Genomic DNA, 114,268 nt, shown 5'->3' with positions numbered 1-114,268 from the left:
GCAGGCGCTGAAGGACCAGATCGGCCAGCTGCTGAACATGATCTACGGCCTCCTGGCCCTCGCGATCATCGTCGCGATCCTCGGTGTGGTGAACACGCTGGCCCTGTCCGTGGTCGAGCGCACCCGCGAGATCGGCCTGATGCGGGCGATCGGCCTCTCCCGCCGCCAGCTGCGCCGCATGATCCGCCTGGAGTCCGTGGTGATCGCCGTCTTCGGCGCCCTGCTGGGCCTCGGCCTCGGCATGGGCTGGGGCGCGACCGCCCAGAAGCTCCTCGCGCTGGAAGGCCTGAAGGTCCTGGAGATCCCCTGGCCGACGATCATCGCCGTCTTCATCGGCTCGGCCTTCGTGGGCCTGTTCGCCGCCCTGATCCCGGCGTTCCGGGCGGGCCGGATGAACGTACTGAACGCCATCGCGACGGACTAGCCGCGCAGGCGGGGCCGAGGGCCGCACACGGGGGGCGCCCGAGGCCGACAGCCACCGCATACGGGGGTTGCGGGGGAAAGACCCGGTGCCGGGAAGTCCTGGGGGACTTCCCGGCACCGGGTTTCTCACTGTCCCCCCTGACGGTTATCCACAGCCCCCGCACCTGCGAGCGCAGCGTCGTAGGCTGGAGACCCCCGGCCCCTCACACGAGTCGGGTTATTCGCGTTGCCCACACCCGGACGGAAAGCCTCCTCCATGAGCCTGCACGGTCTGCTCGACGCCGTAGTCAAGGACCCCGCCCTCGCGGAAGCGATCACGGCGGCCGCGGACGGCAACCGCATGCACATCGACCTCGTCGGCCCACCCGCCGCCCGCCCCTTCGCGGTCGCCGCCCTCGCCCGCGAGGCCGCCCGCCCGGTGCTCGCGGTGACGGCGACGGGCCGCGAGGCCGAGGACCTGGCGGCGGCCCTGCGCTCGCTGCTGCCGCCGGAGGGCGTCGTGGAGTACCCCTCCTGGGAGACCCTCCCGCACGAGCGCCTCAGCCCGCGCAGCGACACCGTCGGCCGCCGCCTCGCCGTCCTGCGCCGCCTCGCCCACCCCCGCCCCGACGACCCCGAGACCGGCCCGGTCTCCGTGGTCGTGGCACCCGTACGATCCGTGCTCCAGCCGCAGGTCAAGGGCCTCGGCGACCTGGAGCCGGTGGCCTTGCGGACGGGGCAGACGGCCGACCTGAACGAGGTCGTGGAAGCCCTCGCGGCCGCCGCCTACGCGCGCGTGGAGCTGGTCGAGAAGCGCGGCGAGTTCGCCGTACGCGGCGGCATCCTCGACGTGTTCCCGCCTACCGAGGAACACCCCCTGCGCATCGAGTTCTGGGGCGACGACGTCGAGGAGATCCGCTACTTCAAGGTCGCCGACCAGCGCTCCCTCGAAGTCGCCGAGCACGGCCTGTGGGCCCCGCCCTGCCGCGAACTGCTGCTCACGGACGACGTACGGGCACGCGCGCGTGCCCTCGCCGAGGAACACCCCGAGCTGGGGGAGCTGCTCAACAAGATCGCCGAGGGCATCGCGGTCGAGGGCATGGAGTCCCTGGCCCCGGTCCTGGTGGACGACATGGAGCTGCTCCTCGACGTCCTGCCCAAGGGCGCCATGGCCGTCGTCTGCGACCCGGAGCGGGTCCGCACGCGCGCCGCGGACCTGGTGGCGACGAGCCAGGAGTTCCTGCAGGCCTCCTGGGCGGCCACGGCAGGCGGCGGCGAGGCTCCCATCGACGTCGGCGCGGCCTCCCTGTGGTCCATCGCCGACGTCCGCGACCGCGCCCGCGAGCTGGACATGATGTGGTGGTCCGTCTCGCCCTTCGCCGCCGACGAAGAGCTCGACGCGGACACCCTCAAGGTGGGCATGCACGCCCCCGAGACCTACCGCGGCGACACCGCCAAGGCCCTCGCCGACACCAAGGGCTGGCTCGCCGACGGCTGGCGCACGGTCTTCGTCACCGAGGCCCACGGCCCGGCCGCCCGCACCGTGGAGGTGCTCGGCGGCGAGGGCATCGCCGCCCGCCTCGACGCCGACCTCGGCGAGCTGAGCCCCGCCCTGGTGCACGTCTCCTGCGGCTCGATCGACTTCGGCTTCGTGGACCCGGCGCTCCGGCTCGCCGTCCTCACCGAGACCGACCTGTCCGGCCAGAAGGCCGCCGGCAAGGACGGCGCCCGCATGCCGGCCCGCCGCCGCAAGACCATCGACCCGCTCACCCTGGAGCCGGGCGACTACATCGTCCACGAACAGCACGGCGTCGGCCGCTACATCGAGATGGTCCAGCGCACCGTGCAGGGCGCCACCCGCGAGTACCTGGTCGTGGAGTACGCCCCCGCCAAGCGCGGCCAGCCCGGCGACCGCCTCTACATCCCCACCGACCAGCTGGAGCAGATCACCAAGTACGTCGGCGGCGAGGCCCCCACCCTGCACCGCCTCGGCGGCGCCGACTGGACGAAGACCAAGGCGCGCGCGAAGAAGGCGGTCAAGGAGATCGCCGCCGACCTGATCAAGCTCTACAGCGCCCGCATGGCCGCCCCCGGCCACACCTTCGGCGCGGACACCCCCTGGCAGCGCGAGCTGGAGGACGCCTTCCCCTACGCGGAGACCCCCGACCAGCTCACCACCATCGCCGAGGTCAAGGAGGACATGGAGAAGTCCGTCCCCATGGACCGCCTGGTCTGCGGCGACGTCGGCTACGGCAAGACCGAGATCGCGGTCCGCGCCGCCTTCAAGGCCGTACAGGACGGCAAGCAGGTCGCCGTCCTCGTCCCCACGACCCTGCTGGTGCAGCAGCACTTCGGCACGTTCTCCGACCGGTACTCGCAGTTCCCGGTGAACGTGCGGGCGCTCTCCCGCTTCCAGACCGACACCGAGGCCAAGGCCGTCCTGGAGGGCCTCAAGGACGGCGCCGTCGACGTCGTCATCGGCACCCACCGCCTGTTCTCCTCCGAGACCAGGTTCAAGGACCTCGGCCTGGTCATCGTCGACGAGGAGCAGCGCTTCGGCGTCGAGCACAAGGAGCAGCTGAAGAAGCTCCGCGCCAACGTCGACGTACTGACCATGTCCGCGACCCCGATCCCGCGCACCCTGGAGATGGCGGTCACCGGCATCCGCGAGATGTCCACGATCACCACCCCGCCCGAGGAGCGCCACCCCGTCCTCACCTTCGTCGGGCCGTACGAGGAGAAGCAGATCGGCGCGGCCATCCGCCGCGAACTGCTGCGCGAGGGCCAGGTCTTCTACATCCACAACCGCGTCGAGTCGATCGACCGCGCCGCGGCCCGGCTGCGCGAGATCGTCCCCGAGGCGCGCATCGCCACCGCCCACGGCCAGATGTCCGAGTCGGCCCTGGAGCAGGTCGTCGTCGACTTCTGGGAGAAGAAGTTCGACGTGCTCGTCTCCACGACGATCGTCGAGTCCGGCATCGACATCTCCAACGCCAACACCCTCATCGTGGAGCGCGGCGACACCTTCGGCCTCTCCCAGCTGCACCAGCTGCGCGGCCGCGTCGGACGAGGCAGGGAACGCGGCTACGCCTACTTCCTCTACCCGCCGGAGAAGCCGCTCACGGAGACCGCGCACGAGCGGCTGGCGACGATCGCCCAGCACACCGAGATGGGCGCGGGCATGTACGTGGCGATGAAGGACCTGGAGATCCGAGGAGCCGGAAACCTCCTCGGCGGCGAGCAGTCCGGGCACATCGCCGGCGTCGGCTTCGACCTGTACGTGCGCATGGTCGGCGAGGCCGTCGCCGACTACCGGCGCCAGCTGGAGACCGGCGAGATCGAGGAGGAGCCGCCGCTCGAGGTCAAGATCGAGCTGCCCGTCGACGCCCACGTCCCGCACGACTACGCGCCCGGCGAGCGGCTGCGCCTGCAGGCCTACCGGGCCATCGCCTCCGCCAACTCCGAGGAGGACATCAAGGCCGTCCGCGAGGAACTCACCGACCGCTACGGCAAGCTGCCCGAACCGGTGGAGAACCTGCTGCTGGTGGCCGGGCTGCGGATGCTCGCGCGCGCGTGCGGCGTCGGCGAGATCGTCCTGCAGGGCACCAACATCCGGTTCGCGCCGGTGGAGCTGCGCGAGTCGCAGGAGCTGCGGGTCAAGCGCCTGTACCCGGGCACGGTCATCAAGCCGGCCGTCCACCAGGTGCTGGTACCGCGCCCGAAGACCGCGAAGGTGGGCGGCAAGCCGCTGGTCGGCCGCGAACTGCTGGGCTGGGTCGGGGAGTTCCTCGCCTCGATCCTGGGGTCGTAGACGGCGAGGCGGATTCCGGGGTCGTAGGCCTTGAGGGGGCGTGCGACCCCGCCGCCCCGCGCTCGGTTCCGGGCGCCACATGCCCCCGCACCACCACCGATCGCACGAAATCTCCTCGCCGGCCCCCATCGGAGGGACGCCGTACGGCCGTTACGGTGGTAGGCGGAACGATCCGCCCCGCATATGAGGGCGGACCAGGGCGAGCCAGGGGGGACGCGCGTGAGGCGTCTGAGGGGTGGGGCGGTCACCGCTGCGGTCGTGATGGTCGCGGTGGCGGGCTGTAAGGCCGAGCACGGCAAGGGGGCCTCCGGGCCCGAGCAGACGGGAGGCGGGGGCGCCGCCCTGACCGCCGCCGAGTCGCTGCCCGTCAAGGGCCGCGCCCCGAAGACCGGTTACTCCCGGGCCCGGTTCGGCACCGCCTGGGCCGACACCGACTCCAACTCCTGCGACACCCGCGACGACATACTCAAGCGCGACCTGAAGGCCGTGAAGGTCACCGGCGGCACCTGCAAGGTCACCTACGGCCTGCTGGAGCCCGACCCCTACTCCGGCAAGGACATCACCTACCGGCGCGGCCGCAGCCAGGTCGACATCGACCATGTCGTCGCCCTCTCGGACGCCTGGCAGAAGGGCGCGAAGTACTGGGCCCCCAGCAAGCGCATAGCCCTGGCCAACGACCCGCTCAACCTGCTCGCGGTCGACGCGAGCACCAACCGCGGCAAGGGCGACGGGGACACCGCCACCTGGATCCCGCCCAACCAGGCCTACCGCTGCACCTATGTGGCCGCCCAGGTGGCCGTCAAGAAGAAGTACGGCCTGTGGGTCACCGCCGCCGAGAAGACCGCGATGAAGAAGGTCCTCGCCACCTGCCCGGACCAGAAACTCCCCACGGGCGGCAACCCGACGAAGGCCCCGGAGCGGTTCCGGGCGCGGTGAGCCGCGGCGGGGCACTGTCCGCCGGCGGCATCCGGTTACGGCGGTGACGTGCTGGTGCCCGGCCGAATTCGCTGTCCCGCCGGGCACGCGCCGTTTTACGGTGACCGGCATGGACGTAAAGGTAAGCACCCTCGCCGAGCGGCCCGACCGGCTGCCGGCGGTGCTCGCGATGGCCGACACATGGCCCGAGTTCGTGACCAACGACCCGGTGGGCAACGCCCATTACGGCCGCATCCCCACCGAACTGCCGCAGTACGCGCTGTTCGCCGAGGACGAGCGGGGCGAGGTCGTGGCCCACGCCTACAGCGTGCCCTTCTCCCTCGCCGCCGAGGGCCGGGGCGCCCTGCCCGCCCGGGGCTGGGACCAGACCCTGCTGTGGGCCTTCGCCGACCTGCGCCGCGGCACCCGTCCGGACACGGTCAGCGCGATCTCCGTCGTCATCGCCCCGCACGCCCAGGGCCACGGCCTGTCCGGCGTCATGCTCTCGGCGATGCGGGACAACGCCCGCGCCCACGGCTTCCGTGAGGTCGTCGCCCCCGTCCGCCCGAACGCCAAGCACGGCGAACCGCACACCCCGATCACCGAGTACGCCCACCGGGTCCGCCCCGACGGCCTGCCCGAAGACCCCTGGCTGCGCGTCCACGCCCGGGCCGGCGCCACCATCGACTCCGTCGCCCCGGCCTCCATGACCGTGAGCGCCTCGCTGGAGGACTGGCGCCGCTGGACCGGGCTGCCCTTCGACACCCCGGGGGACGTCGAGGTGCCCGGCGCGCTGGTCCCGGTCCGCTGCGAACCGGAGCGCGGGTACGCGGTCTACGTCGAGCCCAACGTATGGATGCGGCACCCGCTCTGACCCGTGCTCGGCGTGACCTGTGCTCGGCCTGACTCGTGCGAGGCGTGGCTAGGCCGTCGGTCCCGGTGATCAGGACTTGGCGGCCGCGTCCTTCAGGGAGCCGACGACGTGCCCCACGAGCTTGGTGGCGTTGGCGGCGCCGTTGTCGCTGCCGGCCGTGGACATCACGGTGACCACGGAGCTGCCCACGCGGGCGGCCACCAGGGTGGTGCCGTTCTCCCAGCGAGGGCTGGTGAGCGTGATGGTGTAGGCCTCGTCACCGAGTCCGGAGGTGTCGCGGCCGGAGAGCTTCACCTTGGCGTGCGCGTCCGTGTCCGTGAACGTGGCGCACGCGGTGGCGGCGTTCCGCACCTCCTTCATCACCGTCGTCGCGGTGGTGCCCTGGAACGCGTCGATCTCCTGGACCATCTCTTCGGTCTGGTCCTTGTTCGCGTAGTCGTTCTGCGCGAACGACACTCCCCCCTTGAAGCCGGTCACGTCGATCCAGGAGGTGTTCTCGAACTTGGAGCAGTCCGGCTTCGCCGTGTTGCGGCTGCTCGGGGCGAGGAACTCGCTGCCACTGTCGGCGGCGCCGTCCGCGACGGCGGTGAGGTGGGACGGGAAGACCGACGCCGGTGCCAGAGCCTTCTTCAGCTGGGTGCCCGTCATCAGGCCGGCGTTGGGGTCCTTGGCCTTCGTCGCCTTGGCCGGCGCGGTGGCGTCGGAGGAACCGGTGGAGCAGGCGGCCAGGGCCAGCGGCAGCGCGGCGACGGTGAGGACCTTGACGAAACGGGACGGAAGACGCATGGAATTTCCTTGGGGGAGTCGGTACTTGGTGTGCGGTGGTAGGTGTGAGGCAGTGGGGTGCGAAGCGGCACCGGAGGCGGGGCTCGGGTGCCGGGGCGCGGGACGTGAGTGCAACGTCCCGCGCCGGCCGGGGGCGGAGCGCCTGCCGGGTCAGGCCGTCTTCTTCCAGTCGCCGCAGCCGGTCGTCTTGAAGTAGGCGTCCGTGGAGCTGATGGTGACGACCGCCGTGCCGGTCACGTTGTTGTTGGCGATGACCGAGTCGAGCCCCTGCTCGGCGTCCTTGGTGCGCTCCCAGTAGCAGGAGTCGTCGGTATTTCCGGAGGACTTGTAGGTGCCGGGCGCGATGTCCGTGCCGACCTTGAACATGCCGCCGTCGCCGTCCATCGAGGAGGCGGGCGTGCCCTTCGCCTTCGGGGCCACGGCTTCCCAGTCGTTGCAGCCGGTCGACTTGAACAGCTTGTCGCCGGGCTTGACGGTGACGTAACTCGTGCCGGTGACGTTGTCGTTGGCCAGCACCGAGTCCGTCTCGCCCGAGGCGTCCTTGGCGCGCTCCCAGTAGCACTTGCCGTCGGTGTTGCCGGTGGTGCGGTAGGTGCCGGGCTTGATGTCGGAGCCGACCTGGTAGTCGCCGTCCCCGTCGAAGGCGGCCTTCTTCTTCTCGGCCGCCTCGGCGCCCCCCGAGTCCTTCTTTCCGCCGGGCCGGTGCGTGGCCGAGGCCGAAGAGTCCTTGCCGCTGCTGCCGGAACCGGCGTCCTTGCCGCCGTTGCCGGCGTTCGCGGACACGGTACCGATGACGACGAATCCCACGACGGCGCCGAGCGCGATCTTGCCCTTCATGCCCATGACGGGACCCCTCCCCTGGCGTGGCGACCGCCCCCTCCGGCTGGCCGCTCGTTCGCTGGGTCAATAAGACCAGAGCCTGTGAACCGAGTCAACACGGTTCACAGGCTTGGTTGGGTACACGCGCGTGAATGCAGGGATCTTGTGTACGCCGGTATGCTCGGCGCACACACGGGACGAGGGGAGCGGGGCCGGTGCAGGACAACGCGACAGAGGTGACCGCGGCCGGTATCGCGCGGCTCGCCGGGGTGGGCCGCGCCGCCGTCAGCAACTGGCGTCGCCGGCACGCCGACTTCCCCAAGCCGGTCGGCGGCACCGAGACCAGCCCGTCCTTCGCCCTGGCCGAGGTGGAGGGCTGGCTGCGCAAGCAGGGCAAGCTGGCCGAAGTCCCGTTGCGTGAGCGGGTCTGGCAGCAGCTCGCCGGCCATCCCGAAGGGCCGGTCACTGCACTGGTGCACGCGGGCTGCGCCCTGCTGCTCATCCATGAGCGCCCCACCGTCTGGCTGGACGTGAGCGCCGGCTCCGACGAGCGGCTGGCCGCGATGCTGCCCGGCGCGCTGGACCAGGTGCTCGCCCCGCGCTTCGGCGCCGCCGGACACGGCCGCGGTGTTCACAGCGGCCGGGCCGCGGGCGCCTCATCGGCTGTGAACGGTCCGCTTCCTGTGAACACCGGTACGGCGGCTCACAACGAGGTCGGCTCCCCATCCCCGGGTGCTGTGAACGTCTCGCTCCCTGTGAACACGGGGCCGGCAGCTCACACCCAGCTCCCCGGTCACACCGCCGGCGCTGTGAACACCCCGCCCACCGTGAACAGCCCGCCGGCCGCCCATGGCGCGCCCGGCACCCATGGCGCGCCTGCCACTCACGGCACACCCGCCACCCCCGGCACACCCGCCACCCACACCCCGTCCGGCCCCCAACTCCTCCCCTCCGCCCCCCTCCTCCGCGGCGCCGCCGAGCTGGCCGCCGAGATGGGGGCCCGGCAGACGTTCGAGTTCCTGCTGGGCCGGCATCTGGACGCGAACCCGCGCCAGTACACGCTCACCCCAGCCGAACTCGCCGGCCTCATGGCCGACCTCGCCGGTCCCGCCCGCACCGTCCTGGACCCGGCCTGCGGCACCGGCGCCCTGCTGCGTGCCGTGGACGCCCGCCCCGACCAGGAGCTGTACGCCCAGGACAGCGCGCCCGACCTGGCCGCGCTGACCGCGCTGCGGCTCGCGCTGGGCACCCGGGCCACCGTGCGCGGCGCCGTCGGGGACACCCTGCGCGCCGACGCCCACCCGCAGCTGCGCGCCGACGCCGTCCTGTGCCATCCGCCGTTCAACGAGCGCAACTGGGGTCACGACGAGCTGGCCTACGACCCCCGCTGGGAGTACGGCTTCCCCGCGCGCACCGAGTCCGAGCTGGCCTGGGTGCAGCACGCGCTGGCCCGGCTGGCCGACGGCGGCACCGCGGTCCTGCTGATGCCGCCGGCCGCCGCCTCCCGTCGTTCCGGGCGCCGGATCCGCGCCGACCTGCTGCGCCGGGGTGCGCTGCGGGCCGTGGTCGCGCTGCCGGTCGGGGCGGCGCCGCCGTACAACATCCCGCTCCATGTGTGGGTGCTGCGCCGGCCCGACCGGACGCCCGCGGCGCCCGAGGTGCTGCTCGCCGACACCGGCCGGTTCGCGGGCGAGGCGCGGGGCGGACCGGACTGGCAGGCGGTCCGGGACGCCGTCCTGGACGCCTGGCGCACCTTCGAGCGCGCGGGGCGGTTGGCGGAGCGGCCGGGGCTGGCGCGTTCCGTGCCGGTGATCGAGCTGCTCGACGACGACGTGGATCTCGCCCCCGCCCGCCATCTGCCGCCCCCGGCCGTGGCCGACGGCGTGGAGGCGCTCGCCGCGGTGCGTGAACGCCTCGGTGCGACCCTGCGGCTGACCGCCGACCTCACCCCGCCGCCCGCCGATCCGGTGCCGCCCGCGCGCTGGCCGCTCACCACCGTCGGCGAACTCGCGCGCGGGGGCGCGCTGGTGCTGCGTACCGGCGGAAACGGCGGCCACGCGCGCGTGCCGGTGCTCACCGACCATGACGTGCTCGCCGGAACGGCACCCTCCGGGACGCTTCCGGAGAGCGACGAGGAGGCCGTGCTGACCGAGCCGGGCGACGTCGTCGTACCGGTGCTCGGCGGTGGTTCGGTGGCGCGCGTGATCGACGACGCGACGGGGGGTGCCGCCCTGGGGCGCAGCCTCGTGCTGCTGCGCCCCGATCCCACGGCGCTCGACCCCTGGTTCCTCGCCGGCTTCCTGCGCGGTACGGCCAACCACCGCCAGGCCAGCAGCTACGCGTCCACGGCCACGCGCCTGGACGTGCGCCGCCTCCAGCTGCCCCGGCTCCCGCTCGACGAACAACGCCGCTACGGCGCACGCTTCCGCGCACTCGACGAGTTCGACCGCGCGCTGCGCCATGCGAGCCGGCTAGGGGAGCAGCTCGTGCGCGGGATGTACGACGGGCTCACGGACGGCACCGTCGCGCCCGATTGACCGCGGTGCCCGGACAACGGTTCGGTACAACACGGACCGGTTGTCCGTGCCGGGCCATATGCTCGAAGCGACCATCGCACGAGTGGTGTTGTCCGCCCGGCCGAGCGCACATGGCGGACGCGTGCACCCATTTCAGGCATCAGGAGCAGTCATGCAAGGCCACGGCTACGCACGGCCGGTGAAGCAGCCGCCCCACACCGGGTGGCTGGTCTTCATGCGGGTGCTGTTCGTGGCGGTCGGGGTCCTCAGCCTCGGCTTCCTGACCTGGGCGATCCTGCTGCGGCTGGCCGCGGTCACGCGCAAGTCGCTGGACTGGGGCCTGTTCGTGGCGGTGCTGGCGGCCGACATCCTCGCCATCGTGCTGCTGGGCAGCGAGCCCGGCGACGAGATCCACACCCCGGGCGGCTACCTGGGGTTGGCCCTGATCCTCGGCCTGCTGCCCCTCGTGCTCGTGTACTACCTCGTGGCGGACAGCCGGCACTTCCAGAACCTCCAGCATGCGTACGCGGGCGGCCGGGCGCTGTCCGGCTACGGCTATCCGCAGCCTTCGGCGCCGTTCACGGCGACGAACGGGGGCCAGACCCCCGTGCCCGTGCAGTCCCCGCCCGGCACGCCTCCGATGGCGCACACGCCCATACCCGGGCCCCCGTTGACCACCCCGCCGCCGCAGCGCCCGGCGCCCGCCCGGATCGACCAGGTGCGGGCCGAACTGGACGAGCTGAGCGACTACCTGCGCAAGCACGACGGCCACCAGGACGGCCGTGACGACGGCAGGCAGGACGCCGGCCACGAGGGCGGACGGTGACCGTGGCGACAGGACGTGTCGTCGCCGGCCGGTACGAGCTGTCCACGCTCATCGGGCAGGGCGGCATGGGCCAGGTCTGGACGGCGTACGACCAGCGGCTGGACCGGCGTGTGGCGGTGAAGCTGCTGCGCCCCGACAAGGTGGCCGGGCAGGAGGCGGACGAGCTGCGCCGCCGCTTCGTGCGCGAGTGCCGGGTCACCGCACAGGTGGACCACCCGGGCCTGGTCACCGTGCACGACGCGGGCAGCGAGGGCGAGGAGCTGTTCCTCGTCATGCAGTACGTCGACGGCGCCGACCTCTCCGACCACCTCGCCGAGCACGACCCGTACCCGTGGCAGTGGGCGGTCGCGGTGGCCGCGCAGCTGTGCGCCGTGCTGAGCGCTGTGCACGCCGTGCCGATCGTGCACCGCGACCTCAAGCCGCGCAACGTGATGGTGAAGCAGGACGGCACGGTCACCGTCCTCGACCTGGGCGTGGCCTCGGTCATGGACACCGACACCACCCGCCTCACCCACACCGGCTCGCCGATCGGCTCGCCCGCCTACATGGCGCCCGAGCAGGCGATGGGCGGCGCGGTCGGCCCGTACACCGACCTGTACGCGCTCGGTGTGCTGATGCACGAACTGCTCAGCGGCGATGTGCCGTTCTCCGGGTCCACGGCGCTCGGTGTGCTGCACCGGCACCTGTACGAGCCTCCGCTGCCCGTGCGCCGTATCCGCCCGGAGGTCCCCGAGGCGCTCGAAGCGCTGGTCCTGCGCCTGCTCGCCAAGGATCCGCAGCACCGGCCGGCCTCCGCGCAGGAGGTGTACGAGCACCTGGCGCTGCTCCTGCCCGCGCGCGGGATACCCACCGGGGCGCCGCTGGACCCCACGCGCCCCTTCCTGCGCCCGCACGCCCCCTGGCCGGACCGCGCGCGGACCCCCGCGCCCCAGCCCGCCCCCGTCGCACCCGCGCCCGCGGTGACCGAGAAGCCCGATGTCGCAGCGGCCGTGGACGAGGTCAAGCGGCTCCTCGGGGAGGGCCGCATCACCCAGGCCGTGGACATACTCGGCGCGATCCTGCCCGCCGCGGCCGAACAGCACGGCGAGCACTCCCCGGTCGTACGCACCCTGCGCAAGCAGTACGCGGCCACCCTCATGGACGACGGCCAGTACCGGCGCGCACTGCCCGAACTGCGCCGCCTAGCCGACGAACGCGCCGCCGAGGCCGGCCAGGCCGACCCGCAGTCCCTGCGCTTCCGCTACGAGGCCGCGCAGTGCCTGGAGCAGCTCGGCGAACCGGCGGCGGCGCTCGCCGAGTACCGCGCGCTGCTGCCGTACTACGAGAACCAGTACGTCTCCGGCGACCCGCAGCTCGCCCACGACGTGCGGCGCCGCATCGGCCACCTGCTGCTCGCGCTCGGCGACCGCCCGGCCGCCCACGACACCCTCGCGCGGCTGCTGATGGACGTCGAACGCTTCCAGGGCCCGGGTCACCCGCTGGCCGCGGAGATCCGCCGCACCCTGCAGTGGCTGGGACAGGTGCGCGGCTAGATTTTGCTGTTCCCTGAGTGATTCTTGTGATCTTCAGGGGATCGCGTTTCCCGAAGCCAGGGGCGGCGCCGTATAGGTTGCGCTTCGCTTTTCGCCAGGACACACGTTTTTCGCCAGCACGCACGAGCAGGGGTGGGGTTTCATGGCCGGCCATCGGCAGTCGAAGAAGCGCAGGTACGTCACGTGGGCGGTGGCCGGGACGGCCGTCCTCGCCGGCGCCGGCATCGCCGCGCAGACCTCCATGGCCGCCACCACCTGGCCCGCGCAGAAGACGTTCACCGGCCGCGCCTTCGACACCTGCACCGCGCCCTCCGAAGCCACGATGAAGGCCTGGCACACCGGCTTCTACGGCGCCGCCGCCGTCTACGTGGGCGGCAAGAACCGCGGCTGCAACCAGCCCAACCTCACCTCCACCTGGGTCAAGAACGTCACCGCCATGGGCTGGAAGCTCATCCCGCTCTACGTCGGCGCCCAGCCGCCCTGCCAGTCCGGCTCCAACCCGGAGAAGCTGACCGCCACCACGGCCGCCTCCCTCGGCGCCTCCGACGCGGCGGACGCCGTCGCCAAGGCGTCCGCGCTCGGCATGAAGGCGGGCAGCCCGGTCTACCTCGACATGGAGGCGTACGACAGCACGAACAAGGCGTGCAACGACGCCGTGCTGACCTACGTGCGCGCCTTCGACAAGGGCCTGCGCGCCAAGACGTACCGCACCGGCTACTACGGCTTCACCAGCTCCAGCGCCAAGGCCGTCGCCACCGCCACCGACAAGACGGACCTGCCGGGCAACCTCTGGTACGCGCTGTGGGACAAGCAGAACACCACCACCGCGGACTGGCCGTGGGGCGCCACCCAGTTCACCGACCACAGCCGCGCCCACCAGTACATGGTCAACAGCAAGGAGGCGCACGGCGGCGTCACGCTCACCGTCGACCGTGACGCGTGGGACGCGCCGGTGGCCATCACCGGCTGACGACGCCGCCGTCGCCGGTGCGCGCGGCGGTGCCCGAAGCGCGCGCGAATCGTTGGTCGAATGGGTTGGCCGCAGCCTGCCCACTGCCTACCATCGATCACCGCAAGACTTTGTGCACCGTCGCACAATCTCCTCGGGAGGTTTCCTTGCACCGCCGCCGTCGCACCGCGCTCGTCCTCTCCGCCGCGATCGCCGCCGCGGCCCCCCTCCTGACCGCCTGCGGAAGCGATGCGCACCCCGGCGCGGCCGCCGTCGTGGGAGGGCAGCGGATCACCGTCGCCCAGCTGGAGAACCGGGTCAACGAGGTACGCAAGGCACAGCGGGCCGCGGTGCCGGACGAGACCCAGTACCAGCAGGTCCTCGCCTCCACCAGCGGCCTGACCCGCGACACCCTGCACAACATGGTCCTCGACCGGGTGCTGCACCGCGCCGCGCAGGACGAGGGGATCACGGTCACCCGCAAGGAGGTCCTGCAGATGCGCACCGGCCTGGAGCAGCAGGCAGGCGGCGCCAAGGGACTCGAAACGGCCTGGCTGCAGAAGTACGGCATCGCGCCCGAGCAGCTGGACGACAACCTCCGCCTCCAGCTGGAGGCACAGAAACTCGCCTCGAGGCTCGGCACGGACACCTCCCAGCCCGCCTTCTGGAAGGCCCTGTCCCAGGCCTCCGAGGAACTGCACGTCGACCTCAACCCGCGCTACGGCTCCTGGGATGTGCAGAAGAGCAGCCGGGTGGACGCGAAGACGCCGTGGGTACGAGAGGTGACGGCGGGAGCGCAGCAGCAGACGACGTAGTGGGCGGCGCGGTGAGTTACGTTCGGATCGTGAACGCAACCAGCCCCGAAGCCGCCCACGGCCGCATCGTCCTGCTCACCACCAGCCACCGGGTCGCGCCCGGCCTGCTGTCCTGGCCCGCCTGGCAGGCCCTGCGCGCCGCCGACGCCGTGCTGTGCGCGGACGGCGCGCACCCGCAGCTGCCGTATCTGCGGGAGGCCGGGATATCCGTGGCGGAGGCGTCCCCCACCGCCCAGGAGCTGGTCGACGCCTGCGCCGGCGGGCGGACGGTGGTGGTCGTGGCCACGGGTGAGGGAGAGCCCGCCCTCACCGACGGCCTGGCCCGCCTGGCCGGCTCCGGACGGGTGCACATGCCCGAACTGGAACTCCTCCCCGCCTCCTACGACCTGCCGGGCGCCCGTCTCCTCGACCTCGTCCAGGTCATGGACCGCATCCGCGTGGAATGCCCCTGGTCGTCCCGGCAGACCCACCAGGGCCTGGCGAAGTACGGCATCGAGGAGGCGTACGAACTGGTCGAGGCGATCGAGGCCGGCGACCGCGACGAGCTGCGCGAGGAACTGGGCGACGTCCTGCTCCAGGTCGTCTTCCACGCCCGCATCGCCGAGGAGGACCAGGACGCCCCCTTCTCCATCGACGACGTGGCGGGCGGCATCGTCGCCAAGCTCATCCACCGCCACCCCCACGTCTTCGGCGACGAGAAGGCCGAGACTCCGGAGGACGTCAAGGAGCACTGGCTGCGCACCAAGGCCGAGGAGAAGCGGCGCACCTCGGTCACGGAGGGCGTCCCCCTCGGCCAGCCCGGCCTCGCCCTCACCGCCAAACTCGCCTCCCGCGCCCGCACGGCAGCCCTGGACGTCCCGCTGCCACAGGGGGAGGGCATCGGCTACGAGCTGCTGGCGCTGGCGGTGGGCGCGGAGGCGGACGGCGTCGACCCGGAGGCGGCGCTGCGGGCGGCGGCGCGGGTGTACCGGGATGCGATCAAGGAGACGGAGGTGGAGGGACACCAGTGAGCTGACTGCTTACAGGGCGTCAGAGCCCTTGTGTCTCAGTACCGTTGACCGGAACGTGGTCGTGAGGTGTGGGGGCGTGCGTGAGGCTGGAGTCGGAGCTGGCGAGCGTAGGGGCCGATGTCCTCGTGGCGAGGCGGGGCCCGGTGGAGTGGGCCCGGGTACGGAAGGCGTTCGCGGCCTGGTTCAAGGACAACGGCGCTCCCGGCTACGAGACCGAACTCTGCGTCGTCCCGTGGCCCGCGGCCGGTCTCACGGAACTGGACGAGAAGGTCTGGTTCACTCGCGTGCGCATGACGCTCGACCATGCACCGGACAGAGATGCCGCAGCCGAGCAACTGCGCGCTCTGATAGAGGAGTTCGCTCCGGTCCCGGGCCCGGGGCGGACTTTCGAGTCGGGCCCGGAGCCGGAGCAGAGCCCGCCCGCGGACCACGTGGACTTCCGGCGCGGCACCTTCCACGGGCCGGTCGTCGGCGTCCAGATCCAGAACACCTACGGCGCCCACCCGGCCCTCGCCCACACCGGTCCGGCCGACTGGCCGACGGCCGGTGAACTGGAGCCGCTCACACACGGGGTGCGGCCGGCCCGGCGTACGAAGGGGTTGCCCGAGCTGCCGCCCTACGTCGAGCGGGACGTGGACGGTGCCGTCGGCTCGGCGGTGGCGGAGGGCGGGCTGGTGGTCGTCCTCGGGGAGCCGTTCGCCGGGAAGTCGCGTACGGCGCTGGCGGCCCTGGCCACCGTGCTCCCGACGGCCCGGGTGTACGCACCGGCCCGGCACGTGGACCTGCGGGGCCTGCCCGACCTGCTGCGCGGCCGGCCGGACCGCTGCGTCCTGTGGCTGGACGACCTCGACGGCCACCTCGGCGACGGCGGCCTGGAGCCACGGCTGCTGGCACGGCTGACCGGGCGGGGCGTGGTCGTGCTCGCCACGCTGCGGGAGGACGCCTACGACGAGCACCGGCAGACGTCGCGGGGCCGCGTGCTGGACCTGGCGCAGTTCGTGGAGCTGCCCCGGGAGTGGAGCCAGGCGGAGCGGGGGAGGGCGGCGGGGGCGGGGGACCCGAGGCTCGCACAGGCCGCGCGGCACAGCGGCGTGGAGGGCGTGGCGGCCTACCTCGCGGTCGCCCCGTTGCTCTGGGAGGAGTGGCGGCGCGCCGGGCGCCCCGACCGGCACCCGCGCGGGCACGCGCTGGTGCGGGTGGCGGTCGATCTGGCGCGGTGCGGGCTCAGAGGGCCGCTGCCGCAGGAGCAGCTCGTGGAGCTGCACAAGAGCTATGAGGCTCCCGCCGGGTTGGAGAGGGAGACGGTCGAGGAGGCGTTGGACTGGGCGGCGGGAGAGCGGTTCGGCGTGCTGCCGTTGCTGCGGCGCGGTGGGCCGCGGGGGTGGGAGGCCGTGCCCTGTCTCGTGGACGCGGCACACGGCGACGACGGCCTTCCTCCGCTGGACGGCGCGCTCTGGCAGCGGGCGCTGGAGATCGCGCGGACCGATGAGGCGTACGACTTCGCGACGGTGGCCGCGCTGGCGCGGACCGCGTTCCGGAGCGCGGCCAAGGCCGGGGACGCTACGGCGATGTACCGGCTGGGGCTGCTCGAGGAGGGCCGTGGGCTCCAGGAGGAGGCCGAGGACTTGTTCCGGCGGGCGGCCGAGGCCGGGGTGGCCCAGGCGGCGGGACGCGTCGGGCGATTGCTGGCGGAGCGCGGGGAGGGGAAGGAGGCGGAGCCGTTTCTGGAGAGGGCCGCGGAGGCCGGGGACGGCGGGGCGGCGACGCTGCTCGGAAGGCTGCTGCGCGATCGTGCGCAGAAGTGGCTGGAAGCGGGTGCGGGCCAGGGGGACTCGGAAGCCCAGCACCTGCTCGCCGACCTGTTGTTCACGAGGACCGAGTCCGAGTGGCTGTGGGACCTCTACCACAGGGCGTCCGCTGCAGGGCGGACCGAGGTGGCCAGGAGCCTGGGCATGTGGCACCTGGTGTGGAATTCGCGGCTCTCCGGCGAGACCTGGCTCCGCCGAGCGGCGGACGCCGGTGACGAGGAGGCTGCCGACATGTTCCGATACGGCGGCCGCCCGGAGTCGCTGGAGGACAGCCTGAGCTACTTCATGCCCAGCGACACCTATCCCTTGGACCACGCCCATTACGGCGCGTTGCTGGAGGGGGCCGGCCGCACGGACGATGCGCGTGATCACTACCGCGACGGATACGAGATGGGCGACTCCTACGCCGCCTACCGCCTGGCCACCCTCCTCGAAAAACAAGGCAAACCCGACGAAGCGAAAACCTGGTACCGCAAAGCCGCCGACATGGGCCACCCCGCCGCCCTGAAGGCGCTGGGCGAGCCCCCCGAGAAGCCCGATACCGTCAAGGAGTGACCAACGACCCCCACCCCCCGACGGCCCCCGACCTCTTCACCTGGGAGTTCGCCACCAACCCCTACCCGGCCTACGCCTGGCTCCGCGAGCACGCCCCCGTGCATCGGACCCGGCTGCCCAGCGGGGTCGAGGCGTGGCTGGTCACGCGGTATGCCGATGCCAAACAGGCCCTCGCCGACCAGCGCCTCTCCAAGAACCCGGAGCATCACGACGAGCCCGCGCACGCCAAGGGCAAGACCGGCATTCCGGGCGAGCGCAAGGCCGAGCTGATGACGCACCTGCTGAACATCGACCCGCCGGACCACACCCGTCTGCGCCGACTGGTCAGCAAGGCGTTCACGCCCCGCCGGGTCGCCGAGTTCGCGCCCCGGGTGCAGGAGCTGACCGACCACCTCATCGACCGGTTCGCGAAGCAGGGCTCGGCCGACCTCATCCACGAGTTCGCCTTCCCGCTCCCCATCTACGCCATCTGCGACCTGCTCGGCGTCCCGCGCGAGGACCAGGACGACTTCCGGGACTGGGCGGGGATGATGATCCGGCACGGGGGTGGGCCGCGGGGAGGGGTCGCCCGGTCGGTGAAGAAGATGCGCGGGTATCTCGCGGAGCTGATCCACCGCAAGCGGGAGGCGCTGCCCGCCGAGCCCGCCCCCGGCGAGGATCTGATCTCCGGCCTCATCCGCGCCTCCGACCATGGTGAGCACCTCACCGAGAACGAGGCCGCCGCGATGGCCTTCATCCTGTTGTTCGCCGGGTTCGAGACCACCGTGAACCTGATCGGCAACGGCACCTACGCCCTGCTCACCCACCCTGAGCAGCGCCACCGCCTGCAGCGGTCCCTGGCCGCCGGGGAAAGGGACCTGCTGGAGACCGGAGTCGAGGAACTCCTGCGCTACGACGGCCCGGTGGAGCTGGCCACCTGGCGGTTCGCCACCCGGCCGCTCACCATCGGCGGGCAGGACATCGCCGCCGGGGACCCGGTGCTGGTCGTACTCGCCGCCGCCGACCGGGATCCGGAACGGTTCGCCGACCCGGACGTCCTGGACCTGTCCCGCAGGGACAACCAGCACCTCGGCTACGGCCACGGCATCCACTACTGCCTCGGCGCCCCGCTCGCCCGGCTGGAGGGCCAGACCGCCCTCGCCACCCTCCTCACCCGCCTCCCCGACCTGCGGCTCGCGGCGGATCCGGCCGAGCTGCGCTGGCGCGGCGGGCTCATCATGCGCGGCCTGCGCACCCTCCCCGTGGAGTTCACGCCCATCCCGTGAGCACAGCCCGTACAACGGAACATGACAGACGTTCAACTCTGTGATCTTCACGTGATCTGCGCGGCATTAACTTGTGACAAGTGATCGTCTGCCTATACGTTCACCCATCAGCGTGGCCCCCCGAGTTCCACCGGCCACGCCGGTCCCGCTGTCGCACGAAAGGCTTCCGCATGCTCACCGGGAACGGTCGTCACCGTCGCCCCCGTCAGGCTCCGGCCCTCCTCGTCGCGGCCGGCGTGACCGGCTCCGCCATCGCCATCCCGCTGCTCGGCGCGGCGAGCGCCAACGCGGCCGACGGCACCACGTGGGACAAGGTGGCCGAGTGCGAGAGCGGTGGCTCCTGGAGCGCCGACACCGGTAACGGCTACTACGGCGGCCTGCAGATATCCCAGGGCGACTGGGCCAAGTACGGCGGCACGAAGTACGCCTCCAGCGCCGACGAGGCCAGCCGTTCGCAGCAGATCGCCGTCGCCGAGAAGATCCTCGCCGACCAGGGCACCACCCCCTGGGCCACCTGCGCCCTGCTCGCCGGCATGACCTCGGACTCCGGCTCCGTGGACGTCGACACGGGTGTCTCGGGCTCCGGTTCGTCCGACTCCGGCTCGGGCTCGGCGCACTCCGGCGACTCCTCCGCGTCCACGGACCCGTCCAACTCCACCGATACATCCGACACGTCCGACTCGTCCGGCCTGCCGGATTCGTCTTCCTCGTCCGACTCCTCCTCGGATGCGACGGTCAAGCCGTCCCCGAGCGCGAGCAAGGACGCCGACGCCAAGGGTGACAAGAAGAGTACGGACACCCCCAAGTCCGACAAATCCGCATCGCCCGGCACCGGAAGTGCGCAGGGGAGCGAGTCCGCCACCACGGATCCCGCGACGGATGAGTCGGACAATTCGTGGCAGACCGACAGCTCTTCGAGCCTGGTCGACACCGGCGCCCTCAGTGGTGGCGGGCGTCACCGCGGTGGCAGCGCGGACGAAAGCGTGACAAACGGTCAGAACGCCACCGTGTCCGGCCGTCACGCCAGCCGTGACGCGAGCACCTACACCGTGCGCCAGGGCGACACTCTCGCCTCCATCGCCGACTCCCTTGACGTCGACGGCGGATGGCATGCGCTCTACGCCGAGAACAAGAAGGCCATCGGCGCCGACCCGAACCACATCAGTGCCGGTCAGACCCTGGAAGTCGGTGCCGAAACGGGCGATAAGTAGCGGGAGTTGACGCCCCACTTCACGCTTAATGTCCGTTTTGGTGAAAGTGTGGGATGAGTCTCAGAAGCCCTGATCGTCTTTGAAATTCCGCCGATCGCCTGTCTACGGTCAAGGCCGCTCGTCACCACGAGCCCCGGCTTCCGCAACGCCGAGTCCTGCCAGCGGTTGCCCGGGAACAGTCGTCGCGTCAAGCGCCGTAGGCAGGAGCGGGGGACCCAAGGTAAGCGCCGGGACCGGCAGTTGATGCCGGCACCGGCTTGGGGTGAAGCCGCGTCCCGAAAGGGTCGCGGCCGGGCAACTCAACCGGCCCGAACCCGACAGCTCACCTCGCAGGCGTCGGTGAGGGGATCGATCCATGCTGTTCTCCGGCAAGGGCAAGCACCGTCGTCCGTCCAAGGCCACCCGTGTCATCGCGCTCGCCGGTGTCACCGGCGCCGTCGTCGCCGCCCCGCTGATGGCGGCCGGCAACGCCTCCGCCGCCACCGCCTCCGAGTGGGACGCGGTCGCCCAGTGCGAGTCCGGCGGCAACTGGTCCATCAACACCGGGAACGGTTACTACGGCGGTCTGCAGTTCTCCGCCTCCACCTGGGCCGCCTACGGCGGCACGGCCTACGCCGCCCGCGCCGACCTGGCCGGCAAGCAGCAGCAGATCACCGTCGCCGAGAAGGTCCTCGCCTCCCAGGGCAAGGGCGCCTGGCCGGTCTGTGGCACGGGCCTGTCGAGCGCTCCGTACAGCGGCACCGCTGCGGCCCCGTCGACCACCAGCTCCTCGAAGAGCACCACGACCGCCACCCGCTCCACCGACGAGCAGGCCGCCTCCCGCTCCGCCGAGCGCCCGGCCGCGAGCCAGACCGTCACCACCCCGACCGGCAAGAAGGTCAAGAAGGGCGACGGCGAGTACAAGGTCGTCAAGGGCGACACCCTCAGCACGATCGCCGAGCAGCACAAGGTCAAGGGCGGCTGGCAGAAGCTGTTCCAGCTGAACAAGGGCATCGTCGAGGACGCGAACCTCATCTACCCGGGCCAGCAGCTGCACCTGAAGTGACACCTGGCCCCCACCAGAACCACAGCGCCCTCACAAGGCCGGCCCCCACACTGAAGGCCTCGTGAGGGACTTTCCCCCCGTCCCCACGGGCTCCCCGCCCCGGCGCGTGTTCCCCCGTACGCGCCGGGGCGGGGTTGTTTGTACCCACACCCCGCCCTGCGCCCCGCCCCGTTGTTCCCTCCGTTTCCCCACTCTTCAGCCGGGCCTCACCCATGAGCCCCTTTGTTCCGAGCGTGAACAATAGGTACCGTCTCCCTGTCCACGGGACGGTCGGTCGGTGGCCGACGCCCCTGGGACGGTTAGGCTCTAGTCGCAAGGCACACCAGCCGCGCACAACCAGCGTCACATCCACGAAGGAGATGCTCGTGCCGTCCATCGACGTCGTCGTAGCCCGGGAAATCCTGGACTCCCGAGGCAACCCCACGGTCGAGGTCGAGGTCGGCCTCGACGACGGCAGCACGGGTCGTGCCGCCGTCCCGTCCGGCGCCTCCACCGGTGCCTTCGAGGCCATCGAGCTGCGCGACGGTGACCCGAACCGCTACCAGGGCAAGGGCGTCGAGAAGGCCGTCCTCGCCGTCATCGAGCAGATCGGCCCGGAGCTGGTCGGCTACGACGCCACCGAGCAGCGCCTGATCGACCAGGCCATGTTCGACCTGGACGCCACCGACAACAAGGGCTCCCTCGGCGCCAACGCCATCCTCGGCGTCTCCCTCGCCGTCGCCCACGCCGCCTCCGAGGCCAGCGACCTCCCCCTCTTCCGCTACCTGGGCGGCCCGAACGCGCACCTGCTGCCGGTGCCGATGATGAACATCCTGAACGGCGGCTCGCACGCCGACTCCAACGTGGACATCCAGGAGTTCATGATCGCCCCGATCGGCGCGGAGTCCTTCTCCGAGGCCCTGCGCTGGGGCACCGAGGTCTACCACACCCTCAAGAAGGTGCTGAAGGGCCGCGGCCTGTCCACCGGCCTCGGCGACGAGGGCGGCTTCGCCCCGAACCTCGGCTCCAACCGCGAGGCCCTCGACCTCATCCTCGAGGCCATCAAGGAAGCCGGTTACGCCCCCGGTTCGCAGATCGCCCTCGCGCTCGACGTCGCCGCCTCCGAGTTCTACAAGGACGGCAAGTACCTCTTCGAGGGCAAGGAGCGCTCCGCCGCCGAGATGACGGAGTACTACGAGGAGCTCGTCGCGGCCTACCCGCTCGTCTCCATCGAGGACCCGCTGTTCGAGGACGACTGGGCCGGCTGGAAGGTCATCACCGACAAGCTCGGCGACAAGGTCCAGCTGGTCGGCGACGACCTGTTCGTCACCAACCCGGAGCGCCTGGCCCGCGGCATCGAGGAGGGCACCGCCAACGCCCTGCTGGTCAAGGTCAACCAGATCGGTTCGCTGACCGAGACCCTCGACGCCGTCGAGCTGGCCCAGCGCAGCGGCTTCAAGTGCATGATGTCCCACCGCTCCGGCGAGACCGAGGACGTCACCATCGCCGACCTGGCCGTCGCCACCAACTGCGGCCAGATCAAGACCGGCGCCCCGGCCCGCTCCGAGCGCGTCGCCAAGTACAACCAGCTGCTGCGCATCGAGGAGATCCTCGACGACGCCGCGGTGTACGCCGGCCGCAGCGCGTTCCCGCGCTTCAAGGGCTGACCCCGGCAGGGCTAAGCCTTAGCCAGTCGTACGTACGTCCCCGTACTCGGTCCCGTACCGTGTGCGGGGACGTACGCGCGTGTGAACGGGAGGCGGGGAACATGGCCGTGAAGGACCGGGACCGGTTCTCCACCGCGACCAGGCTCAAGCTGCTCGGCGAGCAGACGGCGGCCCGTGTCTACCGCTCCCAGACCAAGCGGCAGGCCCGCCGCTCCCGCCTCACCGGCCGCGCCGCGCTGCTCGCGCTCGTGCTGTGCTCGCTGATCGTCGCGCTCGCCTATCCGATGCGGCAGTACGTCTCCCAGCGCGCCGAGATCGCCGACCAGCAGCGGCAGCAGGAGCAGGCCCGCAAGCGCGTCGAACAGCTGCGTGACCTCAAGGCACGCTGGCAGGACGACGCCTATGCCGAGCAGCAGATCCGGCGCAGGCTGCACTATGTGATGCCCGGGGAGACCGGGTACGTCGTGATCGACCCGGGCGCGGCCAAGCAGTCCCGCGCCGAGCTCGGGGCCGCCCACCGGCCCTGGTACGCGAACGTCTGGGACGGGGTCGACAAGTCCGACGCCTCCGACCAGTAACCGGCCCCCGGCCGGTAACCGACAGAAAGCCACCCTGAAAGCAGTCATGGAAACGCCTCCGCCGCCCACTCCGCGCACCGAGCCCACCGACGCGGACGTAGAGGCCTTCAAGCAGCAGCTCGGGCGCCCGCCGCGGGGCCTCAGGGCCATCGCGCACCGCTGCCCCTGCGGTCAGCCGGACGTCGTGGAGACGGCACCCCGCCTGCCCGACGGCACGCCCTTCCCGACGACGTACTACCTGACGTGCCCGCGCGCCGCCTCGGCGATCGGCACGCTGGAGGCGAACGGCGTCATGAAGGAGATGACGGAGCGGCTGCAGAGCGACCCGGAGCTGGCCGCCGCCTACCGGGCCGCGCACGAGGACTACATCCGGCGCCGGGACGAGATCGAGGTCCTGGCGGGCTTCCCGAGCGCGGGCGGCATGCCGGACCGGGTGAAGTGCCTGCACGTCCTCGTCGCCCACTCGCTGGCCGCCGGCCCGGGTGTGAACCCGCTCGGCGACGAGGCGATCGCCATGCTGCCGGAGTGGTGGAGCAAGGGGCCGTGCGTGACGCCGCCCGGGCCGCCGTCCGGTGCGGGGTGGCAGGTGGAGACGACGGAGGACGGGTCGGGGTGGTTCGCCGCCAAGCCCGTCGAGGAGGACGACCAGTGACCCGTGTGGCCGCCATCGACTGCGGTACGAACTCCATCCGTCTGCTGGTCGCGGACGCGAACCCCGAGACGGGTGAACTCGTCGACCTGGACCGCCGGATGACCATCGTGCGGCTCGGCCAGGGCGTCGACCGCACCGGCCGGCTCGCCCCCGAGGCCCTGGAGCGGACCTTCGCCGCCTGCCGCGAGTACGCCGGGCTCATCAAGGAGTACGGCGCCGAGAAGCTCCGCTTCGTCGCCACCTCCGCCTCCCGGGACGCGGAGAACCGGGACGACTTCGTGCGGGGCGTCCTCGACATCCTCGGCGTCGAGCCCGAGGTCATCACCGGCGACCAGGAGGCCGAGTTCTCCTTCACCGGGGCCACGAAGGAACTCAAGGGCCGCGACGACCTCACCAAGCCCTACCTGGTGGTGGACATCGGCGGCGGCTCCACCGAGTTCGTCGTCGGCGACGACCAGGTGCGGGCCGCGCGGTCCGTGGACGTCGGCTGCGTACGGATGACGGAGCGGCACCTGGTGCACGACGGCAAGGTGAGCGACCCGCCCACCGAGGAGCAGATCGCCGTCATGCGGGCCGACATCGAGGCCGCCCTGGACCTCGCCGAGGAGACGGTCCCGCTGCGCGAGGCGCACACCCTGGTCGGTCTGGCCGGCTCGGTCACCACCGTGTCCGCGATCGCCCAGGACCTGCCCGCGTACGACTCCGCACGCATCCACCACTCCCGCATCTCCCACGACCGCGTCCGCGAGATCACCGAGTGGCTGCTGCGCTCCACGCACGCCGAGCGCGCGGCGATCCCGTCCATGCACCCGGGCCGGGTCGACGTCATCGGCGCGGGCGCCCTGGTGCTGCTCGCGATCATGGAGCGGATCGGGGCCGAGGAGGTCGTCGTCAGCGAGCACGACATCCTCGACGGCATCGCGTGGTCGGTGGCGTAACTCTCTTTTGTTACCGGCCGGTAGTCATCGGCTGAGCAGGTCGGATAACGTCTGAGCGGGACTGAGGGGCCCTCAAGGGCCCCTCGGTGACGATCGATCGGAAAACTTCGTGAAGTTCTTCACAAGGAATTCCGCCTTGCGGAACCCGGAAAAGGGGCCGGTTGGCCCTTCCGGGGGTGCCTGAGCCGTTTGAACATGTTCAGATGGTGGGCGTAGGAGGGGCCCGGAAGGGGGTGCTGCGGGGGTGTTGCGAGGTGCTCACCACCACCCCGGCCGCCCAGAGAGGCAGCTCACGCGGCCTTGACAACGGGTCAGACCACCCAGGGGTTCCCGCTCGGCGCCATGACCTGCGTCACGCGGGTCGCGGAGTTTAGCACAGGGCCTGTCAGACCTTGTGAAGGGGCGCACGAGCACCCCTCCTGGGGCGGGTGGATACTCGATGCCATGAGCACCACGGAGCGTCCCAGGATCCTCGTAGTAGGCGGTGGGTACGTAGGCCTGTACGCAGCTCGGCGCATTCTCAAGAAGATGCGCTACGGAGAGGCGACCGTCACGGTCGTCGACCCCCGGTCGTACATGACCTACCAGCCCTTCCTCCCCGAAGCCGCCGCCGGCAGCATCTCCCCTCGGCACGTCGTCGTCCCGCTGCGACGCGTGCTGCCGAAGGCGGAGGTCCTCACCGGCCGGGTCACCACCATCGACCAGGACCGCAAGGTCGCCACGATCGCCCCGCTGGTGGGCGAGGCGTACGAGCTGCCCTTCGACTACCTGGTCATCGCGATGGGCGCGGTCTCCCGCACCTTCCCGATCCCCGGCCTCGCCGAGCAGGGCATAGGCATGAAGGGCATCGAGGAGTCCATCGGCCTGCGCAACCACGTCCTCGAGCAGCTGGACAAGGCCGACTCCACGACCGACGAGGAGATCCGCCGCAAGGCGCTCACCTTCGTCTTCATCGGCGGTGGCTTCGCGGGTGCGGAGACCATCGGCGAGGTCGAGGACATGGCCCGGGACGCGGCCAAGTACTACAAGAACGTGTCCCGTGAGGACATGCGCTTCGTCCTCGTCGACGCCGCGGACAAGATCCTTCCCGAGGTCGGCCCCAAGCTCGGCCAGTACGGCAAGGAGCACCTGGAGAGCCGGGGCGTGGAGATCTACCTCTCCACCTCCATGGACTCCTGCGTCGACGGTCACGTGGTGCTGAAGAACGGCCTCGAGGTCGACTCCAACACGATCGTCTGGACGGCCGGCGTCAAGCCGAACCCGGCCCTCGCCCGCTTCGGCCTGCCCCTCGGCCCCCGCGGCCACGTCGACTGCGAGCCGACCCTCCAGGTCAAGGGCACGGACTACATCTGGGCCGCCGGTGACAACGCGCAGGTCCCGGACCTCGTCGGCCGCAAGGCGGGCAACGAGAACGCCTGGTGCCCGCCGAACGCCCAGCACGCGCTGCGTCAGGCGCGCGCCCTCGGCGACAACGTGATCTCCGGTATGCGGGGCTTCCCGCAGAAGGAGTACGAGCACGCCAACAAGGGTGCGGTGGCCGGTCTCGGCCTGCACAAGGGCGTGGCGATGATCGTCATGGGCAAGGTGAAGATCAAGCTCAAGGGCCGCCTCGCCTGGTACATGCACCGTGGCTACCACGGTCTGGCGATGCCGACCTGGAACCGCAAGATCCGCGTCTTCGCCGACTGGACCCTCGCCGTGTTCCTCAAGCGTGAGGTCGTCTCCCTCGGCGCCATGGAGAACCCCCGCGAGGAGTTCTACGAGGCCGCCAAGCCGGCGCCGGTCGCCGCCAAGACCGAGGAGAAGGCCAAGGCCTCCTGACCTCAGGTCACCTTGCTCAGCCCGAAGGGGCCGCCCGCCATCCGTGGTGCGGGCGGCCCCTTCGCCGTGTGCGCGGACCGTCCGGGGTGGCCGGTTCCGCCGTCAGACAGGTGATCTCTGCGGGCGGCGCCACGGCACCCCGAGCGCGGGTGGTACACGAGCCAGGTGAGCACGCAACCGCCGCCCGGCCCCCCAGCCGGCCCGCCGCCCGGCCCTCCAGCCGGTCCGCCGCCCGGCCCTCCAGGCGGCCCGCCGCCCGGCCCTCTCCACGGGATACAGGCCGCCCGGCCTCCTCGGCGCCCCTGGTGGCGCAGGCCCCCCGTGCTCATCGGCGCTGCCGCCGCCGTGGTCGCGGTCGCGGTCGCGGTGGGGCTCGCGATCGTTCTCGGTGGCCGCGACCAGGGACACGAACGCGTCCGGACCGTCGCACAGGCCCGGGACCTCGCCAAACGCGTTGCCCTGGCCCCCGCGGACTGGGGTTCCGGCTATGTGCGGAGCGATCCCTACGAGACGGACCAGGTCGTGCAGTCCGTCGCCGACGCCAGTTGCACCCTCTCGGTGCAGCCACCGGCGAACGAGCTGGCCGCTCTGGAGCGCAATGCCCAGAAATCGGATCGCACGGTGGCCGACACGGCGACGGTCGTCGTGCACCGGGACACCGCCTCCGCCGCGGCGGACATCGCCCGGTTCCGCGCGGACACACGGCGCTGCCGGACGGAGTACGACTCCGCGACCAAGCAGAAGTGGGAGGACGTCCACGCGGTCGACGTTCCGGCGGTGAAGGGCTACGACGAGCTGTCGGGCGAGGAGGGCCACCAGGTCGCCGACGAGGCGGGCCAGAAGGTGGACATCTACTACACGCAGCTCACCGGCCGCAAAGGCCAGGTCGTGGTGCAGGCGACCGTGGCCCGCTCAGGCGGCCGGGGGCAGAACCGGGAGGAAGCGGCGAACGCCCTCTCGCTCATGCTGGGCCGTCTGTAGCGGGCTGCAGGGTCCGTGGGGTCCCGTCGGGTCAGTAGGACTGGGTGGTGCCGTCGCTCGGCAGCTGGACGCCGTTGAGGAGCTGCAGGTAGTCCGCGTCCACGTCCTGCTGACTGCCCTTCTTGCCGAGGGCCACCACCTGGACCATGTGGTCGCCGAGGTCGACGAAACGGACGTGGCCGACCGTGCCGTCACCGGCGGAGAGAGCCGAGTCGACGGCGGGCTGGCCGTCGGCCGTTGTGCCCTCCTGAAGATCCTTACTGGTGAGTGTGGAGTCGCCTGACCGGGAGTCCTCGTTGTAGCCGTCCAGCCAGGACTGAAGACAGCCCTTGAGGTCCTTCTGGCCGGTATTCGGCGTGTCGTAGACCACGAAGCCGAGGGTTCCGTAGTCGGTCGGCACCAGATAGACCCGGGCCTCGACGCCGTTCTCGGAGTACTTCTGCATCTGGGGGTGTCCGGGAAGCTCGGCCGTGATGCCGCTCAGGTCGTCGGTGGTCGCCGTCCAGTGCGTGGCGGCGTCGGTCGTGGCCACGGGGGCCGTCTGCGGTGCCGGGGCGGCGAACGCGGTGACCGGGAACAGCACCCCACCGGTGATCACGGTGGTCGAAGCGGCGAGCAGGGACAGGCGCTGGATCTTGGAAAGACGGGTCATGGCAGTTCACATCCAAAACATGGTGGGGGGAATCGAACGGAACGTTCTGCCTCCATTAGGACTTCTCGGGTCGAACAGGGCATGACCCTGGATCTCGGGACTTGACCGAACGGGGACCCCGGCGGTAACGCGGGAGTGTGACGGTTCGGCCAACCTGTCGGCAGGAGCGTGTGGAGGGGAATGACGTCGGCGTGCCGGGTCGTTTCCCTGCAGCCGGATGGAGACGATCCAGCGGGCCGATTCCTTTCACCGGAGGTGCGCCATGGCCGAAGCCGCGTCGCGGCTGAGGAGTCTTGCCGAGCAGCTGCTGGGAGTACCGCTCCCGGTGCGGCTACGGACCTGGGACGGATCGGAGGCGGGGCCGCCGGACGCGCCGACGCTCGTCGTACGCAACCGCCGCGCCCTGCGCCGCATGCTGTTCAAACCGGGCGAACTGGGCCTCGCCCGCGCCTGGGTCGCCGGAGACCTGGACATCGAGGGCGACCTGTACACCGCCCTCGACGCCATGGCCGGACTGGTGTGGGAGCGCGGGGAGAACTCCCGCACCCTCGCCCAGGCGCTGCGCGACCCCGAGGTACGGGCGGCCGGGCGCGAGTTGCTGAAGCTCGTCGGACCGCCGATCCCGCCCGCCCCGCCGCGCGAGGAGGTCCGCAGGCGCCGTCATCTGCACACCCGGCGCAGCGACAAACAGGCCATCAGCCACCACTACGACGTCGGCAACGACTTCTACGAGATCGTCCTCGGGCCGTCGATGGTCTACTCGTGCGCCTACTGGGAGGACGGGGGTTCCCTGGAGTCCGCCCAGCGCGACAAGCTCGAACTCGTCTGCGCCAAGCTCGGCCTGAAGGAGGGTCAGCGGCTGCTGGACGTGGGCTGCGGCTGGGGCTCGATGGCCATCCACGCGGCCCGGGAGCACGGCGTGAGCGTCGTCGGGGTCACGCTGTCGCAGGAGCAGGCCGTGTACGCCCGTAAACGCGTCGCCGACGAGGGGCTGGCCGACCGGGTGGAGATCAGGGTCCAGGACTACCGGGACGTCGTGGACGGCCCCTACGACGCCATCTCCTCCATCGGCATGGCCGAGCACGTCGGCGCCGAACGGTACCTGGAGTACGCGAGCAACCTGTACGCCCTGCTGAAGCCCGGCGGACGGCTGCTCAACCACCAGATCGCCCGCCGCCCGCAGCGCGACGAAACGGCGTACGAGACCGACCGGTTCATCGACGCCTACGTCTTCCCGGACGGCGAACTCGCCCCGATCGGCACCACCGTCACCCAGCTGGAGCGGGCCGGCTTCGAGGTGCGGGACGTGGAGTCGATCCGCGAGCACTACGCCCGCACGCTGCGCGAGTGGGTCGCCGGCCTGGAGGCCGACTGGGATCGCGCGGTCCGCCTCACCAGCCCCGGCCGCGCCCGCGTCTGGCGCCTGTACATGGCCGCCTGCGCGCTCGCCTTCGAACGCAACCGCATCGGCGTCAACCAGGTCCTGGCGGTCCGCACTCCGGAGTCCGGCAGGTCCGGCCTGCCGCTGCGCACCCGCACCTGGAACTCCTGACACGACATGACACGGCAAGGGCCCCGCTCCGTGACGGAGCGGGGCCCTCGGTCGGTCGTACGGCTACTCGGCCTTGATCGCCGTCAGCATGTTCAGCCGGGCCGCGCGCCGGGCCGGCCACAGCGCGGCCAGGATGCCGACCACCGCCGCCAGCAGCAGGAAGACCGTCATCCTGCCCCAGGGCAGGACCAGTTCGTACGTCGGCATCTTCGTGCCCAGCAACTCACCGGCCGCCCAGCCGAAGAACACGCCCAGACCGATGCCCAGCACGCCGCCGAACAGGGAGATCACCAGGGACTCCAGGCGGACCATCCGCTTGACGGCGGTGCGGTCCAGGCCGATCGCGCGGAGCATGCCGATCTCCTGGGAGCGCTCGAACACCGACATGGCCAGGGTGTTGATGACGCCGAGGACCGCGACGATCACCGCCATCCCGAGCAGGCCGTAGACCATGTTCAGCATCAGCGTGAACATCTGTGCGATGTCGTCGGAGATGTCCTGCTTGTCCTGGACCTTGATCGCCGGGTTGGTGCCGAGCACCTTCTCCAGCCCGTCCTTGGCCGAGGCGGAGACACCGTCCGCCGTCTTGACCATGACCTGCATGTCGGAGGCGTCGCTCAGGTGCGGGGTGAGGACCTTGTTGTCGATCATGATCCCGTTGAGCATGTCGTTGCCCTCGTAGACCCCGGCGACGGTCAGCTGCTGCGCCTTGCCGTCCTCGTAGTGCACGGTGAACCGCGAACCGGCCGTCCAGCCGTAGTCCTTGGCCCGGTCCTGGTCCACGACGACCTGGGAGCCGCCGACCTTGAAGGTGCCGTTGTCCACCTTGAGGTCCGTCAGCTCGCCGATGGCCGAGCCGTTGACGCCGGTCAGGAACTCGGTCCGGCCGTCGATACGGGACTCGGCGTTGCGCAACGGGCTGCTGACGGTGACGTCGGGGTCGGCGGCGATCTTCTTCGCCACGCCGGGCGAGAGCGGGCTGCGGTTGGCCATCGAGACGACGTAGTCCGCGCGGATCGCCGAGCTGGCCATCTTGTCGATGGACGTCTGCAGGCTGCCCGCCATGACCGTCATGCCGGTGATCAGGGTGAGGCCGATCATCAGCGCGGACGCCGTGGCCGCTGTACGGCGCGGGTTGCGCACCGAGTTCTGGCGGGCCAGCTTGCCCGAGACACCGAACACGCGCAGCACCGGGGCGGCGGCCGCGATCAGCGGGCGGGACAGCAGCGGGGTCAGGATGAACACGCCGATGATGAGCAGGACCGCGCCGATGCCCATCGGGGCCTGGCCGTCGGAGCCGTTCATCGAGGTGGCCGCGAGGACCACCGCGACACCGGCCGCCGAGAACAGCGCGCCGAGCGTGTTGCGCAGCACCAGCGACTTGGTGGTCGCCTTGGCGTGCACGCTGCTCATCGCCGCCACCGGCGGGATCTTCGCGGCCCGGCGGCCCGGCAGCCAGGCGGCCAGCACGGTGATGACGACGCCGACCGCGAGGGCGGTCACCACGGTGCCCGGCGTGACCACCAGCGGCCCGTCCGGCATGCTCGCGCCGAAGGAGCCCAGCAGGCTCCGCAGCCCCGCGCCGATGCCGATGCCGGCGACCAGGCCGGTCACACCGGCGACCGTGCCGACCACGAACGCCTCGATCAGCACCGAGCGGGTGACCTGCCGGCGGGAGGCGCCGACCGCCCGCATCAGGGCCAGTTCCCTGGTGCGCTGGGCGACCAGCATGGTGAAGGTGTTGGCGATGATGAACGTGCCGACGAACAGGGAGATACCGGCGAAGACCAGCAGGCCCTGCTTCAGGCCGCTCATCGACGAGGAGATCTGCTGGGCCTGGTCGTCGGCGAGCTGCTTGCCGGTGCTGGTCTCCACCAGCTTCGACGGCAGCGTCTTGTCCAGCGAGGCCTGCAGTGCGGTCTGGCTGGTTCCGGTCGCCGCCTTCACGTCGATCTCGTCGTACGCGCCCTTCTTGCCGAACAGCGCCTGCGCGGTCGGCGTGTCGAACAGGGCGAGGCTGCCGCCCGCGGCCACGTTGCCGTCGTCGGTGGTGAAGACGCCGCTGACGCGCGGGGTGAGGACCGGGCCGTCGACCGAGATGCGCACGGTGTCGCCGACCTTGTAGCCGGCCCGCTCGGCGGTCCTGGAGTCGATCAGGACCTCGTCCCTGCCGCTGGGCGCGTGGCCGCTGACCAGCGGGTAGCGGGCGTCCTTGGTGCCCCAGTAGTTGCCGCCCTCGGACTGCCAGCCGCCGCCGAGCAGCTTGCCGTCCTTGTCGGCGATCGCGGTGAAGCCGGTGACGACGCCGGTGGCGGAGGCGGCGCCCGGGACCTTCGCGGCCTTGTCGAGCAGCGCCTGGGTCAGCTCGGGGGTCTTGCCGACCCGGTTGCCCTTGGAGTCCTGGTACTTGGCGGTGACGGCGACGTCGACCTGGTCGAAGCCCTTGGCGGAGCTGTTCTGGTAGGCGTCGGAGATGGTGTTGGTGAAGACCAGGGTCCCGGACACGAACGCCACGCCGAGCATGACGGCGAGCACGGTCATCAGGAGCCGGGCCTTGTGCGCGAGTACGTTGCGCAGGGCGGTGCGGAACATCAGCTGGTACGGCCCTTCGCGTCGAACTGCTTCATCAGGTCGAGCACGGAGTCGGCCGTGGGGCCGTAGATCTCGTCCACGATCCGCCCGTCCGCGAGGAAGATCACGCGGTCCGCGTAGGCCGCGGCCACCGGGTCGTGGGTCACCATGACCACCGTCTGGCCCAGCTCGCGCACGGAGTTGCGCAGGAAGCCCAGCACCTCGGCGCCGGAGCGGGAGTCGAGGTTTCCGGTCGGCTCGTCACCGAAGATGATCTCGGGCCGGGAGGCCAGCGCACGGGCGACGGCGACCCGCTGCTGCTGGCCGCCGGACAGCTGCGAGGGCCGGTGGCTGAGCCGCCCGGACAGCCCGACCATCTGGATGACCTGGTCCAGCCAGGCCTTGTCGGCCTTCCGGCCCGCGATGTCCATCGGGAGGGTGATGTTCTCCAGCGCGGTCAGCGTGGGCAGCAGGTTGAAGGCCTGGAAGATGAAGCCGATCTTGTCCCGGCGCAACTTGGTGAGCTGCTTGTCCTTCAGGGAGCCCAGCTCGGTCTCGCCGATCCGCACGGACCCCGAGGAGAAGCTGTCCAGGCCCGCCACGCAGTGCATCAGCGTGGACTTGCCGGAACCGGACGGGCCCATGATCGCGGTGAACTCGGCCTGCCGGAAGTCGACGGAGACCCGGTCCAGGGCGACCACCCGGGTCTCGCCCTGCCCATAGATCTTCGACAGCTCCGTGGCGCGGGCGGCCACGGCCGTGGTCCGGCCGGCGGTGGGTGTGGTGGTCACGGGAAGGTGCTCCTGTCGGGACGACGTCAGTTCGTGGGGACTGATTCATCGTCCCGGCCGCCGGCGCCCGTGTAGTCAGTCGCTGTTCCGGTTCCGAGGGGCGACTCCGGTCGGACGGAGCGGGCCCGAGTCATACCTGGGGAGGACGGGCGACCCCGAGACCCACGGTGTCCAGAACCGGACGACCGCCCTCCTTCGGTAGGTGAAATTCCGTCATTCCGCGTACGCGCGCGCCCACGCCACGTCACGCTATTGGCAAGTGCGGATGGCTCGTTCCGTGGGCTGATGCACCCTCAGACGTCAATAAAATAAGACAACATCGGGCCATCCCTTCCGCTGTTCGAGGGATGCGCACCGATAGGCTCGGACACTCGATGCGGAGCCCATGGCCTGCCCGGATGGTGGAATGCAGACACGGCGAGCTTAAACCTCGCTGCCCCTTCGCGGGCGTGCCGGTTCAAGTCCGGCTCCGGGCACTTTCCGCCTCCGACCCCACCCCTCGAACGTCAGCGTGACCGTTGACAGCGGCATGTCCGCGGTCGGAGACTCACGCTCGTAACTGAGTGAAGGAAATTTCACCAGACGAACAGACTGGGTGTCAGACAGACTGTCCGTCAGAGGGAAGGGATCGACCGATGCGTACCACCGTCGGGATCATCGGAGCCGGCCCGGCCGGGCTGCTTCTCGCGCGGCTGCTGCACCGCGCCGGTATCGACTCGGTCGTCCTGGAGAGCCGCGACCGTGCCTACGTGGAGCACCGGCAGCGCGCCGGGATCCTGGAACAGGGCACGGTGGACGTGCTGCGCGCGGCCGGAGCCGGGCAGCGGATGGACCGGGAGGGGCTGCGGCACGACGGGATCGAGCTGCGCTTCGGCCGGCGCCGTCATCGCGTCGACTTCCCCGGGCTGACCGGCGGGCGGTCCGTGACGGTCTACGCCCAGACGGAGGTCTGCAAGGACCTCATCGCCCTCCAGTCGGAGGAGGGCGGCCCGCTGCTGTTCGAGGCGGAGGCCCTGGCCGTCGAGGGCGCGGAGGGCGACCGGCCGCGGATCCCCTTCCGGCACCAGGGGCGCGAGGACGTGCTGGAGTGCGACTACGTCGTCGGCTGCGACGGCTTCTGGGGCGTGGCCAGGAAGGCCTTCCCGGCGGCCGTCTCCCGGGTGTTCGAACGGTCGTACCCCTATGCCTGGCTCGGCATCCTCGCCGACGTCGCCCCCTCGCACGACGAACTGGTCTACGCCCGCCACGACCGCGGCTTCGCCCTGCTGTCCATGCGCTCCCCGTCCGTCTCCCGCCTCTACCTCCAGGTGCCCTCTGGGACCAAGGCCGAGGAGTGGAGCGACGACGAGATCTGGGCCGAACTGGAGCGGCGCTTCGAGACCGACGACGACTGGACCCTGGAACGCGGGCCCATCACCCAGAAGTCCGTCACCCCCATGCGGTCCTTCGTGCACGAGCCGATGCGCCACGGCCGGCTCTTCCTCGCCGGCGACGCCGCCCACATCGTGCCGCCCACGGGCGCCAAAGGGCTGAACCTGGCCGTCGGGGACGTCACGACCTTCGTCCGGGCGCTCGTCCACCAGCGGGAGACCGGCTCCCCCGGCCTCCTCGACGCCTACTCGGCGACCTGCCTGCGCCGCGTCTGGCAGGCCGAGCGGTTCTCCTACGACATGACGACCCTGCTCCACCGGGCCCCGGACGCCACCGACTTCGACGCCCGCCTCCAACTGGCCCGGCTGGAACGGATCGCCTCCTCTCGCGCGGCCGAGACCGACCTAGCCGAGGCCTACACCGGCTTCCCTCTGGACTGACCTCGTCCCTGGCAGGGAATGAGCCTTCCGCTTAGCGTGTTGCGCAGCACAGCGAGGGAAAGATCCTCCCCAGGTATTACGGTCGATCCTTTGCCAATCCATTACCCTTGAGGCCAAGGCCACGCACGGTGGCCATGGAGGAGTGAAATGAGGAGCAGCAACCCGGTCTTCTCGCGACGGGGGTTCAGCCGCGACAACGGCTACGCCGGCTTCAACACCGCAGCGCAGGCCGGGTACGCACAGGGCAACCCGTACGCGCAGAACCCCTACGCGCAGAACCCGTACGCCCGACAGGACGTGCAGTACGGTGCCCCGCCGCAGGCCCCCGCCACCACCGACCGGATGACGATGGACGACGTCGTCATGCGTTCGGCCCTCACGCTCGGCACGGTCGCCGTCGGCGCCGTCCTCGCCTGGGTGCTGCTGCCCGTCTCGGCGACCAGCTACGGCCTCGCCTTCGGCGCGGCGATCATCGCGATGGTCCTGGGCCTGGTGCAGAGCTTCAAGCGCACTCCGTCGCCCGCGCTCATCCTGGGTTACGCCGCCTTCGAGGGCGTCTTCCTGGGCGTCATCAGCGAGATGTACAACAGCCGCTGGAGCGGCGCCCCCTTCCAGGCGGTGCTCGGCACCCTGGCGGTCGCGGGCGCGACCCTGCTCGTCTACAAGGCCGGCTGGATCCGCGTCACCGCCCGCTACGCCCGCATCGGCACGGCCATCGCCATCGCCTTCGTCCTAGTCATGGCGGTCAACCTGCTGCTGGTCGCGTTCGGCGTCGCCGAGAACGGCGGCCTGCGCAGCATGGGCCCGCTCGGCGCGATCGTCGGCATCATCGCCATCGTGCTCGGCGCGTTCTTCCTGACCCTCGACTTCAAGCAGATCGAGGACGGCATCGCCTACGGCGCCCCGCGCAACGAGTCCTGGCTCGCCGCGTTCGGTCTCACCGTGACCCTGGTGTGGATCTACGTGGAGATGCTGCGGCTGGTGGCGATCTTCAGCAACAACGACTAGCCGACACGCCGGTCCTGCGAGAGGGCCCCGGGTTCCGACCCGGGGCCCTCTCGGCGTCTCAGAGCAGCTTGCGGGCTGCCCTCCTCAGGTCGTACTCGTGGACGATCGCCTTCGCGTGGCCGTACGCGAGGTCGTACTCGTGCCGGAGCCAGCTGACCTTCTCCTCGAAGCGGAACAGGGCGGGGCCTTCTTCTACGGTGCGCAGCCAGTCGGAAACCTCACGACCGGTGCAGTGGGGGATGCGGGCGAGCAGATTGCGGTGGGTCTCCTCGGAGAAGAGCTGGGACATCGGCGCCTCCGAACGCAAAGGGGATGTAAGCCGGTCCTTCACGTCACCGTGCCTGAGCGTTCGCGTATTGGCAACAGTGCGGCGCGTTACGCTCGGCGCGTGGTTGATACGACGCCCTTGACACGAGCAGTGGATCACTTCGCCGACAAGTTGAGAGCGGCGCCGCAGAGCAGACTCCAGCGGGGTGCTGCGGCGGAGGCGCTGGCACTGGCCAGGCAGTTGGCTCGGTGGACGCAGAGTGTTGAGGAGCCGGGGGTCGAGCCTCGGGAGATGCCGGATGCGGGGATGTTCGCGGCCGCCGACCAAATTCTGGTGGCCGCGCACGACTTGGCTCTGGTGCTGGAGAGCGAGGATCAGGTCACCGAAGCGGTGGGGTTGGTGGAGGAGGCGCGGAAGAGGGCGGGGGTCTGACGTCAGAGGGACGCTATGACCCGGTCCGCCAGGATGTAGACCGTGTCCGTGCCGCAGGCGAAGGTCAGGGTGTACGCGCCCGAGATGCCCGAACCGCCGAGGAGGTACGGGCTCTCGCCCTCGCGGAGAGCCGCTGCCAGGTGTTCGGCCGTCTCGCGGTGGCCGGGGGTCATGCACAGGGTGGTGCCGTCGGCGAAGACGTAGACGTCGAGGGTGCCGAGCGGGCCCGGGCGGACGTCGGACAGCTCGACCTGGTCGGCGGCCAGCTGCTCCAGCGTGGTCACCGTGCGCTCGTGGTCGTTCACGGCCGGCGACTGCACCGGGACGAAGTCGGGGTGCGAGGGGTGGCGGCGGCGGGCCGCGGCCAGTTCGGGGGAGTCCCCGGCGAACTCGTCGGCCTCGGTGGTCGGCTCGGAGACCGGCTCCAGCGGCTCCAGGCCCACGAAGTCGGTCTGCCGGGGCAGGAACACGTCGCCGTCGGCCAGGCCCAGCAGGGACGGTGCGTCGGAGGCGTCACGGGCCTCCTGGGCGGCCCAGAACGCACGGGCCTCGGCCAACTCCCGCTCCCGCTCCTCGGCGAGCGCCTCGGCCACGGCCGCGCGTATCTCGTCCGTGTCGGTGGTCGTGCGGGCGGCGGGCAGCAGTGCGCCCAGTGCGGCGGCCTGGTTCTCGGCGAGCTGGGCCTGCAGCGCCGTGAGCTGACGGCGCAGCTTCAGCACGGTGCGCAGGACGGCGACGCCCACGGCGCCGGTGGCGGCCGTGGTGAACAGCAGGGCGATCGGCATGGCGCTCACTGACGTACTCCCAGGTTCAAAGTCGACCCCCGACTTCCTACATCAGCTTGAAGGGCGGACTAAGCAGCTGTCAGTGCGTAACGTCACGAAACGGACAGGACTTTCGGCTCGTGGTTTCGCCTGTCATCGCGCTGACCTGCGCTGACCTGCAGCGATACCCCCAGCGAGGGAGATAGGTCACATCCTGGGGGAGATTGGATCACAAATCGGCCCAGAACCCGGGGGTTTTCCGGGTTCTGGGCCGATTCCTGACCTGCCGTACCCGCTCGGCTACCGAGGGTGGATCAGGTCAGCTGAGGCGCTCGATGACCATGGCCATGCCCTGGCCGCCGCCGACGCACATCGTCTCCAGGCCGAACTGCTTGTCGTGCCACTGCAGCGAGTTGATGAGCGTGCCGGTGATGCGGGCGCCGGTCATGCCGAAGGGGTGGCCGACGGCGATGGCGCCGCCGTTGACGTTCAGCTTGTCGATGTCGATGCCGAGGTCACGGTAGGAGGGGATCACCTGGGCGGCGAAGGCCTCGTTGATCTCGACCAGGTCGATGTCGTCGATGGTCAGGCCGGCGCGGCGCAGGGCCTGCTGGGAGGCCTCCACCGGGCCGAGGCCCATGATCTCCGGGGAGAGGCCGGAGACACCGGTCGACACGATGCGGGCGAGCGGGGTGAGGCCCAGCTCGCGGGCCTTGGTGTCGCTCATGATGACGAGGGCGGCGGCGCCGTCGTTGAGCGGGCAGCAGTTGCCGGCCGTGACCAGGCCGTCCGGGCGGAAGACCGGCTTGAGGCCCTGGACGGCCTCCAGGGTGACGCCGGCGCGCGGGCCGTCGTCCTTGCTGACCACCGTGCCGTCGGGGAGGGTCACCGGGGTGATCTCGCGCTCCCAGAAGCCGTTCTTGATGGCCTCTTCGGCGAGGTTCTGCGAGCGGACGCCGAACTCGTCCATCTCCTGGCGGGTCACGCCCTTCCAGCGGGCCAGGTTCTCGGCGGTCTGGCCCATCGAGATGTACGCGTCCGGGACCAGCCCGTCCTCACGCGGGTCGTGCCACGTGGTGCCCTCCTGCTCGGCGACGGCGGCGGTACGGGCCTCGGCCTCGGCGAAGAAGGGGTTGTGCGTGTCGGGGAGGCCGTCGGAGCTGCCCTTGAAGAAACGGGAGACGGTCTCGACGCCGGCCGAGATGAAGACGTCGCCCTCGCCGGCCTTGATGGCGTGCAGGGCCATGCGGGAGGTCTGGAGCGAGGAGGAGCAGTAACGGGTGACCGTACAGCCCGGCAGGTGGTCCATGCCCATCTGTACGGCGACGATCCGGCCGAGGTTGTGGCCCTGCTCGCCGCCGGGGAGGCCGCAGCCGAGCATCAGGTCGTCGATGTCCCTCGGGTCCAGCTCGGGGATCTTGGCGAGCGCCGCCTGGATGATGGTCGCGGTCAGGTCGTCGGGGCGCAGGTCCTTGAGGGAACCCTTGCCGGCGCGGCCGATGGGGGAGCGGGCGGTCGAGACGATGACGGCTTCGGGCATCACGGCTCCAGTGGGCGGTATTTGTTTGGCAGGGCCGCTTGGGAAGTTACCCGTACGTATGGTCCAGGTCACCGGTGTCGCGGTGTGACACTGACCGCAATTTACTAAGCGCTTGCTTGGTCGCGGCGGGGTGGGCCATGGGGTCACCGCCTAGGGGCTCCGCCCCCAGACCCCTGGCCTCGCCTTTCTGCCTACCGAGACGGGTGGGTGGGTGGGAAATGGGGGTCTGGGGGCGGAGCCCCCAGGGGTCAGGTCGAGGGGGTCGCGGGCTCGGCCTCGGGGACGCGGCGGCGGCGCCTGCGCTTGAGCAACGCCCACGGTCCCCGCGGACCCGTCGGCATCGCCGCCGTGACCTCCGTGCCTGCCTCCGCCGCGGCCTCGGCCGCAGCCCGGGCGACCGGGAGGAAGCCCTCGCGGCGGGATACGTCGGGGCGCTCCTCTTCCGCCGGCCACAGGCCCAGCGCCGCACACACCGTGGGCAGTATCGCCATCGCCGCCGTGGCGTACCCCTCCGCGGAGGGGTGGTAGTTGTCCGGCCCGAAGAGTTCCCGGGGGTTCGCCTCGAACTCGGGGCCGAGCAGATCACCCAGCGACACCGTCCGCCCGCCCTGCTCCACCACCCCGATCGTCTGCGCAGCCGCCAGCTGCCGAGAGGCCCGGCGGGCCAGCCACCGCAGCGGCTGCTGCACCGGCTCGATGGTGCCGAGGTCGGGACACGTGCCGACGACCACCTCCGCGCCGGCCGTGCGCAGCCGTCGTACCGCCGCCGACAGGTGCCGTACCGAGCGCGTCGGCGGGATCCGGTGCGTGACGTCGTTCGCGCCGATCATGATCACGCAGACGTCGGGGAGGGGATAAGGGGACGAGAGCACCAGCGCCACCTGGCGGTCCAGGTCGTCCGACTGCGCCCCCGGCAACGCCACGTTCCGCAGCTCCACCGGGCGCTCCGCCACCGCCGACAATCCCGACGCCAGCAGCGCCCCCGGTGTCTGTCCCGCGCGGTGCACACCCTGCCCGGCCGCCGTCGAGTCGCCGAGCATGCTCAGCCTGAGCGGCGGTTCACCGGGCACGTCGTACGAGGTGCCGTAAAAGCCCTCGGCCACCGGCACCCGCCCGCCACTGCCGTTGCCCACGTGGCGCCGGGCCAGCCGTACCTCCGCCAGCAGCAGGCCGACGGCGGCCGCCCCGACGAGCCCGACCCCGCCGCCGCCGTACGCCGCTCCGGCCGCGATACGCCGGGCCACCCTCGCCCTCGACATGCTCGTCATGCGTCGCCGCCACCTCCTCGTAGCCGTACACCCACTCCTTGCCCCGTACAGCCCGTGCGCCAATCTCAACGAGGAGTGAACGCCCGTCCCACGCCACTCAGGGGCCTTAGGCTGGCGGAACCACTACGACCACTCTTTTTGCAAGCAACCGGAGACAACGGTGCAATTCCACGACTCGATGATCAGCCTCGTCGGCAACACCCCGCTGGTGAAGCTCAACAGCGTGACCAAGGGCATCCAGGCCACCGTCCTGGCCAAGGTGGAGTACTTCAACCCGGGCGGCTCCGTGAAGGACCGCATCGCCCTGCGCATGATCGAGGCGGCCGAGCAGAGCGGCGAGCTCAAGCCGGGCGGGACCATTGTGGAGCCGACCAGCGGCAACACCGGCGTCGGTCTCGCCATCGTGGCCCAGCAGAAGGGCTACAAGTGCATCTTCGTGTGCCCCGACAAGGTGAGCACCGACAAGATCAACGTGCTGCGGGCGTACGGGGCGGAGGTCGTGGTCTGCCCGACCGCCGTGGCTCCTGAGCACCCGGACTCCTACTACAACGTCTCCGACCGGCTGGTGCGCGAGACCCCCGGCGCCTGGAAGCCCGACCAGTACTCCAACCCCAACAACCCGCTCTCGCACTATCACTCGACCGGCCCCGAGCTGTGGGAGCAGACCGAGGGGAAGATCACCCACTTCGTGGCGGGCGTGGGCACCGGCGGCACCATCTCCGGCACCGGCCGCTACCTGAAGGACGCCAGCGACGGCAAGGTGAAGGTCATCGGCGCCGACCCGGAGGGGTCCGTGTACTCCGGCGGCTCCGGGCGCCCGTACCTCGTCGAGGGCGTGGGCGAGGACTTCTGGCCCACCGCCTACGACCGGACCGTGGCCGACGAGATCGTCGCCGTGTCCGACAAGGACTCCTTCCAGATGACCCGGCGCCTTGCCAAGGAGGAGGGCCTGCTGGTGGGCGGCTCCTGCGGCATGGCCGTCGTGGCCGCGCTGGAGGTCGCCGAGCGGCTGGGCCCGGACGACGTCGTCGTCGTGCTGCTGCCCGACAGCGGGCGCGGCTACCTCAGCAAGATCTTCAACGACGAGTGGATGGCCGACTACGGCTTCCTGGAGGACGAGGGCCCCAGCGCCCGCGTCGCCGACGTCCTCAACGACAAGGAGGGCGGCTCCATCCCGTCCCTGGTGCACATGCACCCGGAGGAGACGGTCGGTCAGGCCATCGAGGTGCTGCGCGAGTACGGCGTCTCGCAGATGCCGGTCGTCAAGCCGGGCGCCGGTCACCCGGACGTGATGGCCGCCGAGGTCGTCGGGTCGGTCGTGGAGCGGGAGCTGCTGGACGCCCTGTTCAACAAGCGGGCCTCGCTGGACGACCCGCTGGAGAAGCACATGTGCTCCCCGCTGCCCCAGGTCGGCTCCGGCGAGCCGGTCGGCGACCTGATGTCGGTGCTGGGTTCGGCGGACGCGGCGATCGTCCTGGTCGAGGGCAAGCCGACCGGAGTGGTCAGCCGGCAGGACCTGCTGGCCTTCCTGGCCAAGGGCGGGAACAAGTAGCAAACCTGCGGTGAACTGCCCGTGGCGGCGGCGAACTTGCGGTGACCTCGGCCGATCCAGCCGTTCCGGAAGTGGTACGAGCGTGTCACGTGCGCGCAGCACCCGCTTAACACGGGTCAGGCAGATTAGTGGGTGTCGGCAGGGCGGGAGCGGCTCCCCGCCCCGGCCGACGCCGAACGGCGCCAAGGACCTCCGGAGCGGCTCCCGGACCTCCATGGACGCCTAGGACGCGCAAGCCAGGCCCTGACCCGGCCCGCGTCCCTCGCGGGGACCGCCGTCGTCCCGCCCCCCGGTAACGGGGGTGCGGCGGTCCCCGCGCTATCTCTTTCAGCGGGCGGTGCTCGTCTCCCAACTGCCCAGCAGGGCCAGGCGTTCCGCCGTCTCCGAACCCGGTTCCGGTGTGTACACCACGATCGTCTGGTCCGGGTCGTCCGGGACCGTCAGGGTCTCGTACGGGAGGGTCAGCAGGCCCGCCACCGGGTGGAGCACCTTCTTCACGCCGTACGCGCACTCCTTGACCTGGTGGTCCGCCCACAGGCGGCGGAAGTCCTCGCTCTTCAGGGAGAGTTCGCCGACCAGCGCGCACAGCTCGGGGTCGTCGGCGTAACGGCCCGCGCCGAGGCGCAGGTTCGCCACGGTCTGGGCGGCCACCGCGGCCCACTCGGGGTACAGCTCCCGGGCCGCGGGGTCGAAGAAGACCTGGCGGGGGACGTTCCGCTCGCCCGGTGCCCGGCGGCTGAAGCCGTTGACCGCGTCGCCGAGCGCGTTCCACGCCAGCACGTCCATCCGGCGGCCCAGCACGAAGGCCGGGCTGCGTTCCATGCCGTCCAGCAGCGTCTGGATGCCGGGGCGCACTTGGGGCGTGCTCGGCCGCTTCGTCCGCTGCCGGCGCGGGCGGGCCACCGTGCGCAGATAGGCGTGCTCGGTCCCGTCCAGCCGCAGCACCCGCGCGATCGCGTCCAGCACGGCGTCCGAGACGCTCGGGCCCCGGCCCTGCTCCAGGCGGATGTAGTAGTCCACGCTCACACCCGCGAGCTGTGCGACCTCCTCGCGGCGCAGGCCCGGTACGCGGCGCCGCCCGTGCGCGGGCAGCCCCACCTCCTCGGGCCGGATGCGGGCACGGCGCGAGCGCAGGAAGTCGCCCACTTCTCCTTCGTTCCAGTCCCCGTTCATGGGCTCGATCGTAGGCCCGGCGGCGGTCCCCCAACCTGGTACTGGCAGACCCAGGAAAAGCGCATCCCTGGGTACGGCCGCCGGACCGGGCGAGGGTGGTGTCGGCCGCCGGGGAGAAGCCCCGGCACTCACCAGGGGGAACACCCATGTCGTACGAGAACCTGTCCGGCCGTACCGCCGTCGTCACCGGGGCCGCCAGCGGCATCGGCGAGGCCGTCGCGCGCCAACTGGCCGCGCAGGGCGCCCGGGTGGCGCTGTTCGCCCGGCGCGCGGACCGGCTGGAGACCGTCGCCGGGAAGATCCGGGCCGAGGGCGGCGAGGCGCTGGTGGTGGCCGCCGACGTCACCGACGACGCGTCGGTCGAGGCCGCCCGGGACCTGGTCCACGTGGCCTACGGTCCCGTCGACCTGGTCGTCAACAACGCCGGTGTGATGCTGCCGAACCCCGTCGACGACGGCCGGCTCGACGAGTGGCAGCGCATGCTCGACACCAACGTGACCGGCGTGCTGCGGGTCATCCGCGCCTTCACCGCCGACCTGGTGGCCGCGGCCGCCGAGGGCCGCACCGCCGACCTGGTGAACGTGTCGTCCATCGGCGCCCACGTCACCTTCCCCAACTACGCGGTGTACGGGGCCACGAAGGCCGCCGTCACCTACCTCTCGCAGTCCCTGCGCTCCGAGTTCGGGCCGCGGGACGTGCGGGTCACCAACGTCGAGCCGGGGCTCACGGAGACCGAGCTGAAGGCACACATCGACAGCTCCGAGCTGTCGGGGCAGCTGGACGGCATGCTCGACGCGGTCGGGAGCCTGTCGGCCGCGGAGGTCGCGGACGTCGTCGCCTACGCCACCAGCCGCCCCCGGCACGTCAACCTGCGCCAGATCATGGTGCTGCCGACGCGGCAGGCGTGAAACCTCAGTCCTCCCGGGAGGCCCGGCGCCCGGTGAGGATCTCCGGGTTGGCCCGTACCGCCTGGGCCGCGTTGACGCCGACGATGCCGACCCAGGTGGCCACCACCCCGGACATGCCCGCGAAGGCGCCGCCGATCGCGGACAGCGGGATCGCCAGCACCAGGGAGACGACGGCGAAGCCGTAGCGCTCGGCCCAGGAGCCGGCGCCCTTCGGCCGCCGGGCACCGCGCGCGTCCGCCATCCGCTGCTCGGCCAGGTGCCGGCGCACCCGGCGGTCCACCACGTCGTCGATCCGCTGGTCGACCTTCTCCAGGAAGGACTCGACGAGTGCCGAGTCGTACTCCTCGCCCAGTTCCCGGCGTGCCCGGACGGTGGCGTCCAGGTCCTTCTTGAGGTCGACGTCCCGTGCGTCCAGTGCGCTCATGCGCTCCACCCTAGGGAGCGGTCATGCCCGCCGCACTGGGGACAACCCCCCTCTTCGCGCCGGTGCCGGCGGCCGTGAGGACCCCGCAGGACTCCAGCACCCTGCGGTGGTCCAGGTCCACCCCGCTGATCCGGACGTCGACGCCCCGCCCGCGCAGCTCGGCGACCGCCTCCTTCAGCGCCAGCGCGCCGGTCGCGTCCACCGCCGTGAGACCGGACAGCCGCAGGTCGACCGCCGAGACCCCGTCGTGCATGTCGGCGAGCCCGCACCGGAAGCGGTGGGCGGCGGCGAACAGCAGCGGGCCGTCGAACCGGTAGGTCACCGTGCCCGCCTCGCCCGGCAGTTCGTCGGCGGCGGCCGGGGTGAGCCGGGTGCCGCGCATCGCCGCGCGCAGCGCCAGCAGCACCGAGACGCCGAGGCCGATCAGCACCGCCCGCACCAGGTCCAGGGCGAGCGTGGCGCCCGCGGTGAGGACCAGCACCAGCGCGTCGCCGCGGGTGGCCCGCGCCATCGCCCGTACCGCGTCCCGCTCCACCATGCGTACGGCCGTCGCCAGCAGCACCCCGGCCAGGGCGGCCAGCGGGATACGGCCCACCAGCGGGGCGGCGACCGCGACGATCCCGGCGAGGATCACCGCGTGCGCGAGCGCGGCCAGCCGGGACGCGGCGCCGGTGCGGACGTTGACCGCCGTGCGGGCGATGGCGCCGGTCGCCGGGACCCCGCCGAACAGCGGGACCGCGAGGTTGGCGATGCCCTGCCCGAACAGTTCCTTGGACGGGTCGTGCCGCTCGCCGGGCCGCATTCCGTCGGCGACCGACGCCGACAGCAGGGACTCCAGGGCGGCCAGCGCGGCCACCGCGGCGGCCGGGGCGAGCAGGGAGGGGAGGCGGGAGAGGTCCAGGAAGGAGAGGGAGGGCGCGGGCAGGGACGCGGGGAGGGCGCCGATGCGGGTGACGGACAGGTGCAGGGCCTCGGCCGCGACGGTGACCGCGGCCACCGCGACGAGGGAGAAGGGCACGGTCGGCCGCCAGCGGGCGCCGGCCAGCACGATCGCCGCCGCACCGGCCGCGAGCAGCAGCGCCGGCCAGTGCGGGGCGCCGCCGAACTCCTCGGCCGCCCTCGCCGCCACGACGGCGACCTGCTCGCCGTGCGGCGTGGGTACGCCGAGTGCGGCGGGCACCTGCTGGAGGGCGATCACACAGGCGATGCCGAGGGTGAAACCGGCGATCACGGGCGCGGGGACGTACGCCATCGCCGCGCCCGCCCGGGCGAAGGCGAGGAGCAGCAGCAGGACGCCCGCCATCAGGCCGACGGTGAGGACACCGTCGGCGCCGTACCGGTGCACGATCGGCACGAGGACGACGGTCATGGCACCGGTCGGGCCGCTGACCTGGCGGGCGCTGCCGCCGAACAGCGCGGCCAGCGCACCGGCGACGACCGCCGTGGTCAGCCCGGCGGCGGCCCCGAGTCCGGAGGTGACGCCGAAGCCGAGGGCCAGCGGCAGGGCGACGACGGCGACGGTCAGCCCGCACAGCAGGTCGCGGCGCGGGGCACGGGTCATGGAACGGAGGTCGGCGGGGGAGGGCAGGACGGAGAGGGCCCGGGTGAGGGCGAGGGGCTGGTTCATGGGGGCGCGTTTCGCAGAGGGGTAGAGGCCGCCACTGTTGTGGGCAGTCGTTTCGCAGGGCGATGGGGGTCCCCCCGCTCGAGCGAAGCCGAGAGTGGGGGAGGGTGGGCACAGCGGACAGCGCCGGGGGCGTTTGAAAGGGGCTCAGGGCAGCAAGCTGACATGCCCCGAGTCGAGATCGAAGCGCGCGGCCTCCACCTCGGCGGAGCCGAACGCCGGGTCGGCGCGGATCGCGTCCCGGACCCAGGCGGTGTGGGCGCGCATGGTGTGCTCGGCCCAGTCACCGGGCAGCGCCCGGGTGCGCCGGGCGGCGGGGACGATCTCGTCCACCAGCAGTTCCAGATGGCCCGGCACCGGCGTGCCCGTGCGCAGATGGTCCAGCGTGGCGGCGACGGCCCCGCAGCGCTCGTGCCCGAGCACCAGCACCAGCGGGACGTCCAGCTCCTGGACGCCGTACTGGATGGAGCCGAGCACGGCCTCGTCCAGCACCTGGCCGGCGGTCCTTATGCACAGCAGGTCGCCGAGTCCCTGGTCGAAGACCAGCTCCGGCGGCACCCGGGAGTCGATGCAGCCGACGATCACCGCGAACGGGTGCTGTGCCGCGGCCAGCAGGTGCCGCCGGCCGGGGCTGTCGTGCGGATGGCGGGGGTGTCCGGCGGCATAGCGCCGGTTTCCCGCGAGGAGTTCGTCGAGGGCGGTGCGCGCGGTGTGCGCCGCGCGCGCGGGGTGGGGACGGGGACCGGGGGCGGCCGTCGCCGGGGCGGCGGTCAGGGCGGTGACGGCGGTGGCCGTCAGGAAGGCCCTGCGGTTGGAGGCCATGACGCTTCCTCAGGTGTCGTGCCAGTAGCGCACGTTCACCGTAAGCACCCGTCCGATCACCCTGAGTGTCGGTTTAACGACACTTGGCCGATTCGTCGTCAGATCATCGCCACGGCGATACCGCCCCTTGATGGCGGCCGCGGAAGGACCGTTACTTCACCAGCCCGTGCTGCTGCGCGTACGTGTTCGCCACGTCCTCCGGGTCCTTCTTGTCCTTGTCCACCTGGCGGTTCAGCTCGGTGAGCTGGGCGGTGGTCAGGACGTTGCCGAGCCGGGCCAGGGCCTTGCGGACGGTGTCGTCGGCCTTGCGGTCGGCGATGAGCGGGACGATGTGCTGGCTGGGGATCAGGTGCTCGGGGTCGGACAGCACCACCCAGTCGTTGGCCTTGATGTCGGTGTCGGTGGTGAAGAGGTTTGCCACGTCGACGTCCCCCTTCTTCAGGGCGCCCTTGACCAGTGGCCCGTCGGAGTCCAGCGACTTGAACTCCTTGAAGTCCACGCCGTACACCTCCTTCAGTCCGACCGCGCCGACCTGGCGCTTCTTCACCTCGGGCGCGGCTCCGATGACCAGCTTCCCGTTCTGCTTCCGCAGGTCGGCGAGCGAGGCGAGGCCGTACCTCTGTGCCGTCTCGCGGGTGACGACGAAGGCGTCCGAGTCCTCGGCCATGCCGTACGGCAGCACCTGGAGGCCGGCCGGCAGGGCGAGGGTGAGGGCGTTCTGCATGGCGCCCTGCTCGGTCGGCGTGGCCTTTGGGTCGAGGTAGTTGAGGAGGGCGCCCTGGTACTCGGGGAGGAGGTCGATGTCGCCGCTCCTGAGGGCGGGGATGACGATCTCCCGGGTGCCGAGGTTGGGGCGGACCTTGGTCTTCACGCCGGCCGCGGTGAGGACGGCCGCGTAGAGGTAGCCGAGGATCTGGTTCTCGGTGAAGTTGGCGGTGCCGATGGTGACTCCGCCCTTGCTGGAGCCACCGCCGCCCGAGGAGGCACCCGAGCCGTCGAGGGAGGTGATGCCACTCGCGCAGGCGGAGAGGGCGGGGACGGAGGCGACCGCGAACAGGCCGCCGAGGACGGTACGACGATTCATTTCGGGTTCCCTAGGCGGTGCGGTGGCGGAAGAGGAAGCGCTGGAGGCCGGCCAGGGCCACGTCGAGGACCACGGCGACCAAGGCGACCAGTACCGCGCCGCCGAGCACCTGGACGAGGTCGCGCTGGGCGAGGCCGTCGAAGACGTAGCGGCCGAGGCCGCCGAAGGAGACGTACGCGGCGATGGTCGCCGTGGCGACGACCTGGATCAGGGCCAGCCGCAGGCCGGTCATGATCAGGGGGAGCGCCAGCGGCAGCTCGACCTGGAACAGGACCTGGTGGCCGCGCATGCCCTGCCCGCGCGCCGCGTCCTTCACGTCCGGGTCCACGGCGGTCATGCCGGCGTAGGTGTTGGTGACGATCGCGGGGACCGCGAGGGCGACCAGCGCGACGTACACCGGCAGCATCGACAGGCCGCCGGCCAGGAAGACCAGCACGACCAGGCCGACGGTCGGCAGCGCGCGGCCGAAGGAGGCGAGGTTGATCGCGACGAACGCGCCCTTGCCGGTGTGGCCGATCAGCAGGCCGAGCGGAAGGCCGATGGCGGCCGCGATGACCGTGGCCAGCAGGGAGTACTGGAGGTGTTCGGCGAGCCGGTGGGCGATGCCGTCGGAGCCGGACCACTGCGAGCCGCTGACCAGCCAGTGGCCGAGGTTCTTGAGGAGTTCGAACATCTCAGGCTCGCCGCCTCTTCCACGGGGTGAGGACGTACTGGAGGGCGACCAGGGCCGCGTCCGCGACGACGGCGAGCAGGAGGGTGAGGACCACTCCGGCGATCACCGGGGTCGGGAAGTTGCGCTGGAAGCCGTCGGTGAAGAGCTGGCCGAGGCCGCCGTCGCCGATGTAGGTCGCGACGGACACGAGGGAGATCGACATGACCGTGGCGATGCGGACGCCCGCCATGATCACGGGCAGGGCGAGCGGGATCTCCACGGTGAGCAGGGTGCGCAGGGGGCGTGTGCCCATCGCCTTCGCGGCCTCCTTCACCTTCACGGGGACGGAGTCCAGGCCCTCGACCGTGTTCCGCAGCAGGACGACCAGCGTGTAGACCGTCAGGCCGGTCACGGTGGTGGTGCGGGTCAGGCCGCTCACCGGCAGCAGGAGCACGAAGATCGCGATCGACGGGATGGTGAACAGGACGTTCGAGGCGCCGAGCAGGAAGCCGCGCAGGGGGCGGATCCGGTGGGCGACCACCGCGAGCGGGAGGGAGATCAGCAGGCCGAGGAAGACGGCGGTCAGCGCGGCTTGGAGGTGGGAGATCGTGAGGGTGGTGAGGTCGTCGGTGTGGTCGCCTATCCACGACCAGTCGATGGTCATGCCGCCACCCGCGCTTCGGTGTGGGCCCGGCCCGCGTGCTGGTGGATGTCGTCCCGGGAGGAGACGCCGGTGAGGACGCCGTCGCCGTCGACGCGGGCGACCAGGCCGGTGGGGGAGGCGACCGACTCGTTGAGGGCCGACAGCAGGGAGTCGGAGTCCCTGAGCGGGCGTACGGGGAGTTCGGCGTCCTTCGAGGCCCAGTGCAGGGGCTTGCCCTGGGCGTCGCGTACGAGGGTCCAGGTGCCGCCTTCCGGCGCCGGGCCCTGCGGGACGTCCGCGAGGGTCTTCAGCGACAGCAGCTTCAGTCCGCGCTCCGCGCCGAGGAAGTCGGCCACGAAGTCGTCGGCGGGGCGGGCCAGGAGTTCGGCGGGCGGGGCGCACTGGACCAGGTGGCCGCCGGTGCGGAAGATCGCGATCCGGTCGCCGAGCCGTACGGCCTCGTCGACGTCGTGCGTGACGAAGACGATGGTCTTGCTCAACTCCTTCTGGAGCCTGAGCAGTTCGTCCTGGAGCTGGGTGCGCACGACCGGGTCGACCGCGCCGAAGGGCTCGTCCATGAGCAGGACGGGCGGGTCGGCGGCCAGGGCGCGGGCGACGCCGACGCGCTGCTGCTGGCCGCCGGAGAGCTGGTGCGGGTACCGCTTGCCGGCGTCGGCGGCGAGGCCGACGGTCTCCAGCAGCTCGGCGGCGCGGGCCCGGGCCTTCCTGCGGTTCCAGCCGAGCAGCAGCGGGACGGTGGCGATGTTGTCGAGCACCGTGCGGTGCGGGAAGAGTCCGGCCTGCTGGATGACGTAGCCGATGGAGCGGCGCAGCTCCGCCGCGTCCTGCCGCGTGACGTCCTTGCCGCCGACGCGGATGGTGCCGGAGGTCGGCTCGACCATCCGGTTGATCATCCGCAGGGTGGTCGTCTTGCCGCAACCGGAGGATCCGACCAGGACGGTGATGCCGCCCTCCGGCATCCGGAGGGAGAGATCGTGGACTGCTGTCGTGCCGTTGGGGAAGCGCTTGTGGACCGCGTCGAACTGGATCATGAGATGTCCCTTGCCCGGCTGTATAACGTCATGCAGAGTTCTTGGTGTCTGAATAGGTTGTCAATGGTCCGGTGTTAATCCGAGGTAACCAATGACCGCAGAGCAAGATCGGATGTCCGGATTGAGGGGAGTTTGGGCGTGATGTCGTCTCGCATTATGGACGCGCCGGAGTCCATACGGTCCGCAGCAGTGGTCCTCGACGGCGGCGGACTCGGCGTCGAGGGCGTCGTCCGGCTCGCCGACGGGGTGGCGCGGCCGGTGCCTGCGGCCGACGCGCTGCGGCGGGCGGAGGAGTCCTGGAACGCCGCCCGGCAGATCGCGGCCACCGGTCGTGTGTACGGCCGCTCCACCGGCGTGGGCGCCAACCGGAACGAGGACGTGCCCACCGAGGCCGCCGCCGGACACGGGCTGCGTCTGCTGCGCAGCCACGCCGGCGCGATAGGCGAGGAACTCCCCGCCCGGCAGGTGCGCGCGATGCTCGCCGTCCGGGCCAACCAGCTGCTGGCAGGCGGTGCCGGGCTGCGGCCCCGCGTGATCACGGCCCTGTGCGAGGCGCTGGAGACGGGCGCGTATCCGGTCGTCAACGAGTTCGGCTCCGTCGGCACCGGCGACATCGCGGCGCTGGCCCAGGTGGGTCTCGCGCTGGCCGGGGAGCACGCGTGGCGGGGTGCGGGCGCGCCCGAGCCGCAGCCGCTCGACAACAACGACGCCCTCGCCCTGATCAGCAGCAACGCCCTCACCCTCGGCCAGTCCGCGCTCGCCCTGCACGAGCTGAGCGGGCTGATCGGCGCCACCCAGGTCGTCGCGGCCCTGTCCCTGCTGGCCGTCGACGGCTCCCACGAGGCCTACGCCGCCCCCGTGCACGCCGCCCGCCCGCACCGCGGCAGCGCCGAGGTGGCCCGGCGGATGCGCGAGCTGATCGGCGCCGCCGACCGGCCGACCCCACCGCTGGGCCGGATCCAGGACCCGTACGGCTTCCGCTGCCTGCCCCAGATCCACGGCCCCGCGCACGACGCGGCCGACGCCCTGGAGCAGGTCCTGACCGTGGAGATCAACGCGGCCGCCGAGAACCCGCTGATCGCCCCCGAGGACCTGGCCGCCTACCACCACGGCGGCTTCTACCAGGCCCAACTCGCCCTCGCCCTGGATCACTTCAGGCTCGCCCTGACCCAGGTGGCCCGGCTGTCCACGTCCCGCCTGTCCACGCTCAACGAGCCCGCCTACACCCGGCTGCGCCCCTTCCTGGCCGACCACGAGCCGGCCTCCTCCGGCGTGATGATCCTGGAGTACGCGGCCGGAGCGGCCCTCGGCGATCTGCGGGCCTTCTCCGCCCCCGCGTCGCTCGGGCACGCTGTACTCTCCCGGGGCGTCGAGGAACAGGCGAGTTTCGCCTCGCTCGCCGCGCGGCAGACCCTGCGCGCGTGCGGTGCGTACCGTCTGGTGGTCGGCTGCGAACTCGTCGCCGCCGTCCGGGCGCTGCGCCAGCGCGACCTGAGGCCCGACCCGGGGCTCGCGGCCGGACAGGCGTTCGCGCTCGCCGAGTCGGTCCTCGACGACGACCAGGCCGACCGGCCGCTCACGGACGACGTGACGGCTGCGGCCCATCTGCTCGACCGGTTCACGGACATCTGGAGGGGGAGCACGGCATGAGCGTGGACAGGAGTACCGGCGTGACGTCCGGTGTGCCGTCGGAGGCAACGGCCGGCGTGACGTCCGGGGTGCCGTCCGGGGTGACGTCCGCTGTGACGGACAGCCCGGCCACCCGGCTGCAGGCGCTCTTCGAGGGGCACCGGCTCACGCCCACCCAGCGCCGCATCGCGCACAGCATGGTGCGGCGGGCCGCCGACGTGCCCTTCCTGTCCAGCGTGGAGCTGGCCGAGCTGGCCGGGGTCAGCCAGCCCTCGGTGACCCGATTCGCGGTCGCCCTCGGCTTCGACGGCTACCCCGCGCTGCGCAAGCACCTGCGCGAGGTCGTGCCCGCCGAACCGGCCGCGGAGGCGGGCTCGTACAACGAGTACCAGCAGGCCGTCGAGGCCGAGATCGAGAACCTGAAGCACCTCGCGGAGCTGCTCGCCGACCCCCGCCCGGTCCAGCGGGCCGGCCGGGTCCTGGCCGCCTCCCGCCCGCTGCCCGTGCTCGGGCTGCGCGCCGCCGCCTCCCAGGCGTACGGCTTCGCGTACTTCGCCGCCAAGGTCCACCCGGACGTCCGGCTGCTCAACGAGGGCGGCACGATGATCCACGACCGCATCGACGCGGCCGTCCGCGCGGGCGCCTCCGCCCTGCTGTGCTTCGCGCTGCCCCGGCATCCGCGCGAGGTCGTCGACACCCTCGCCTACGCCAAGGAGGCGGGCCTGACCGTCGTCACGGTCGCCGACTCCGCCTTCGCGCCCGTAGCCAGGTACTCCGACCTGCTGCTGCCCGCCGCCGTCGGCACCGGGCTCGCCTTCGACACCGCGTGCGCGCCCATGCTGCTCGGGCGGGTGCTGCTGGAGGCGGTCTGCGACGACCTGCCGGACGCCCAGGCCCGGCTGGAGGAGTTCGACGCGAACGCGGCTGCCCGCGGACTCTTCGTGGAGTGACCTGGCGCGCGCTCTCAGACTCGTCTCACGTTCGCCCACTAGCGTCCTGCGGAAACACAGGAACGTGACACGGGAGGCTGACGTGGCGCGCGGAGGACAGGGACTGGCCCGGGTGGCCGTCGTCGTACGGTCCGGGGCCGCACCGCTGTGGTGGTTCGGGGTCTTCGCCGCGGGGATCGGGGTCCTGGTGCCCGGGTTGACCGGGCGCCGGATCGGCGTGCTCGCGGGGGCCGCGCTGTTTCTGATCACCGCGGCCGTCGTGACGCTGGTGCGGCGGGGGCGGTACGCCGCCCTCGCCCGCGGGGCCGCCCGCGCGGGCAAGTACGACGTGCTGCAGGACCGGGCGGTGACCGTGCGGACCTGGCGCCGGGGGCACCGCTGGTGGCTGCTGCTCGCTTTCGCCGTCGCGTTCGGCAGCTCCTTCGCGGTGCCCGCGGCCGGGGGCATGCTGCTCGCCGGGGCCGGCACCGGGCTGCGGCTGAAGGCCGCCTGGCTCGGGCGGCGCGAGCGGGCCGAGGGCACCCTGCTGTGGGTGCGGGTCGACTGGCTCGACCGGCGGGGCGGGAGCCCGGCGGGCCGGGCCGTGAACGGCCTGCGCGGCACGGGCCTCGCCGCCGGCGACGCGGCCCCGGGCGGGACCCGCCGCCGTACCGACGCCCTCGTCTAGACCTCCAGGTCCTCCTCGATCTTCTTCAGCTGGTGCCGGGCCATCGCCAGGTTGGCCCGGCTCGAGTCCAGGACCAGGTAGAGGAACAGGCCGTTGCCGCCGCGGCCCTTGAGCAGCCGGATCAGGTGGTACTGGTCCGACAGGGAGATCAGGATGTCCTCGATCTCGCCCTTGAGGCCCAGGTGTTCCATCGTGCGCATCTTGGAGCGGATGACGTCCGTGTTGCCGGCGGCGGCCACGTTCAGGTCGAAGCTCTTGCTGCCGCCCATCGTGCCGAGCGCCATGCCGCTGGTGTAGTCGACGAGCGCGACGCCGGTGGCGCCCTCGATGGAGGTCAGCGCCTCTTTCAGCGCGGTCTCGGTGTTGGCCATGGTGGTTCCTCTCAGCTGTCGGTTGCGGTGCGCGCTTCGGCGGTCGTGGTGCGTGGCGCGCGCGTGGGTTTGGTCCGTGGTGCGGGTGTGGTTCTGGTGGCCGGCCGGGCGGCTTCCGCGGCGGCTTCGGCGGCGTCGAGCACGTCCCCGACGCGGGCGGCCGCGCGGCGGCCCTCCAGGTGCAGCCGGCCGACGTTGACCCGGTCCTGGGCGAGCAGGGTCAGCACGGCGGTGCGGCCGGCCGCGTAGGTGGCGACGTAGCCGCCATCGCCGCGCACCAGCAGCTCCCGGAAGCCGCCGTTCCCGGTGGCGTCGGCCACCCGTACGGCGACGCCGAGCGAGGCCGCGGTGAGTGCCGCCAGGCCCTCCGGGTCGACACCAGGGGTGTCGTGGGCGACGACGAGACCGTCGACGCCGGCCGCGAGGGCGCCGGTGAGCTGCGGCACGCGGGTCCGCAGCCGGCGCAGCTCGTCCAGGACGGAGTCGAGGTCCTGTGCGGACACCATCAGCTCTCTCCTCTCGGCGGGTTGGTGCCGTTCAAAGCGCCTCCAGCGCATCCCTGAGCCTCTTCAGCAGCGCGATGTCGGGGTCGGTGACCGTGAGCGGGGGAGCCGGGGGAACCGGCGGCGGGGCGGGGGCCGTGGGTACCGGCCCGAGCAGTCCGGCCGCCGCGAGCCGGCGTACGTCCACCAGCGTGTGGAACGCCTGCCGGCCCAGGTTGCGGGCGATCTCCGGGGCCGAGCGGACGCCGTCCACCCGGTCCAGGACCGCCCGCTGGCGGGGGGTGACCGGCGCCGTGGCGGCCGGGTCGGCGCGGATCAGCGGGGCGCTGTCGGTTGCCGGGTCCGGCCACAGGCGGTGCAGCAGCAGCCGGCGGCGCAGCGTCTCGCGTTCCAGCGCGATGACCGGAACCGAGGGCAGCGGGCCGAGGCGGGGCGCCCGGGCGTAGCGGAAGCGGCCCGGGGTGCTGCTCGGCGACAGCGCGAAGTACCCGGCGTCGTACAGCGCGTCCAGGTGGCACAGCTCCAGGGCGCCCTCGGGGAGCAGCCGGGCGTCCAGCAGCAGCCGGGCCGCGTCCGCCGGGCCCTCGGCCTGCCCGGCCGCCCGCTGCCAGGCGGCCGTGGCCAGGGTGCCGTGGGCCGTGAGGAGCACGTCGAGACCGGGGGCGTGCGGGCTCTCGGCGTGCACCACCCGGCCCTCGGCGAGGTGCAGGGTGCCGTGCTCGCGGACGAGGACGCCGGTGGCCTGGTCCTCGGCGAGCCGCCGGAGCATCGGTGACAGCGCGCCCGCCGTACGGTCCTGTGCCGTGGCCCTGTCCCGCACCGGCAGCGGCGGAGGCGTCTCGATCATCGTCATCCCAGCACCAGCCGGGCGGCCATCTCGCCGAGCCGGATCCGGGCGAGGGCGAGGTTGCCCTCCTCGCGGCCGAGCCACAGGTGCAGGAAGACGCTGCTGTCGAAGGACGTGTCCACGAACCGCAGCAGGTGGTAGCTGTCGTGGTTGCTGACGATCACGTCCTCGACGGGCGGGCCGCCGTCCTCGGCGTCCCCGGCCGCGAAGGCGCCGTGCTCGGCGGCCAGCCGGGCCAGTTCGGCGGCCTCGGCCGCGGTGGTCTCGTGGTCACCGCCGGGGGCGTCCCCGACGGTGCCCAGAGCCAGTCCGCTCGTCCAGTCCACCAGCGCGGCCCCCCGGGCACCGGGCAGCCGCATCGCTTCCAGTAAGCACTCGTCGATTCCGGGCACCGTGGCTCCCCTCCCGCCTGTGACTCCGGTTGAGTGACAGGGACACTACGCAACGTGTGCGCGAGAGGTGAGCGCTTTGGCATTTTCCAGTGGAACATGCGTCCGGCGTACTAGTGTGGGTCAACTGACGACTGTTTCACGGCAGTTGATCCAGTTGTTCGAGATGCGTCCGGGGTGCGTCAACGGCTCCCGGGCGTACGCAGGGTGGTGAGCGCGGACGGGTGCGCCCCGCCGGACTCGGCCACCACCTCCGCCACGGTCTGCGGCTCCCGCACGGTCGCGAAGGCCACCCCTCCCGTGCCGTCCGGCGCGAAGCCGTAGATCCCCGGCCGGGCGAGGGAGTTGTAGGCGTAGTGGTGGGCGAAGTAGTACGCGCCCGTGTCCAGCGCCGCCGCGTAGTCGCCCTGCTCCAGCAGGGGCAGCGTGCGCCCCTCGGCGAGCAGGTCGCCCGAGAAGCAGGCCGGGCCCGCCACGTCCTGCACCACCTCGGGGCCCGGCCTCGGCCGCCCCTTGGCGTCGTACGCGGCGATCCGCAGCGGCCACGCCTCGGGCGCGTACACGGTCCGCGTCGCCACCTGCACGCCCGCGTGTGTCACCGCGATCCGCCGCCCGCCGGATGTCTTGGTGTACTCCACCCGCGCCACCACCGTGCCGTGCCTGGCCAGCAGCGACCGCCCGAACTCGGTCACCAGCCCGTACCGCCCGTCGAACAGCCCCGGCACCTCCTCGGCCAGCACGCGCGCGTACTGCGCGTACGTCGGCGCCGTCGCCTCCGCCGCGAAGTCGACCGGCAGCCCGCCGCCGATGTCGAGCGTGTCGATCTGCGGCCGCCCGATCCGCGCGTTGATCTCCTCCGCGAGCGCGTACGTCTCCGCCACGCCCCGCGCCAGCAGCGGCAGTGGGATGCCCTGCGAACCGGTGTGCGCGTGCAGCCGGGTCAGCCACGGCCGGTCGGCGTACGCCCGGGCGACCCACTCCCGGGCCCCCTCGTCGCGCAGCGCCACCCCGAACTTGGAGGTCCGCGTCGCCGTCGAGGTCGCCCCGATGGTGCCGCCGCCGATCTGCGGGTTGACCCGGATGCCGAGCGGCGACCGGCTGGGCGCCGAGCCCACGAGGGCGTCCAGCCGGTGCAGCTCCTGCGGGTTGTCCGCGTTGACGGCGATGCCCAGGGCGAGCGCCTCGCGCAGCTCGGCCGGGGTCTTGGCGGGCGAGTCGAGCACCGTCCGGTCCGGCGGCACCCCCGCCGCCCGCGCCAGCGCCAGCTCGCCCGGGCTCGCCACCTCCGCGCCGATGCCCTCCTCGTGCAGCAGCCGCAGCACCGGCACCAGCGGGGTCGCCTTCACCGCGAAGGCGTGCAGCACCGGGGTCCCGGGCGCCGTGACCGCGTCGAACGCCGCCCGCAGGGCCGCCGCCGACTCCCGGATGCCGGTGACGTCCAGCAGCCCCACCACGGCCGCGTCCGGCCCCAGCAGCCCCTGCTCCACCGCGCCGCGCACCGCCTCGTCCCGCCGGGCGGCCCGCTCCCGGGCCTCGCTGTCGGTGTCCTGGTCCACGACCTCTCCCCTCCTGTCGCCCTGCCCGCGTATCGGGTGATTCCAGCCAAACACCCGCGACGCGCGGACGGGGTGCCACCGATGTATTGACTAGTTCTATTCAGGAAGTCAGGATGTGAATAGACGCAGCAACAGGAGGAGGCAGACGATGTCGGGACCCCGCCCCGTACGAGCACCGCGCGGCACGGAACTGAGCACCCTGGGATGGCAGCAGGAAGCCGCCCTGCGGATGCTGCAGAACAACCTCGACCCCGAGGTCGCCGAGCACCCCGACAAGCTCGTCGTCTACGGCGGCACCGGCAAGGCCGCCCGTGACTGGCGCTCCTTCGACGCGATGGTGCGCACGCTGAGGACGCTCAAGCAGGACGAGACCATGCTGGTCCAGTCCGGCCGCCCGGTCGGCGTCATGCAGACCCACGAGTGGGCCCCGCGTGTCCTCATCGCCAACTCCAACCTGGTCGGCGACTGGGCCAACTGGGAGGAGTTCCGCCGTCTGGAGGCCCTCGGCCTGACCATGTACGGCCAGATGACCGCCGGCTCCTGGATCTACATCGGCACCCAGGGCATCCTCCAGGGCACCTACGAGACCTTCGCCGCCGTCGCCGCGAAGAAGTTCAACGGCACCCTCGCCGGGACCATCACCCTCACCGCCGGCCTCGGCGGCATGGGCGGCGCCCAGCCCCTCGCCGTGACCATGAACGACGGCGTCGCCATCTGTATCGACTGCGACCCGCGTGCCATCGAGCGCCGCATCGAGCACCGGTACCTGGACGTCAAGGCCGACTCCCTCGACCACGCGCTCCAGCTGGCCACCGAGGCCCGGGACCAGCGCAAGCCCCTCTCCATCGGCGTCCTCGGCAACGCGGCCGAGCTGGTCCCGCAACTGCTCGCGATGAACGCCCCCATCGACATCGTCACCGACCAGACCTCCGCCCACGACCCGCTGTCCTACCTGCCGGTCGGCGTGGCCTTCGAGGACATGGCCGACGCGGCCGCCAAGGACCCGGCCGGCTTCACCACGCGGGCCCGTGAGTCGATGGCCAAGCACGTCGAGGCCATGGTCGGCTTCATGGACGCCGGCGCCGAGGTCTTCGACTACGGCAACTCCATCCGCGGCGAGGCCCAGCTGGCCGGGTACGACCGCGCGTTCGCCTTCCCCGGCTTCGTCCCCGCCTACATCCGCCCCCTCTTCTGCGAGGGCAAGGGCCCCTTCCGCTGGGCCGCGCTGTCCGGCGACCCGGCCGACATCGCCAAGACCGACAAGGCGATCCTGGAGCTGTTCCCGGAGAACGAGTCCCTGGCCCGCTGGATCAAGATGGCCCGCGAGCGCGTCCACTTCCAGGGCCTGCCCGCGCGTATCTGCTGGCTCGGCTACGGCGAGCGCGACAAGGCCGGCGAGCGCTTCAACGACATGGTGGCCTCCGGCGAGCTGGCGGCTCCGCTGGCCATCGGCCGCGACCACCTGGACTGCGGCTCCGTCGCCTCCCCGTACCGCGAGACCGAGGCCATGCTCGACGGCTCCGACGCGATCGCCGACTGGCCGCTGCTGAACGCCATGGTCAACGTGGCCTCCGGTGCGTCGTGGGTGTCCATCCACCACGGCGGCGGCGTGGGCATGGGCCGCTCCATCCACGCCGGCCAGGTCACGGTGGCCGACGGCACGAAGCTGGCCGGCGAGAAGATCCGGCGCGTGCTCACCAACGACCCCGGCATGGGTGTCATCCGGCACGTGGACGCCGGGTACGACATCGCGGAGTCGGTGGCGCAGGAGCGTGGGGTGCGGGTGCCGATGCGCGAGGGTGACCAGGCGTGACCTTCCACAGCATGTGGGCGGAGCTGCTGCCGATCGGCCGCAGCTCCGCCTCCGGCGGCTACCGCCGCTACGCCTGGACCGGGGCCGACTCCGACTGCCGGGCCTGGTTCAAGGAGCAGGCCGAGGCCCGGGGGCTGACCTATGAGGTCGACCGGAACGGGAATCAGTGGGCCTGGGTCGGGGATCCGGGCGCCGGGGACGCTGTGGTCACCGGGTCGCATCTGGACTCGGTGCCGGACGGGGGTGCCTTCGACGGGCCGCTCGGGGTCGTGTCCTCCTTCGCCGCCCTGGACGAGCTGCGCGGAAGGGGAGTGCAGTTCGGCAAGCCCCTGGCCATCGTCAACTTCGGTGACGAGGAAGGGGCCCGGTTCGGGCTGGCCTGTGTCGGGTCCCGGCTCACCGCGGGAGAGCTGACCGTCGAGCAGGCCCACCGGCTGACCGACGGCGACGGGATCAGCCTCCCGAAGGCCATGGAGGCCGCCGGGTACGACCCCGACGGCATCGGGGCCGACCCGGAGCGGCTGGCCCGGATCGGCGCCTTCGTCGAACTGCACGTCGAGCAGGGCCGCGCGCTGGACCTGTCCGGCGACCGGGTCGGCATCGCCAGTGCCATCTGGCCGCACGGCCGCTGGCGCTTCGACTTCCGCGGCGAGGCCAACCACGCCGGCACCACCCGGCTGGTCGACCGGCGCGACCCGATGCTGTCGTACGCCGAGACCGTGCTCGCCGCCCGCCGGGAGGCCGAACTCGCCGGTGCCGTCGCCACCTTCGGCAAGATCTCCGTCGAGCCGAACGGCGTCAACGCCATCCCCTCCCTGGTGCGCGGCTGGCTCGACTCCCGCGCCGCCGACCAGGAGACCCTGGACACGGTCGTCGGCGGCATCGAGAAGGCCGCACGGGCGTACGCGGACGCCCACGGCATCGACCTCGATGTCGTCCGGGAGTCCTTCACCCCGGTGGTGGAGTTCGACCACGCGCTCCGCGACGAACTCGGCCGCATCCTGGGCAAGGACACCGGTCTGAACGTGCCCGTGCTGGGGACCGGTGCCGGACACGACGCCGGAATCCTCTCCGGGCGCATTCCGACCGCCATGCTGTTCGTGCGCAACCCCACCGGCGTCTCGCACTCCCCGGCCGAGTTCGCGGCCGAGGACGACTGCGTGGCCGGGGTGAGCGCGCTCGCCGACGTACTGGAAGGGCTGGCCTGCACGTGACGACGCAGACGACGCGAACGTACTGGCTGGAGCACGCCTGGCTCGACACCAACGTCGAGCCGGGCGTGACGGTGCAGGTCACGGACGGCCGGATCTCCGCCGTCCACACCGGCGTCGCCACCCCGCCGCCCGGCGCCGAGATCCTGCGCGGGCTGACCCTCCCCGGCCTGGCCAACGCCCACTCGCACGCCTTCCACCGGGCGCTGCGCGGCACGGTCCAGGTCGGCTCCGGCACCTTCTGGACCTGGCGCGAGGTGATGTACTCCGTCGCCGACCACCTGACCCCGGAGACCTACCACGCCCTCGCCCGCGCGGTGTACGCCGAGATGGCCCTGGCCGGCGTCACCTGTGTCGGCGAGTTCCACTATGTGCACCACGCCCCCGGCGGCACCCCCTACGCCGACCCCAACGCCATGGGCGAGGCGCTGATCGCGGCCGCCGCCGACGCCGGAATCCGCATCACCCTGCTGGACACCGCCTACCTCTCCTCCGGCTTCGGCGAGGAACCCAACATCCACCAGCTGCGCTTCTCCGACGGCAGCGCGGAGGCCTGGGCCGAACGCTGTGCAGTTCTCAAGGAGCGGGATCACGCGCGGATCGGAGCGGCGATCCACTCCGTACGGGCCGTGCCCGCGAGCCAGTTGGCGACCGTGGCGCGGTGGGCGGAGGAGCGGCGGGCCCCGCTGCATGTGCACCTGTCCGAGCAGACGGCGGAGAACGACGCCTGCAAGGCCGCGCACGGCTGCACCCCCACCCGGCTGCTCGCCGACCACGGCGTCCTCGGGCCGCGCACCACCGGGGTGCACAACACCCATCTCACCGACGAGGACATCGCGCTGCTCGGCGGCTCCGGCACCGGCACCTGCATGTGCCCGACGACCGAACGCGACCTGGCGGACGGCATCGGACCCGCCGTCGCCCTGCAGCGGGCGGGCTCCCCGCTCTCCCTCGGCTCCGACAGCCACGCCGTCATCGACCTGCTCGAAGAGGCACGCGCGATGGAGCTGAACGAGCGGCTGCGCACCCGCACCCGGGGCCACTGGACCGCCGCCGCACTGCTGCGCGCGGCTTCGGCGGACGGCCACGCCGCACTGGGCTGGCAGGACGCGGGCAGCCTGGAGGCGGGTGCGCTCGCCGACTTCACGACGATCGCCATGGACTCCGTCAGGACAGCGGGGCCGCTCCCGCGACTCGGCGCCGAGACAGCGGTCTTCGCCGCGTCCGCCGCAGACGTACGCCACACCGTCGTGGGCGGCCGCCATGTCGTACGAGACGGTGTCCATGCCCTGGTGCCGGACGTGCCATCAGCACTGGCGGAAGCGATCGACGCCCTGCGCGGCTGACCACCGTCGAACCCGCCGACCCCCACCCGGCCACCCCTGAGGACACCATGATGAGCAGCACCGTCATCACCAACATCGCCACGCTGGTCACCAACGACCCCTCCCTCGGTGACGGATCCCCCCTCGGTCTGATCCAGGACGCGGCCGTCGTCATCGACGGCGACCGCGTCGCGTGGACCGGTGAATCCAGCAAAGCACCCGCCACTGACAACCGGGTCGACGCGGGCGGCCGGGCGGTGCTGCCGGGCTTCGTGGACTCCCACTCCCACCTGGTCTTCGCCGGTGACCGCACGCAGGAGTTCAACGCCCGGATGTCCGGCCGCTCCTACACCGCGGGCGGCATCCGCACCACGGTCGCGGCCACCCGCGCCGCGACCGACGCGGAACTGGAGGCCAACCTCACCCACTACCTGGCCGAGGCCCTGCGCCAGGGCACCACGACCTTCGAGACGAAGTCGGGCTACGGCCTGACCGTCGAGGACGAGGCCCGCGCCCTGCGCATCGCGGCCCGGCACACCGACGAGGTGACCTACCTCGGCGCCCACATCGTCTCCCCGGACTATGCCGACGACCCGGCGGCCTACGTCGCCCTGGTCACCGGCGAGATGCTGGACGCCTGCGCGCCGCACGCCCGCTGGGTCGACGTCTTCTGCGAGAAGGGCGCCTTCGACGGCGACCAGGCCCGCGCGATCCTGACCGCGGGCAAGGCCAGGGGCCTGCACCCCCGCGTCCACGCCAACCAGCTCTCCTACGGCCCCGGCGTCCAGCTGGCCGTCGAGCTGGACGCGGCGAGCGCCGACCACTGCACCCACCTCACGGACGCGGACGTCGACGCCCTCGCCAACGGCAACACGGTCGCCACCCTGCTGCCCGGCGCCGAGTTCTCCACCCGCGCCGAGTGGCCCGACGCCCGCCGCCTCCTGGACGCGGGCGTGACGGTCGCCCTCTCCACGGACTGCAACCCGGGCTCGTCCTTCACCTCCTCCGTCCCCTTCTGCATCGCCCTGGCCGTCCGCGACATGCGCATGACCCCCGACGAGGCGGTCTGGTCGGCCACCGCGGGCGGCGCGGCGGCCCTGCGCCGCACGGACATCGGCCGGCTCGCCCCGGGCGCGTACGCGGACCTGACGCTCCTGGACGCCCCGAGCCACGTCCACCTGGCCTACCGGCCCGGCGTCCCGCTGGTCAGCGGGGTCTGGCGCAGGGGTGAGCGGGTGCTGTGAGCGGGTGCTGTGAGCAAGCAGGCGGGGGCCGGGTTCAGGCGGCCCCGGCCCGCCACCGCTGCCCCGAGCCCCCGTTCAACGGCTCCAGCCCCACCCCGTCTCCGCCCTCCGGTGTCACCGCCGTCTCGATGGCGATCGCCGGGCGGATCGTGCCGTCGGGGTCGACCGTGAAGCGCAGGTTCTGGCCGTTGGAGCCGTAGACCGAGTCGCAGCCCCAGATGCCCACGCCACGATCGGTCGCGCCGCGGCTGTCCAGGCAGAAGTCGGAGTCGGCGGCCGAGCGCAGGACGCCCAGGTAGGTGTCGAAGCGCCAGTGCTGGGTGGGGGAGGAGGTACAGGGCGCCGTGATGACGTCGTTGCCCTGGGAGAAGTCGCCGTCGCGGATGTCGAGGCAGCGGCCTGTCGCGAGGTTCACCACCTGGGCGTAGGCGGTACCCGGGGGCGAGAACGTGGGGGACGGGCTCGGGGTGCGGCTGGGGCGCGGGGACCTGGTCGGGCGGTGCGTAGTCCTCGTCGGGGAAGGGGACTTGGCCGTGCGGGACGGAGTCGGGGAGGGCGACGGGGTCACGGAGACGGTCGCCGTCACCGTCACCGGCGGGGGTGTGGGCGTCGCGGCCACCGGCTGCTTGGCGGGGTCGTCCGGTGAGGACAGCAGGAACACCAGCAGCGGGGCCAGGGCCACGGCCAGGGCCGTCGACGCGAGCAGGTAGCGGCGCCGGGGTGGCCAACTTTCTTGGCCCACAGGCGGTTTCGGTGCGGGGAGCGGCTCGTCGGGCCGTATGTACGACGTTCCGTTCCACGGCAGCAGGCCCTCCGCCAGGGTCTGCCTCGGGGTGTCCCGCAGTGCGGTCAGGTCCTCGAACGCGGCCGTGCAGTAAGGGCAGTGGGCCCGGTGGGCGTCCAGGTCGGGGCTGCGGCGGGGCCCGTCCTGTCGTACCGCCTCCTCGATCAGCCGGCGGAAGTCGGCGCAGCGCGGGTCGTCGGAGGCGGCCAGACGGAGTCTCAGGCAGGCCTGGGCCAGGGCCTTGAGGGCCGGCTGGGTGCCGTGGGCCACGTCCGCGCGGCTCAGGCCGAGGAAGGCCGCGGTGCGCTCCACGGGTTCCGCCTCGACGACGCCGTACCAGATCAGGCCCTGGGTGCGGGACGGGAGCGTCTGGAACGCCGGGAGCAGGGGAGGGGTCGGGCCGTCGGGCAGGCCGCTGGAGTTCAGGACCAGGAGGAAACCCGGGTCCACCCCCGCGGAGCGTTCATCGGTCGCCCAGGAGGCTGCCAGTTGCGCGGTGAGGAGCAGGAGTTGGTGGCGCAGCGGGACGTTCGGTTCCCGGCCGCGCGCGGTCTCGCGGGCCGCCGTGGTGAGGGCCTCCGCCGCCAGCCGGCGGGCGCCGGACTCGCTCGCGGTGCACAGCCGGGCGTAGGCGAGGACCGCCGGGTGGTGCCGGCGGCGCAGCTCCTGCAGCGCCGGGTAGGCCGTCGGGGTGGGGGCGCGCAGCAGTTCCGTCAGCCGTGCGTCCGGTGCGTCCGCGTGTTCCGCGCCCGCCTCGGCCGGGTCGCCGCCCTGAGCCATCCCGCACCCTCCGTCCCCCGTGGCCTGAAACCTACTCGTCAGTTGGGGGCCCATCGTGGTGGAGGGGTGCGGTTCGGGAAAGACGTTTCCCCGGGTAACCCGCATAACGGTTCGGGTGATCGAACACGCGAAGCGGCCCGGCACTGTCGGCCGAGCCGCTTCCCACGGGTGACGGAGGGTCACTCCGCCGAGGTCACTCCTCCAGGGTCAGCCCCCTGCGCAGCCGCACCAGGGTCCGGGACAGCAGCCGGGAGACGTGCATCTGGGAGATGCCCAGCTCCTCGCCGATCTCCGACTGGGTCATGCCCGCGACGAAACGCAGGGAGAGGATCTTCCGGTCCCGGGGCGGGAGTTCGGCGATCAGCGGCTTCAACGACTCGACGTACTCGATGCCTTCGAGCCCGTGGTCCTCGTACCCGATGCGATCCGAGAGCGCGCCCTCGGAGTCGTCCTCCTCGGGCTGGGCGTCCAGGGAGGAGGCGGTGTACGCGTTCGAGGCGGCCATGCCCTCGACGACCTCGTCGTTGGAGATGCCGAGCCGCTCGGCGAGTTCCACGACGGTGGGCGCGCGGTCCAGTTTCTGGGCCAGCTCGTCCCCGGCCTTGGCCAGGTCGAGGCGCAGCTCCTGCAGCCGGCGCGGTACGCGCACGGACCACGAGGTGTCGCGGAAGAAGCGCTTGATCTCGCCGATGATGGTCGGCATCGCGAAGGTGGGGAACTCCACACCGCGGGTGAGTTCGAAGCGGTCGATCGCCTTGATCAGGCCGATGGTGCCGACCTGGACGATGTCCTCCATCGGCTCGCTGCGGGAGCGGAAGCGGGAGGCGGCGAACTTGACGAGCGCGAGGTTCAGTTCGACGAGCGTGTTGCGGACGTACGCGTACTCGTGCGTGCCTTCCTCCAGCGACGTCAGCCGCTCGAAGAGGGTCTTGGACAGGGCCCGCGCGTCGACGGGGTCGACCTCGTCGAAGGGGGGGATCTCCGGGAGCCCCGCGAGGGGGTCGTGGAGGTCGACGGGATCGAGGGGGTGATCCAGTTTTTCCGGTGGGGGTGTCGACGTCGCGATGCGGGAAGGCGATTCGTCGAGCCGGGGTGACATGGGTGTCCTCCGTCGTTCTCGGCATATGGCTGCCGAAGCCAGTGCGTGCACTGCGGTGTGCGGCGCCTCCGAAGCCGGCGTGTAGGAATGTGTTCCTACTAGCCCTACCCGCTTCCGTGAGTCGATCGCAAGTACGTTCTATGGCGATCTGTCCGATTATGCGAGGTTGTTCGGGTGTCGGAGAGTGTGAGGAAGGCGTAGTGTTCCTGGGCGTCAGCAGCAGCCACGACCTCGGGAGAGAGAGACGGCATGGACCACGGGATGGTCGGCAGCGCACAGTCGGGCCGGCTTCTGGTGGAGGTGCGCGAAGTGGGCTCCAGTGCCGTAGTGACACCGGCGGGTGAGCTGGACCACCACACCGCCGATCTTCTGCGCGAGCCGCTCGACGACCTCCTGGGCAAAGGGTTCTCACGCCTCGTGGTGGACTGCTCACGGCTGGAGTTCTGTGACTCCACCGGCCTGAACGTGCTGCTGGGAGCCCGGCTGAAGGCCGAGGCCGCCGGTGGCGGAGTGCACCTGGCCGGAATGCTTCCGGTGGTCGCCCGGGTGTTCGAGATCACGGGAGCGGGAGCGGTCTTCACCGTCCATGACTCCCTGGAGGCGGCGCTGGCCGGCGAGGCCGACTGAGACCCGCGCCCGGCCGTCCCGTGTCAGGCCGCGTAGTCCGCGAGTGGCACGGGTCATGCCCGGAACGGGGGTGTTCCCCCGGATCGGCCGGGCAGGAGAATGCTGAACGCGCCGGCCGTCGGGCGCCGTATCCCCCGGGGGACCGGTGACCGGCCCGGGCGTGACATGTGAGCATTTAAGTCGTGTGCTTTTGAATCGTGTACTGGTGAATCGGTGAGGTGAAGCGCTGATGAGCACCACCCGGCCTTACTCGCCGGGCGACCGCGGCCCGGAGCCCAGCGGCGTTTCCGGGGCGTCCGAGGGGGGTGCGCCGGAGGGCGGCGCGTCCACGGGGGCAGCCGCGCCGTCCGTGCCGTCCGAGGGTGTACGGGAGACTCCGGGGCGAGAGGTCCGCAGGCTGCGTCTGGACGGCGAGAGCGGGGTCGTCCCGCTCGCCCGCGACTTCGCCCGTCAGGCGCTGTACGCGTGGGGCTGGCTGCCCGCCGCCTCCGCCGACCGACGGGCCGCCGCCGAGGACGTGCTGCTCGTCGTGTCCGAGCTGGTCACCAACGCCTGCCTGCACGCCGAGGGCCCGGAGGAGCTGTTCCTCGCCTGCGACGACAAGGTGATCCGGGTGGAGGTCTCCGACCGCGGCGCCGGCCAGCCGGCCCCGCGCACCCCGCACCGCGCCGGCCGCCCCGGCGGCCACGGCATGTTCATCGTGCAGCGGCTGTGCCTGGACTGGGGGGTCGTCCGCACCCCGGGCCGCTCGGGCAAGACGGTGTGGGCCGAACTGGGCGCTCCCGTCTGAGTGTTCCGACGGCCACCTGAGCCCCCGTCTCCACTCGAATCCCTTCTCGTACACGCCGGATCGACACAACTCCGGCGTGTGCCGCGTCTTCCCTCCTCACGACCCCGGGCGTACCTTGACGGCCGAATCTGATATGCCGTCAGGAATGAATGGGGTGGACCGACCGTGTCGTACCCGCAACGAACCGCCGCGCTCGTGTCCGCCGCGGCCCTGGCCGGCTCGGCGGTGCTGCTGGCCGCGCCGGCGGCCCACGCCGACGTGGTCGACGTCAACTACCACTGCAAGACGCCGATCGGCGACAAGAGCGCCGTCTCGCCCATCGACATCAAGGGGGTCAAGAGCGGCAACCGCTACACGATCACCATGTCCTGGCAGAAGGGCGTCTCCTCCAGCCCGGTCGAGCTGGGCAAGGGCGCGATGAAGCCGAGCGCCACCATCAACCTCGGCGGCGCCGACCGCGGCACCCTCCCCGTCACCGGCCCGGCCAACGGGGCCGCGATACCCGCCAACACCCCCATCAAGATCAGCGACTTGAGCGGCACCTACACCCCGGAGAAGACCGGCAAGGTCACCTTCACGCCGGGCACGCTCACCATCAAGGCGCTCGGTACGACGACCACCTGCACCCCGACCAACAGCCCGAAGCCGGCCCTGACGCTGGACGTGACGGCGGCCGGCGGATCGTCGTCGTCCTCCTCTTCCTCCTCCTCGGGCGGCTCCGGTGGGCAGCTCCCGCAGACCGGCCCCGAGGACTCCGCCGTCGCCCTCGGCACGCTTGGCGGAACGGTTCTCCTCGCGGGCGCGGCGGGCGCGCTGTGGCTGACCCGGCGGAACCCGGCCGCACGCCGCTGACCTGCCGCACGCCGCTCAACCGCAGCCTCCGACCGCTGGAGCCGCCCATGCCGTCCGCCGCCGCCCGTGTCCTCGGCCTCGCCCTGTTCCTGCTGCTGGCCTCCGCACCGCACGCGGAGGCCGCGGCAGGCTGGTCCCTCGCGCCCGCCGGCGCCGGACGCCCCTCCTTCTACGCCGAGGGCGCCCCGGGAACGGTCCTTCAGGACACGGTGTCCGTGACCAACCGCAGCCGCAAGCCGCTCACCGTGCACCTGCGCGGCACCGGCGTGCGGATCGCGTTCGCCCGAACCGGCCTGCGCGTCCCCGCGCGCACCCGTGCCGAGGTGCCGTTCACGGTGACCGTGCCGACCGGTGCCGCACCCGGCGACCGCTCCGGCACGATCACCGCCCGGGACGCGGACGGCCGTACGGCCGCCGTCGCGCTCCGGCTGCGCGTGGGCGGCCCGGCCCTGTCCGCGCTGACCGTCGAACATGTCGCGGTGCACGGCGACCGGATCACGTACGAGCTGGTCAACCGCGGTACGACCACCCTCGTACCGAAACTCGCGGTGCGCGCCGACGGCGTCTTCGGCCCGGTCCTCGACCGCCCCGCGCGCACCCTGCCGGTCCATCTGCCCCCGGCATCCCGCCGGACCCTCAGCGAGCCGTGGCCCGACCGCCCCGCGCTGGACGACGTCGACGTACGGCTGACGGTGACCGCGGCGGGCGGCGCCCACGACACCACGCACACCTCGGCCCGGTTCGTGCCCTGGGGCGCGGTGACCGCCGTCCTCGGGGCGCTCGTGGCGGCGGCCGCGCTGCCGGCCGTACGGCGCGGCAGGCGTCGTAGGAGTACGGCCGAGGACGACGAACACATGCCTACGGAAGTCGAGTTGACGGGAGCGGCGACGTGAGCGGCAAGGCCCGGACACCCGTGCTGGCGGTGGTACTCGCACTGCTCCTGCTGCCGCTCGCCGCCCCCGCGGCCGCGGCGGCCGGGCCCGTCGTGAAACTGTCCACGTCCCAGGCGGGTACGGGCGGTTCGGTCACCGTCAGCGGCAGCGGCTGGCGGCCGCACACGCTGCTGATGATGCTGATCTGCGGCCGGTCCACCCCGTCCCGGGGCGTCATCGGCGGCACCAACTCCTGCGCCAACGGCGACGGCCGGGCCGTGACCACCGACGCCGGCGGGTCCTTCGCCAAGAAGCTGCCGGTCGCCGAGCCGCCCGTGCCGTGCCCCTGCGTGGTGCACGTCGCCACGGTGACCGGTGCGAAGGCCGAGGCGGACGCCGTCCTCGAGGTCGCCGGACATCCCGTCGCCCCGCTGCCCGCCGAGCCGTCCGGCGGCCGGCTCTCGATCCTCTCCGACACCCGGCTGACCGGCTCCAGCGGCGTGCTGACCTGGTTCGGGGCGCCACCGAGCCGCACCCTGGTCTTCACCGCGGGCAACATCGGCTCCACCGAGATCAAGAACCCGGTCTTCCGGGTCGGCACCGCGCACGGCGTCTTCGCGCCCCAGTGGGACGAGCAGCAGTGGCGCGGCACCCTCGCACCCGGCAAGAAGGCGCAGATCAAGCTGCCCGTGGAGCTGTCGGCCGGGGCGCACGGCGACTACACCGTCTCCCTCCGGTACGACGGCAAGGTCCTCGCCGAGCAGCCGTGGGGCGTGGGGCGCCCCTGGGGCGTGACGCTGTTCTGGATCCTGCTCTGCCTGGTCGTCCCGGCCGCGGTCTTCCGCGTCGGGATGGCCGTCGTGGACCGGGTACGGCCGCCCCGGCCGGGCGGTGTCCGCCACCGGCGGCTCGCCCGGCCCGCGCTGCGGCCGCCCCGCTCCCGCACTCCCGGGCCCGAGCCCGACCCGACTCCGACCCTGCCGTGGTTCACCCCGGACTCCGCTCCGGGCGGCCCGGCCGGCCGGCTCTCCGCACCGCACGACGACAGCCCGACGAGTCCTACGACTCCCACCACGAAGGGACCCACGTGAGCATGCGAAGGAGAGTCACCCCGGCCCGCAGGACGGGCGCCGTCGGCGCCGCACTGGTGCTCTGCTCGGCAGGCGTGCTGCTGGGCGTGGCGGCCACGCCCGCGCAGGCGGCCGAGGTGTCGTTCGCCACCCACTGCGTGCCGCCCGCGGGCATCGACCCGGTCGACGGCACCACGAAGGTCGAGATCACCGCGCCGGCCACGGCCAAGGTGGGCGACACGGTCGACATCGTGTGGAAGTTCGTCCAGGCCGCGTCCAAGAACCCGGACATCATCGACCTGCCCGCCAACTCGGTGCAGCCGTCCGGGGTGCTCAAGGCGGCCGGCGCACAGGCGGCCGACATCGCCATGCAGGGCCCGCGGGAGAACCCGGCGATCCCCAAGGGCGGCGACATGGTGCTGTCCGACATGAAGGGCACCCTGAAGCTGACGACAGCGGGCGAGGTGACGCTGACGCCGGACGCGTACACGGTCAACGCGATGTCGACGGACACCAAGTGCACGCCGAAGGAGACCGTGCAGAAGGCGGCGACGATCCAGGTGACGCCGGGGAGCGGGGGCACGTCCAGCTCGTCGCCGACGCAGTCGGCCACGCCCACGAAGAGCGCGACCCCGACCGGCGGCACGGGTCAGACCGACTTCCCGGGCAAGGAGGTCCAGGTCCCCTACGCCTGCAAGACGCCGATCGGCGACAAGAACGCGACCTCGCCGGTGCAGATCAACGCCAAGAAGAACGGCGGCGATTACGACCTCACCGTGCAGTTCAAGAAGTCCGTGATGAACAGCCCCGCCGACATCCCGAAGGACTCCGTGAAGCCGTCGATGGAGGTGGTGCTGGGCGGCGCGGACAAGGGCACCGTGCATGTGGAGGGGCCGACGAACGCGCAGCCCATCAAGTCCGGCGAACCGATCGAGATCCCGGACCTCACCGGCACCTACAAGCCGGGCGCGAGCGGCACCTCGACCCTGGCGCCGGGCGTCCTCACCATCAAGGCCCTGGGTACGACGACGACCTGCACGCCGGAGAAGTCGCTGGTCTCCCTCACCCTGGACACCGCCCAGCAGCCGGGCGGCGCCTCGGGCGGCACGTCGACCTCCGGAGGCTCGTCGTCCACCGGCGGCAGCAGCACCAGCGGCGCGGGCGGCCTCGCCGAGACCGGCGCCGGCGACCACGGCGCCCTGAAGGCCCTGGGGTTGGTGGCGGGCACGGCGATCCTGCTGGGCGCGGCGGTGTTCACGTTCATGCCGAAGCGCAGGACGCGGTAGGTCCGGGACAACAGAAGAGGGCCACCGCACCGTCAGGGATGCGGTGGCCCTCCTCGGAGCCGGGGACTACGTCAGTGGACGTCGCCCATCAGCTGGTTCACCTTCTTGCGGTACATCCACACCGCGACACCGGCGACCACGGCGAGCACGGCCTCCAGGGTGACGAAGCCCGTCCGGTCGAGGTTCACCCCGCCGATGGCCGGGTTGGACAGCAGGGCGGTGATCGAGTCGCCCGCGGTGACCGCGAGGAACCAGACGCCCATCATCTGCGAGGCGTACTTCTTCGGCGCCATCTTCGTCGTCACGGACAGGCCCACCGGAGACAGCGTCAGCTCACCGATCGTCTGGACGAAGTAGATCGCGACCAGCCACATCGCCGCGGCCTTGTGACCGCCCTCGGCGATCGACAGCGGGGCGAGGAAGAGGAAGAACGACGCACCGATCAGCACCAGACCGGAGGCGAACTTCACGATCGTGCTCGGCTCCTTGCCGCGCCGGTTCAGCCACAGCCACGCCCAGGCGAAGACCGGCGCCAGGGCCATGATCATGACCGGGTTGACCGACTGGTACCAGGAGACCGGGAACTCCCAGCCGAAGATGGTGTTCTCGGCCTTGCCGTCGGCGAAGATCGACAGCGTCGAACCACCCTGGTCGTAGATCATCCAGAAGACGGCGGCGGCCACGAAGAACCAGACGTAGGCCGACACCTTCGAACGCTCGGCACGGTCCAGGTCCTTGTCCCGCAGGATGCGGGTGATGACGAAGACCGGCACGATCAGACCGATGACGGTCAGCGGGATCAGCGCCCAGTTCAGCGTGAAGTGGCCGGAGAAGCCGACGGCGGCGTAGAAGACCGCGGCGATCGCCAGCCAGGTCAGGCCCTTGCGCAGCGTGGCGGACTTCTCCTCGGCGGACAGCGGCGTGGGGACGACGCTGCTCTTCTCGCTCAGGTGACGGCTGCCGAGCAGGTACTGGGCCAGACCCAGCGCCATGCCGAGCGCGGCCAGCGCGAAGCCGAGGTGCCAGTTGTAGCTCTCGCCGACGGTGCCGATGATCAGCGGCGCGGCGAAGGCGCCCAGGTTGATGCCGATGTAGAAGAGCGTGAAGCCACCGTCACGGCGCGGGTCGTCCGCACCCTTGTAGAGGTGACCGACCATCGTGGAGATGTTGGCCTTCAGCAGACCGGAGCCGATGGCGACGAGGCCGAGGCCGACGAAGAAGCTGGCCGAGACCGGCAGCGCCAGGCACAGGTGGCCGAGCATGATGATCAGGCCGGAGACGGCGACCGTCTTGCGGGGGCCGAGGACGCGGTCCGCGAACCAGCCACCGGGCAGGGCGAGCAGGTACACGAGCGACACGTACACCGAGTAGATCGCGGTCGCCGAGCCTGCGCTCAGGTGCAGGCCGCCCGGGGCGACCAGGTACAGCGGGAGCAGGGCCCTCATGCCGTAGTAGGAGAATCGCTCCCACATCTCGGTCATGAAGAGAGTGGCCAGTCCGCGGGGGTGGCCGAAGAAGGTCTTCTCGGAACCGGGGGTGCCCGGGCGGACCGAGTCCTTCGTCAGGCTGGACGCCATGGTCGTTCCTTGCTGGTCGGGACGCGGCGGCTGGAGCGTTGCGCGCCCGGTGGGGGTGCGGCCGGCACCGGCGGGGTCGGTCGTCCACCCCCACGCCCAGGGGGAGTCCGCTCCGGATCACGGAGTGGCGGACGGCGACCACCGGGATCCACGCCCTGGACGCGTCAGTGCGTCCGGAGCCCGGCCAGAGGTCATTCCTGTCAAGGCTGATCTTCGTCAGCCCGCACACAAAAGAGACCTTCAGCGTCAAGTGCCCGCCAAAGGTCCCCGGTGTGCTAGAGGCGTTCAGGTCACCATACGGCAGGACAGCGCCGGATATGGAAGGACTTGAGACGCGGATCACAGGTGTCGAGGGAACCGCGGGACCTGTTTCGAAGGCGTTATCTACGATCGCACCTCCCAGGCAATGGTTCGTACCACGGGCCGGGGAAGGTAAGAACTCCTCGAACCGATCACACTCCAGCACTGCGCGCGGGCGGTCTACCATCACCTCATGACCCGTGTACTGCTCGCCGAGGACGACGCGTCCATCTCGGAGCCGCTGGCCCGCGCCCTGCGCCGGGAAGGTTACGAGGTCGAGGTGCGTGAGGACGGACCCACCGCGCTCGACGCCGGAATGCAGGGCGGCGTCGATCTGGTCGTGCTGGACCTCGGCCTGCCCGGCATGGACGGCCTGGAGGTCGCCCGCCGGCTGCGCGCCGACGGCCACACCGTGCCGATCCTCATCCTGACCGCGCGGGCCGACGAGGTGGACACCGTCGTCGGTCTGGACGCGGGGGCCGACGACTACGTCACCAAGCCCTTCCGGCTCGCCGAACTGCTCGCCCGGGTACGGGCCCTGCTGCGCCGCGGCGCAGCTGAGCCGCAGCAGCCGCCGGCCACGCACGGCGTGCGGATCGATGTCGAGTCGCACCGCGCGTGGATGGGCGACGAGGAACTCCAGCTGACGGCAAAGGAGTTCGACCTGCTGCGCGTGCTCGTGCGGGACGCCGGCCGGGTCGTCACACGGGACCAGCTGATGCGCGAGGTCTGGGACACGACGTGGTGGTCGTCCACCAAGACCCTCGACATGCACATCTCCTGGCTCCGCAAGAAGCTCGGCGACGACGCGGCGAACCCCCGGTACATCGCCACCGTGCGTGGCGTGGGCTTCCGGTTCGAGAAGAGCTGAACTCCTCCCAGGGGTTCAGCACTCCCTTCAGGTAACGGAACATGCGTCGACGTCTCATCCAGTCCACCCTCGCCGTAGTCCTCGTGGTGATCGCCGTCTTCGGCGTGTCCCTCGTCATCGTCGAGACACGGACGATCAGCAACAGCGCCCAGGAGCGGGTGGAGTCCGAGGCGGTGCGGCTGGCCAGCATCGTGGACAGCCGCATCCTCGCGGCGGAGAACGTCAACGCCGAGGTCCTGCGCAACCCGGTCAGCAAGGAGCAGTACGCCGAGATCCGGGTCCCGGGCCGGCCGCCGATCGAGATCGGCACCAAGCCCGAGGGCGACGTCATCCGCTCCACCCAGAAGGGTGAGGAGGGCGAGACGGTCACCGTCGAGGAGCCCCGCTCCGCGGTGACCCGCGAGGTCGGCCGGACCCTGCTGATCATCGGGCTGGTGGCGCTGCTCGCGGTGGTCGCCGCCGTACTGCTCGCCGTGCGCCAGGCCAACCGGCTCGCCTCCCCGCTGACCGACCTCGCCGAGACCGCCGAACGCCTCGGCTCGGGCGATCCGCGCCCCCGGCACAAGCGCTACGGCGTCCCCGAGCTGGACCGGGTCGCCGACGTGCTCGACTCCTCCGCCGAGCGCATCGGCCGGATGCTCACCGCGGAACGGCGCCTCGCCGCCGACGCCTCCCACCAGCTCCGTACGCCCCTGACCGCGCTGTCCATGCGGCTTGAGGAGATCACCCTCACCGACGACCCGGACACGGTGAAGGAGGAGGCGACGATCGCGCTGGGGCAGGTGGAGCGGCTGACGGACGTGGTGGAGCGGCTGCTGACCAACTCGCGCGACCCGCGCACCGGCTCCGCCGTCTCCTTCGACCTGGACGAGGTCATCCAGCAGCAGCTCGCCGAGTGGCGGCCCGCCTACCGCAGCGCGGGCCGGGCCATCGTCAGCTCCGGAAAGCGGCATCTGCGGGCCGTCGGCACGCCCGGCGCGGTCGCGCAGGTGCTGGCCGCGCTGATCGAGAACTCGCTGATGCACGGCGGCGGCACGGTCGCGCTGCGCACCCGGGTCACCGGCAACCAGGCCGTGGTCGAGGTCACCGACGAGGGGCCGGGCGTCCCCGGCGACCTGGGCGCCCGGATCTTCGAGCGCACGATCAGCGGACGCAACTCGACGGGGATCGGGCTGGCCGTCGCCCGGGACCTCGCGGAGGCCGACGGCGGACGTCTGGAGCTGCTCCAGACCCACCCACCGGTGTTCGGCCTGTTCCTGTCCCGCACGGCCCCGGCCCGCAAGTCGGGCGAGGACCAGCCGACGGTTCGCTAGAGCCCTAGGGGACGCGCTGCTGCGGCGCGGGCCTCTTCGACTCCTGCTCCAGGATCGATTCCGCGCTCGCCACCGTCTCCCGGGCGGGCAGTGCCCGGAACACCCAGGTGCGGTACGACCAGAACCGGAACAGGGTGGCGACGCCGATGCCGAGGAACTTGAAGACGTTGCTCTGCAGCGGGCTGTCCCAGCCGAAGCCGTACGTCGCCAGGTAGAGCACGCCGTTCTCGATCACCAGGCCGATCGCGCTGAAGATCAGGAACAGCGTGAGTTCCTTGGTACGGCCGCTCTTCTCACGGTCCCGGTACGTCCAGTAACGGAAACCGACGTAGTTGAAGGCGATCGCGACGACGGTCGCGATGATGCTGGCGCGCACCACCGGCAGGTCGGAGACATGCCGGACCAGGTTGAACACGCCGAGATTGACAAGGACGCCGGCGCCTCCGACGGCGCCGAACTTGGCCACCTCGCGTACGAGTCGTTGCAGCCCCGAGGAACGACGTTCCATGGCTGTGCAGCTCCCGTCCGTAGGTTTCGTCAACCCAGCCATGCTATCCAGGCGACCTGTGTGCCGCTCCCGGACCAGGCCACAGCTTGGGAACGGGTCGGAAAGAGCCGGGAAAGTCCCGGGTAAGAGGCGGTGTGAGGGACGTAATCCGGCCACGCCGTCCCGGCCGATACCCTAGGGGCGTGACGTTCCCGGTAGTCGGCATGGTCGGCGGGGGGCAGCTCGCGCGTATGACGCACGAAGCGGGCATCCCGTTGGGCATCAGGTTCAAGCTCCTCAGTGACACCCCTCAGGATTCAGCGGCGCAGGTCGTCAGCGATGTCGTCATAGGCGACTATCGCGACCTGGACACGCTGCGTGAGTTCGCGCGCGGTTGTGATGTGATCACCTTCGATCACGAACATGTACCCACCGAGCACCTCAGGGCCCTGGAGGCGGACGGTATCCCCGTGCGCCCGGGACCCGACGCGCTCGTGCACGCCCAGGACAAGGGCGTGATGCGGGCGAAGCTCGACGCGATCGGAGTGCCGTGCCCACGGCACCGGATCGTGGGCGACCCGCAGGACGTGGCGGCCTTCGCGGCGGAACTCGAAAGGGGCGGGCCCGAAGGGCCCTCCGGCAAGGGCGGTGGTGGGAGACGGGCGGGCGGCTTCCCGGTCGTCCTCAAGACCGTCCGCGGCGGCTACGACGGCAAGGGCGTGTGGGTCGTCGACTCCGTCGAGGAGGCCGCCGACCCGTTCAAGGCGGGCGTCCCGGTCCTCGCGGAGGAGAAGGTCGACTACGTCCGCGAGCTGGCCGCCAACGTCGTACGGTCCCCGCACGGCCAGGCCGTTGCCTATCCGGTGGTCGAGTCGCAGCAGGTCGCCGGCGTCTGCGACACCGTGATCGCGCCCGCCCCCGACCTGGACGAGGAGCTGGCCCTCCAGGCCGAGGCGATGGCGCTGCGCATCGCCGGGGAGCTGGGCGTCGTCGGCCACCTCGCCGTCGAGCTGTTCCAGACCCGCGACGGCCGCATACTCGTCAACGAACTGGCGATGCGTCCGCACAACTCGGGCCACTGGACCCAGGACGGTGCGATCACCTCCCAGTTCGCCAACCACGTGCGTGCCGTGCTCGACCTCCCGCTGGGCGACCCGCGCCCGCGCGCCAGGTGGACGGTGATGGCCAACGTCCTCGGCGGCGACTACCCGGACATGTACTCCGCGTACTTGCACTGCATGGCCCGCGACCCCAAGCTCAAGATCCACATGTATGGCAAGGACGTGAAGCCCGGCCGCAAGGTCGGACACGTCAACACCTACGGCGACGACCTGGACGACGTGCTGGAGCGCGCCCGTCACGCAGCCGGCTACCTGAGAGGCACGATCACCGAATGAGCCCTGTTGTTGGCATCGTCATGGGGTCGGACTCCGACTGGCCCGTCATGGAGGCCGCCGCCCAGGCCCTGGACGAGTTCGAGATCGCGTACGAGGTCGACGTCGTCTCCGCGCACCGCATGCCGCGCGAGATGATCAGCTACGGCGAGCACGCCGCCGACCGCGGCCTGAAGGTGATCATCGCCGGTGCGGGCGGTGCCGCCCACCTGCCGGGCATGCTCGCCTCGGTCACCCCGCTGCCGGTCATCGGAGTGCCCGTGCCGCTGAAGTACCTCGACGGCATGGACTCGCTGCTCTCCATCGTGCAGATGCCAGCCGGTGTCCCGGTCGCCACCGTCTCCGTCGCGGGCGCCCGCAACGCGGGTCTGCTCGCGGCCCGCATGCTCGCCGCGCACGACGAGGACCTGCTGCAGAAGATGCGCGACTTCCAGCAGGACCTCAACGACCAGGCCACCGAGAAGGGCAAGCGGCTGCGCGCCAAGGTCGAGGGCGCCGCGGGCGGCTTCGGCTTCGGGAAGTGACGCCCGTGACCTCGCTGGACGACGCCCGCGAGCTGCTGCGCGAGTTCCCCGTCGTCGACGGGCACAACGACCTGCCGTACGCGCTGCGCAAGCAGGTCCGCTACGACCTCGACGCCCTCGACCTCGCCGCCCACCAGAGCGCGAGCCTGCACACCGACCTGCCGCGGCTGCGCGAGGGCGGGGTCGGCGCCCAGTACTGGTCGGTGTACGTCCCCTCCGACCTGCCGGACGCGGTCCCGGCGACCCTGGAGCAGATCGACGGCGTCCGGCAGATGCTGGCCCGCTACCCCGCACAGCTGGCCCCCGCCCTGACGGCGGCCGACATGGAGGCGGCCCGTGCGGACGGCCGTATCGCCTCCCTCATGGGTGCCGAGGGCGGCCACTCCATCGGGAACTCCCTGGGCACGCTCCGGGGCCTGTACGCGCTCGGCGTGCGGTACCTGACGCTCACCCACAACGACAACGTGGCCTGGGCGGACTCGGCGACCGACGAGCCGGGCGTGGGCGGCCTGTCCGCCTTCGGCCGCGAGGTCGTCCGCGAGATGAACCGGCTCGGCATGCTCGTGGACCTCTCCCATGTGGCGGCCACGACCATGCGGGACGCGCTGGACGCCTCGTCCGCGCCGGTGATCTTCTCGCACTCCTCCGCGCGTGCCGTCTGCGACCACCCGCGCAACATCCCGGACGACGTCCTGGAGCGGCTGCCCGGCAACGGCGGCATGGCGATGGTGACGTTCGTACCGAAGTTCGTGCTCCAGGCGGCGGTCGACTGGACGCTCGCGGCCGACGAGAACATGCGCGCCAACGGCTTCCACCACCTCGACACCACCCCCGAGGCGATGAAGATCCACCGCGCCTTCGAGGAGCGGAACCCGCGCCCGGTCGCCACGGTCTCCACGGTCGCGGACCACCTCGACCACATGCGCGAGGTCGCGGGCATCGACCACCTCGGCATCGGCGGCGACTACGACGGCACCGCGTTCACCCCGGACGGCCTGAACGACGTCTCCGGTTACCCGAACCTGATCGCCGAGCTGCTCGACCGCGGCTGGTCCCGGACCGACCTGGCCAAGCTGACCTGGCAGAACGCGGTACGGGTGCTGGGTGCGGCGGAGGACGTGGCCGGTGGGCTTCAGGCCACGCGCGGTCCGTCCAACGCGACCATCGAGTCGCTGGACGGCTGAGCCGGCAGCTCGCCGAGGGCGGGGTAGTCGTTGTAGCCGTCGACCCCGCCCACGTACATGAAGTAGCGGTCCCGGACCGGGTTGAGCGGTGCGCCGAGCCGCAGCCGCTCGACCAGGTCCGGGTTGGCGAGGAACGGCCGGCCGAGCGCCACCAGGTCGGCGCCCGCCGCCAGCATCTCTCGCGCGGCCCGGGTGACGCCCTCGGTGGAGAGGTCGGTCAGGTCCGGGTTGCCGATCAGGACGCCGGGCCAGTCGGCGCGGATCCGCCGGTACCAGCCGGTGTCCGGGGCGGAGCGCACCAGGTGCAGATAGGCGAGGTCCAGCCCCTTCAGGCGGGCCAGGAGCGCGGCGTAGAGGCCGTCGGTGTCGTCCTCCAGGACGCCGTTGACGGTGCTCGCGGGCGAGATGCGGATGCCCACCCGGTCCGCGCCGATCGCGTCGGCCACCGCCTCGGTCACCTCCGCCGCGAACCGCGTCCGCCGCTCGGCGGAGCCGCCGTAGGCGTCGGTGCGGCGGTTGGTGTTGTCCGCGAGGAACTGGTGCAGCAGCATCCCGTTGGCCGAGTGCACCTCGACGCCCTCGAAGCCAGCGTCCACGGCCCGGCGGGCGGCGGCCGCGAAGTCGGCGATCGTGGCGCGGATGTCGTCCGCCGTCATCCCGCGCGGCTCGACGGCCGTCCGGTGCCCGCCCGGCGTGAAGATCGTCTCCGGCAGCGGTACGGGGGAGGGCGCGACCGGGGTGAGACCGGTGGTCGCCGGATGGCTGACCCGGCCGCCGTGCTGGAGCTGGAGGAACATCCGACCGCCGGCCGCCCGGACGGCGTCGGTGACCTGACGCCAGCCGGCCGTGTGCCGGTCGGTGTGGATGGCGGTGATGTCGGGGTACGTCTGCCCGACCGGGTTCGGCGTCGAGCCCTCGGCGATGATCAGCCCGGCCGAGGCCCGCTGGGCGTAGTGCGTGACCATGAGCGGGGTCGGGGTCCCGTCGGATTCCGCGCGGTTGCGGGTGAGCGGGGCCATGACCAGGTGGTTGGGGAGCGCCAGCCGACCGAGCCGGGCCGGGGCCAGGAAGTCCGTTGTCTGCGTCATGGCGGCACGGTAGAACTTGACATTGATGTCAGATTCAAGCCCTCTTCCCGGCGGAGGCGGACATGCGGATCGGTGAACTGGCCCGGCGCACCGGCGTGAGCGAGCGGTCGCTGCGCTACTACGAGACCCAGGGGCTGCTCACGGCCGAGCGCACCCCCGGCGGACACCGCGACTACCCGGAGGCGGCCGTCGACCGGGTCATCCGGATCCAGGAGCTGTACGCGGCCGGCCTGCACAGCGAGCGGATCCGGCTGCTGCTGCCCTGTATGCGCGACCAGGACGGCGGTCCCTCCGCGATCGCCACCCCGCGGCTGGTCGCCGACCTCAGCGCCGAACGCGACCGCATCGATCGTCTGATCACCGACCTCGTACGTTCGCGGGAGACGCTGGACGAGGTGATCCGGGCGGCCGGGGACGCGTGACGGACCGTACCCCCGAACGCCCCACTCGCCAGGAAGGATCCCTGCGCTCCGTGCGAACGTGTCGGTACGCCAGCCGCATCAGACGTAGCTCACGACCGACGTAGCTCAGACGACGTACGGAGCCCGCCCATGGCCGACCTCCAGGACGACACGCCCACCACGACCGAGGTCGGCGGGGACTACGGCCTGCCGGACGACCCCTTCCCCGACGAGCCGTACGGCCCGGCCGACGAGACGCTGCGGCGGGCGCACTCGCTGCTCGCCGGCCACCCCGTCGCCGACGGCTACAGCGGGCTGCCGTGGGCCCTGCGCCATCTGCCCTGGTACGACCTGGAGCTGGGCGAGATGTCCGTCGACACCGATGTGCCCCGGCTGCGCGAGGGCCATGTGGGCGCCCTGTTCTGGTCGCTGCACCTGCCCGAGGGGCTGGCTGGGGACCGTGCGGTGGGCGCCACCCTGGAGCAGCTGGACCTCGTCCACTCCGTGACCGACTCCCATCCGGAGGGACTGCGCCTGGTGCGCACCGCCGGACAGATCATCGACGCCCGCAACTGCGGCAGGGTCGCCGTCGTACTGGGCCCGGCCGGGGCGCCCGCGCTCGACGACTCCCTGGGCATCCTGCGCGTCCTGCACGCCCTCGGCCTGCGCCTCCTCACCCTGGCGGGCACCGCCTGGGCGAGCGAGGCGGGGCTGACCCGGTTCGGCGAGGAGGTCATCCGCGAGATGAACCGCCTCGGCGTCCTGGCCGACCTGTCCGGCGCCTCCGAGGCCACGGTCAGCCGGGCCGCCGCCCTCTCCAAGACCCCGGTGCTGTGCACCCGCTCCGCCGCCCGCGCCCTGCGCCCCCACCCGGCCAACCTGCCCGACGACCTGCTCGCCGAGCTGGGCGCCGCGGGCGGCCTGTGCATGGTGCCGCTGACCGCCGAGCAGACCGGCCCGACCGTCCGGGACGTCGCCGACCACCTCGACCATGTCCGCGCGGTCGCCGGCCCCGAGTGCGTCGGCCTGTCCGGCACCTACGACTCCGGCGCCGCCCACCCCCGCGACCTCGCCGACGCCTCCCGCTACCCCCACCTGATCGCCGAACTGCTCCGCCGCGGCTGGTCCGAGTCCGAGCTGTCCCTGCTGACCTGGGGAAACGTCCAGCGGGTGCTCCGCAGCGCGGACTTCACGGCCCGCGCCGCACAACACCGCCGGGAGCCGTCGAACGCGCGGATCGCGGAGCTGGACGGCTAGGGACCGTCTTCGGCTGCCTCAGCCGGCGCAGAGGCAGAAGGGGTGCCCCGCGGGATCCGCGTACACCCGCCAGGTGCGCGAGCGGTCCTCGGCGTCCAGCGCCTTCGCGCCCAGCTCCAGCACCCCCTTCTCGGCCGCGTCCATGTCCTCCACCACCAGGTCCAGGTGGAACTGCTGCGAGGCGTCCGGCGCGGGCCACTGCGGCGGGACGAACCCGGGCGCCTCCTGGAAGGCCAGCGCCTGCCCGCCCGGCAGCTTCAGGTCGACCCAGTCGCCCTGGTCCTCGACCGTGCCGCCCAGCACCTCGGCGTAGAAGCCGGCCAGCGCACGGGGATCGGGACAGTCCAGGACGACCACACCCAGCTTGGCGAGTGCCATGACTTCCTCCTCGAAGTCGGAGTTACCTTCGGAGTTACCTTTAGAAGCGAGTAACCAGTAACGCGTTACCCGATGCTCCCGCATCGGCGGTAACGCCGCAACCGGATTGGGGAGGTAACTTGCAGCCATGAGTGAGAGATCGCCCGCGCCGGGAGGCCTGGCCCTGGTCGAGTCCCTGGTGAACACGCTGGACATCGAGTCGGGCGCCGACTCGCTCGACACGGCGGACGGCCGGGCGCGCCTCGGACTCCAGGAGGACGACGTCCCCCGGGCCCGTGAGCTGCGTGAATCACTGCGCGCGACCCTGCTGGCCCACGCCGGCCACCTGCCCCACCGCCCGGTGACGCCCCTGGGCGAGCTGCTGGCGTCGGCCCCCCTGCACGTGACCGTCGACGTGGCCGACGGCTCGGCGGCCCTCGTCCCCGCCGACGTACGCCCTCTGCTCTCCCGCGTCGCCGCCGCCGTCGCCGAGGCGCTGGTCGCGGGCACCTGGACCCGCCTCAAGGCATGCGAGGCCGAGACCTGCCACTGGGCGTACTACGACCGCAGCCCCGCCGGACGGGGCCGCTGGTGCTCGATGCAGGTGTGCGGAGCGCGCGCCAAGATGCGCCGCTACCGAGCGAAGGAGTCGTGAACCACAAGGAGCCGTAAACCACAGGGAGTTCATCGGCCACGTATGTGTCCCGTGGTGCAGAATGCGGGAAGACGCCGGTTCGGCCGACTGAGCCTCGGCCGAACCGGCGTCGCCCTGAAGGCATGCCGCTAGGCGGTCGGCCGGCCCATCGCCCGGTACGTCCACCCGGCCCGCCGCCACAGCTCCGGGTCCAGGGCGTTGCGCCCGTCCAGGATCAGCCGGGCCGCCGCCGCCCGGCCCAGCGCCGCCGGGTCCAGCTCGCGGAACTCCCGCCACTCGGTCAGGTGCAGTACGACGTCGGCGCCCCGGACCGCCTCCAGGGCCGAGTCGGCGTAGCCCAGGGTGGGGAAGACCTTGCGGGCGTTCTCCATGCCCTTCGGGTCGTACACGGTCACCTGGCCGCCCTGCAGATGGATCTGCCCGGCCACGTTCAGCGCGGGCGAGTCCCGGACGTCGTCCGAGTCCGGCTTGAAGGTGGCGCCGAGCACCGCGACCCGCTTGCCCAGGAACGGACCGCCGCCCAGCGCCTGCCGGGCCAGCTCCACCATCTGACCGCGCTGGCGCATGTTGATGGAGTCGATCTCGCGCAGGAAGGTCAGCGCCTGGTCCGCGCCCAGCTCGCCGGCGCGCGCCATGAACGCCCGGATGTCCTTCGGCAGACAGCCACCGCCGAACCCGATCCCGGCGCGCAGGAACTTCTTCCCGATCCGGTCGTCGTAGCCGATGGCCTCCGCCAGCTTCGCCACGTCACCGCCCGCGGCCTCGCAGACCTCCGCCATCGCGTTGATGAAGGAGATCTTGGTCGCGAGGAAGGAGTTCGCCGAGGTCTTCACCAGCTCGGCGGTCGGGAAGTCGGTCACCACGAACGGCGTGCCCTCGCCGACCGGCGTGGCGTACACCTCCCGCAGCAGCTTCTCCGCGCGGTCGCCGCGCACGCCCACCACGATCCGGTCCGGGTGCAGCGTGTCCTGCACGGCGAAGCCCTCGCGCAGGAACTCCGGGTTCCAGGCCAGCTCGGCGTCCGCACCGGCGGGAGCGTGCTCGGCCAGATAGGCGGCCAGCCGCTCGGCCGAGCCGACCGGCACCGTCGACTTGCCGACGACCAGGGCGGGCGCGTGCAGATGCGGGGCGAGGGAGGCGAAGGCGGCGTCGACGTACGACATGTCCGCCGCGTACTCCCCGTGCCGCTGCGGAGTGTTCACACACACGAAGTGCACGTCTCCGAAGGCCCCGACCTCGGCCCAGTCCTGGGTGAACCGCAGCCGCCCGGTGGACCCCTCGAAGCCGGCGACATGCCGGCGCAGCAGCTCGTCGAGCCCCGGCTCGTACATCGGGGTCTCGCCCCGCTCCAGCATCGCGATCTTCTCGGGCACGACATCGAGCCCCAACACCTCGAAACCGAGTTCGGCCATGGCCGCGGCGTGCGTGGCGCCCAGGTAGCCGGTGCCGATCACGGTGATCTTCAGGCTCATGGATGTGCTCCAGATCGGGTACGTCGGTGATGCGGAGCCGAGCATAGTCGGGGCGTCCACCGGGCAATTTCCCCGCTGTCGCCCATCTCACGTAGGCGTCCCCCGGTCGGCCCTCTAAAATTTGAGTTACTTAACGGTAATTAGCGTCAGCATCACAGCGTCTTTGGAGCGTGAGAGACCTTGGCCGGATCGGCTGACTTCGACCTGTACCGCCCGTCCGAAGAGCACGACATGCTCCGTGACGCCGTCCGTTCGCTGGTCGAGGCGAAGATCGCGCCGTTCGCCGCGGCGGTGGACGAGGAGGCCCGCTTCCCGCAGGAGGCCCTCGACGCCCTGGTCGCCAACGACCTGCACGCCGTGCACGTCCCCGAGGAGTACGGCGGCGCCGGCGCCGACGCGCTCGCCACGGTCATCGTGATCGAGGAGGTGGCCCGCGCCTGCGTGTCCTCCTCCCTCATCCCCGCCGTGAACAAGCTGGGCTCGCTCCCGGTGATCCTGTCCGGCTCCGAGGACCTGAAGAAGAAGTACCTCGCCCCGCTCGCCAAGGGCGACGCGATGTTCTCGTACTGCCTCTCCGAGCCGGAGGCGGGCTCGGACGCGGGCGGCATGACGACCAAGGCGGTCCGCGACGGCGACCACTACGTCCTCAACGGCGTCAAGCGCTGGATCACCAACGCGGGCGTCTCCGAGTACTACACGGTCATGGCCGTGACCGACCCGACCAAGCGCACCAAGGGCATCTCCGCCTTCGTCGTCGAGAAGTCGGACGAGGGCGTCTCCTTCGGCGCCCCGGAGAAGAAGCTCGGCATCAAGGGCTCCCCGACCCGCGAGGTCTACCTCGACAACGTCCGCATCCCCGCCGACCGCATCATCGGCGAGGAGGGCACCGGCTTCGCCACCGCCATGAAGACCCTGGACCACACCCGCATCACCATCGCGGCCCAGGCCCTCGGTGTCGCCCAGGGCGCCCTCGACTACGCCAAGGGCTACGTCCAGGAGCGCAAGCAGTTCGGCAAGCCGATCGCCGACTTCCAGGGCATCCAGTTCATGCTCGCCGACATGGCCATGAAGGTCGCCGCCGCCCGCGCGCTGACCTACCAGGCCGCGGCCGCCTCCGAGCGCGGCGACAAGGACCTCACCTTCCAGGGCGCGGCCGCCAAGTGCTTCGCCTCGGACGTCGCCATGGAGGTCACCACCGACGCCGTCCAGCTCCTCGGCGGCTACGGCTACACGCGGGACTACCCGGTGGAGCGCATGATGCGCGACGCCAAGATCACCCAGATCTACGAGGGCACGAACCAGGTCCAGCGGATCGTGATGGCCCGCAACCTGCCGTAAGGCGCGCGCTCTCCTCGCTGCTGCCCGGTAGCCCCCGTCCGCCTCGGACGGGGGCTACCGGCGTATCGGCGTAGCGTGGACAGCGGGGCATCTCCCGGCCCGACCTCGGTCACGGAAGGCACCGTCACCATGCCCACCAGCGAATCCCTCGACGGCAGGCGCGCACTGGTCACCGGCGGCACCAAGGGCACCGGAGCCGCCATCGCCGACTCCCTGCGCCGGGCCGGCGCGAGCGTGCTGGTCACCGCCCGCAGCCGCCCCGAGGAGGTCGAGGAGAAGACGTTCATCGCGGCGGACCTCGCCACCGTCGAGGGCGCCGCCGAGGTCGTCTCCGAGGTGAACGCCCGCCTGGGCGGCGTCGACATCCTCGTCCACGCCCTGGGCGGATCCGCGGCCCCGGCCGGCGGCTTCGCGGTCCTCGGCGACGACGACTGGGCCCGCGAACTGACCGTCAACCTGCTGGCCGCCGTACGCCTGGACCGCGGCCTGCTGCCCGGCATGATCGAGGCCGGCCGCGGGGTGATCGTGCACGTCACGTCCATCCAGCGCCGGATGCCGCTGTGGAACGGCACCCTCGCCTACGCCGCCGCCAAGGCCGCGCTGACCACCTACAGCAAGGGCCTGGCCAACGAGGTCGCCCCGCACGGGGTACGGGTCACCGCGGTCTCGCCCGGCTTCATCCGGACCAGCGCGGCCGACCAGTTGGTGAGCCGGATCGCCGAGGAGGCCGGCGTCACCCGGGAGGCGGCCCTGGACCGGCTCATGGACTCCCTCGGCGGCATCCCGCTCGGCCGCCCCAACCGCCCCGAGGAGGTTGCCGACCTGATCGCCTTCCTGGTCTCCGACCGGGCGTCGGCCATCCTCGGCGCCGAGTACGTCATCGACGGCGGTACGACCCCCACCGTCTGAAGACTCCCTCTGGGCCGAACGGGTGCGAAGCGGGACATGCGTCGAATGGCAGAGCCGGGCGCCCGGGCGTAGGACGGAACCACACGGGGCCCGCCCCGGACCCCTCTCCCTCCCCAGGAGGAGCCATGACCCAGCCCGGAACCACCATGCCCGCCATGACCAAGGCGATGCAGGACTGCGTCGAGGCCTGCATGTCGTGCCACAACATCTGCGAGGAGACCATGAGCTCCTGCATGCAGATGGGCGGCCAGGCCCAGATGCAGATCATGCGCGCGCTCATGGACTGCTTCGAGATGACCCGCATGTGCGCCGACATGATGATGCGCCGCTCGCCGATGTCGCCCGAGATGTGCGCGATGTGCGCCAAGGCCTGTGACATGTGCGCCGAGGCGTGTATGTCCATGCCCGACGACAAGCAGATGATGCGCTGCGCCGAGGCGTGTCGCCGCTGCGCGGAGATGTGCCGAGCGATGGCGGGCGCGCGGATGTGACCCTCCCTCACCCCGTGAGGGCGGTCAAGGGCACCCCCGTGGGTGCCCTTGATCCTTTGTGCGGCACCCTGGGCGCATGATCGAGACGGATGCGACGGCGGCCTTCGACGCCGCCGAGCGGGCCATGTGGGCGGGGCGGACCGAGGCGTACGCCGGGAGCTTCGGCCGGTTGTGCGCGTACCCGGTGCCCGCGCTGCTGGACGCGGCCGGGGTCGGGGAGGGGACGCGGGTCCTCGACGTCGGGACGGGGACCGGCACGGCCGCCCTGGCGGCGGGGGAGCGGGGCGCGTTGGTGCGGGCCGTGGACGCCGACCCCGGCATGGTCGCCGAGGCGCGCCGGCGCGGGGTGGCCGCAGAGGTCGCCGTCCTGCCCGAACTGCCCTTTCCCGACGGTGAGTTCGACGCCGTGGTTGGCAACTTCGTGCTCAACCACGTGGGTCGGCCGCGTGCCGCGCTCGCCGAGCTGCGACGGGTGCTGAGGCCCGGAGGGCGGATCGCCGTGACGCTGTGGGGCGCCCGGCGCGGGGCCGGGCAGGAACTGCTCGGGCAGGCGTGCGCGGCCGGCGGTGCCGTACCGCCGTCGTACCTGCCGCGCCTGGACCCGGACGAGGACTTCACCCGGACCCCGGAGGGGCTTGCCGGGATGCTCACGGAGGCCGGGTTCGGCGGTGCCGAGGCGGACGAGCTGGCCTGGGCGCACCGGGCCGGCGTCGAGGAGTGGTGGGGCGGGGTGGCCGCCGGGGTCGGCAACGTCGGGCTGGTCGTGACCTCGCAGGACGCGGAGACGGTCGTACGGATCCGGCGGGAGTACGAGCGGCTGAGCGCCGTATACGCGGATGGGGAAGGGCTGCTCGCCCTTCCCCATGTCGCGCTGCTCGCCTCGGCGACCGCCTAGTTGCCGGTGACGGTCACCTTCTGGTCGTTGTTCAGCTCGTTCACCAGGGTCTTCACCTTCGCCTTGTCCCAGACGAGGTTGCCGCCGGTGGATCCGGAGATCGGCATGTTCAGCGAGGTGCCGTCACCGCCGTTGACGCCCTTCATCGCCCAGAACATGGACCCCAGGTCCCACAGGCCCATGTCCTTGTCGACGATCAGGGAGTCCAGGCCCGCGCCCATGGTCGGGTAGAACTTGAAGGGGTTGAGGATCGTCCCCGGGGTGGCGACCTGGTGGGCCAGGGCGGACAGGAACTTCTGCTGGTTCTTGGTGCGCTGCAGGTCGCTGGCCGCGAAGGCGTGCCGGGTGCGGACGAAGGCGAGGGCCTGCTGGCCGTCGAGGGTCTGCTTGCCCGCCTTGAAGTCGGCGCCGGACCACTTGTCCTTGAAGCCCTTGTCGATGTCGATCTCGACGCCGCCGACCGCGTCCACGATGTTCGCGAAGCCCTGGAAGCCGATCTCCACGTAGTGGTCGATGTGCAGGCCGGTGTTGTACTCGACCGTGCGCACGAGGAGGGTCGGGCCGTCCTCGGCGTAGGCCGCGTTCAGTTTCTCGCGCCGACCGGTGGCCGGGTAGACCTTCCCGGACGTCGACCCCTTGTACGACGGGATCTCCACGTCCGAGTCGCGCGGCAGCGAGATCAGCGTGTCGCCGCTGTCGCCGACGTGCAGGATCATCATCGAGTCGGTGCGCTTGCCCTCGGCGCCACCGGTGTGCAGCTTCTTCTCGTCCGCCTTGGACATGCCCTCACGGCTGTCCGAGCCGACGATCAGGTAGTTCGTGCCCGAGCCGGACTCCGGCCGGTCGATGACCTTCGACAGGTCGACCTCGCGGCGCAGCTTGGAGTCGGCCCAGAAGTACGTCGCCACCGAGGTGACGATCAGCACACCGGCCAGCGTGATCGCGGTCCACTTGATGCGCCGGCGCCAGTTCGGCGCCGGACGCGGACCCCGGGTGGGTGCGCCCGCCGGGCCGCCGGGCCCGCCCGGGCCGCCGCCGTAGACCTGGCCCGTGTTGTATCCGCTGTCGTAGTCGTCGTATCCCTGGCCGTCGACGTACGACGGCTGCTGCGGGACTCCGGCGCCGTACGGCGGTGCCGACGGGCCGGGGTCGCCGTACGAGCGCTGTCCGGGCGGTACCGCCGGGCCGCGCCGCACCTGACGCATCACGCGGGCGCTTTCCGGCTGCGCGCCGCCGCTGCCGCGTCCGTAGCGCGGGCCGCGATTGTCGTCTCGCCATCCCTCGGGCCAGTCATTCATGCGCCCCAGTGTGCAGGGCACCGCCGTGGGCCTTACAAGGGGTGTCGGAAAATCAGAGCGGCGCTGTTGCGAAGCTGACACAAATTCCGCGAATGTCAGTTCGGCATAAGGTGGGGGCCATGACAGACCAGGCCACGGACGTGGATCCGGACATCCCGGGCAAGCCGACGTCCGCTTCCCGCACCACACTCAGCCACATCATGACCCACAACGACACCAATCTGTTGGGGACGGTGCACGGCGGTGTGATCATGAAACTGGTCGACGACGCGGCGGGCGCGGTGGCCGGCCGGCACTCCGGCGGTCCCGCCGTCACCGCCTCCATGGACGAGATGGCCTTCCTGGAGCCCGTCCGCGTGGGCGATCTGGTCCATGTGAAGGCCCAGGTCAACTGGACCGGCCGGACCTCGATGGAGGTCGGCGTGCGGGTGCTGGCCGAGCGCTGGAACGAGTCCGCCCCGCCGACCCAGGTCGGCTCGGCCTACCTGGTCTTCGCGGCCGTGGACGCCGACGGCAAGCCGCGCCAGGTGCCCCCGGTGCTGCCGGAGACCGACCGCGACCGCCGCCGCTACCAGGAGGCCCAGATCCGCCGCACCCACCGCCTGGCCCGTCGGCGCGCGATCCGCGAGCTGCGCGAGAAGCGGGCGGCGGAGGGCTTCGAGGACTAGGCCCCTTCGGAAGCCGAGCAGATCACCTCGTTGCCGCGCAGCACGGCCTGCTCCGGCTTGGCCGGGTCCTCGACCCGTACCTGGTGCACGGCCTTGAAGTCCGACCCGGCGGTCACCTTGATCAGCTGGCCCTGGCCCGGTACCGCGCGCAGTTCGCTGCCGGGCAGGGCCGCGGCCAGGGTGCGGGCGGAGCGGTCCCAGCGGGGGTCGTAGGAGATCACCGTGCGCCTGGCGTTGTGCACGGTCGCGGTGGTCGGCTGCCGGGTGGTGGCGAAGCCGGCCGTCGCGAGCGCCGCGTCGATCCGCTTGGCCAGCCCGGCCGTGCCGGTTCCGTTCTCCACCTGGACCCGGACCTGCCGTGGGTCGACCTCGACAGGCGCGGGCCGAGGACCGCGGTGCGGGTGCTCCACGCTGAGCGGCTTGTCGTCGCGCAGGGCCTGGAAGAGCCGGCCGGACGCCGCCGGGTCCCACTTCAGGGTCGAGCCGAGGCCCTTGACCGCGAAGTTCAGCTGCCCGATCGGCACGGTGGTGAACTCGGAGGAGGACGGGGAGAAGTTCCGCATCGCCCGGCCGAGGTCGAGCAGCTCGTCGGTGCCGAAGCCCTCGTCGGCCCGCACCGAGCCGAGCACCGCCCGGGTCACGTCCCGGAACCTCATCGGGTTCAGCAGCACCCCGGAGGAGGTGGCCCGCTCGATCAGCGCGGCCAGGAACCGCTGCTGCCGCCTCATCCGGCCCAGGTCGCTCGCCCCGTCCGCGTGCCGGGCGCGCACGTACTGCAGCGCCTGCCCGCCGTTGAGGGTGTACGTGCCGGGCGCCAGGTCGAGGCCGGTGTACGAGTCCTTCAGCGGTGTCGCCGTGCAGACCTGGACGCCGCCGAGCACGTCCACGGTCTTCATGAAGCTGGTGAAGTCGACCTCCAGATAGTGGTCGATCTTCACATGGGTCATGTTCTCGACCGTGGCGATGGTCAGCTGGGGGCCGCCCTCGGCGTACGCCGCGTTCAGCTTGACGGGGTGCGGGATGTGCCGCCGGCCGGTGGCCGGGTCGACGTGCTCGGGCACCTCGGCGTAGGAGTCGCGGGGCAGGCTCACCACGCTCGCCCGTTCCCGGTCGTCCGAGATGTGCACGATCATCATCGTGTCGGTGCAGTGGCAGGGCTGCCCGCCCAGTCGGTACGCGCGCCGCTCCGACTCGCTGATCCTGTCGCGGGCGTCCGTGCCGACCAGCAGGACGTTCATGCCGTGCCCGGCGCGGGGCCGGTTCTTCATGTCCTTGAAGGCGTCGACCCGGGCGATGCCCGCGTCCAGGCTGGTGACGACCGCGTGGCCGATCCCGGCGGAGGCGAGCACGACCACGGACAGCGTGGTCACCGCCCGCATGGCCCAGCGCGGCCGCCTGGGGCGCGGGGGCCGCACGGTCCGTTGGGGCTGCCGTGGCACCCGGCGGGGCGGTTGCGGTCGGCGCTGCGGCCGGGCGGGGGACCTGGGCGGGCTCGGCAAGGGACACCTCCGGGCTGCGGCCGTACGTGGGATTTGTGAGCACCGTAGGCCGATACGATCTCCTGCCCGCCTCCACGCCCCGGCGGCGCGCACCGGTGTCCCCCGTTCGCGGTAACGTGAGCCCCCTATGAACGCCAAGCCCGACGTGCGACTCCCCGCTGTTTCTGTGATCATGCCCGTCCTCAACGAGGAGCGGCATCTGCGCGGGGCCGTCCAAGCGATCCTCGCGCAGGAGTACGCCGGCGAGATGGAGGTCGTGATCGCCCTCGGTCCGTCCACGGACCGCACGGACGAGATCGCCGCTCAGCTCGTGGCCGACGACGCGCGTGTACACACCGTCCCGAACCCGACCGGTCGCACCCCCGCCGCGCTGAACGCGGCGATCAAGGCCTCCCGGCATCCGATCGTGGTCCGTGTCGACGGCCACGGCATGCTCTCGCCGAACTACATCGCGACCGCCGTGCGGCTCCTGGAGGAGACCGGCGCGCAGAACGTCGGCGGCATCATGCATGCCGAGGGCGAGAACGACTGGGAGCACGCGGTCGCCGCCGCCATGACCTCGAAGGTCGGCGTCGGCAACGCGGCCTTCCACACCGGCGGCCAGGCGGGCCCCGCCGAGACGGTCTACCTCGGCGTCTTCCGCCGCGAGGCGCTGGAGCAACAGGGCGGCTACAACGAGGAGTTCATCCGCGCCCAGGACTGGGAGCTGAACTTCCGCATCCGTGAGGCGGGCGGCCTGATCTGGTTCTCGCCGGAGCTGAGGGTGTCGTACCGGCCGCGGCCGAGCGTGCGGGCGCTCGCCAAGCAGTACAAGGACTACGGCCGCTGGCGCCATGTCGTCGCCCGCTACCACGAGGGCTCCATCAACCTGCGCTACCTCGCCCCGCCGACCGCGGTGTGCGCGATGGCGGCGGGTCTCGTGGTGGGCGCGGCCCTGACGCCGTGGGGTCTGGTGATCCCCGGCGGCTATCTGGCGGCGATCGTGGCGGGTTCGGTCCCGGCGGGCAAGGGGCTTCCGCTCAAGGCCCGGCTGCAGATCCCGGTGGCCCTGGCGACCATGCACATGTCGTGGGGCTGGGGCTTCCTGACCAGCCCCAAGTCGCTGGCGAAGCGGGTCATCGCCTCGCGCCGGCCGGCGGTGCTGGAACCCCGCTGAGCGAGCACATGAGACGACGAGGGCCCCTCCTGCGCGGAGGGGCCCTCTTGTCGGTTCACCACTGGTAGGGCTTGTACACGTCCATGCACTGGGAGGTGTCCGAGCCGTTGATGGCGTCGGAGTTGCTGGGCAGGTCGCCGGCCTTCGGAGCGGACTTCTTGGGGTAGGCCGTGCCCGTGCGCCAGTCCGCGCCCACGACGAGGGTGACCCCGGACACGTCGGTCGACTGCTTCACCTGGCTCAGCGGGATGCCCAGCGCCTTGGCGACGCCCTGCGCGTCCCCCTCCAGATCGGCGCTCGGGTAGCGCACGACGGTCTGGTCGGCGGACAGCACCGCCGAGGTATCGGCCGTGGCCCTGCCGTACCCCTTCTGCACGAGCACCTGGCCGATCGTCCGGGCCCGGCCCCCGACCGCGGCCTCGGTGGAGGACTGTGTGGCGTTCTGCACCACCACCCCGAGCCGCGCCGCGTCGACCGAGGGAGCCTTCGTCGGCTGGGACTTGCTCCCCGCCTGCTTCGCCTTCGACGGCTTGCCGTTCTTGTCGAACGCCACGTCGTCGCGGAGCATCTGCCACATCTTGTCGGCGCCGGCCTTCTCCGGTACGACATGCTCGCCGTTCTGCGAGTCCTGGACGTTGGGCATCGTCACCGACGTGATGCGGTCCGACGGCACCGACTTCAGCTCCATGCCGAGGTCGTAGAGCTTCTTGACGGTGCCGATCTCCTCCGACACCTTCAGGGACTTGGTGGCCGCCTCGGCCAGGTCCATGAGCCGGCCGGTGTCGGTGAAGACGTTCTGATGCTGCAGCGTGCGGATCATCGAGTTGAGGTACATGTGCTGGGCGCGGGCCCGCATCACGTCACTGCCCCAGGCGTGCCGCGTGCGCAGCCACTGCAGGGCCTGCACGCCCTCGACCTTCTTCCGCCCGGCCTTCATCTTCAGCCCGGAGCCGCCGCGTTGGGCGGGCGTGGAGTGGTCCCACACGTTCTGCCGTACGCACACCTCGACGCCGCCGATGGCGTCCGCCATCTTCACCACGCCCGCGAAGTCGATCGTCATCCAGTGGTCGATGTAGACGCCGGTGAGGTTCTCCCAGGTGGCCAGCGTGCAGCCGGCCCCGCCCCGGGCCAGGGTGGTGTTGATGATGTCGTTGGTCGCCGGGTAGACCTTGCCGGTGTCGGGGTCCGTGCACTTGGGGATGTCGACCCGGGTGTCCCGGGGGATGCTCACCATGGCGGCGCTCTTGCGGTCCGCGGAGAGGTGGATGAGCATCTGCACGTCGGCGAGCGGTGGGCTGCCGCGGTCGTACTTGGCCCCGCCGAGCTTCACGTTCTCGTCGGAGTTACGGCTGTCGGAGCCGATCAGCAGGATGTTCAGCGGGGTCTGGCCGGCCGCGTTCGGCCGGGTCCGCTGCGCCTTGGAGTCGTCGCCGTTGCTGCGCCGACCCTTCTGGATGTTGCCGTTCAGGTGCTGGTAGTACAGGTATCCGGCGCCGGCCGTGCCAAGTATCACCACCGCGAGCACGGTCGCCGACCAGCGCAGAGCCCGCCGTCGGCGCGGTCGCCTCTCGGTCTTCGGGACGCCGCCGCGACGCCCGCCGCCGTGCCGTCCGGACCCCTCCGGCGCGACCGCCGTCCGGGGCGTGAGCGCCATCGTGTCCTCGACCGCAGGAGGCTCCCCCCGCACATCGCTCTGCGACAACTCCCTGCCCTCCCCACCCTGCGCCATGAAACGGGTCCGTCCCGCGCCGAGTTAGACGCACGACGGACCCGTTGGGTTACCTACGAGGCGCACTGAACCTTGTCGGCCGTGGACTTGCCGTCGACGTCCGGCGCCTTGGACGGAGCGGTGAGGGAGACGCCCGCACCCTTGAAGTCCTTGCCCAGGGTGAGCGTCATCGCGGGCAGCCCCTGCGAGTTGGTCACGCTCTTGCCCGGCTTCAGCGCGCTTCCGGGCAGCCCCATCAGAGCGGCCAGTTCACGCGCCTGGGGCGCCTGGTCGGGTGCGTATTCGAGCGTCGTCCTGCTCAGTTCCGCGGGCGCGTTGCCGGCGTTCTCCGACTTGAGCACGCCCTCGTCGGTCTGCAGCCAGTTCAGGGTCTCCTGCGCGCTGCCGGCCTCGGCGCCGCCGTTGAGGACCCGCACCCGCACCTCGGAGGGCGCGGACTTGCTGCCCTTGAGGCGGGCGGCCGCCGCGTCCTTGGCCGCCTTCTGCTTCTTCTTCACCTCGGTGAAGGAGACGTCGTTCTTGATGGCGTCGAAGACCTGGGGGGCGGTGTTCGGGTTGACGATGACCGTCTTGTGCACGACACCGTCCGCCGGGTTGTCGACCACCGGCACCGTCAGGAAGGAGATGTTCTTCGGCGGCACCTTCTTCAGCTCCAGCGCCACGTCCTTGAGCGTGCTCACCGAACCGATGCCCTTGTCGACGGTCAGCGCCTTGGTGGCCGCCTCCGCCAGCTTCACCAGCTTGGTCGGGCTGGTGAGGGTGTCGCTGGAGGACATCTTGCGCATCAGCGAGGCCATGAACTGCTGCTGCACCTTGATGCGGTCCAGGTCGCCCTGGTTGCCCCAGCTGTGCCGGGTGCGGACGAACGCCAGCGCCTGCTCGCCCGCGATCTTGGACTGGCCGGCGGGCAGGTCCAGGTGCGAGTCCTTGTCCTTCACCGCGTGCTTGAGGCACACGTCGACGCCGCCGACCGCGGTGGTCAGCGTCTTCACCGCGTTGAAGTCGACCATCATGAAGTGGTCGGGCTCGATGCCGGTGACCTCCTTCACGGTCCGCATCGTGCAGCCCGGGTCCCGGCCCTCCTGGCCCAGGCTGGTGTTGAAGCGGACCCCGTCGGTGCCGGCGATGATCTTCTTGCTGCCGTCGGCCTGGGTGGTCTCGCAGTCCGGCACGTTCACGATCAGGTCGCGCGGAATGCTCAGCGCGGTCGCGTTCGTCCGGTCCTTGGCGACATGCAGCAGGATGTTGGTGTCGGCGTGCCCGACGCTGTTCTTGTCGCCGTAGCCCTCGTTGCCCTTGCCGGTCCGCTTGTCGGTGCCGATGATCAGGATGTTGAAGGCGTCGTCCTTGCTGAAGCCGTCCTTGGCCGCGTCACCGACGTCCGTGGTGGTGACGTTGCCCTCCAGGTGCTTCAGATAGAGGTAGCCGGCCGTGCCGACGGCCACCAGCACGAACGCCGTGCCGCCGGCGGTCCACGCCAGTATCTTCTTCGCCTTCGACTTCTTCTTCACCGGCCGCCGGTTGCGCCGCCCCGGCGGCGGCTCGGGCTCGGCACCCCGACGCCGGCGCGGTCCCGGCACCTCCGCGCCGCGCACCTGCCGCATCTCGCGCGTGCCACCCGCCGCCGCGTCGCCGCGGCCGCGCGCCGCACCGCCGGAAGCACCTGAATCACGGGAATCCCGGGCGTTCGGTCTCCGCGGACCGGGAACCGATGACTGCGGTGCGGAAGGACTCAGTCGCAGTTCGTATTCGCCGGTGCTCGGATTGAGTACCCACTGGTCTGCGGGGTCGATGTTGTCCGCCCGCCCACGGCCTTGCGCGTCCACGGTTGTCCGAATCCTCCGTCGGGGCCACGCGGCGCCTTCCCCCTCAAAGGCGCTCGGGTCTCGCTGAATCGGTGCACGACCCCAGGACGGACCTCGCGGCCGGGTGCACCGGATCGCTCACACTATCCGCCCAGTTCAGCGTCAAGCGACGCCGGTGACAAATTCCACCTTCCTACAACTGGGCAATCCCCCTCATATTTCTGAACAGAAGTTCGTCGTCCCGGTGCGCGCCTCACGCGCAGCCGTGTTCGGCGGCGGTGTTCCCACGGAACGTCGGGGCGGGGGAGGCGCCGTCCGCACGGTCCTCTCCCGGGCCCTGCCTGAGAACTTCCTGAGAATCCTTCTGTGTCACCGCCACCGGCTGGTCCGCCCGCAGCCGCGCGAACAGCTTCTCGGCCTCCGGCTCCACGAGTTGGTCGCGATTGGAGTCGTAGACGTACGACTCCCGCGGCACCGTCAGGAACTGCACATGTTCCGTGGGGATGTTCCGCAGCCCGCGCACCAACTGGTACAAACCGCGCAGACTCGCCAGTTCCGGATCGGTGGTGAGCGAGGAGGTCGCCGCGTCCAGCACCGGGTAGAGCTTCGCCGGGTTCAGCAGGACGTCGCTGCTCTGCACCTTGTTGACCAGCGCGCCGAGGAACCGCTGCTGCCGCTCCATCCGCTCGGTGTCGCTGCCGTCCCCGATCGACTTACGGGCCCGTACGTACCCGAGCGCCTGCTCCCCGTCGAGCGTCACCTTGCCCGCGGGCAGCTTCAGCTTGGCGGCCTTGTCGTCGATGGGCTCCTTCAGACACACCTGGACCCCGTCGACGGCGTCGACCATCTCCTTGAACCCGCTGAAGTCGACCACCACGTGATGGTCGATCCGGATGTCCGTCAGCTTCTCGACGGTACGGATGGTGCACGCCGAACCGCCCACCTGGAAGGCGTGGTTGAACATCGCGAACACCGGCTCGCTGCGGCTGCCGTCCGCCCGCCGGCAGCCCGGGATGTCCACCATCAGGTCCCGGGGCAGCGAGACGGCGGTGGCGCTGCGCCGGTCGGCGGCCAGGTGCAGCAGGATCGTGGTGTCGGACCGCTCACTGCCCAGGTCCCGCCCGTACTGCCCGTTGCCGTCCCCGGCCCGGGTGTCCGACCCGATCAACAGGATGTTCTGCGCGTCCCGCACCAGCGCGGTGGGCCGCTCCCGCTCGTACCGGGCAAGCTCGGCGGCGGCCGCGTCATCGGGCGTGATGTTGGCACTGAGCTTGGCGTACACGGCCCACCCGGCCCCGGCCGCCACGACGACGACCACACCCACCCCCAGCGCCGCCCCCCTGACCCACCGCCGCCGACGCCGCCGCAGGAGCCCGTCCCCGGCGGCCGAGACCCCGAGCCCCCGACGAACGCTGTCGTTCACGGTGCGGGCCCCCTCATGGCGTACGAGCGTCATGCCTCTGCTCTTACGACGATGGCGGGAAGGGGAACCGGAGGCGCCCTCTACTACTCCATATGGGGGACCCACACCCAACGGACGGCCTTACCGCCGCAGAGAAGTCACCCTCTCGCTCTCGACCCGCTTGGCGAGACCTTCCTCATCCAGCCGATCCAGATTCCGGCACAACACCACGGACCCCCCGACAGCCAAGGGCGCATACAACCCCGCGCTGAGCCCCTCCCACGTGTCGTACGACACCCCCGACAGCAACCGGGATCCAGGCCCCGTCAAGTCCAGCGACGGCGCATCGGTCAAGGCCCGCTCCACCACCTCGCCCCCACTGAACTCCGCCCCGGCCACAATCAGCGCCGGCTCCTCAGGATCCACCGGCGCGAACGGTGCGAACCGATCCCCCTGGCTCGGCACTTCCACGGCGTAATCGACGAAGCCGTCCGGGACCTGCGGGAACCGCCCGCCCAGCGGCCGCAGCGCGAGAGCGACCCGCTCCCCGCGGCACGCCCGCGCCGCCTCCAGGGAGTCCGGCCCGCTGACGACGACGTCGGCGGCGGCCGGGTCCCCGGCCACGTCCGCCACCGCCCCCACCGACGCACAGGCGAGCAGCCACACGGCCGTCTGCCAGTGCGCGGGCAGCAGCAGCGCGACCCGGTCGCCGGGCCCGGCGGACAGGTCGCCCTGAAGGAGGTTCGCGGTCTTGGCCACCCAATTGGCGAAGGTGGCGACGGAGAGTTCGACGCGTTCGCCCGTGGCGTCGTCGTAGAAGGTCACCAGGGGGCGGCCGGGATCCGCGGCGAGCGCGGAACGCAGCAGGTCGGCAGGGGTGCGATCGGTGGCATTCACCCGCGCAAGGGTACGCCGGGGCGGGCCCGCGCACCGAGCGCCGGGGCCACCGGTTCGGCGGAACGGCTCCCGACGGCCCGTCAGTTCCCCGATGGACAGATTTATATTGCTATGTCCAGGATCATGGGCATGCGTGGTTTCCTCACTTCCTCCATCGGCGCACCCTCGATCGGCGTCACGTGCGCGGCCGCCCTCGCGCTCCCGCTGACCCTGCCCGCGACCGCCGCGCCCGCACGAGCGGAGCGGACGGCCGCCACGGGCCGGGTGGCCGAGGCCGAGGTCCCGGGCCGCACCCAGTCGCTGCCGCTCGTTCCCCGCTCCCGCTCCCGCGTTGCCGGCGCGGCCCCGGAGCAGGGCCTGTACCGCGCCGGAGTACGGCACTTCTCGCTGGTCGGTGTGGTCTGGGACGACCCGGACACCGAGCTGCACGGCCGGGCCCAGGTGCGTACCCGGTCCGCCGCGTCGGGAGCGTGGACCGGCTGGCAGGACATCGAGACGCACAACGGGGAACACGGCGCCGACCCGGGCACGGCGGAACGCTCCTCGGGCCGGGTGCGCGGGGCCACCGCACCGCTGTGGGTCGGCGACTCGGACGGCGTGGACGTACGGGTGCGCGCGGACGCCGAGCCCGCCCCGGCGGCCGGGGCCCGGGGCGGCCCCACCGACGGCCCGGACGCGACCCTGCCGTCCGGGCTGCGCCTGGCACTCGTGGACCCCGGGGACGAGGCACCACCCCAGGGCCCGCCGGCGGACGCCCCACGCAGCGGCACCCGGACCGACGCGGCCGTCGCCGCCTACGCGGCCAACACCGACCTCGTGCCCTACGGCGCCCCGGACATCCCCGAGCTGGGCCGGTGGGCCACCGAGCGGGAACTGAGCCGCCTGAACGGGGGAGTTCCGCGCGCGAAGCCGTACATCGGGCCGCGCCCGCCGATCGTGACCCGGCGCGGCTGGGGCGCGGACGAGTCACTGCGCGAGCCCGGGTTCCACTACACGAACACGGTCAAGGCGGCCTTCGTGCACCACACGGCCTCGGGCAACAAGTACACCTGCTCCCAGGCCTCCTCCGTCATCCGCAGTATCTACCGCTACCACGTCAAGAGCATGGGCTGGCGGGACATCGGCTACAACTTCCTCGTCGACAGGTGCGGAACCATCTACGAGGGCCGGGCCGGGGGTGTGGCGAAGGCGGTCATGGGCGCCCACACCCTCGGGTTCAACACCAACACCATGGGCATCGCCGTGATCGGCACCTACGGCACCACCAAGCCGCCCGCCGCCGCGGTGACGGCGGTCGCCCGGCTCACCGCGTGGAAGCTCGGGCTCTTCGGTGCCAATCCGAGCGGAAAGACATATCTGACGTCGGGCGGTGGCAATCTCTACCCAAAGGGGAAGAACGTACGACTGAACGTGATCTCCGGCCATCGGGACGGATACGCCACCGAGTGTCCGGGCAAGCAGCTCTACGCCAAGCTCGGCACGGCCCGTTCCAGCGCGGCGCGGTATCAGGGGCGCTGAGAGCCGGAGGGTGCGCGTTCACCGCCGTCGGGGGACGGTTGGGGGAAACCGGACGCCGATCTCGCGGGACACCGCGCGGCCGACGAGGGCACCGTCGCACGGTCTGCATACACTGGCCGGCCGAAACGGTAGTTCGGCCGGTCCCGGCAGGAAGCAGAGACGACAGGTGACAGAAGCGATCCTCCTGGTCGGCGGCAAAGGCACCCGGCTGCGTCCGCTCACGGTGCACACGCCGAAGCCCATGGTCCCGGCGGCCGGGGTGCCGTTCCTCACGCACCAGCTGGCGCGCGCGAGAGCGGCGGGCGTGGACCACATCGTGCTCGCGACGAGCTATCTCGCCGAGGTCTTCGAGCCCCACTTCGGCGACGGCGCCTCCCTCGGGCTGCACATCGAGTACGTCACCGAGGAGGAGCCCCTCGGCACGGGCGGCGCCATCCGCAACGTGGCCTCGCGTCTGCACTCCGGCCCCGACGACCCGGTACTGATCTTCAACGGCGACATCCTGACCGGCCTGGACATCAGGCGGCTCGTGCACACCCACGAGTCGTCGGGCGCGGACGTCTCCCTGCACCTCACCAAGGTGACCGACCCGCGCGCGTACGGCCTGGTCCCCACCGACGACACCGGCCGCGTCCTCGCCTTCCTGGAGAAGCCGCAGACACCGGAGGAGATCGTCACCGACCAGATCAACGCGGGGGCGTACGTCTTCCGCCGCTCGGTCATCGACACGATCCCGGCGGGCCGGCCGGTCTCGGTGGAACGTGAGACGTTCCCGGACCTCCTCTCCGCCGGTGCCCACCTCCAGGGCATGGTCGACTCGACGTACTGGCTGGACCTCGGCACCCCCGCGGCCTTCGTCCGCGGCTCCGCGGACCTCGTCCTCGGTCGCGCCCCTTCCCCCGCCGTCCCCGGCCGCTGCGGCGACCGCCTGATCCTCCCCACGGCCACGGTCGCCCCGGACGCGAAGCTGACCGGCGGCACGGTGGTCGGCGAGGGCGCGTTCGTGGCCAAGGGCGCGCGGGTCTCCGGCTCGACGATCCTCCCCGGCGCCGTCATCGAACCCGGCGCCGTCATCACCGACTCCCTCATCGGCACCCGAGCCCGAGTGGGCGAACGCTCCATCCTCACCGGCACGGTCATCGGCGACGGCGCGGTGGTCGGCCCCGACAACGAACTCCGCGAAGGCGTACGCGTGTGGTGCGACGCCCGCATCCCGGGGGGAGCACTCCGCTTCTCTTCGGACCAGTAAGGGCTGTCATTCGGCTGGGGGTGTGTGGGGGCTGATCGCACAGTTCCCCGCGCCGCCCCATCGGGGCGCTCGTACCGCCGTAGCTGCGGGCAGTCGTGCCGCTGGGGCGGCACGGGTGGGCGCAGCGGCACCCCGCCGGCGCGGGTAAACGAAGCCCACCCCCGGCCGGCCGCAGCACCGGGCACCGAAGCAACGCCCTTACAGCAACCCGATGTCCACCCGAGGCATCTTCGGCGCCCTCCGCCCAGGCACCTGCCCGCTCAGCAGAATCAACCGAGCCGCCCGATGCCGCTGCCCCGCATACGGCTCAAGCAAGCGCAGCATCTCCGCATCGTCGGCATCCCGATCCCCCGCCAACGCCCACCCCACGATCCCCGGCAGATGCAGATCCCCGACCGTCACCGCATCCGCCGCCCCATGACTCCGCTGCACAACCTCCGCCGACGTCCACGGCCCGACCCCCGGCACGACCTCCAACCGCGCCTGAGCCTCACCCGCCGCCATCCCCACCGCCTGCTCCAGCCGCGCAGCAACCCGCACGGCCCGCAGAATCGTCGAGGCCCGCTTGTCGTCGACCCCGGCCCGATGCCACTCCCAGGAGGGGATCAGCGCCCAGGTCCGAGGCGCGGGCATCACCCACATCGGCCGTTCGCTCGCCCCCGCGGGTCCAGGCGCCCGCTCCCCGAACCTCCGCACCAGCAACCGCCACGCCCGATACGCCTCATCGGTCGTGACCTTCTGCTCCAGCACCGACGGGATCAACGACTCCAGCACCAGCCCGGTCCGCGTCAGCCGCAGCCCCGGCCGCCGATGCCGCGCCAGCGCCACCACCCGGTGCCGCGGCACGAACGCGTCCGGATCATCGGCGGCACCGAGCAGCTCCGGCAGCTGCTCCAGCAGCCACTCCGCACCCGGCCCCCACGCCTCCGCGCGCACCTCACCGCCGTGGACGTACACCCGCAGCGTCCCCGGCCCGGCGGGCGTCCGGCAGGCCCGCCACACGGACCCGTCCCGCGTCGCCCGGAACGTCGGATCGGCCGGCCCGCGCCGCAGCGGCCCCAGCACCAGCCCGAGATCGAGCGGCCCGTCCGGCACCCAGCTCCGCACCCGCGCCGCAGCCCCCGCACCCTGCCGGGGCACCCCCGCGGGCACGGCGACCTCCCCACCGCGCACGGTCGTACGCGTGGGCCGCGGAGCGAATCGTCCTGCCACGAATGAGTCCTAGGGGTGCCGGTGCTGCGAAGACCGCTGTCCTACGAGACTAGGTGAGACCCGACGGTCGTACGGGACTCTCACCGCACCTCGATGAACGCCCCCGCATCCCGCTCGGGCCGCGGTCTCGGCTCCTCCGCCGGATCCCCGATCGCCACCGCCCCCATCGGATCCCAGTCCGCCGGCAGCCCCAGCACCTCGCGCACCACGTCCCGGCAGAACATCGTCGAGGACACCCACGCCGACCCCAGCCGCTCCCCGGCCAGCGCGACCAGGAAGTTCTGCACGCCCGCGCCGGCCGCGACCACGAACATCTCCCGCTCGGCGGCGTCCCGCCGCGGGTCGCCGTAGGTGTGCGAGCCGTCCATGACGAGGCAGGGCACGGCCAGATACGGCGCGTGCCGCAGCACGTCCCCGCGCCGGACCCGCTGGGCGATGGACTCCTCGCTCTTGCCGTCCCGGCGCAGATCCGCGATCCAGGCGTCACGCATGGCGTCGAGCAGCCGTACCCGCGACTCCTCCGACTCCAGCAGCACGAACCGCCAGGGGGTGGTGTGGTGCGGGGCGGGCGCGGTCACCGCCGCGGCCACCGCGCGCCGGACCGCGCCCGGGTCCACGGGCGCATCGGTGAAGGCCCGTACGGTACGGCGCTGGGTCACCGCCTCCCGCACGGCCTCGGACGTGCCGAGCCGGAACATGTCGTCCCGCCCGGTACGCACCAGTGCCCGCGCCCCCTCACCGTGCTCGTCGGCCACGGCATGGGCCAGCCCGCGCACCACGGCGACCGGCAGTCCCGCCGCCTTGCCCTTGACCAGGTCACCGGCGGCGGCCAGTTCGTCCGCGGTGGCGACGACGGTGGCGCTGAGCGGATTGCCGTACGCGTCCGTGCCCCCGCGCAGATCGTCCAGCACCCGCACTCCGGCGGCGCCGATCGCCACGTCCGTGAGCCCCGAGCGCCAGGGCCGCCCGAAGGTGTCGGTGATGACGATCCCGACATCGACGCCGAGGGTGTCACGCAGCCCGTCACGGATCGCGCGCGCGGAGGCGTCCGGATCCTCGGGCAGCAACAGCACGGTCCCGGAAGGGGTGTTGGAGGCGTCGACCCCGGCGGCGGCCATGACCAGGCCCTGCCGGTTCTCGACGATGCGCAGCGTGCCGCGCCGGGCCACCACCCGCACGGTCTCGGAGTCGATCGCGGCCTCCCGGTCGGCCGCCTCCACGATCCGCCCCTCGGCCTTGGACACGATCTTGGAGGTGACGAGCAGCACGTCCCCGTCGACCAGGCCGGGCTCGGTCGCGGCGATCAGCTTGGCCAGATCGTCGCCCTGCCGCACCTCGGGGATGCCGGGCAGGGCCCAGACCCGGTACCCCGCGCGCTCCTCGCTCACGCTCCCCGCACCTCCTCGGCGAGCGCCAGCGCCTCCCGCGCCATCTGCGCGGTCGCGTCCAGGTCGGTCATCATCAGCGGTACGGCCCGGCAGCGGATCCCGTCCGCCTCCACCCGCTCGACCACGCCCGCGTCGACGGTGTCGACCAGCCAGCCGTCCAGCAGCCCGGAGCCGTAGTGCTCGGCGACGGCCGCGGCCGTGGACTCCACGCCGACCGCGGCGAGCACCTTGTCGGCCATGCCGCGCACGGGCGCGTCCCCGACGATGGGGGAGAGGCCCACCACCGGCACGCCCGCGTCCGCGATCGCCTCCCGGATGCCGGGCACGGCGAGGATCGTGCCGATGGACACGATCGGGTTGGACGGCGGGAAGAGGATGACGTCCGCCTCGGCGATGGCCTCCAGGACACCGGGCGCGGGCTTGGCCTGCTCCGCGCCGACCGGCACGACCGCCACGGCCGGGACCGAGGCGCGCAGCCGCACCCAGTACTCCTGGAAATGGATCACCTTGCGCTCGCCGTCCGCCTCGACCGCCACGTGCGTCTCCACGCGGTCGTCGGTCATCGGGATCAGCGTCACGCCCGGCTTCCAGCGGTCGCACAGCGCCTCGGTGACCGCGCTCAGCGGATAGCCGGCGCCCAGCATCTGGGTCCGGACGATGTGCGTGGCGAAATCCCGGTCGCCGAGCCCGAACCACTCCGGGCCGACGCCGTAGGCCGCCAGCTCCTCCTTGAGGTGGAAGGTCTCGTCGGTCCGCCCCCAGCCCTGCTCCTCGTTGATGCCGCCGCCCAGCGTGTACATCACCGTGTCGAGGTCCGGGCAGACCTTCAGCCCGAAGAGGTGGATGTCGTCGCCGGTGTTACCGATCACCGTGATGTCCGCGTCCGGCACGGCCCGCTTCAGACCGCGCAGGAAACGAGCACCGCCGATGCCGCCTGCCAGAACCACAATGCGCATGGGGCCAAGTCTGGCAGGCGGGTACGACAACGCGTCAGGTGGTCAATCGGCCAGGCGATCATTCGGCCAGGAGATCAACCGGTCGGGCGGTCGAGCGGTGCGTCGGTCGAGCGGTGCGTCGGTCGAGCGGTGCGTCGGTCAGGCGGTCACCGGGCGCGGCTCGGTGCGCGCCTCGCAGTGCTGGGCCGTGTGCATCGGCATCTCGGTCAGGCCCGGGTAGTAGACGTGCAGGCTCACCGCCGGCTCCAGCGCGTCGTTCACCACCTCGTGCACGTACCCCGGCGCGAACACCCGCTGCGCGCCGGGCGCGAGCGCGCGCGTGGCGCGCTCGGTCCGCTCGGTCAGCGTGCCCTCCAGAACGGTGAGGACACCGGAGGAGCGGCCGTGGTCGTGCAGCCCGCTGCCCTGCCCGGGCACCCAGGACAGCAGCCACACCTCGTAGCCGGGGCCGGTGCGCAGCCGGTGGTACCAGCGGGTGGTGGGGTCGTAGCGGACGAGGTGCGCCCACTGGGAGCGGTCGTCGGCGATGGCGCGGGCGAGGCCCACGAACTCGGCGACGGTGGCCGGGTGCTCGCGCGGCGGCTGGAGCAGGTGCGGGACTTCGAGGATGTCGCCGGCGATCTGGAGGTCGTTGTCGCTGTTCATCGGGATGCTGTGGTCCTCGGCGGAAGAGCGGAAGAGTGGGGGTGCCCTGAACTGGGGGTTCTGCAAAGGAGAAAGCGGCCGGGTCAGAGGACTCGGCGACAGCCGGAGCGCGTCGGCTCAACAGCTGGGACAGCAACAACAGCTACAGCGGACCTGGGCAGCACCGAAGGACCCGGCGGTGCGGGTCGAGGTGAGTGCCAAGTTCGCGAGCATGCCCACTAGGACATCGGTTCACACCGACACTGTCAACTCGGTGCCCGTTATGTGGGACATGTTTCACCTCATCCGGTTCATCTGTCAGGTGAAAGGTTTGTTCACTCGGCCCCGAGGACACATGGCGCACATCCGAGCGCTCAAACCTCGCGGAACGCGATCGAACGCGGGGGCGTCTTCCTTCGTACAGAGGTCCGTACGGGGTGCGCCGCCCCTCTGGGCCTCGTCTGCGTGTCGAGGTTTATGGCGATTTGAACACTTTCCGCTCGGCCTTGGTTCCGCAGAGTGAATAACGGGCCCAATAGCAGATCTCGGCTTGACTCGCCCGGAGCAGCACACTTGTAATTTCACTCGTGTCGTTCAGCCGAAATCGGTAACGGCTACTACACACGGGGACGCGAAAGACAGACGAGGGGCGCACATGACCGAGCTGGTGCAGCAACTGCTGGTCGACGACGCGGACGAGGAACTCGGCTGGCAGGAGCGCGCGCTGTGCGCCCAGACCGACCCCGAGTCCTTCTTCCCCGAGAAGGGCGGCTCCACCAGAGAGGCGAAGAAGGTCTGCCTCGCCTGCGAGGTGCGCTCCGAATGCCTCGAGTACGCCCTCGCCAACGACGAGCGCTTCGGTATCTGGGGCGGCCTGTCCGAGCGGGAGCGCCGCCGGCTGAAGAAGGCCGCCGTCTGAACACACCTACACACACAAACCGTACGAACGGCCCGTCGCCGGTGGGTTATCCACAGGCGGCGGGCCGTCGTCATGGCCAGCCGATAGTGTGGTCGCTCGTCCGAGACGCCCCGCCGCCCCCCGTGGGCACAGGCGTCCACCGCAGTCCATCCGAACCGGGGCCCGTACCTCGATGTCCGTGCACAGCCAAACGGCAGCCCAAGATCAGGCTGTCCTTCCTGAGTTCCCGCGTCATGTGGTGACCGCGGTCCTCGTCTCCCACGACGGCGCCCGCTGGCTGCCCGACGCGCTCGCCGGGCTGCTCGGCCAGGAACGCCCCGTCCAGTACGCGGTGGCGGCCGACACCGGCAGCGCGGACGACTCCGCCCAGCTGGTCACCGAGGCCCTCGGCGACGACCGTGTGCTGCACCTCGCCCGGCGCACCGGCTTCGGCCAGGCCGTCGAGGAGGCGAGCCGCACCGCGCCCCTCCTCACCCCGGACGAGCTGCCGTACCTCAAGCGCCCCAGCGGCTGGGACCCGGTCACCCGCTCCTGGCGCGACGACGCCTACGACCTGCCCGAACTGCCGCACGGCGAGCCCGTCCAGTGGCTGTGGCTGCTGCACGACGACTGCGCTCCCGAACCCGACGCCCTCGCCCAGCTGCTCCGCGTCGTCGAGAACGAACTCGAACTGGGCCGCGACGACGTGGCGATCGTCGGCCCCAAGCTGCGCGGCTGGTACGACCGCAGGCAACTGCTGGAGGTCGGCGTCTCCATCGCCAACTCCGGCCGCCGCTGGACCGGCCTGGACCGCCGCGAACAGGACCAGGGCCAGCACGACCACGTCCGCACCGTGCTGTCCGTCTCCACCGCCGGCATGCTCATCCGCCGCGACGTCTTCGAGCAGCTCGGCGGATTCGACCGCCGGCTGCCCCTGATGCGCGACGACGTCGACCTGTGCTGGCGCGCCCACAGCGCCGGCCACCGCGTCCTCGTCGCCCCCGAAGCGGTCGTACGGCACGCCGAGGCGTCCTCCCGCGAGCGCCGCACCGTCGACTGTGTGGGCCGCACCGCCGCCTCCCCGCACAAGGTCGACAAGGCCGGCGCCGTCTACACCCTCCTCGTCAACACCCGGGCCGCCGTGCTGCCCTGGGTGCTGCTGCGGCTCGTTTTCGGCACCCTCCTGAGGACCGTCGCCTATCTCGTCGGCAAGGTCCCGGGGCAGGCGGTCGACGAGATCCGCGGCCTGCTCGGCACCCTGCTGCGGCCCGAGCGGATCCTCGCCGGACGGCGCCGCCGCGGGACCTCGCAGATCGACAAGGGCGAACTGCGTCAGCTCTTCCCGCCGCCCGGCGCCACCGTCCGCGCCACCGTGGAGCAGTTCGCCGGAAACTTCTCCGGCGGCTCCGACAGCGAGACCTCCTCGGCCGGCCGGCACGGCGGCGCCGTGGAGTCGGGGCCCGGCGGCGACGACGCCGAGTTCCTGGAGATCGAGCAGTTCGCCCGCCTCAAGCGGATCGCCCGCAAGCCCGGCCCGGTGCTCTTCCTGGCCCTCCTCCTCGTCTCCCTCGTCGCCTGCCGCGCCCTGCTCGGCGGCGGCGCGCTCGCGGGCGGCGCCCTGCTGCCCGCCCCGGCCGGCGCCGGCGACCTCTGGTCCCGCTTCGCCGACGCCTGGCACCCGGTCGGCGCCGGCGGCACCCCAGCCGCACCGCCCTACCTCGCCGTCGTCGCGACGCTCGCCTCGATCCTGTTCGGCTCCACCGGGCTCGCGGTCACCGTCCTGCTGGTCTGCTCGGTGCCGCTGGCCGGCTGCACCGCCTACTTCGCCTCGCGGCCCCTCGTCACCTCCCGCCTGCTGCGTGCCTGGGCGGCCATCGCCTACGCCTTCCTGCCCGCCGCCACCGGCGCCCTGGCCGGCGGCCGCATCGGCACCGCCGTCCTCGCCGTGCTGCTGCCGCTCATCGCGCGCGCGGGGATCGCCGCGAGCGGCCTCACCCATGCCTCCGGCGCGCGCGGCAGTTGGCGCGCCACCTGGGCGTACGCGCTGCTGCTGACCCTCACCACCGCGTTCACGCCGATCGTCTGGCCCATCGCCCTGATCCTCGGCCTCGGCGTGCTGGTCCTGCGCCGCGGCGACCTCGTCGCCCACGGCCTGCGCTTCCTCGCCCAGCTCGGCACCCCCCTGCTGGTCCTCGCCCCCTGGTCGCTGACCCTGCTCCCGACCGGCTTCTTCAAGGAGGCGGGCCTGGCGTACGGCGCCTCGGCCGCCTCCGCGCTCGACCTGCTCGGCGCCAGCCCGGGCGGCCCCGGCACCGTCCACGGTCTGATGCTCATCGGCATCGTCCTCGCCGCCCTGGCCGCACTCCTGCGTTCCGAACGCCAGTTGGGCATCCGCACCGCCTGGGCGATCGCCCTGGTGGGCCTCGTCTTCGCCGTCCTGTCCAACCACTCCACCTGGGCCGGACCGGCCACCCTCGTCTACGGCATCGCCCTGCTGGCCGCCGCCGCGCTCGGCGCCGACGGGGCACGCGCGCGCGTGGCCGAGCAGAGCTTCGGCTGGCGCCAGCCGGTCGCCGCCCTCATCGCCTTCGCCTCGGCCGCCGGTCCGCTGCTGGTCGCCGCCGGCTGGATGATCCGCGGCGCCGACGGCCCGCTGGAGCGCCGCGACCCGGTGCAGGTCCCCGCGTTCGTCGCCGAGGACGCCACCACCTCCGACCAGGCCCGCACGCTGATCCTCGACAGCGACTCCACCGCGCGCGTGCGCTACACCCTCGTCCGCGGCTCCGGCGCCCGCATGGGAGACGCCGAACTCGCCGCCGCCGACGGTGAGAACGCGGGGCTCGACAAGGTCGTCGCCAACCTCGTCGCCGGCTCCGGCGCCGACCAGGCCGGCCAGCTCGGTGGCTTCGCGGTCCGCTACGTCCTCGTCCACAAGGGCGCACCCCGCGACGTCACCCGCGTCCTGGACGCCACGCACGGCCTGAGCAGGCTCAGCCAGCAGAACGGCAGCGCCCTGTGGCGGGTCGACCAGCAGGTCTCCCGCGCCACGATCGTGCCCGCGGGCGGGTCCGGCACGGCCCAGTCCGTCGCCGCCGGGCCGGTGGAGGTCCACACCACCGTCCCGTCGGGCTCGGGCAGCCGCGTCCTGCGCCTGGCCGACGCCGCCTCCGACGGCTGGACGGCCACCCTGGACGGCAAGCCGCTCACCCGTACCACGGTCGACGGCTGGGCCCAGGGCTTCCAGCTGCCCTCCACCGGCGGCAGGCTCGACGTCACCTACGACGCCCCGATCACCCACACCGCCTGGCTGTGGGCCCAGGGCGCGCTCGCCGTCGTCCTCGTCGTCCTCGCCCTGCCCGGCCGCCGCCGCGACATGGACGACGACCTCCCCGAGGAGCAGCCGCTGCCCGCCCAGGCCACCGCGGGGGAGGGCCGCCGCGCCCGTCGCCTGCGCGCCCAGGCCGAGGAGGCGGCCGACCAGGAACAGCCCGCGGTGCCTCCGCTCCCGCAGGAGGCCCCGGCCGCCGTCCCGCACCAGCAGCAGTACGCCGACTGGGACGCCACGTCCTACCAGGGCGCCGAGTACCCCGGCTACGGCGCCGACCAGTACCAGGGCGCAGGCCAGTACCCGGCCGGCGGCTACGACCAGCAGGCGTACCAGCCCGACCCCTACCAGAACGGCCAGTACGACCCCTACGCCTACGGCGGTACGGACGGGCAGATGCCGTACGACCCGACGGCGTACCAGCAGGGCTACGACCAGGCCCAGCACCCCTACGGCACCGGCAGTGAGCACCCCGACGGGAGCCAGCAGTGAACCGCACGACCCTGTCCCTGATCGTCGGCACCACCGCACTGGCCGCCGTCACCGCCTTCGCCGCGCTCGACACACCGTCCGCGTCCGGCGCGGGCACCGCCAAGGCGGCCGCCGAGCTGCCCGTGGAGCGCGCCAGCCTGCTGTGCCCCGCGCCCAGCATCTCCGACATCGCCGACACGTCGTACACGTCGTTCACGCCCGTCACCAAGGGCGTGGCGAGCGGCGGCAAGGCCGAACTCCAGGCGGCCGCCGAGCAGTCGGCGGACGGCACGAGCGACAGCAAGACCGGCAAGGACACCAAGAAGAAGGCCGACAAGCCGGTCCTCACCCCGAAGGAACCCGGCACCCCGGTCACCGGTGACACCTCCGGCGCCGAGGCGCCCGCCCTGGTCGGCACCGCCGACGGGAAGTTCGCGCCGGGCTGGACCGTCCAGGAGACCACCGAGGTCGCCGCGGGCACCGGGCGCGGCCTCCAGGGCGTCAACTGCACCGCCCCGGACACCGAGTTCTGGTTCCCGGGCGCCAGCACGTCCGCCGACCGCACCGACTACGTGCACCTCACCAACCCGGACGACTCCGCCGCCGTCGTCGACATCGAGCTGTACGGCAAGGACGGCGCGATCAAGTCCACGGTGCCGGACGGCTTCACGGTCCCGCCGCACTCGAGCAAGCCCATCCTCCTGTCCACCCTCACCGCCGAGCGGCAGACCGACCTGACCGTGCACGTCAACGTGCGCAGCGGGCGGGTCGGCGCGGCGGTGCAGGCCCTGGACGACAAGGTGGGCGGCGACTGGCTGGCCGCGGCCGCCGACCCGGCCGGCAGCCTGGTCCTGCCCGGCATCCCGAAGGACGCCACCGACGTCCGCCTGATCGCCTTCACGCCCGGCGACGCCGACGCGGACCTGAAGGTCCGTCTGGCCTCGCCCGACGGCCAGATCACCCCGGCCGGGAACGAGACGCTGCACGTCAAGTCCGGCATGACGACCGCGGCCGACCTCGGCGACGTCACCCGCGGCGAGGCGGGCTCCCTGGTCCTGACGCCCACGGACCAGTCGGTCCCGGTCGTGGCGGCACTGCGCGTGATCCGCGGCAAGGGATCCAAGCAGGAAACGGCGTTCATCCCCGCCACGGCCCCCGTCGGCACGCGCGCGACCTCCGCGGACAACAGCGGCAAGTCCACGACCCTCTCCCTGACCGCCCCCACCGCGACGGTCACGGTCAAGGTCACCGCCTCGGCGGGCAGCGAGGGCGGCACCCCGGCGACGAAGACCTACACGATCAAGTCCGGCACCACCCAGGACATTTCACCCCCCATCCCGTCAGGCCTGAAGGGCACCTACGCCCTCACCCTGGAACCCACCTCCGACGCCCCCCTCTACGCCGCCCGAACCCTCTCCGCCACAGAATCCGGCATCCCGGGCTTCACCATCCAAACCCTCCCAACCGACCGGGGTCTGGTGGCGGTACCGGAGGCGGACGAGGACTTGTCGGTACTGCAGAAGTAGCGGGGGCGGGGCCGGAAGCAACGCAGCTGCGGACAGCCGCTCCGTCCGTAGCTGCGGGCGGTCGTGCCGCTAGGGGCGGCACGGGTGGGCGCAGCGGCACCCCGCAAGCGCGGGCTAGCGGAGCCCACCCCCGCCCAGCCGCAGCACCGGGCAACAGGCCAACCCCGCCCTAGTCCTCCCCGTACCGAGGATCCACAGTCTCCGGAGTCAGCCCCAGCAACTCGGCCACCTGCTCCACAACCACCTCGTGGACCAGCGCAGCCCGCTCATCCCGCCCCTTGGTCCGGATCTCCACCGGCCGCCGGTACACCACGACCCGAGCCCGCCGCCCGTCCCGCGCAGGAATGATCCCGCCCAACGGCACAGCCTCGTCGCTCCACTCCTCGGTACCCCGCCCCTCCAGCCGAGGCACCTCGAGCACCAGGAAGTCGATGTCGGCCAACTGCGGCCACCGCCGCTCAAGGCGCTCCACGGAGTCCTGCACCAGGTCGGCGAAGACCTCGGCCCGGCTGGCCGCCAGCGGCACCTGCGGCGGCGCGATAGGCCCCCTCATGCCCCGCCCGTGACGATCACGTCGACGGGGCCCGGGGCCGGCGGCACGGGGCGGTACACGGTTGTCCATCACTGGTGAAGCCTAGTCCCCGCACGCTCCACCCGCCCGGTACCCACGCGGCAACCCGCCCCTGATCGCACGGCAACCGGCCACGACACCTTATGTCGCAGGATGACCATTCCAGCCAAGGTCTGGCTCGTTTCCATAACCCTCCAAGACCGGCGAACTCAAGGCAATTGACGTTGTTTGTACCGACTCATGACCGGACAGGGCCCCGACCGACACCCCGCGCGGACCCGTCCACGCAGGTCAGCAGGGCGTGTTCGGAGGGGCGTGTGGGGCGTCTCACAGCACGACACGGTGGAGTGACCTGGTGGAGAGTCGTCGCGGCCCGCTCAAGAGTGCGGTACCGTCCAACGTCGTGAGCCCTGTACGTCGCTGTTCGCGCACCGCCTGCGGCCGACCCGCCGTCGCGACGCTGACGTACGTCTACGCCGACTCGACCGCGGTCCTCGGCCCGCTCGCCACCTACGCCGAACCCCACTGCTACGACCTGTGCGCCGAGCACTCCGAGCGCCTCACCGCGCCCCGCGGCTGGGAGGTCGTCCGCCTCCTCGACGGCTCCGCCCCCGCGCGGCCTAGTGGAGACGATCTGGAAGCGCTTGCCAACGCCGTGCGTGAGGCGGCCCGCCCTCAGGAGCGTGCGGCCGAGGCGGGCGGCGGCGGAGGACGCACCGCGGACCCCATGGAGGTCGCCCGCCGCGGCCACCTTCGTGTCCTGCGTTCCCCGGACAACTGACCCCCGCTCACCGGCAGTCGGCCTTCCCACCCCGTCCCACGCCACCCCCGCCCCGCGTTACGACTCGGATGCGCCCGAGGGTCCACTTGGTGTCCGCACACCCGCCCCTTACCCCTGACGGGTAGTTTGTCTGCACCCATAGGACTTTCAGGAGGGTTGGCCGTGGCTGCTGATCTGTCGCAGATCGTGAAGGCGTACGACGTACGCGGAGTGGTTCCGGACCAGTGGGACGAGTCACTGGCCGGCCTCTTCGGCGCCGCCTTCGCCGAGGTGACGGGTGCGGCGGCCATCGTCGTGGGCCACGACATGCGCCCCTCGTCCCCCGCCCTGTCCCGCGCCTTCGCGCGCGGTGCGGCGGACCGCGGCGTGGACGTCACAGAGATCGGCCTGTGCTCCACGGACCAGCTGTACTACGCCTCGGGCGCGCTGAACCTCCCGGGCGCGATGTTCACGGCCTCCCACAACCCGGCGCAGTACAACGGCATCAAGATGTGCCGCGCGGGCGCCGCCCCCGTCGGCCAGGACACGGGCCTCACGCAGATCCGCGAACTGGCCGAGCGCTGGCTGGAGTCGGGCGCCCCGGAGCCGGTCGCCGAGCCGGGAACCCTCACCACGCGCGAGACGTTGGAGGATTACGCGGCGCACCTTCGCTCCCTCGTCGACCTGACCTCCATCCGCCCCCTGAAGGTCGTGGTCGACGCCGGCAACGGCATGGGCGGCCACACGGTCCCCACGGTCTTCGCCGGCCTGCCCCTGACCCTCGTCCCGATGTACTTCGAACTGGACGGCACCTTCCCGAACCACGAGGCCAACCCGCTCGACCCGGCCAACATCGTGGACCTGCAGAAGCGGGTCCCGGCGGAGGGCGCCGACCTGGGCATCGCCTTCGACGGCGACGCCGACCGCTGCTTCGTCGTGGACCAGAACGGCGACCCGGTCTCCCCGTCGGCGATCACCGCGCTGGTCGCCGCCCGCGAGCTGGCCCGCAACGGCGGCAAGGGCACGGTCATCCACAACCTGATCACCTCCCGCACGGTCCCGGAGGTGGTGCGGGAGAACGGCGGCACCCCCGCCCGCACCCGCGTCGGCCACTCCTTCATCAAGGCCGAGATGGCCCGCTCCGGCGCGATCTTCGGCGGCGAGCACTCCGCCCACTACTACTTCAAGGACTTCTGGAACGCCGACACGGGCATGCTGGCCGCCCTGCACGTCCTCGCGGCCCTCGGCGGCCAGGACGGCCCCCTGTCCGGCCTCGTCGCCCAGTACGACCGCTACGCCGGCTCCGGCGAGATCAACTCCACAGTCGCCGACCAGACCGCCCGCCTCGCCGCGATCCGCGCCGCCTACGAGGGCCGCCCCGGCATCACCCTCGACGACCTCGACGGCCTCACGGTCTCCGCCGCCGACTGGTGGTTCAACGTCCGCCCGTCCAACACGGAACCCCTGCTCCGCCTGAACGCGGAGGCGAAGGACGAGCCGACCATGACCAAGATCCGCGACGAGGCCCTGGCCATCATCAGGTCCTGACCCCCGAACCCGACGCCCCCGAGCCGCAACCGGGAATCCACTCCCGAGCGGCCCGGGACCTCGGTTCCGAGTGGCCCGGGGCCTCCTGTTCCCGCCTCGCCCTCCGTCTCGGCCACCCGAGCCGAGCCGCCGGGACCTGGCTCCCGGGCCGACCGAGACTGCCCACCCCCGCCCTCCTTCCCGCCCACCCGAGCCGAGACGCCGGCACCTCGCTCTCGAGCCGCCCGAGACCGCCCACCCCCAC

The 114,268-nt window shown here is 71.7% G+C and carries 100 protein-coding genes, 1 tRNA gene and 1 riboswitch (1 of these 102 cut by a window edge); of the genes, 61 read left to right on the top strand and 40 right to left on the bottom strand.

Annotation, left to right across the window (positions count from 1 at the left end; all coding sequences use genetic code 11):
* The 4 genes from BEK98_RS12960 to BEK98_RS12945 form a co-directional block, all read left to right on the top strand.
* A protein-coding gene (locus BEK98_RS12960; protein WP_094216629.1) for an ABC transporter permease crosses the window boundary here: on the top strand, window positions 1–424 show its 3' end. Its footprint begins 2,165 nt before the window's first position; only the last 424 of its 2,589 coding nucleotides appear in the window; its start codon lies beyond the left edge, outside the window; its stop codon occupies window positions 422–424.
* Window positions 425–679: 255 nt separating this feature from the next.
* The gene (gene mfd / locus BEK98_RS12955) at window positions 680–4,213 is read left to right on the top strand and encodes a transcription-repair coupling factor (RefSeq protein WP_094216628.1); all 3,534 of its coding nucleotides are present in this window, start codon (window positions 680–682) and stop codon (window positions 4,211–4,213) included.
* Between the two features lie 219 nt (window positions 4,214–4,432).
* Entirely contained in the window at window positions 4,433–5,149 is a 717-nt protein-coding gene (locus tag BEK98_RS12950; protein ID WP_244201850.1) for an HNH endonuclease family protein, read from the top strand.
* A gap of 109 nt (window positions 5,150–5,258) precedes the next feature.
* Window positions 5,259–6,002 (top strand): GNAT family N-acetyltransferase, encoded by a 744-nt coding sequence (locus BEK98_RS12945; RefSeq protein ID WP_208643094.1) that lies wholly within the window; start codon window positions 5,259–5,261, stop codon window positions 6,000–6,002.
* Between the two features lie 69 nt (window positions 6,003–6,071).
* Here BEK98_RS12945 and BEK98_RS12940 read toward each other — a convergent pair whose 3' ends face one another.
* Both BEK98_RS12940 and BEK98_RS12935 read right to left on the bottom strand, forming a co-directional pair.
* A complete protein-coding gene (locus BEK98_RS12940; protein WP_094216625.1) occupies window positions 6,072–6,788 on the bottom strand; it encodes a hypothetical protein in 717 nt (238 codons plus the stop codon).
* 150 nt (window positions 6,789–6,938) lie between these two features.
* Window positions 6,939–7,631, bottom strand: a complete 693-nt coding sequence (locus BEK98_RS12935; RefSeq protein ID WP_094216624.1) for an Rv1352/Rv1906c domain-containing protein — start codon at window positions 7,629–7,631, stop codon at window positions 6,939–6,941.
* A 191-nt stretch (window positions 7,632–7,822) separates the two neighbouring features.
* Between BEK98_RS12935 and BEK98_RS12930 the strand changes: the two genes are divergently transcribed.
* From BEK98_RS12930 to BEK98_RS12850, 16 genes are all read left to right on the top strand, one after another.
* The gene (locus tag BEK98_RS12930) at window positions 7,823–10,144 is read left to right on the top strand and encodes an N-6 DNA methylase (protein WP_094216623.1); all 2,322 of its coding nucleotides are present in this window, start codon (window positions 7,823–7,825) and stop codon (window positions 10,142–10,144) included.
* A gap of 151 nt (window positions 10,145–10,295) precedes the next feature.
* Window positions 10,296–10,949 (top strand): hypothetical protein, encoded by a 654-nt coding sequence (locus BEK98_RS12925; RefSeq protein WP_094216622.1) that lies wholly within the window; start codon window positions 10,296–10,298, stop codon window positions 10,947–10,949.
* Window positions 10,950–10,987: 38 nt separating this feature from the next.
* Window positions 10,988–12,481: a serine/threonine-protein kinase gene (locus BEK98_RS12920; RefSeq protein WP_279635463.1), complete on the top strand. Its 1,494-nt coding sequence runs from the start codon at window positions 10,988–10,990 to the stop codon at window positions 12,479–12,481.
* 142 nt (window positions 12,482–12,623) lie between these two features.
* Window positions 12,624–13,451 (top strand): glycoside hydrolase domain-containing protein, encoded by an 828-nt coding sequence (locus tag BEK98_RS12915; protein WP_094216620.1) that lies wholly within the window; start codon window positions 12,624–12,626, stop codon window positions 13,449–13,451.
* Between the two features lie 146 nt (window positions 13,452–13,597).
* Window positions 13,598–14,245, top strand: a complete 648-nt coding sequence (locus tag BEK98_RS12910) for a SurA N-terminal domain-containing protein (RefSeq protein ID WP_094216619.1) — start codon at window positions 13,598–13,600, stop codon at window positions 14,243–14,245.
* Between the two features lie 29 nt (window positions 14,246–14,274).
* Entirely contained in the window at window positions 14,275–15,255 is a 981-nt protein-coding gene (locus BEK98_RS12905) for a nucleoside triphosphate pyrophosphohydrolase (protein ID WP_094216641.1), read from the top strand.
* 80 nt (window positions 15,256–15,335) lie between these two features.
* Window positions 15,336–17,618 carry an SEL1-like repeat protein gene (locus tag BEK98_RS12900; protein ID WP_143684110.1) on the top strand — a complete coding sequence of 761 codons (2,283 nt, stop codon included), beginning with the start codon at window positions 15,336–15,338 and terminating at the stop codon, window positions 17,616–17,618.
* Window positions 17,615–18,883: a cytochrome P450 family protein gene (locus BEK98_RS12895; protein ID WP_094216617.1), complete on the top strand. Its 1,269-nt coding sequence runs from the start codon at window positions 17,615–17,617 to the stop codon at window positions 18,881–18,883. The genes BEK98_RS12900 and BEK98_RS12895 overlap by 4 nt, the downstream gene beginning before the upstream one ends.
* A 170-nt stretch (window positions 18,884–19,053) precedes the next feature.
* Window positions 19,054–20,094, top strand: coding sequence for a LysM peptidoglycan-binding domain-containing protein (locus BEK98_RS12890; protein WP_094216616.1), 1,041 nt, complete (start codon window positions 19,054–19,056; stop codon window positions 20,092–20,094).
* A 182-nt stretch (window positions 20,095–20,276) separates the two neighbouring features.
* A riboswitch (cyclic di-AMP (ydaO/yuaA leader) is annotated at window positions 20,277–20,445 on the top strand.
* Window positions 20,446–20,449: 4 nt separating this feature from the next.
* The gene (locus BEK98_RS12885) at window positions 20,450–21,139 is read left to right on the top strand and encodes a LysM peptidoglycan-binding domain-containing protein (RefSeq protein ID WP_094216615.1); all 690 of its coding nucleotides are present in this window, start codon (window positions 20,450–20,452) and stop codon (window positions 21,137–21,139) included.
* Between the two features lie 359 nt (window positions 21,140–21,498).
* The gene (eno, locus tag BEK98_RS12880) at window positions 21,499–22,785 is read left to right on the top strand and encodes a phosphopyruvate hydratase (protein ID WP_094216614.1); all 1,287 of its coding nucleotides are present in this window, start codon (window positions 21,499–21,501) and stop codon (window positions 22,783–22,785) included.
* 101 nt (window positions 22,786–22,886) lie between these two features.
* Window positions 22,887–23,363 (top strand): FtsB family cell division protein, encoded by a 477-nt coding sequence (locus tag BEK98_RS12875; protein ID WP_094216613.1) that lies wholly within the window; start codon window positions 22,887–22,889, stop codon window positions 23,361–23,363.
* 46 nt (window positions 23,364–23,409) lie between these two features.
* A complete protein-coding gene (locus BEK98_RS12870) occupies window positions 23,410–24,015 on the top strand; it encodes a DUF501 domain-containing protein (RefSeq protein ID WP_094216612.1) in 606 nt (201 codons plus the stop codon).
* Entirely contained in the window at window positions 24,012–24,953 is a 942-nt protein-coding gene (locus tag BEK98_RS12865; protein WP_094216611.1) for a Ppx/GppA phosphatase family protein, read from the top strand. The genes BEK98_RS12870 and BEK98_RS12865 overlap by 4 nt, the downstream gene beginning before the upstream one ends.
* A 444-nt stretch (window positions 24,954–25,397) precedes the next feature.
* A complete protein-coding gene (locus tag BEK98_RS12860) occupies window positions 25,398–26,774 on the top strand; it encodes an NAD(P)/FAD-dependent oxidoreductase (RefSeq protein WP_094216610.1) in 1,377 nt (458 codons plus the stop codon).
* Between the two features lie 321 nt (window positions 26,775–27,095).
* The gene (locus tag BEK98_RS12850; protein ID WP_094216608.1) at window positions 27,096–27,755 is read left to right on the top strand and encodes a hypothetical protein; all 660 of its coding nucleotides are present in this window, start codon (window positions 27,096–27,098) and stop codon (window positions 27,753–27,755) included.
* A 31-nt stretch (window positions 27,756–27,786) separates the two neighbouring features.
* Here BEK98_RS12850 and BEK98_RS12845 read toward each other — a convergent pair whose 3' ends face one another.
* The gene (locus BEK98_RS12845; RefSeq protein WP_094216607.1) at window positions 27,787–28,407 is read right to left on the bottom strand and encodes a hypothetical protein; all 621 of its coding nucleotides are present in this window, start codon (window positions 28,405–28,407) and stop codon (window positions 27,787–27,789) included.
* Between the two features lie 262 nt (window positions 28,408–28,669).
* Here BEK98_RS12845 and BEK98_RS12840 point away from each other — a divergent pair, with 262 nt between their 5' ends.
* Entirely contained in the window at window positions 28,670–29,959 is a 1,290-nt protein-coding gene (locus BEK98_RS12840; protein ID WP_094216606.1) for an SAM-dependent methyltransferase, read from the top strand.
* Between the two features lie 63 nt (window positions 29,960–30,022).
* Here BEK98_RS12840 and BEK98_RS12835 read toward each other — a convergent pair whose 3' ends face one another.
* Window positions 30,023–32,551, bottom strand: a complete 2,529-nt coding sequence (locus tag BEK98_RS12835; RefSeq protein WP_094216605.1) for an ABC transporter permease — start codon at window positions 32,549–32,551, stop codon at window positions 30,023–30,025.
* Window positions 32,551–33,321, bottom strand: a complete 771-nt coding sequence (locus BEK98_RS12830) for an ABC transporter ATP-binding protein (protein ID WP_094216604.1) — start codon at window positions 33,319–33,321, stop codon at window positions 32,551–32,553. Before BEK98_RS12830 ends, BEK98_RS12835 begins: the two co-directional genes overlap by 1 nt.
* 392 nt (window positions 33,322–33,713) lie before the next feature.
* On the opposite strand from BEK98_RS12830, the gene BEK98_RS12825 reads away from it, so the two are divergent.
* The 3 genes from BEK98_RS12825 to BEK98_RS12815 all read left to right on the top strand — a co-directional run bounded on the left by BEK98_RS12825 (window position 33,714) and on the right by BEK98_RS12815 (window position 36,140).
* Window positions 33,714–33,797, top strand: a tRNA-Leu gene (locus BEK98_RS12825).
* A gap of 159 nt (window positions 33,798–33,956) precedes the next feature.
* On the top strand, window positions 33,957–35,132 hold the full coding sequence (locus tag BEK98_RS12820; RefSeq protein WP_094216603.1) for a 4-hydroxybenzoate 3-monooxygenase: 1,176 nt from the start codon (window positions 33,957–33,959) through the stop codon (window positions 35,130–35,132).
* A gap of 147 nt (window positions 35,133–35,279) precedes the next feature.
* Complete coding sequence (locus tag BEK98_RS12815) at window positions 35,280–36,140, top strand: Bax inhibitor-1/YccA family protein (protein ID WP_094216602.1); 861 nt, start codon at window positions 35,280–35,282, stop codon at window positions 36,138–36,140.
* A gap of 58 nt (window positions 36,141–36,198) precedes the next feature.
* Here BEK98_RS12815 and BEK98_RS12810 read toward each other — a convergent pair whose 3' ends face one another.
* Window positions 36,199–36,429, bottom strand: a complete 231-nt coding sequence (locus BEK98_RS12810; protein WP_020940491.1) for a DUF4287 domain-containing protein — start codon at window positions 36,427–36,429, stop codon at window positions 36,199–36,201.
* A 99-nt stretch (window positions 36,430–36,528) separates the two neighbouring features.
* On the opposite strand from BEK98_RS12810, the gene BEK98_RS12805 reads away from it, so the two are divergent.
* Window positions 36,529–36,840: a hypothetical protein gene (locus tag BEK98_RS12805; protein WP_167444148.1), complete on the top strand. Its 312-nt coding sequence runs from the start codon at window positions 36,529–36,531 to the stop codon at window positions 36,838–36,840.
* 2 nt (window positions 36,841–36,842) lie between these two features.
* On the opposite strand, the gene BEK98_RS12800 is transcribed toward BEK98_RS12805, so the two are convergent.
* From BEK98_RS12800 to BEK98_RS12790, 3 genes are all read right to left on the bottom strand, one after another.
* Window positions 36,843–37,625 carry a hypothetical protein gene (locus tag BEK98_RS12800; protein ID WP_208643097.1) on the bottom strand — a complete coding sequence of 261 codons (783 nt, stop codon included), beginning with the start codon at window positions 37,623–37,625 and terminating at the stop codon, window positions 36,843–36,845.
* Window positions 37,626–37,923: 298 nt separating this feature from the next.
* Complete coding sequence (locus BEK98_RS12795; RefSeq protein ID WP_094216599.1) at window positions 37,924–39,144, bottom strand: acetyl-CoA C-acetyltransferase; 1,221 nt, start codon at window positions 39,142–39,144, stop codon at window positions 37,924–37,926.
* Between the two features lie 248 nt (window positions 39,145–39,392).
* Window positions 39,393–40,412, bottom strand: a complete 1,020-nt coding sequence (locus tag BEK98_RS12790; RefSeq protein WP_208643093.1) for an SGNH/GDSL hydrolase family protein — start codon at window positions 40,410–40,412, stop codon at window positions 39,393–39,395.
* A gap of 160 nt (window positions 40,413–40,572) precedes the next feature.
* On the opposite strand from BEK98_RS12790, the gene BEK98_RS12785 reads away from it, so the two are divergent.
* Complete coding sequence (locus BEK98_RS12785; RefSeq protein ID WP_094216598.1) at window positions 40,573–41,964, top strand: cystathionine beta-synthase; 1,392 nt, start codon at window positions 40,573–40,575, stop codon at window positions 41,962–41,964.
* 327 nt (window positions 41,965–42,291) lie between these two features.
* Here the strand turns inward: BEK98_RS12785 and BEK98_RS12780 are convergent, their stop codons facing one another.
* Window positions 42,292–43,137: a helix-turn-helix transcriptional regulator gene (locus BEK98_RS12780; protein ID WP_094216597.1), complete on the bottom strand. Its 846-nt coding sequence runs from the start codon at window positions 43,135–43,137 to the stop codon at window positions 42,292–42,294.
* A 146-nt stretch (window positions 43,138–43,283) separates the two neighbouring features.
* On the opposite strand from BEK98_RS12780, the gene BEK98_RS12775 reads away from it, so the two are divergent.
* Window positions 43,284–44,045, top strand: coding sequence for an SDR family oxidoreductase (locus BEK98_RS12775; RefSeq protein ID WP_094216596.1), 762 nt, complete (start codon window positions 43,284–43,286; stop codon window positions 44,043–44,045).
* Between the two features lie 4 nt (window positions 44,046–44,049).
* Here the strand turns inward: BEK98_RS12775 and BEK98_RS12770 are convergent, their stop codons facing one another.
* From BEK98_RS12770 to BEK98_RS12740, 7 genes are all read right to left on the bottom strand, one after another.
* Complete coding sequence (locus BEK98_RS12770; protein ID WP_094216639.1) at window positions 44,050–44,469, bottom strand: hypothetical protein; 420 nt, start codon at window positions 44,467–44,469, stop codon at window positions 44,050–44,052.
* Between the two features lie 10 nt (window positions 44,470–44,479).
* Window positions 44,480–46,096: a SulP family inorganic anion transporter gene (locus BEK98_RS12765; RefSeq protein ID WP_094216595.1), complete on the bottom strand. Its 1,617-nt coding sequence runs from the start codon at window positions 46,094–46,096 to the stop codon at window positions 44,480–44,482.
* 144 nt (window positions 46,097–46,240) lie between these two features.
* Window positions 46,241–46,915: a carbonic anhydrase gene (locus tag BEK98_RS12760; RefSeq protein ID WP_094216594.1), complete on the bottom strand. Its 675-nt coding sequence runs from the start codon at window positions 46,913–46,915 to the stop codon at window positions 46,241–46,243.
* A 151-nt stretch (window positions 46,916–47,066) separates the two neighbouring features.
* On the bottom strand, window positions 47,067–47,999 hold the full coding sequence (locus tag BEK98_RS12755; protein WP_094216593.1) for an ABC transporter substrate-binding protein: 933 nt from the start codon (window positions 47,997–47,999) through the stop codon (window positions 47,067–47,069).
* Window positions 48,000–48,009: 10 nt separating this feature from the next.
* Complete coding sequence (locus BEK98_RS12750) at window positions 48,010–48,672, bottom strand: ABC transporter permease (RefSeq protein ID WP_094216592.1); 663 nt, start codon at window positions 48,670–48,672, stop codon at window positions 48,010–48,012.
* 1 nt (window position 48,673) lies between these two features.
* Entirely contained in the window at window positions 48,674–49,315 is a 642-nt protein-coding gene (locus BEK98_RS12745) for an ABC transporter permease (protein WP_094216591.1), read from the bottom strand.
* Window positions 49,312–50,346, bottom strand: a complete 1,035-nt coding sequence (locus BEK98_RS12740) for an ABC transporter ATP-binding protein (RefSeq protein WP_094216590.1) — start codon at window positions 50,344–50,346, stop codon at window positions 49,312–49,314. The genes BEK98_RS12745 and BEK98_RS12740 overlap by 4 nt, the downstream gene beginning before the upstream one ends.
* A gap of 141 nt (window positions 50,347–50,487) precedes the next feature.
* Here BEK98_RS12740 and BEK98_RS12735 point away from each other — a divergent pair, with 141 nt between their 5' ends.
* From BEK98_RS12735 to BEK98_RS12725, 3 genes are all read left to right on the top strand, one after another.
* Window positions 50,488–51,996: an aromatic amino acid ammonia-lyase gene (locus tag BEK98_RS12735; protein ID WP_094216589.1), complete on the top strand. Its 1,509-nt coding sequence runs from the start codon at window positions 50,488–50,490 to the stop codon at window positions 51,994–51,996.
* Complete coding sequence (locus BEK98_RS12730; RefSeq protein ID WP_244201849.1) at window positions 51,993–52,925, top strand: MurR/RpiR family transcriptional regulator; 933 nt, start codon at window positions 51,993–51,995, stop codon at window positions 52,923–52,925. Before BEK98_RS12735 ends, BEK98_RS12730 begins: the two co-directional genes overlap by 4 nt.
* 82 nt (window positions 52,926–53,007) lie before the next feature.
* A complete protein-coding gene (locus BEK98_RS12725; protein ID WP_244201848.1) occupies window positions 53,008–53,592 on the top strand; it encodes a hypothetical protein in 585 nt (194 codons plus the stop codon).
* Here the strand turns inward: BEK98_RS12725 and BEK98_RS12720 are convergent.
* The 5 genes from BEK98_RS12720 to BEK98_RS12700 form a co-directional block, all read right to left on the bottom strand.
* Entirely contained in the window at window positions 53,589–53,963 is a 375-nt protein-coding gene (locus tag BEK98_RS12720) for a roadblock/LC7 domain-containing protein (RefSeq protein ID WP_094216588.1), read from the bottom strand. The two genes, BEK98_RS12725 and BEK98_RS12720, sit on opposite strands and share 4 nt — an antisense overlap.
* A gap of 11 nt (window positions 53,964–53,974) precedes the next feature.
* Entirely contained in the window at window positions 53,975–54,469 is a 495-nt protein-coding gene (locus BEK98_RS12715) for a roadblock/LC7 domain-containing protein (protein WP_094216587.1), read from the bottom strand.
* A gap of 31 nt (window positions 54,470–54,500) precedes the next feature.
* Entirely contained in the window at window positions 54,501–55,319 is an 819-nt protein-coding gene (locus BEK98_RS12710) for a hypothetical protein (RefSeq protein WP_094216586.1), read from the bottom strand.
* The gene (locus BEK98_RS12705; RefSeq protein ID WP_094216585.1) at window positions 55,316–55,705 is read right to left on the bottom strand and encodes a hypothetical protein; all 390 of its coding nucleotides are present in this window, start codon (window positions 55,703–55,705) and stop codon (window positions 55,316–55,318) included. Before BEK98_RS12705 ends, BEK98_RS12710 begins: the two co-directional genes overlap by 4 nt.
* A gap of 179 nt (window positions 55,706–55,884) precedes the next feature.
* Window positions 55,885–57,258, bottom strand: coding sequence for a type III PLP-dependent enzyme domain-containing protein (locus BEK98_RS12700; RefSeq protein WP_094216584.1), 1,374 nt, complete (start codon window positions 57,256–57,258; stop codon window positions 55,885–55,887).
* 148 nt (window positions 57,259–57,406) lie between these two features.
* Between BEK98_RS12700 and hutU the strand changes: the two genes are divergently transcribed.
* The 4 genes from hutU to hutI are packed head-to-tail and all read left to right on the top strand — an operon-like array spanning window position 57,407 to window position 62,851.
* A complete protein-coding gene (hutU, locus tag BEK98_RS12695; protein ID WP_094216583.1) occupies window positions 57,407–59,071 on the top strand; it encodes a urocanate hydratase in 1,665 nt (554 codons plus the stop codon).
* Entirely contained in the window at window positions 59,068–60,285 is a 1,218-nt protein-coding gene (locus BEK98_RS12690; protein ID WP_094216582.1) for an allantoate amidohydrolase, read from the top strand. The genes hutU and BEK98_RS12690 overlap by 4 nt, the downstream gene beginning before the upstream one ends.
* Window positions 60,282–61,628 (top strand): formimidoylglutamate deiminase, encoded by a 1,347-nt coding sequence (locus BEK98_RS12685; RefSeq protein ID WP_094216581.1) that lies wholly within the window; start codon window positions 60,282–60,284, stop codon window positions 61,626–61,628. Before BEK98_RS12690 ends, BEK98_RS12685 begins: the two co-directional genes overlap by 4 nt.
* Before the next feature lie 47 nt (window positions 61,629–61,675).
* A complete protein-coding gene (gene hutI / locus BEK98_RS12680) occupies window positions 61,676–62,851 on the top strand; it encodes an imidazolonepropionase (protein ID WP_094216580.1) in 1,176 nt (391 codons plus the stop codon).
* 34 nt (window positions 62,852–62,885) lie between these two features.
* Here hutI and BEK98_RS12675 read toward each other — a convergent pair whose 3' ends face one another.
* Together BEK98_RS12675 and BEK98_RS12670 are read right to left on the bottom strand one after the other, a co-directional pair.
* Window positions 62,886–64,415: an RICIN domain-containing protein gene (locus BEK98_RS12675; RefSeq protein ID WP_094216579.1), complete on the bottom strand. Its 1,530-nt coding sequence runs from the start codon at window positions 64,413–64,415 to the stop codon at window positions 62,886–62,888.
* A 193-nt stretch (window positions 64,416–64,608) separates the two neighbouring features.
* Complete coding sequence (locus BEK98_RS12670) at window positions 64,609–65,514, bottom strand: SigB/SigF/SigG family RNA polymerase sigma factor (protein WP_094216578.1); 906 nt, start codon at window positions 65,512–65,514, stop codon at window positions 64,609–64,611.
* Between the two features lie 249 nt (window positions 65,515–65,763).
* Between BEK98_RS12670 and BEK98_RS12665 the strand changes: the two genes are divergently transcribed.
* The 6 genes from BEK98_RS12665 to BEK98_RS12640 all read left to right on the top strand — a co-directional run bounded on the left by BEK98_RS12665 (window position 65,764) and on the right by BEK98_RS12640 (window position 71,011).
* Window positions 65,764–66,141, top strand: coding sequence for an STAS domain-containing protein (locus BEK98_RS12665; RefSeq protein ID WP_094216577.1), 378 nt, complete (start codon window positions 65,764–65,766; stop codon window positions 66,139–66,141).
* 229 nt (window positions 66,142–66,370) lie between these two features.
* Window positions 66,371–66,931, top strand: coding sequence for an ATP-binding protein (locus tag BEK98_RS12660; RefSeq protein ID WP_094216576.1), 561 nt, complete (start codon window positions 66,371–66,373; stop codon window positions 66,929–66,931).
* Between the two features lie 165 nt (window positions 66,932–67,096).
* Window positions 67,097–67,783, top strand: a complete 687-nt coding sequence (locus tag BEK98_RS12655; RefSeq protein WP_094216575.1) for an LPXTG cell wall anchor domain-containing protein — start codon at window positions 67,097–67,099, stop codon at window positions 67,781–67,783.
* A 47-nt stretch (window positions 67,784–67,830) separates the two neighbouring features.
* Window positions 67,831–68,676 carry a COG1470 family protein gene (locus tag BEK98_RS12650; RefSeq protein WP_094216636.1) on the top strand — a complete coding sequence of 282 codons (846 nt, stop codon included), beginning with the start codon at window positions 67,831–67,833 and terminating at the stop codon, window positions 68,674–68,676.
* A complete protein-coding gene (locus tag BEK98_RS12645) occupies window positions 68,673–69,746 on the top strand; it encodes a hypothetical protein (protein WP_094216574.1) in 1,074 nt (357 codons plus the stop codon). Before BEK98_RS12650 ends, BEK98_RS12645 begins: the two co-directional genes overlap by 4 nt.
* A gap of 2 nt (window positions 69,747–69,748) precedes the next feature.
* Window positions 69,749–71,011: a hypothetical protein gene (locus tag BEK98_RS12640; protein WP_094216573.1), complete on the top strand. Its 1,263-nt coding sequence runs from the start codon at window positions 69,749–69,751 to the stop codon at window positions 71,009–71,011.
* 71 nt (window positions 71,012–71,082) lie between these two features.
* Here BEK98_RS12640 and BEK98_RS12635 read toward each other — a convergent pair whose 3' ends face one another.
* A complete protein-coding gene (locus tag BEK98_RS12635) occupies window positions 71,083–72,588 on the bottom strand; it encodes an oligopeptide:H+ symporter (protein WP_094216572.1) in 1,506 nt (501 codons plus the stop codon).
* Window positions 72,589–73,081: 493 nt separating this feature from the next.
* Between BEK98_RS12635 and BEK98_RS12630 the strand changes: the two genes are divergently transcribed.
* Window positions 73,082–73,759, top strand: coding sequence for a response regulator transcription factor (locus BEK98_RS12630; RefSeq protein WP_020940464.1), 678 nt, complete (start codon window positions 73,082–73,084; stop codon window positions 73,757–73,759).
* Window positions 73,760–73,800: 41 nt separating this feature from the next.
* Window positions 73,801–75,072 carry an ATP-binding protein gene (locus tag BEK98_RS12625; RefSeq protein WP_094216571.1) on the top strand — a complete coding sequence of 424 codons (1,272 nt, stop codon included), beginning with the start codon at window positions 73,801–73,803 and terminating at the stop codon, window positions 75,070–75,072.
* 4 nt (window positions 75,073–75,076) lie between these two features.
* Here BEK98_RS12625 and BEK98_RS12620 read toward each other — a convergent pair whose 3' ends face one another.
* Window positions 75,077–75,580: a GtrA family protein gene (locus BEK98_RS12620; RefSeq protein ID WP_094216570.1), complete on the bottom strand. Its 504-nt coding sequence runs from the start codon at window positions 75,578–75,580 to the stop codon at window positions 75,077–75,079.
* 182 nt (window positions 75,581–75,762) lie between these two features.
* Between BEK98_RS12620 and BEK98_RS12615 the strand changes: the two genes are divergently transcribed.
* From BEK98_RS12615 to BEK98_RS12605, 3 genes are read left to right on the top strand one after another with little or no spacing between them, the layout of a single operon-like run.
* Window positions 75,763–76,956, top strand: a complete 1,194-nt coding sequence (locus BEK98_RS12615; RefSeq protein WP_094216569.1) for a 5-(carboxyamino)imidazole ribonucleotide synthase — start codon at window positions 75,763–75,765, stop codon at window positions 76,954–76,956.
* Window positions 76,953–77,477 (top strand): 5-(carboxyamino)imidazole ribonucleotide mutase, encoded by a 525-nt coding sequence (purE, locus tag BEK98_RS12610; RefSeq protein ID WP_094216568.1) that lies wholly within the window; start codon window positions 76,953–76,955, stop codon window positions 77,475–77,477. The genes BEK98_RS12615 and purE overlap by 4 nt, the downstream gene beginning before the upstream one ends.
* 5 nt (window positions 77,478–77,482) lie before the next feature.
* A complete protein-coding gene (locus tag BEK98_RS12605) occupies window positions 77,483–78,661 on the top strand; it encodes a dipeptidase (protein ID WP_094216567.1) in 1,179 nt (392 codons plus the stop codon).
* Here BEK98_RS12605 and BEK98_RS12600 read toward each other — a convergent pair.
* Window positions 78,610–79,749 carry an alkene reductase gene (locus BEK98_RS12600; RefSeq protein ID WP_094216566.1) on the bottom strand — a complete coding sequence of 380 codons (1,140 nt, stop codon included), beginning with the start codon at window positions 79,747–79,749 and terminating at the stop codon, window positions 78,610–78,612. The two genes, BEK98_RS12605 and BEK98_RS12600, sit on opposite strands and share 52 nt — an antisense overlap.
* 62 nt (window positions 79,750–79,811) lie before the next feature.
* Here BEK98_RS12600 and BEK98_RS12595 point away from each other — a divergent pair, with 62 nt between their 5' ends.
* The gene (locus BEK98_RS12595) at window positions 79,812–80,171 is read left to right on the top strand and encodes a MerR family transcriptional regulator (RefSeq protein ID WP_094216565.1); all 360 of its coding nucleotides are present in this window, start codon (window positions 79,812–79,814) and stop codon (window positions 80,169–80,171) included.
* A gap of 129 nt (window positions 80,172–80,300) precedes the next feature.
* Window positions 80,301–81,407, top strand: a complete 1,107-nt coding sequence (locus BEK98_RS12590; protein WP_094216564.1) for a dipeptidase — start codon at window positions 80,301–80,303, stop codon at window positions 81,405–81,407.
* 18 nt (window positions 81,408–81,425) lie between these two features.
* On the opposite strand, the gene BEK98_RS12585 is transcribed toward BEK98_RS12590, so the two are convergent.
* The gene (locus BEK98_RS12585; RefSeq protein ID WP_094216563.1) at window positions 81,426–81,785 is read right to left on the bottom strand and encodes a VOC family protein; all 360 of its coding nucleotides are present in this window, start codon (window positions 81,783–81,785) and stop codon (window positions 81,426–81,428) included.
* A 127-nt stretch (window positions 81,786–81,912) separates the two neighbouring features.
* Between BEK98_RS12585 and BEK98_RS12580 the strand changes: the two genes are divergently transcribed.
* A complete protein-coding gene (locus BEK98_RS12580; protein ID WP_094216562.1) occupies window positions 81,913–82,419 on the top strand; it encodes a CGNR zinc finger domain-containing protein in 507 nt (168 codons plus the stop codon).
* Between the two features lie 128 nt (window positions 82,420–82,547).
* Here the strand turns inward: BEK98_RS12580 and BEK98_RS12575 are convergent, their stop codons facing one another.
* Entirely contained in the window at window positions 82,548–83,891 is a 1,344-nt protein-coding gene (locus tag BEK98_RS12575) for a UDP-glucose dehydrogenase family protein (protein WP_094216561.1), read from the bottom strand.
* A 180-nt stretch (window positions 83,892–84,071) separates the two neighbouring features.
* On the opposite strand from BEK98_RS12575, the gene BEK98_RS12570 reads away from it, so the two are divergent.
* The 4 genes from BEK98_RS12570 (at window position 84,072) to BEK98_RS12555 (ending at window position 87,524) form a co-directional block, all read left to right on the top strand.
* Window positions 84,072–85,229: an acyl-CoA dehydrogenase gene (locus tag BEK98_RS12570; protein WP_094216560.1), complete on the top strand. Its 1,158-nt coding sequence runs from the start codon at window positions 84,072–84,074 to the stop codon at window positions 85,227–85,229.
* A 129-nt stretch (window positions 85,230–85,358) separates the two neighbouring features.
* Entirely contained in the window at window positions 85,359–86,138 is a 780-nt protein-coding gene (locus tag BEK98_RS12565) for an SDR family oxidoreductase (protein WP_094216559.1), read from the top strand.
* Window positions 86,139–86,263: 125 nt separating this feature from the next.
* Window positions 86,264–86,629 carry a four-helix bundle copper-binding protein gene (locus tag BEK98_RS12560; RefSeq protein ID WP_094216558.1) on the top strand — a complete coding sequence of 122 codons (366 nt, stop codon included), beginning with the start codon at window positions 86,264–86,266 and terminating at the stop codon, window positions 86,627–86,629.
* Window positions 86,630–86,705: 76 nt separating this feature from the next.
* Window positions 86,706–87,524: a class I SAM-dependent methyltransferase gene (locus BEK98_RS12555; RefSeq protein WP_094216557.1), complete on the top strand. Its 819-nt coding sequence runs from the start codon at window positions 86,706–86,708 to the stop codon at window positions 87,522–87,524.
* On the opposite strand, the gene BEK98_RS12550 is transcribed toward BEK98_RS12555, so the two are convergent.
* Window positions 87,521–88,822, bottom strand: a complete 1,302-nt coding sequence (locus tag BEK98_RS12550) for an LCP family protein (RefSeq protein WP_208643092.1) — start codon at window positions 88,820–88,822, stop codon at window positions 87,521–87,523. The genes BEK98_RS12555 and BEK98_RS12550 overlap by 4 nt on opposite strands.
* Before the next feature lie 92 nt (window positions 88,823–88,914).
* Between BEK98_RS12550 and BEK98_RS12545 the strand changes: the two genes are divergently transcribed.
* A complete protein-coding gene (locus BEK98_RS12545; protein ID WP_094216555.1) occupies window positions 88,915–89,490 on the top strand; it encodes an acyl-CoA thioesterase in 576 nt (191 codons plus the stop codon).
* Here the strand turns inward: BEK98_RS12545 and BEK98_RS12540 are convergent.
* Window positions 89,487–90,989, bottom strand: a complete 1,503-nt coding sequence (locus tag BEK98_RS12540) for an LCP family protein (protein ID WP_483027325.1) — start codon at window positions 90,987–90,989, stop codon at window positions 89,487–89,489. The genes BEK98_RS12545 and BEK98_RS12540 overlap by 4 nt on opposite strands.
* A gap of 127 nt (window positions 90,990–91,116) precedes the next feature.
* Here BEK98_RS12540 and BEK98_RS12535 point away from each other — a divergent pair, with 127 nt between their 5' ends.
* The gene (locus BEK98_RS12535) at window positions 91,117–92,145 is read left to right on the top strand and encodes a glycosyltransferase family 2 protein (RefSeq protein WP_094216553.1); all 1,029 of its coding nucleotides are present in this window, start codon (window positions 91,117–91,119) and stop codon (window positions 92,143–92,145) included.
* 55 nt (window positions 92,146–92,200) lie between these two features.
* Here BEK98_RS12535 and BEK98_RS12530 read toward each other — a convergent pair whose 3' ends face one another.
* From BEK98_RS12530 to BEK98_RS12515, 4 genes are all read right to left on the bottom strand, one after another.
* Window positions 92,201–93,799 (bottom strand): LCP family protein, encoded by a 1,599-nt coding sequence (locus tag BEK98_RS12530; RefSeq protein WP_094216552.1) that lies wholly within the window; start codon window positions 93,797–93,799, stop codon window positions 92,201–92,203.
* Between the two features lie 128 nt (window positions 93,800–93,927).
* A complete protein-coding gene (locus BEK98_RS12525; RefSeq protein WP_094216551.1) occupies window positions 93,928–95,700 on the bottom strand; it encodes an LCP family protein in 1,773 nt (590 codons plus the stop codon).
* A gap of 232 nt (window positions 95,701–95,932) precedes the next feature.
* Complete coding sequence (locus BEK98_RS12520; protein WP_094216550.1) at window positions 95,933–97,135, bottom strand: LCP family protein; 1,203 nt, start codon at window positions 97,133–97,135, stop codon at window positions 95,933–95,935.
* An 87-nt stretch (window positions 97,136–97,222) separates the two neighbouring features.
* Entirely contained in the window at window positions 97,223–97,978 is a 756-nt protein-coding gene (locus BEK98_RS12515; protein WP_094216549.1) for a TIGR03089 family protein, read from the bottom strand.
* 111 nt (window positions 97,979–98,089) lie between these two features.
* Between BEK98_RS12515 and BEK98_RS12510 the strand changes: the two genes are divergently transcribed.
* Both BEK98_RS12510 and manB read left to right on the top strand, forming a co-directional pair.
* Entirely contained in the window at window positions 98,090–99,496 is a 1,407-nt protein-coding gene (locus BEK98_RS12510) for a peptidoglycan recognition protein family protein (protein WP_094216548.1), read from the top strand.
* Between the two features lie 166 nt (window positions 99,497–99,662).
* On the top strand, window positions 99,663–100,745 hold the full coding sequence (manB, locus tag BEK98_RS12505) for a mannose-1-phosphate guanylyltransferase (protein WP_094216547.1): 1,083 nt from the start codon (window positions 99,663–99,665) through the stop codon (window positions 100,743–100,745).
* A 198-nt stretch (window positions 100,746–100,943) separates the two neighbouring features.
* Here manB and BEK98_RS12500 read toward each other — a convergent pair whose 3' ends face one another.
* From BEK98_RS12500 to BEK98_RS12485, 4 genes are all read right to left on the bottom strand, one after another.
* Entirely contained in the window at window positions 100,944–101,957 is a 1,014-nt protein-coding gene (locus BEK98_RS12500; protein ID WP_208643091.1) for a DNA-3-methyladenine glycosylase family protein, read from the bottom strand.
* 80 nt (window positions 101,958–102,037) lie between these two features.
* Window positions 102,038–103,345, bottom strand: a complete 1,308-nt coding sequence (locus BEK98_RS12495) for a coenzyme F420-0:L-glutamate ligase (RefSeq protein WP_094216546.1) — start codon at window positions 103,343–103,345, stop codon at window positions 102,038–102,040.
* Complete coding sequence (gene cofD / locus BEK98_RS12490) at window positions 103,342–104,301, bottom strand: 2-phospho-L-lactate transferase (RefSeq protein ID WP_094216545.1); 960 nt, start codon at window positions 104,299–104,301, stop codon at window positions 103,342–103,344. Before cofD ends, BEK98_RS12495 begins: the two co-directional genes overlap by 4 nt.
* 138 nt (window positions 104,302–104,439) lie before the next feature.
* On the bottom strand, window positions 104,440–104,946 hold the full coding sequence (locus BEK98_RS12485; protein WP_094216544.1) for a cysteine dioxygenase: 507 nt from the start codon (window positions 104,944–104,946) through the stop codon (window positions 104,440–104,442).
* A 634-nt stretch (window positions 104,947–105,580) separates the two neighbouring features.
* On the opposite strand from BEK98_RS12485, the gene BEK98_RS12470 reads away from it, so the two are divergent.
* The 3 genes from BEK98_RS12470 to BEK98_RS12460 all read left to right on the top strand — a co-directional run bounded on the left by BEK98_RS12470 (window position 105,581) and on the right by BEK98_RS12460 (window position 111,145).
* Window positions 105,581–105,844: a WhiB family transcriptional regulator gene (locus BEK98_RS12470; RefSeq protein ID WP_003975777.1), complete on the top strand. Its 264-nt coding sequence runs from the start codon at window positions 105,581–105,583 to the stop codon at window positions 105,842–105,844.
* A gap of 172 nt (window positions 105,845–106,016) precedes the next feature.
* On the top strand, window positions 106,017–109,640 hold the full coding sequence (locus BEK98_RS12465) for a glycosyltransferase family 2 protein (RefSeq protein WP_094216542.1): 3,624 nt from the start codon (window positions 106,017–106,019) through the stop codon (window positions 109,638–109,640).
* Window positions 109,637–111,145 (top strand): DUF5719 family protein, encoded by a 1,509-nt coding sequence (locus BEK98_RS12460; RefSeq protein ID WP_094216541.1) that lies wholly within the window; start codon window positions 109,637–109,639, stop codon window positions 111,143–111,145. The genes BEK98_RS12465 and BEK98_RS12460 overlap by 4 nt, the downstream gene beginning before the upstream one ends.
* Before the next feature lie 169 nt (window positions 111,146–111,314).
* On the opposite strand, the gene BEK98_RS12455 is transcribed toward BEK98_RS12460, so the two are convergent.
* Entirely contained in the window at window positions 111,315–111,698 is a 384-nt protein-coding gene (locus BEK98_RS12455) for a metallopeptidase family protein (protein ID WP_094216540.1), read from the bottom strand.
* A gap of 373 nt (window positions 111,699–112,071) precedes the next feature.
* Here BEK98_RS12455 and BEK98_RS12450 point away from each other — a divergent pair, with 373 nt between their 5' ends.
* Together BEK98_RS12450 and BEK98_RS12445 are read left to right on the top strand one after the other, a co-directional pair.
* Complete coding sequence (locus tag BEK98_RS12450) at window positions 112,072–112,497, top strand: DUF3499 domain-containing protein (RefSeq protein ID WP_094216539.1); 426 nt, start codon at window positions 112,072–112,074, stop codon at window positions 112,495–112,497.
* 162 nt (window positions 112,498–112,659) lie between these two features.
* Window positions 112,660–114,024: a phosphomannomutase/phosphoglucomutase gene (locus BEK98_RS12445; protein WP_094216538.1), complete on the top strand. Its 1,365-nt coding sequence runs from the start codon at window positions 112,660–112,662 to the stop codon at window positions 114,022–114,024.
* Window positions 114,025–114,268: the final 244 nt, after the last annotated feature.

Source organism: Streptomyces diastatochromogenes, from assembly GCF_002242805.1.
Taxonomy (GTDB): domain Bacteria; phylum Actinomycetota; class Actinomycetes; order Streptomycetales; family Streptomycetaceae; genus Streptomyces; species Streptomyces diastatochromogenes.
Note: the sequence above shows the minus strand (reverse complement) of the source record. Positions and strands in the feature narration are given on the sequence as shown.

Excerpts from the sequence above, each read along its gene's own strand:
- BEK98_RS12845 (WP_094216607.1), bottom strand. The coding sequence starts at position 28,407 with ATGACCCGTCTTTCCAAGATCCAGCGCCTGTCCCTGCTCGCCGCTTCG.
- BEK98_RS12780 (WP_094216597.1), bottom strand. The coding sequence starts at position 43,137 with ATGAACGGGGACTGGAACGAAGGAGAAGTGGGCGACTTCCTGCGCTCG.
- BEK98_RS12755 (WP_094216593.1), bottom strand. The coding sequence starts at position 47,999 with ATGAATCGTCGTACCGTCCTCGGCGGCCTGTTCGCGGTCGCCTCCGTC.
- BEK98_RS12530 (WP_094216552.1), bottom strand. The coding sequence starts at position 93,799 with ATGGCGCTCACGCCCCGGACGGCGGTCGCGCCGGAGGGGTCCGGACGG.
- BEK98_RS12890 (WP_094216616.1), top strand. The coding sequence starts at position 19,054 with ATGCTCACCGGGAACGGTCGTCACCGTCGCCCCCGTCAGGCTCCGGCC.
- BEK98_RS12940 (WP_094216625.1), bottom strand. The coding sequence starts at position 6,788 with ATGCGTCTTCCGTCCCGTTTCGTCAAGGTCCTCACCGTCGCCGCGCTG.
- BEK98_RS12760 (WP_094216594.1), bottom strand. The coding sequence starts at position 46,915 with ATGGCCTCCAACCGCAGGGCCTTCCTGACGGCCACCGCCGTCACCGCC.
- BEK98_RS12875 (WP_094216613.1), top strand. The coding sequence starts at position 22,887 with ATGGCCGTGAAGGACCGGGACCGGTTCTCCACCGCGACCAGGCTCAAG.
- BEK98_RS12800 (WP_208643097.1), bottom strand. The coding sequence starts at position 37,625 with ATGCCGATCGCCCTGCTGTTCACCACGGCCGCCACCGGCGCCGTGGGC.
- BEK98_RS12650 (WP_094216636.1), top strand. The coding sequence starts at position 67,831 with ATGCCGTCCGCCGCCGCCCGTGTCCTCGGCCTCGCCCTGTTCCTGCTG.
- BEK98_RS12590 (WP_094216564.1), top strand. The coding sequence starts at position 80,301 with ATGGCCGACCTCCAGGACGACACGCCCACCACGACCGAGGTCGGCGGG.
- BEK98_RS12935 (WP_094216624.1), bottom strand. The coding sequence starts at position 7,631 with ATGGGCATGAAGGGCAAGATCGCGCTCGGCGCCGTCGTGGGATTCGTC.
- BEK98_RS12870 (WP_094216612.1), top strand. The coding sequence starts at position 23,410 with ATGGAAACGCCTCCGCCGCCCACTCCGCGCACCGAGCCCACCGACGCG.
- BEK98_RS12520 (WP_094216550.1), bottom strand. The coding sequence starts at position 97,135 with ATGACGCTCGTACGCCATGAGGGGGCCCGCACCGTGAACGACAGCGTT.
- mfd (WP_094216628.1), top strand. The coding sequence starts at position 680 with ATGAGCCTGCACGGTCTGCTCGACGCCGTAGTCAAGGACCCCGCCCTC.
- BEK98_RS12485 (WP_094216544.1), bottom strand. The coding sequence starts at position 104,946 with ATGAACAGCGACAACGACCTCCAGATCGCCGGCGACATCCTCGAAGTC.
- BEK98_RS12675 (WP_094216579.1), bottom strand. The coding sequence starts at position 64,415 with ATGGCTCAGGGCGGCGACCCGGCCGAGGCGGGCGCGGAACACGCGGAC.
- BEK98_RS12810 (WP_020940491.1), bottom strand. The coding sequence starts at position 36,429 with ATGTCCCAGCTCTTCTCCGAGGAGACCCACCGCAATCTGCTCGCCCGC.
- BEK98_RS12815 (WP_094216602.1), top strand. The coding sequence starts at position 35,280 with ATGAGGAGCAGCAACCCGGTCTTCTCGCGACGGGGGTTCAGCCGCGAC.
- BEK98_RS12735 (WP_094216589.1), top strand. The coding sequence starts at position 50,488 with ATGTCGTCTCGCATTATGGACGCGCCGGAGTCCATACGGTCCGCAGCA.
- hutI (WP_094216580.1), top strand. The coding sequence starts at position 61,676 with ATGATGAGCAGCACCGTCATCACCAACATCGCCACGCTGGTCACCAAC.
- BEK98_RS12670 (WP_094216578.1), bottom strand. The coding sequence starts at position 65,514 with ATGTCACCCCGGCTCGACGAATCGCCTTCCCGCATCGCGACGTCGACA.
- BEK98_RS12535 (WP_094216553.1), top strand. The coding sequence starts at position 91,117 with ATGAACGCCAAGCCCGACGTGCGACTCCCCGCTGTTTCTGTGATCATG.
- BEK98_RS12620 (WP_094216570.1), bottom strand. The coding sequence starts at position 75,580 with ATGGAACGTCGTTCCTCGGGGCTGCAACGACTCGTACGCGAGGTGGCC.
- BEK98_RS12565 (WP_094216559.1), top strand. The coding sequence starts at position 85,359 with ATGCCCACCAGCGAATCCCTCGACGGCAGGCGCGCACTGGTCACCGGC.
- BEK98_RS12885 (WP_094216615.1), top strand. The coding sequence starts at position 20,450 with ATGCTGTTCTCCGGCAAGGGCAAGCACCGTCGTCCGTCCAAGGCCACC.
- BEK98_RS12660 (WP_094216576.1), top strand. The coding sequence starts at position 66,371 with ATGAGCACCACCCGGCCTTACTCGCCGGGCGACCGCGGCCCGGAGCCC.
- BEK98_RS12945 (WP_208643094.1), top strand. The coding sequence starts at position 5,259 with ATGGACGTAAAGGTAAGCACCCTCGCCGAGCGGCCCGACCGGCTGCCG.
- BEK98_RS12580 (WP_094216562.1), top strand. The coding sequence starts at position 81,913 with ATGAGTGAGAGATCGCCCGCGCCGGGAGGCCTGGCCCTGGTCGAGTCC.
- BEK98_RS12745 (WP_094216591.1), bottom strand. The coding sequence starts at position 49,315 with ATGACCATCGACTGGTCGTGGATAGGCGACCACACCGACGACCTCACC.
- BEK98_RS12635 (WP_094216572.1), bottom strand. The coding sequence starts at position 72,588 with ATGGCGTCCAGCCTGACGAAGGACTCGGTCCGCCCGGGCACCCCCGGT.
- BEK98_RS12555 (WP_094216557.1), top strand. The coding sequence starts at position 86,706 with ATGATCGAGACGGATGCGACGGCGGCCTTCGACGCCGCCGAGCGGGCC.
- BEK98_RS12470 (WP_003975777.1), top strand. The coding sequence starts at position 105,581 with ATGACCGAGCTGGTGCAGCAACTGCTGGTCGACGACGCGGACGAGGAA.
- BEK98_RS12860 (WP_094216610.1), top strand. The coding sequence starts at position 25,398 with ATGAGCACCACGGAGCGTCCCAGGATCCTCGTAGTAGGCGGTGGGTAC.
- BEK98_RS12465 (WP_094216542.1), top strand. The coding sequence starts at position 106,017 with ATGTCCGTGCACAGCCAAACGGCAGCCCAAGATCAGGCTGTCCTTCCT.
- cofD (WP_094216545.1), bottom strand. The coding sequence starts at position 104,301 with ATGCGCATTGTGGTTCTGGCAGGCGGCATCGGCGGTGCTCGTTTCCTG.
- BEK98_RS12550 (WP_208643092.1), bottom strand. The coding sequence starts at position 88,822 with ATGAATGACTGGCCCGAGGGATGGCGAGACGACAATCGCGGCCCGCGC.
- BEK98_RS12665 (WP_094216577.1), top strand. The coding sequence starts at position 65,764 with ATGGACCACGGGATGGTCGGCAGCGCACAGTCGGGCCGGCTTCTGGTG.
- BEK98_RS12740 (WP_094216590.1), bottom strand. The coding sequence starts at position 50,346 with ATGATCCAGTTCGACGCGGTCCACAAGCGCTTCCCCAACGGCACGACA.
- BEK98_RS12545 (WP_094216555.1), top strand. The coding sequence starts at position 88,915 with ATGTCAGTTCGGCATAAGGTGGGGGCCATGACAGACCAGGCCACGGAC.
- eno (WP_094216614.1), top strand. The coding sequence starts at position 21,499 with ATGCTCGTGCCGTCCATCGACGTCGTCGTAGCCCGGGAAATCCTGGAC.
- BEK98_RS12775 (WP_094216596.1), top strand. The coding sequence starts at position 43,284 with ATGTCGTACGAGAACCTGTCCGGCCGTACCGCCGTCGTCACCGGGGCC.
- BEK98_RS12720 (WP_094216588.1), bottom strand. The coding sequence starts at position 53,963 with ATGGCCAACACCGAGACCGCGCTGAAAGAGGCGCTGACCTCCATCGAG.
- BEK98_RS12765 (WP_094216595.1), bottom strand. The coding sequence starts at position 46,096 with ATGAACCAGCCCCTCGCCCTCACCCGGGCCCTCTCCGTCCTGCCCTCC.
- purE (WP_094216568.1), top strand. The coding sequence starts at position 76,953 with ATGAGCCCTGTTGTTGGCATCGTCATGGGGTCGGACTCCGACTGGCCC.
- BEK98_RS12640 (WP_094216573.1), top strand. The coding sequence starts at position 69,749 with ATGCGAAGGAGAGTCACCCCGGCCCGCAGGACGGGCGCCGTCGGCGCC.
- BEK98_RS12595 (WP_094216565.1), top strand. The coding sequence starts at position 79,812 with ATGCGGATCGGTGAACTGGCCCGGCGCACCGGCGTGAGCGAGCGGTCG.
- BEK98_RS12630 (WP_020940464.1), top strand. The coding sequence starts at position 73,082 with ATGACCCGTGTACTGCTCGCCGAGGACGACGCGTCCATCTCGGAGCCG.
- BEK98_RS12585 (WP_094216563.1), bottom strand. The coding sequence starts at position 81,785 with ATGGCACTCGCCAAGCTGGGTGTGGTCGTCCTGGACTGTCCCGATCCC.
- BEK98_RS12795 (WP_094216599.1), bottom strand. The coding sequence starts at position 39,144 with ATGCCCGAAGCCGTCATCGTCTCGACCGCCCGCTCCCCCATCGGCCGC.
- BEK98_RS12710 (WP_094216586.1), bottom strand. The coding sequence starts at position 55,319 with ATGACGATGATCGAGACGCCTCCGCCGCTGCCGGTGCGGGACAGGGCC.
- BEK98_RS12835 (WP_094216605.1), bottom strand. The coding sequence starts at position 32,551 with ATGTTCCGCACCGCCCTGCGCAACGTACTCGCGCACAAGGCCCGGCTC.
- BEK98_RS12840 (WP_094216606.1), top strand. The coding sequence starts at position 28,670 with ATGGCCGAAGCCGCGTCGCGGCTGAGGAGTCTTGCCGAGCAGCTGCTG.
- BEK98_RS12790 (WP_208643093.1), bottom strand. The coding sequence starts at position 40,412 with ATGACGAGCATGTCGAGGGCGAGGGTGGCCCGGCGTATCGCGGCCGGA.
- BEK98_RS12925 (WP_094216622.1), top strand. The coding sequence starts at position 10,296 with ATGCAAGGCCACGGCTACGCACGGCCGGTGAAGCAGCCGCCCCACACC.
- BEK98_RS12770 (WP_094216639.1), bottom strand. The coding sequence starts at position 44,469 with ATGAGCGCACTGGACGCACGGGACGTCGACCTCAAGAAGGACCTGGAC.
- BEK98_RS12600 (WP_094216566.1), bottom strand. The coding sequence starts at position 79,749 with ATGACGCAGACAACGGACTTCCTGGCCCCGGCCCGGCTCGGTCGGCTG.
- BEK98_RS12715 (WP_094216587.1), bottom strand. The coding sequence starts at position 54,469 with ATGGTGTCCGCACAGGACCTCGACTCCGTCCTGGACGAGCTGCGCCGG.
- BEK98_RS12560 (WP_094216558.1), top strand. The coding sequence starts at position 86,264 with ATGACCCAGCCCGGAACCACCATGCCCGCCATGACCAAGGCGATGCAG.
- BEK98_RS12730 (WP_244201849.1), top strand. The coding sequence starts at position 51,993 with ATGAGCGTGGACAGGAGTACCGGCGTGACGTCCGGTGTGCCGTCGGAG.
- BEK98_RS12625 (WP_094216571.1), top strand. The coding sequence starts at position 73,801 with ATGCGTCGACGTCTCATCCAGTCCACCCTCGCCGTAGTCCTCGTGGTG.
- BEK98_RS12820 (WP_094216603.1), top strand. The coding sequence starts at position 33,957 with ATGCGTACCACCGTCGGGATCATCGGAGCCGGCCCGGCCGGGCTGCTT.
- BEK98_RS12510 (WP_094216548.1), top strand. The coding sequence starts at position 98,090 with ATGTCCAGGATCATGGGCATGCGTGGTTTCCTCACTTCCTCCATCGGC.
- BEK98_RS12455 (WP_094216540.1), bottom strand. The coding sequence starts at position 111,698 with ATGAGGGGGCCTATCGCGCCGCCGCAGGTGCCGCTGGCGGCCAGCCGG.
- BEK98_RS12915 (WP_094216620.1), top strand. The coding sequence starts at position 12,624 with ATGGCCGGCCATCGGCAGTCGAAGAAGCGCAGGTACGTCACGTGGGCG.
- BEK98_RS12575 (WP_094216561.1), bottom strand. The coding sequence starts at position 83,891 with ATGAGCCTGAAGATCACCGTGATCGGCACCGGCTACCTGGGCGCCACG.
- hutU (WP_094216583.1), top strand. The coding sequence starts at position 57,407 with ATGTCGGGACCCCGCCCCGTACGAGCACCGCGCGGCACGGAACTGAGC.
- BEK98_RS12750 (WP_094216592.1), bottom strand. The coding sequence starts at position 48,672 with ATGTTCGAACTCCTCAAGAACCTCGGCCACTGGCTGGTCAGCGGCTCG.